This is a genomic window from Allobranchiibius sp. GilTou38, assembly GCF_017565325.1.
Lineage (GTDB): Bacteria > Actinomycetota > Actinomycetes > Actinomycetales > Dermatophilaceae > Allobranchiibius > Allobranchiibius huperziae.
The window spans coordinates 56,737-167,066 of record NZ_JAGEKN010000009.1; the positions used below are offsets into that span (position 1 = coordinate 56,737).

A 110,330-nucleotide genomic window follows, 5' to 3' on the forward strand; every position below is an offset into this window, starting at 1 on the left:
ATCGATTCGCGGATCGACTTGCCGCCGCCGAAGACGGCCTCGTCGCCGTAGGAGATCGATCCGTCCGGCAGCGTGGCGGTGAGGTCGCGCTCGATCTCGATCCACAGGTCGGTGTCGCTGAGGCGCACCTGGTCGCCGGTCGTCCCGCCGTAGAGCGCGGCGTACTTCGCGCGGTCCAGCTCAGCCATCGTGCTTCCCCGTCTGGATGCCAGGCACCTTCTGCCGCCCGGCCAGGCGCACCGCACCGACCTCGCGAGACATCCCCGGCTCGAAACGCACCGAGGTGCCGGAGGGCACGTCGAGCCGGAAGCCCTGCGCCGCAGCGCGATCGAAGTCCAGGGCGATGTTCGCGTCAGGCAGGTGCAGATGCGAGCCGATCTGGATCGGCCGGTCGCCGGTGTTGACGATGACCAGCGTGCGCCGGTCGCCGTCTGCGCGCGCGTTGATGGTGAGCGTGCCGGGCGCGACCCGGATCGCGCCCGGTCCGTCGTTTTCGCCGCTCATGCGATCGGGTGGTGCAGGGTGACGAGCTTGCGGCCGTCGGGGAACGTCGCCTCGACCTGGACGTCGGGGATCATCTCGGCCACGCCGTCCATCACCTGATCGCGGGTGAGGACCTCACGGCCGGACTCCATCAGGTCGGCGACCAGCGCGCCCTCACGGGCCCGCTCGATGACCCACGTCGAGAGCAGGGCGACGCTCTCGGGGTAGTTGAGCCGGACGCCGCGCGCGAGCCGGTCGCGGGCGACCATCCCGGCGACCGAGAGCAGCAGCTTCTCGGTGTCGGCGGGTGTCAGGTGCATGCGGGCCAGTGAAGCAACTCAATGTGTCGGCCACGTTTCGCCCTGTAACGACGAACATGCAGTCCGCGGTGCTGCCACCGGTCGATCCGCGCGGCTGCGCGGATCGACCGACGAAGAGACCACGAACTGCATGTCGGTCGCTGCAGTCGGTGCAGGTCAGGCGATGGCGTCCTCCACCGAGGTCGAGGTCAGCCCGTGCGCCTCGGCGACCGGGGCGTTGGTGAGCGAGCCGTCGTACGTGTTGAGCCCCAGCGCGAGCGAGTGGTCGTCGCGGCAGGCCTGCTGCCAGCCCTTCCGGGCGAGCGCGACCGTGTAGGGCAGCGTCGCGTTGGTCAGCGCGTATGTCGACGTGTTCGGCACCGCACCGGGCATGTTCGCGACGCAGTAGAAGACCGAGTCGTGCACCATGTACGTCGGGTCGGCGTGCGTGGTCGGGTGGGTGTCCTCAAAGCAGCCGCCCTGGTCGACCGCGATGTCGACGAGCACCGAGCCGGGCTTCATCTGCGAGACCAGCTCGTTGGTGACCAGCTTCGGGGCGCGCGCGCCCGGGATGAGCACCGCACCGATGACCATGTCGGCCTCCAGCAGCTGCTGGCGGATCGCCAGCGACGACGACGCCAGCCCGTGCACCCGGTTGCTGTAGCGCCAGAACGACATCCGCAGCTTGTCCAGGTCGGTGTCGAGCATCGTGACGTCGGCGCCCATGCCGAGCGCGATGTTCGCGGCGTTCTGGCCGGAGACACCCGCGCCGATGACGACGACCTTGGCGTTGGCGACGCCGCCGACGCCGCCCATGAGCACGCCGCGACCGCCCTGCGCCTTCATGAGGGAGTGCGCGCCGACCTGCGGTGCGAGGCACCCGGCGACCTCGGACATCGGGTACAGCAGCGGCAGCCCGCCGGAGGGCAGCTGCACCGTCTCGTACGCGATGCCGGTCACCTTGCGCTTCAGCAGCTCGTCGGTGAGCGGCTTGTCGGCGGCCAGGTGCAGGTAGGTGAAGAGCAGCTGGCCCTCGCGCATGCGGTGGTACTCCTGCTCCACCGGCTCCTTGACCTTGAGGATCATCTCGGCGTCGGCCCACACGTCATCGGCGGAGTCGATGATCTTGGCACCGGCCGCGATGTACTCCTCGTCGTGGATGGAGGAGCCCACGCCGGCACCCTTCTCGATGCAGACGTCGTGGCCCTGCGTGGCGAGCTCGTGCACGCCGATCGGGGTGATGGCCACCCGGTACTCGTGGTTCTTGACTTCCTTGGGTACGCCGACGCGCACGGTGATCCTCCTGGGTCGATGACAACTCGTCATCCCAGGATCGAACTTGGACGGGTCGCAACGCTAGGATTCTGTCGATTATTCGCCAGAGTCGTGGCGAGGTGAACTTCTGTCGATTCTGCTGCCATGGGACGGGTGTTGATGAAGGAAGTTCGGTCCGGTGGTGTGGGTCACAGCGCGGCGCCGCTGGACGACACCGATCAGGTGCTGCTCGGACTGCTCGCGGCGGACGCCCGGATGGCCAACAAGGCGCTGGCGCGCGCGGCCGGCATCGCGCCGTCCACCTGCCTCAACCGGGTGCGGCTGTTGCGCGAGCGCGGGGTGATCCGCGGCTACCACGCGGACATCGATCCGGAGGCGATCGGACGCCCGATCCAGGCGTTCGTCTCGGTCCGGCTGCGCGCGGGATCGCGCTCGCGGATCAGGGAGCTGACCGGTCGGCTCGCAGCCTTGCCGGGAGTGTTGAACGTCTACTTCCTCGCCGGCGCCAATGACTTCCAGCTGCACGTGGCATGCGAATCGCCCTCCGCGCTCAGCAACTTCGTGGTCGACAACCTCAGCGCCTCCCAGGACGTGGCCCTCACCGAGACCACCCTGATCTTCGAGCACGTCGCCGGCCGTGCTCAGACCCGGCACACCCACCCCGGGTGATCAGGCCGGTCGGGCAAGCACGCTGACGGTGTTCGCGTTCGTTGACGGTGTTCGAACGCCGTCAACGAACGCGAACGCCGTCAGGCGCAGGTGCGCAGTCAGGCGAAGTCGAACCACTGACCGTGCGGATGGGCGGTGCCCCAGTACGCCGGCTCCAGCTCCGCCCCGTCGCGCCAGCGGCGGGCCCCCCAGCACCGTGCCGCCCTGCGCGTCCCGCAGATGCGGCGGCAGCTCGACCTCGGGCATGCAGCGCGGTGGCTCGGCGGTGATCCAGCTGACCGGTCGCCCGTCACGGGCCGCGGCGGCCAGATGGCGCGCGACCAGCGGACGGCGGGACCGCTCGACGTACGTCAGCGCCCAGGAGCTGAAGAGCACGAGGTGGTCGCCGCCCGCTCGTGCCAGGGTGGCCGGCAGGTCGTCGATCATGTCGCCACGATCGACGGCCGGTGGATCGGGGCGCAGCAGGTCCACGGCCGCGGTGAACCGTTCGTACCGGCCCGGCACCTCCGGCTACAGGCACGCGGCCAGCCACCGCACGGCGGACTCGTCGGACAGGTCGACGGGGTGCAGGTCGATGCCGCGGGCGCTCGCGATCGCCGGGAGTCGCAACCCGCCGGCAGGTCGGGCGGAGCGGTCCTCGCCCAGGCACTGCACGGCGGAGTCCGCCGGCCCGTACGCCGCCCGCTCACCGTGCGAGTCGCCACGCGTATGGATGGTCGTGCGGTAGCGGTCGATGCCCAGCAGCAACCCGGCACTGGCGCCGATCTCCACCAGCCCGACCGGCAGATCGGGCACATCCGTGCAGGCGCGCTGCAGCAGCGCGGCCAGGTAGACGCAGCGGTTGACCTCGTTGGTCTGGGTGGAGCGGGTCGCGATGACCTCGCGCAGCCGGTCGGCGTGTGCCAGGGCCGCGTCGCGCACCTTCGGCCAGGGGTCGTCCGTCGCCACCGCGTCCGGCCCGACGACGCTCGGATACCACTGGGCGACGGGCAGATCGGGGTGATCGAGTACGAGGTCGTGCAGGGCAGCCAGGAGGAGCACGGGGCGCGCCTGGCCGGGCTGAGCCGACTGCAACAGCCCCGCCACCTCGTCGTCGCGGGCGGCGTTCGCGGTGATGGAGCTGTAGAGCGGCAGGTCGGCGTACTCCTGCGACCACGCCGTGAGTCGTTCCTCGATCGACTCCAGATCGCTCATCCGCGCATCATCACACCTGAGCGCGACAGCGGGCGGCGACACGGGAAATGGACGGTGCCCAACGCGGAGACCCCCGCTCGTTAGGCTGCGGACCGTGAGTTCTGGGTTGAGCGGGTACCTCGTACTCGCCGGGGTGACGGCGGCCGGCGTGCTGCTCTTCGTCGCCGCGATGCTGGCCCGGCGCCTGCTCGCGCCGCGCGCGCCCAGCCAGGCCAAGGCATCCACGTACGAGTCGGGCGTCGACCCGGTCGCGGGCGGCTGGGCGCAGACCCACGTGCGCTACATGACGTTCGCCTTCCTCTACCTGGTCTTCGCGGTCGACTCCGTCTTCCTCTTCCCCTGGGCGCTCGTGCTGCGGGACAAGGCCATCAACCGCGCCAGCCTGCTGGAGATGGGCATCTTCGCGGCCGTCATCCTGGTCGGTCTGGCGCACGCCGCGCGGCGCGGGCTGCTGCGCTGGACGCTCGACAACTGAGAGGGGAGCCGCCATGACGACCGATCTCCCCCTGCCGCGCGTCGGTCCTGCGCAGGTCGCCGCACCCAAGCCGATGCGCCTGGTGCTGAACTGGGGCCGCCGCTACTCCTTATGGGTCTTCAACTTCGGGCTCGCCTGCTGCGCCATCGAGTTCATCGCGGCCTCCATGGCCCGTCACGACTTCATCCGCCTCGGCGTCATCCCGTTCGCGCCGGGTCCGCGGCAGGCCGACCTGATGGTCGTCTCGGGCACGGTCACCGACAAGATGGCGCCCGCCATCCGCCGGCTCTACGACCAGATGCCCGAGCCGAAGTACGTGATCTCGTTCGGTGCCTGCTCCAACTCCGGCGGACCGTACTGGGACTCCTACTGCGTCACCAAGGGCGTCGACCAGCTGATCCCCGTCGACGTCTACGTGCCCGGCTGCCCGCCGCGCCCCGAGGCCCTGCTCCAGGGCATCCTCGCGCTGCAGGACCGCATCGCGAGCGAGCGCCCCAGCACCGCGTCGCTGCGCGAGAAGCTCGGTCCGTACGCCGGTCGCCGCGCCACCGCGGCCGAGGTGAGTCGCCCGCTGGTCGCCCCTCCGGCACCCCCGGAGGCCGGCTCGTGACCGACGAGATCCCCACCGTCCGCTGCGCACTCGCGGACTGGACCGACACGCTGCGCGACGCGCGCAGCGGCGGTTTCGCAATGTTCGACTTCCTGACGGCGGTCGACGAGACCGACCGCGCCGACGAGCCGGGCTTCGACATCGTCGCGCACCTGTACGACCCGACGCCCGGTGCGCTGCGCGAAACCCTGGTCAGGACAACGGTGCCCGACGGTGAGGCGGTGCCGAGCTGCACCGGGTTGTGGCGCGGTGCGGCGTGGCACGAGCGCGAGACCCACGAGATGTTCGGCATCCCCTTCGACGGATTCGACGACGGCACCGGCCTGGGTCTGCGGCCGCTGCTGCTGCCGGACGGGTTCGTCGGCACCCCGCTGCGCAAGTCCTTCGTGCTGACCGCCCGGGTCAGCAAGCCGTGGCCGGGCGCCAAGGACCCGGCCGACACCCCGACCGGTCAGGCCGATCAGGCGAAGACCGACGGCAAACCGGCACGCGCGCCGCGCCGCCGGATGCAGCCGCCCGGCATCCCCGACCCCACCTGGGGTCCACGGTGACCACCTTCGGCGAGGTCGTGCTGCGGTCGCTGTGCGTGCTGATCGGGTTCCTCGTGCTGCCGCTGCTCGTCGGGCAGACCGAGCACAAGCTGATGGCGCACATGCAGGGACGCCTCGGCCCGATGTACGCCGGCGGCTTCCACGGCTGGGCGCAGCTGGTCGCGGACGGGGTGAAGTTCACCCAGAAGGAGGACATCGTCCCGCTCGCCGCTGACAAGCCGGTCTTCCGTCTCGCGCCCGCGCTCGGCATCGTGTCCTACCTGCTCGCGCTCGCAGTCATCCCGTTCGGGCCGCACCTGGTCGCCGCCGGGATCACCGGCAGCCTGCTGTGGGTGCTCGCGGTCGGCGCGATCGGCACGGTCGGCACGCTGATGGCCGGCTGGTCCAGCGGCAACAAGTACGCGCTCATCGGCGGTTTGCGCTCGGCGGCACAGCTCGTCTCCTACGAGGTGCCGCTGATCCTCGCGGGCGCCTCGTTCGCGATGGCCGCCGGATCCTTCTCCCTGGTCTCGATCGCCCACGCGTGGACTCCGTGGTGGCTGCTGTGGCAGCTGCCGGGGGCGATCGTCTTCCTGGTCGCGGGCACCGCGGAGCTGCAGCGTCCGCCGTTCGACATGCCGGTCGCGGACTCCGAGGTCGTGATGGGTCCGTGGACGGAGTACACCGGCCTGCGGTTCGCCCTCTTCCTGCTGGCCGAGTACGCCGGCATCGTGGTGGTCTCGCTGCTGCTCGCTGTGCTCTACCTGGGCGGCTGGACCGGCCCGTTCGACCACCAGATCGGTCCGTTCTGGGTGCTGCTCAAGGGGTTCTTCTTCGCCGTGATCATCCTGTGGATGCGGATGTCGTGGCCGAGGCTGCGTGAAGACCAGCTGCAGCGGGTCGCCTGGCTGGGGCTCGTGCCCCTGGCGCTGCTGCAGATCGTGCTGACCGCTGCAGGGGTGGTGCTGACGACATGACCGATCAGGACAAGAAGGGCTTGGTCCCCGGACTGCTCAAGGGGATGGGCACCACCGCGCGGGCGATGACCAGGCACGCGCACACCCAGGAGTACCCCGACGTCTCACCGCGGCTGCCACCGCGCTCGCGCGGAGTGATCGCCTTGGAGGAGTCCAACTGCACCTCCTGCATGCTCTGCGCGCGGGAGTGCCCGGACTGGTGCATCTACATCGACTCCCATAAGGAGACGGTGCCCCCGACCACCGAGGGCGGGCGCGAGCGCAAGGAGAACGTCCTCGACCGCTTCGCCATCGACTTCAGCCTGTGCATGTACTGCGGCATCTGCATCGAGGTGTGCCCGTTCGACGCGCTCTTCTGGAGCCCGGAGTTCGAGTACGCCGAGACCGACATCCGCGACCTGCTGCACGAGAAGGACCGGCTGGGACAGTGGATGGCCACGGTCCCCGCACCGCCCGCGCTGGATCAGGGCGCGCCCGCCTCACCCCAGCCTTCTGACGTCGGTGGATCCACGGAACCTCCGGAGACGGAGCAGCCGGCGCCGTGACGACGTACGACATCTTCTTCTCGATCCTCGCGATCCTCTGCGCCGCCAGTGGAGTCGCGGCGGTCACCACCCGGCACCTGATGCACGCCGCGCTGTGGCTGACCGTGTGCCTCGCGACCCTGGCCGGGTGCTACCTGGTGCTCGGCGCCGAGCTGGTCGCGCTGGTGCAGCTGCTGGTCTACGTCGGGGCGATCGTCGTGCTGGTGCTCTTCGCCCTCATGCTCACCCGCGCGCCGATCGGCCGCAGCCACGACCACGACACCCCGCTGCTGCAGCGCGCGGTCGCCCTCGTCATCGCCGGATCCGCCGGGGTCCTGCTCGGCATCGTTCTCATCACCGGCGTCCGCGGCGGCACCGTGCGGGTGCACGGCGGCTCGACGAACGGGCTCGCCCGGATGCTCTTCTCCACGTGGGTCTGGCCGTTCGAGCTGCTGTCGCTGCTGCTCCTCGCGGCGCTCGTCGGCGCACTGGCGATGAGCCGCTCGCTGGTGCCCGCGCGCGCGACCCGCCGCACCGGGGAGGACTCGTGATCCACCTCTGGCCACCGCTGCTGCTGGTCGCGATCCTCTTCGGCACCGGGCTCTTCGGCGTGCTGGCCCGTCGCAACGCGGTGCTGGTGCTGGTCGGCGTCGAGTTGATGCTGGCCGCCGCCGGGCTGCTCTTCGTCACCTTCGGATCGACCATCCGCGACACCGCCCGCGCCGGGCACGTGCTCACCATCTTCCTGATCACGATCGCAGCCGCCGAGATCGCCGTCGCGCTCGCGGTGATCCTGGCCGTCTACCGTTCGCGCGGTGACATCGACGTGACCGTGGCAGGCGAGGACGACCTGTGATCGACACGCTGACCGACAGCAGCGGCTGGCCGGTGCACACCTCGCAGCTGATCGTGCTGCTGCCGGCCCTCGCCGCCGGCCTCTCCCTGGTGCTGGTGCGCCGGGCCCGCGTGCCCGCGTTCGTCATCGCCCTGCTCGGCTCGCTCCTCGGCCCGGTCGCGGCTGCGGCGCTGATGGTGCAACAGCTCCGCGGCACGGCCGAGGGGTCCAGCGGCACCGTCGGCGCACTGCCGCTGGGGCGGGTGCTGCAGGCGCCGATGCGGCTCGGCGTCGACCGGTTCGCCGTGCTGCTCGCCGTCACCGTCGCGCTGGTCGCGCTCGTCGTCCAGCTGGTCGCCCGCTGGTATCTGCGCGAGGACGCGCGGTACGCCGGGTTCGCCGCCACCGTGAGCCTCTTCACCGCCGCCATGCAGCTGGTGGTGCTGTCCGACGACGTGCTGCTCACCATCGTCGGCTGGGAGCTGATGGGCTGGTGCTCCTACCTGCTCATCGGCCACGACAGCGAGCGGGAGAAGGCCCGGCGGGCGGCGTACAAGGCGTTCCTCGTCACCCGGCTGGCCGACGCACCCTTCGCGATCGGGTTGATCCTGCTCGCCACCGGCGCCCACACCACCGCCATCTCGGGGATCGTCACCCACTGGCAGGGGCGCCCTTCGGCACTGCTCACCGGCGGTCTCATCGCGGTGATCGTCGGCGTCGCGGGCAAGTCCGCGCAGGTGCCGTTCCAGGACTGGCTGCCCGACGCGATGGAGGGCCCGACGCCCGCCTCGGCGCTCATCCACGCGGCCACCATGGTCGCCGCCGGCACCGTCGTCCTGGCCCGGCTGCTGCCGTTGCTCGAGCGCTCCGACACCGCGCGCACCGTCCTCGTCCTGGTCGCCGGGGTCTCCACCGTGCTGGCCGGCTTCCTCGCCTACTGCCAGACCGACCTCAAGCGGCTGCTCGCCTGGTCCACCGTCTCCCAGGTCGGCCTGATGCTGATCGGGATCGCGGTCGTGCCGGTGGGCCACCGGGGCGATCTGGCGTTGAACCACCTGGTCTCGCACGCGATGTTCAAGGCCCTGCTCTTCCTGGTCTTCGGCTGGCTGTCGGTCCTGGTCGGCGGCACGGTCGTCGCGCGGATGTCCGGCGCCACCCGTGCCCACCCCGCGACGCGCACCCTGGTCGCGATCGGGCTGCTGTCGCTCGCCGGTGTGCCCCCGATGGCGGGCTTCGTCAGCAAGGACCTGATCGTCGACGAGGCCGCCACTCGCGCGGTCGACGGCGACGGCGTCAGTCGGATCGCGTTCGTGGCGCTGGCACTCTCGGTCGCCCTGACAGCCGCCTACTGCATGCGTGCCTGGCTGATCCTCGACCACCGCTCCGTCGTGGAGCGGCACGAGGCGCTGGAGATCGTGCAGGACTCGGTCACCGTCGAGGAGGTGGGCATCGTGGAGCTGTTCGTGACCAGCGCGCAGGTCGACCGGCGCGGCCGGGAGGTGGGCCAGGCGGCCCCCGTGCCCGTCGAACCCGAACCCGAGCCGGAACCGGAGCGGATCCCGCGGCCGGACGCCGCCTCGCGGCTCGGGCTGCGGGTGCTCGCGATCCTCGCCGTCGTGGGCGGCCTCGTGGTGACGACCCCCTTGATCGACCTGGACTTGGCGCATCCGGCCTGGGCGCTGATCGCCGCCACCCTGCTGCTCATGGCCGCCGTCGCCGTCTTCGTCCGCGTGCAGTCCCTCGGCACGCCGTACGGCGACGCGGCTGCGCGCCTGCCGATCACCCTGCGCAGCAGGGCCGACCGCGGCCTCGGGATGGACGGGGTCTATGTCGCCCTCACCCGTCCGGTGCTGGCGCTGGCGCGGCTGGTGGCCGACGGCGAGCGCGGGCTGGAGACCGGCGTGCACTCCACCGCCAAGGGGGCGCGTGGGCTCGCCGGAGCGGGCGCGCGGCTGCAGAACGGCACGCCGACCGCCGGCCTGGTCGCGGTCGCCGTCGGTGTCGTCGCCGTCGGCCTGATCGGGATATCCCTGTGGTAGCAGCCCTGCTCGTCGCCCCCCTCGCACCGTTGCTCGGTGGGGTCGCACTGATCGCCGCCGACCGCAGCCGCCTGCGGATCGCGACCGCGGCGGCGTACGGCATCGCCCTCGCGCTCGCAGTCGTCGCGCTGGCCGCGGCCCTCCTCTCCGTCTGGAAGCGTCCGGCGATCGACCACTCGTGGGTGCCCGCCATCGGGATGCGGCTGCACCTCGCCATCGACGGCATCAGCGCGCCGCTGGTGGTGCTCACGGCGGCGATCGGCGTGCTCGTGGTGCTGCACGCCGGGTGGAAGGAGCCGTCCGCGACGTATCTCGGCGCGTTGCTGATGGTCACCGGCGGCGCGCTCGCCACGTTCCTCGTGCAGGACGCCATCGCGTTCTTCCTGGCGTTCGAGCTCGTGCTGGTGCCGATGTGGCTGCTCATCGCGCGATTCGGCGACACCACCCGCCCCGGTGAGCGCGACAGAGCCGCAACGATGTTCGTGCTCTACACCGTGCTCGGCTCGACGCTCATGCTGGTCGGGATCCTGGTGCTCGTGGTGTCTGCGGGCACCTCCGACCTCACCCGGCTGCAGACGGCCCACCTGGCGGGGAGCACCCAGACCGTGGTCGCCGCGCTCCTGATGATCGGCATCGGCATCAAGATCCCCATCTGGCCGCTGCACTCGTGGCTGCCCGCGGCGCACACGGCCGCGCCGACCGGCGGCTCGGTGCTCCTCGCGGCGGTGCTGCTAAAGATGGGCACCTACGCCGTGGTGCGCCTGGTGGTCTTCCCCCTGCCGGGTGGCCTGCACACCGTCGCGCCGTTCGTCGCGGTCTTCGCGGTGATCGGGATCCTGGTCGGCGGGCTCGTCTGCCTGGTCGAACGCAGCCTCAAGCGACTCATCGCGTGGTCATCGGTGGCGCACATGGGGTTCGTGGTGCTCGCCCTGATGACCGGCACCACGCTCGGGGTCCAGGCCGCGCTCTACGGCAACATCGCGCACGGCGTCATCTCGGCGCTCCTCTTCGTCGTCGTCGGGGGCCTGAAGAAGCGCTGGGGCGGCGACGACCTGCAGACCGCGCGTCACGCGCTGCGCCAGGTCAGCCCGCGCCTCGGGCTCGCTCTCGTCGTGGGGTTCGCCGGGTCGCTCGCACTGCCCGGTCTGGCGGGCTTCTGGGGCGAGATCCTCACGCTCTTCTCGGCCTGGTCTCCCGGCGACCGGCCGCTCACCCTCTTCCGGATCCTGGCGGTGGCCGCAGCCACAGGGTCGGTCCTCGCGGCGGCGTACGCGCTGCGGGTGCTACGCGGCGTCTGGGCGGGCACCGGCTCCCTCCCGTACGACGGTGACGTCGTCGCCGATGACGCGCACTCGGTGGAGTGGGTCGTCATCGCGCTGCTGGTGGCCGGTGTCGTGGCGCTCGGCGTGTGGCCGATCCCGGTCATGCACCAGACGGCGTACGGCCTCGCCCACGTCTCCCGCGTGCTGGTCGGGGGTGCGCCGTGAACCCCACCTTCGGCTGGCTGACGCTGGCGCCGGTGCTGATCCCCGCGGTCGGGGCGATCGGCATCCTCCTGCTCGACGCGCTGCTCCCGACTCTGGGGCGGGTCCACTGGATGCTCGGCGCGCTGCTGCTCGCGGCCGGCGCGGCGACGGCGACCCCCGTGCTCCTGGACACGGCGCACCGCTCACGCGCCACCCTCTGCACCGAAGGCACCTGCTGGTACGCCGTCGATCATGTGGGCGCGGGCCTGCAGCTGGTCGCGCTGCTCGCGTCGATGTGCGTCGCTCTGCTGGCCTACCCCATCCGCATCCCTCACGAACGCGCCCCGATCCAGGTGGCGCTGCTGCTCACCAGCGCCGCCGGTGCGGTCGCCGTCGCCGGAGCGCACGACCTCGGCTCGTTCCTGGTCGCGCTGGAGGTGTCGACGCTGCCGACGATCGCGCTGGTCGTGCTGCGGGCGCGGCACGCGGCCATCGACGCCGGGCTCACGCTGCTCACGACGTCGCTGGTCTCGTTCGCGGTGCTGGCCATGGGCGCGGGCCTGTGGTTCGCCGCGACCGGCACCGCGCGCTTGGAGGCGCACGCCGCGCTGCAGGCCGGCGGCAACCCGGACCTGCGCCGGATCCTGGTGCTGTCTGTCGGATTCATCGTCGCAGGGCTCGCGTTCAAGCTGTCCCTGGCGCCGTTCCACCTGTGGACCCCGGAGACCATCGGCGCGTCGTCCGTGCCGGTGGGCGCGCTGCTCGCGACCACCTCCAAGGTGGCAGCGGTCGCGGCCCTCGTGGCGGTCTTCCGCACGGTCACCGACCTCAGTTCCGCGTCGATGGCCTCCGTCGGCGTGGTCGCCGTGCTGTCCATGACGGTCGGCAACGTGATGGCCCTGCGCGAGCGCGGAGCCCTGCGTTTCCTCGGGTGGTCCACCGTCGCGCAGGCCGGGTGGATCGTGCTGCCGTTCACCACGGCCACGGCGGACTCGGGTCGCTGCAGTGCGCAGTATCTCGCCGTCTACGCGCTGGCCACCATCGTCGCGTTCTCTGTCATCACCGCCCTCGCGCACGCCGAGGGGCGCCAGCACGTCACCCGCCTCGCGTCATACGGCGGACTGCTGCGTCGTCATCCCCTTCTCGGTGGCGCGCTGCTGCTGTCCCTCCTGACCTTCGCCGGGCTGCCGCCCGCCCTCGCAGGCCTGACCGCGAAGATCGTCGCCCTGCAACCGATCACGACCGGGCACCTGTGGGTGCTCGCGGTGCTCGCCGCCGCCAACGCGATGCTGGGGGTGGCGGCATACCTGCGGTGGGTGCGCATCATGCTCGGCGCCTCGATCGATCCCGAGGAGCCCGACCCGGTGCATCCGGTGCACCTGTTCGTCGTCGGCGCGTCCGTGCTCGCGCTGCTCGTCTGCAGCGTGCTGCCGCAGGCCGCCCTGGGGCTGTTCGGGTGATGTCGCAGGACCCGTCCGCGACTGCGGAACAAAGCGCCTCCCGGTAAGCGTTTTCAGGGCATGCACAGGCACTTCAACGGGCTCAAGACCACGCTGCTCTTCGGTGGCATCTGGGTGCTGTTGCTGGGCGTGGGCGCTCTCGTCGCCGGCGGCCGGTTCATCTGGATCTTCGCCCTCATCGGGCTCGGCACCACGTTCTACGGCTACTGGAACAGCGACAAGCTGGCGATCCGCGCCATGCAGGCCTACCCCGTCAGCGAGGCACAGGCCCCCGCGATGTACCGGATCGTGCGCGAGCTGTCGACCGCCGCCGGCAAGCCGATGCCCGCGCTCTACATCTCACCGACCCAGGCTCCGAATGCCTTCGCCACGGGTCGCAACCCGAGTCACGCGGCGGTCTGCTGCACCGAGGGGATCCTGCAGCTGCTCGACGAACGTGAGCTGCGCGGGGTGCTCGGGCACGAGCTCATGCACGTCTACAACCGCGACATCCTGACCTCCTCCGTCGCCGCGGCGCTCGCCGGGATCATCACCTCCGCCGCCCAGATGATGATGTTCTTCGGGATGTTCGGCGGCGGTGACGACGAGGACCGCCCCAACCCGATCGTCATGCTCGCCATGGCGTTCCTCGCCCCGATCGCGGCGACCGTGATCCAACTGGCCATCAGCCGCACCCGCGAGTACGACGCCGACGAGGACGGCTCCAAGCTGACGGGCGACCCGCTCGCCCTCGCGTCGGCGTTGCAGAAGCTGGAGGACGGTGTGGCCCGCGCGCCCCTCGCGCCGGAACCGAAGGTCGTCAACGCCAGCCACATGATGATCGCGAACCCGTTCCGCGCACAGGACGTGTCGCGCGCGTTCTCCACGCACCCCCCGACGCAGGAACGCATCAAGCGGTTGCAGGGCATGGCGTACGGCCAGATCCAGAAGTGATCCGACCCGGTGGTGGGTCGGTCCGGCGCCATGCCAGGGTGTGGTCATGGCGATTCTGCAACGCACCGAGGCCGAGGCACGCGCAGCCCTGATCGAGGTGACGTCGTACGACGTCGACCTCGATCTCGACCGGGGTGACACCGAGTTCGGCTCCGTCACGACCATCCGGTTCAGCGCCCGGCAGCCGGGGGAGTCGACCTTCCTCGATCTGAAGGCCGCGCGCGTGGGGGCGATCACCCTGAACGGCACCGCAGTCGACCCCGCGGCGATCGACGACGGGCGGGTCGCCCTGACCGATCTGGCCGCCGACAACGAGGTGCACGTCGCAGCCACGATGAGCTACAGCCGCGACGGCGAGGGACTGCACCGCGCGGTCGATCCCGAGGACGGCAAGGCCTACGTCTACGGCATGTCGTTCATGGACGCGGCGCCGCGGATGTACGCCTGCTTCGACCAGCCCGACCTGAAGGCGCCGTACGACGTGCGCGTCCGCGCGCCGCAGGACTGGGTGGTCGCGGGCAACGGCGACGCGACCCGCACCGCGCCGGGCGAGTGGACCCTCGCGACGACGAAGCCGATCGCCACCTACTTCTTCACCGTCTGCGCCGGGCCCTACGCCACCGTCACCGACGAGCACGACGGCATCCACCTGGAGGTGCACGTGCGCGCCGCCCTCGCCAAGGAGCTGGACGAGCAGGCGCCGGACATCTTCCAGGTCACGAAGCAGTCCTTCGACCACTACCACCGGCTCTTCGGCGTGCGCTATCCGTGGGGTGACTACCACCAGTTCTTCGTGCCGGAGTTCAACGCCGGAGCCATGGAGAACCCTGGTTGCGTCACCTTCCGCGACACGATGATCATGCGCGGCACGTTGGCGCCCGACCACCTGCTGTCCCGCGCAAACACGATCGCGCACGAGATGGCGCACATGTGGTTCGGCGACCTGGTCACCCTGCGCTGGTGGGACGACCTGTGGCTCAACGAGTCGTTCGCGGAGTACATGGCGGGCCGCGCCGTCGAGGAGGCGACCGACCACGACGAGTCGCGGATCGCGTTCTCCGCGCAGCGTAAGACGTGGGGGTACGCCGCAGACCGGGCACCCTCCACCCACCCGATCGCCGGCTCGCCCGCGCCCGACGCGCTCTCGGCCCTCACCAACTTCGACGGCATCTCCTACGCCAAGGGCGCCTCAGCGTTGGCGCAACTGGTGCTCTACGTCGGCGACGACGCCTTCGTCGCGGGCGTGCGCGACTACCTGTCCCGGCATGCCTTCGGCAACGCCACCCTGGCGGACTTCCTCGGCGCGATGGAGAAGGCGAGCGGGCGCGACCTCACGCAGTGGAGCGAGCAGTGGCTGCGCACGTCCGGCGCGGACGTGCTGCAGGTGCACACCGAGACCGACGGCGACACGGTCGCGGACGCCGAGCTGCGGCGTACGCCGCCCGCCGGTCATCCGGCCGATCGGCCGCACGTGCTCGACGTGGCGGGCTACACCGACGGCGCGCAGATCTGGCGCACGCAGGTCGAGGCCGCGGCGGACGTCACCCCGCTCGGCGAGCTCACCGGCCGGGAAGTGCCGCAGATCCTGTTGCCCAACGCCTCGGACGAGACCTGGGCGCAGGTCGCGCTCGACACGGCCAGCCTGGAGGCGCTGCGTACCGGGCTGCGCACGCTGCCCGACTCCAGCACCAGGGCGGCCGCGTGGTCGGCGCTGCTCAACGGCATGCTGACCGGCGGCGTCGACCCCCGTCTGGTGCGCGACAGCGTGCTCGACTTCTGGCCGGCCGAGACCAGCTTCACCCTGCTGGCGTACGTCGCGTCGCAGAGTCGGGGTGCGCTCCTCGGCGGATATCTGCCGCCCGACGAATCGACAGCGGCGGCCGAGGCGTTCGACAATGCGGCCCGCACGATGCTGGCAGCGGACGACGTCAGCCTGCCTGCGGGGATCGCCGCCGCGACGATGGTCGCGCACACCACGCACGACGAGGCGACCCTGCGCGACTGGGCCGAGGGACGGCACACCCCCGCCGCTCTGGAGGGCGACCCCGACTTCCGTTGGCTGGCGATCCGGCGGTTGTGCACCCTGGGCGCTCTCACCGCGGCCGACGTCGACTCCCACCTGGCGCAGGACCGCTCGATGTCCGCCGCCCTCGACGGACTCACCGCGAAGGCCTCCATCCCGACGCAGGACGCCAAGGAGTGGGCGTGGCATCAGGTGTTCGGCGGCCAGCAGCTGTCCAACTACGAGGCCGGTGCGGTGCTCGGAGGGATCTTCCGGCCCTCCCAGATCGACCTGGTCCGGCCGTACGTCGCGCGGTACTTCGCCCATGTCGCTTCGCTGGCGCAGACCTTCGGAGGAATGCCGGCCGAGCAGCTCACCCGCGCCGGTTTCCCGCACGCCGTGGTCGAGCCGGCGACGCTGGAGGCCGCGCGAGCCGCCATCGACGGCGAGGGCCTGTCGGCGGGCATCCGACGCGCCCTGATCGACCAGACCGCCGCACTCGAGGAGCGAATCACCTCGCGGCGCAGGTACTTCCCCGACTCGCTGTGACGCTGCGCTGGAGCATCCAGGTCGGGTCGGTGGGTGACGCGCCGTGGCTTGCCGAGGATGTCGACCTGGTGCTCCCCGCGGCGTCGATCGGCAAGCTGCTCCTGCTGGGGGTGGCCGCCGAGATGTTCGAGGCGGGCACCCTGTCGCGCGAGGAACCGCTGCGCCGGGCCGACGGGGTCTTCGTGCGCGACTCCGGGGTGTGGCACACCTTGCAGCAGGAGGTCCTGCCCGCTGTCGACGTGTGCCGACTCATCGGGGCGCACAGTGACAATCTGGCAACCAACGTCCTGCTGCATCGCGTAAGCATCGCGCAGGTGCGGGAGTACGCCGATCGCCTCGGCCTGGCCCCCTTGGCGCTGCTGGACTATGCGCGAGGCCATCGTGACCCGGAGGATCCCGACGTGGCGCCGACGCTCTCGGTCGCGAGTGCGTCGGCGCTGATCCGCTTCATGGAGTTGCTGGACGCCGGTCGGATCGGCGCCGAGGTGGGGGAGTGGCTCTCACTCGACACCGACCTGTCGATGGTCGCGGACGCGTTCGGACTGGACCCGTTGGCGCACAACAGCATCGGCGGCGGCGATCCCGGCCGCTTCACGCTGGTGAACAAGACCGGCACGAACGAGGGGATCCGCGCAGACACCGGTCTCGCGCACGCGGGAGGTGAGCGGACGGCATACGCCGTGATCGCGCACTGGGACCAGGCCACCGACGGCGACATGCTGGACGAGGTGATCACCCGGATGCGCGACATCGGGCGGCAGATCCGCGACCGCCTCCAGCCGGCCGCCTCCTGAAACGATCGAGCGGCCCCGGGCCGAAGCTCGAAGCCGCTCGAGAGAGGTGCAGGTCAGTCCCTAGGGCCACCGGCCACGTAGAGCACTTGACCGCTGACGAAACCTGCCTCTTCGCTGCAGAAGAACGACGCGGCGGCGGCGATGTCCTCGGGCTTGCCGCCACGGCCGACGGGGATGCCCGCGGCTGCGGCCTTCTTGAACTCCTCGAAGTCCATCCCGACGCGCTCGGCGGTCGCCTTGGTCATATCGGTCTCGATGAATCCGGGGGCGATCGCGTTGGCGGTGACACCGAATTTGCCGAGCTCGATCGCCAGCGTCTTGGTGAAGCCCTGCATGCCGGCCTTGGCGGCGGCGTAGTTGACCTGGCCGCGGTTACCGAGCGCGGAGGTGCTCGAGAGGTTGACGATGCGGCCGTACTTCTCCTTGGTCATGTACGCCTGGACCGCGCGGGTCATCAGGAAGCTGCCGCGCAGATGCACGTTCATGACGGTGTCCCAGTCGTCCGCGCTCATCTTGAAGATGAGGTTGTCGCGCAGGACACCCGCGTTGTTGACGAGCACGGTCGGCGCGCCGAGCTCGGCGGCGATCTTCTCGACGGCGGCCTGCACGTCGCTCTCGTCGGCGACGTTGCACGCGACGCCGACAGCCTTGCCGCCGGCAGCGACGATGCGCTCGGCGACGGCGGTGCAGGCGTCCTGGTCGAGGTCGAGGACGCCGACGGCCATCCCGTCGGCGGCGAGCCGCTCGGCGACGGCTGCGCCGATCCCTCGGGCCGAGCCGGTCACGATGGCGGTGCGGGTGCTCTGTTCTGGCATGGATACGTCCTTGTCTCTCGTCAGGTGCTTGGTGGTGGTGAGGCGCCGCGGGGCGGCGCCGTCGGCTCCACCCCTACGTTCTCACGAGCCGCTGACCGCCAACTCGCGGACGCCGGACGCGAAGTCCTCGCGCGGTGCCCAGCCCAGGTCACGGCGGATGGCGGCGGAGTCGGCGGTGATGTGCCGCACGTCGCCGAGGCGCCACTGGCCGGTCACGACGGGCGTCGGCCCGTCGAGAGCGGTTGCGAGTTCCGTGGCCAGGTCGCCGACGGTCCGCGGGGTGCCTGATCCGACGTTGTAAGCCCGAAAGCCCTCGCGCGGGTGTTCGGCCGCGGCCACCACGGCGCTCGCGATGTCGCGCACGTGCACGAAGTCGCGGCGCTGGCCGCCGTCCTCGAAGACGCGCGGCGCCTCGCCCCGCCGTGACGCGGCCGCGAAGAGCGAGGCGACACCGGCGTACGGCGTGTTGCTCGGCATGCCCGGTCCGTAGACGTTGTGAAAGCGCAGCGCGGTCGCGGACGACGACGTCTCGCGGGCCCATGTCGTGGCGTAGTGCTCCTGGGCGAGCTTCGACACCGCGTATGCGTTGCGCGGGTCGGCGGGGACGTCCTCGGCCACCAGTGCGGGGGCCAGGACCCGCCCGCAGGTGACACACCGCGGCTCGAAGTCACCGGCCTCGAGGTGCTCCGGAGTGCGGGGGAGACCCCTGCTCAGCCCGTGCACCTCGCATTCGCCGCGTCCTTCGCCGTAGACGACCATCGAGGCGGCCAGCACGAGTTCGCGTCGTCCTGCGGCCGCCATCCGCGCGAGCAGGGTGGCGGTGCCGACGTCGTTGGAGGAGGCGTAGTCCGGCAGGTCGGAGATGTCGACGCCCAGCCCGACCTTCGCGGCGAGATGGATCACCGAGTCCACCTCGCGCAGCGCCTCGTCGCAGACATCCGCATCGCGGACGTCGCCGCGCAGGAAGCGCGCGCCGTCCGGTGGTTCCCAGGACGGGACCGGGTGGACGTCGTCGCGCAGGTTGTCCAGCACGAGCACGTCGTGCCCGGCCGCGAGCGCGGCGCGCAGGACGTGCTGCCCGATGAAACCGGCACCGCCGGTGAGAAGGATGTGCAACAGGTGGCCTCAGCTCGCGAGTGGGAGCACGATCGTGAACGCGCAGCCGTCATCGGTGTTCTCGAACTCGACGGCGCCGTCGTGCGCGTCCACGATTTCACGGGTCACCGTCAGCCCGAGACCTCCCCCGGCGGTCTCGCCCGATGGTGCGTCGTCGAGCGGGTCGCCGTGCAGGCCGATGTCCCGCAGGCGGGGCACGTCGCCGGGTGCGAAACCGCCGCACCGGTCGGTGACCCGCAGCACCGCCTGGCCCGGTCTCTCCCCGGCGCGCAGCTCGACGGTGACCGCGCCGCGCGCGGGGGTGTGACGGATCGCGTTGTAGACCAGGTTGGTCAGCGCGCGGTTGAGCTGGCCCGGATCACCCATCACCTCGGCGGCGACCGCCGCCGAGCCGGTCAGGCGCACCTTCTCCGCGTGCGCGACCCGCTCGAGGTTCGACATGGTCGTCGAGAGCAGCTCCGACAGGTCCACCCGCTCGTTGCGTCGCTTGCCCATCCCCACGTGCAACCGGCTGAGCTCGTAGAGGTCCTCGACCATCTCGGTGAGTTGCTGCACCCCCGCGGTGATGCGGTCGTGGCGTCGGGCGTGGTCGCCGCCGATCTCGTCCCCGAGCTCCTCGGCCGCGGCCCGTAGGCCGGTGAGAGGGGTGCGCAGGTCATCGGAGATCCAGGCGACCAGCTCTCGGCGTGAGGCCTCCAGCGCGTACTCCCGCTTGCGGGCGTCGGCGAGGTTGGCGCCCATCTCGCGCATCGCGTGGTGCAGGCCGCGCAGTTCCGGTGACATCGGTTCGGTGTTCTGCGTCGGGACGCCACCGCTGTTGATGTGGGCGATGTCGGTATGCAGGAACGCGCTGTCGCGCCGGAAGGTGCGTGCGCTCAGCAATGCCGCCACCGATGCCAACAGTCCGGCGATGACCGCGGAGACGATGGTCGCGTGCCCATCGCCGGTGCTGATCAGCATCGCGCGGGCGTTGCCGGCGATCGCCGCCACAGTCGCGAAGGTCGCCACCACGGCGATCGAGACATGTCCGCCCGTCCAGCCGCGCCGGCGGACGGGCCAGGTCAGCACCCATGCCACCGCCGATCCGCCTGCCCCCCACAGCAGTGCGATGCCGAGGATGTGGAGGAAGTGGTGGGGCACGTTCGCGAGCCTAAGGCTCCGGCGGGCCCGACGGGTGTCGACCTACCCGGGCGGCGCGAATGCAGCGCACTGGCACCTGATGAGGCAGGCTGTCGGGTGATGATCGATATTGTCCTCCCCTGCCTGGACGAGGCAGCCGCGCTCCCGCACGTCCTGGGCGACCTTCCGGACGGCACCCGAGCGCTCGTCGTGGACAACGGCAGCACCGACGGCAGCCCCGAGATCGCGCGTTCGCTCGGCGCGCACGTGGTGACGGCGACCCAGCGTGGGTACGGCGCCGCCTGCCACGCCGGGCTGATGGCGGCGACCGCCGATCTGGTCGCGTTCGTCGACTGCGACGGCTCGTTCGATCTCTCGATCGTGCCTGTGCTCGCCGCACCGGTCCTCGACGGCAGCGCCGACCTCGCCGTCGGCCGGCGCCGACCGGTGGCCCGCGGTGCGTGGCCGGCCCACGCGCGTCTCGCGAACGGTGTGCTCTCCTGGCGGTTGCGCACTCTCGGTCTGCCCGTGCACGACGTGGGTGCCGTGCGGGTGGGGCGTCGTACCGCCCTCATCGACCTCGCCCAGATCGACCGGCGCAGCGGATATCCGCTGGAGACCATGGTGCTGGCAGCGAAGGCCGGGTGGCGGGTCGTGGAGACCGACGTCGACTATCACCCCCGGCACGGACGATCCAAGGTCACCGGGACGGTGCGCGGCACCGTGCAGGCCATGCGGGACATGACCGTGGTGCTCGCCCGATGACCATCACGCTCGCGAGCGTGATGGTCATCGCGAAGGAGCCGGTGGCCGGTCGGGTCAAGACTCGCCTCACCGTCGCCATCACCCCGGAGCAGGCGGCCGCGGTGGCAGCCGCAGCCATCCGCGACACCCTGGACGCGATGAGCATGGTCCCGGCTCACCGTCACGTGCTGGCCCTCGACGGCAAGGCAGGCGAATGGGTGCCGGCCGGCTGGTCCGTCGTGGCCCAGCCCGAGGGTGGGCTGGACCGCCGGCTGGCCACGGTCATCGGCGGCCTCCCGCCCGGGCCGTGCCTGCTGGTCGGGATGGACACCCCCCAGGTCACCCCATCCATGTGCGGATTCGATCCGAACTCCTACGACGCGTGCCTCGGGATGGCGACCGACGGCGGCTACTGGGCCATCGGCTTCGCGGATCCCGCCATGGCACCCGAGGTGATCGAAGGAGTTCCGATGTCGACCGACCACACCGGGGCCGATCAGCTGGCCCGGATGCTGCACGCAGGTCTGCGCGTGCAGGAGTTGGCGCCGCTGCTCGACGTGGACACCCCGGAGGATGCGGCGCAGGTGGCCGCTCTCGTGCCGGCGAGCGCGTTCGCCGGTGCGTGGACGACGGCGATGGCGGCGACTGCCGCGGGAGCCGACGTATGAGGATCGGCGCACTGGCGGCGTACGAACAGGCGCTGCGCGACCGCGGGCCTCTCGGTCTGCACACGACCTCCGGTCACCGGATCGAGTTGGACATGGCCCGCTATCTGGCCGACGCAGACGCCGCGGACTCCACGGTGTTGGAGCGCTGCGTGGGCCCGGTGCTGGACGTCGGATGCGGCCCGGGTCGCATCGTCGGCGCACTGACCGCCGCCGGCACGGCAGCCCTCGGCGTCGACATCGCGGACGCCGCGGTCGAGATCACCCTGCAGCGCGGTGCCCTGGCCCTGGCCCGGGACATCTTCTCCCGGCTGCCCGGCGAAGGACGCTGGCGCACGGTCCTGGTGCTCGACGGCAACTGCGGCATCGGCGGCGACGTTCCGGCGCTGCTGCGCCGGATGCGCGAGCTGACCGCCGCCGACGGCACGGTGATCCTGGAGGCCGCGACCAGCGTGCCGGGCACGGACGAGGTGCTCACTGCGAGCTTCAGCACGGACGGCGAGGACGCGCCGACCTTCCCGTGGGCCGTCGCGTCAGCGGACGTGTTGCAGCGGTACGCCGAGGAGGCGGGCCTCGCGCTCGTGGAGCACTGGACTCACTCCGGCCGGGACTTCCTCATGGTCCGCAGCGACAGCACGTACAGCACCGCCGTGCAGACGACCACGACGGCCGCGATGATCCCGAAGTTCGCCACGTAGTTCTGCCGCAGCAGCGCCAGGGACGGGCTGCTCGCAGTGCCCTGACGCCAGACCACGAAGAACGCGACCGAGCCGACCAGGGCGATCACGAGCAGCGCGCCCTGCACGAACCCGCGCAGATGCGGCGGCAGCAGCTTGGCGAGCAGCCACCCGACCAGGAGCACGACGTTCGCGATGATCAGGTCGTGCAGCAGGATCCCGCTGATCAGCCATTCGCCGAAGTTGAGGGTCTTGATGTAGGGCCGGTCCACCCAGAGCAGACGCAGCCCCCAGGCGGCGGCGACCAGGCCGAGGAGACCGATGACGCCGCGGGCGAGTCGCTCAGGCATGCGAGACCACCACCGTGTCGACCCACTTCGTCTGCAGCTCGCCCTTTCGGTCCGGGGCGATGAGGCGCAGCGGGTATCCGTGGTCGAGGGTGAGCCGTTCACCGCGCAGGTGCGTGGCGAGGAGGGCCTCCTTCAACTGTCCGGCCGTGATGGTCGAGCGGCTGAAACCACCCTTCTCCAGCGAGCTCACCGTCACGATGCTGTCCGCGGTGCCTCCGACCATCGTGACGATGTCGAGCAGCGACGGCCCGGTCCAGGTCGCGCGCCGACTCCAGCCCTCCACGCACGCGATGGACAGGTCGCGGGTCTGCGCGGGCATCGCCTCGATCTGTTGCAGAGTGAGCGTCCGGGTGCCGGTGCCGCCCCGCACGGTCAGCCGGTAGTCCGCGGATACCGCGGTCTTGCGCACTCCGGCAGCAGCCGCGGTGCGGTTGACGGGCAGATCCTGTTGCGGCGCGCGGTCGGGTCGACGAGGCGCCAGCAGAGCCACCTTCGCCAGCGGGCCGACCACCTGACCGACCGTGGTGAGCCCGACGATGCCGGCCCCGACGCCCACGCCCGTCACGGCGCCGCGACGGGTCAGGCCGTGCTCGTCGACCATGGGTCCGTCCAGCTTCGTGGACAGCCCGCGGCGGATGATCGGGAGTTTGACGGCGATGTGCAGCAGGAGCGCGCCGATGACCACCCACCCGAGCGCGTAGTGCACCGACGCGAACGGCCACTTGAACGGGTAGTACTGCAGCACGTTGAGCATCCCGGTGGTCAGCTGCACCAGCGCCCCGGCGATCAGGACGGCGACGGACGCACGCTCGAGCGCGTGCAGCACCGAGCTGACCGGCGGCCACTGAGCCAGCTTGTTCTGTACCGACCAGAGCTTGGCGAGCAGCAACGGGATCGAGGCGAAGCCGGTGATGACGTGCAGTCCCTGGGTGAAGCGGTATCCGCCGGCCGGTGTCGCGGGCGGCGGCAGCCACATCCAGGGGTGGGACTGGTAGTGGCTGATCACGCCGGTCACGAAGCAGATGCCGAACGCGATCCCGACCGCGGTGCCGAGCCGTGCCGTCACGGACTCGTGGTGCAGCCGGCCGCGGTCTTCGCTCGGCCAGCCCGGCGGTGGGGAGCTCGGCAGGCGAAGCTTCATGGACGGCATACGTCGATCATGCCTTCCGTCGGCATCCCGCGCTGCCCTGCGAGGTCACGATCTGCGGACGAATCGGTCCGCGACGGGTCAGAGCCCCAGATCGCGTCCGATGAGCTCCTTCATGATCTCGTTGGAACCGGCCCAGATCTTGGTGACCCGGGCATCGCGCCATGCGCGGGCGACCCGGTACTCGTTCATGAACCCGTAGCCGCCGTAGAGCTGCACGCACTCGTCGAGGACGTCGTTCTGCACCTGCGCGGTGAACCACTTGGCCTTCGCGGCGTCCACCGAGGTGAGAGTGCCTGCGGCGTGCGCCACCAGGCAGTCGTCGACGTATGCCTGGGTCACCTCGACGCGCGTGACCATCTCGGCCAGCTTGAACTTGTTGTGCTGCAGGCTTCCGATGGGCTGCCCGAAGGCCTTGCGCTCCTTCACGTAGTCCAGGGTCTCGGCGAGGATCTGCGCAACGTGGCTGATGTTGCTGACTGCGGCCCCGATGCGCTCCTGCGGCAGGCGCTGCATCATCGCGATGAAGCCCATGCCCTCCTCGCCGATCCGGTTCTCGTCCGAGACGCGCACGTCGTCGAAGAACAGCTCGGCGGTGTCGGACTCCTCCTGTCCGACCTTGTCGAGCTTGCGACCGCGGGTGAAGCCCGGCATGCCGTCCTCGACCATGAAGAGGGTGATGCCCTTGGCGCCCTTCGCCGGGTCGGTGCGCGTCGCCACGATGATGAGGTCAGCCCCGAAACCGTTGGTGATGAACGTCTTCGAGCCGTTGATCAGCCAGCCGTCACCGTCACGGACGGCGGTCGTCTTCAGCGCCGCGAGGTCGGAACCGCCGGACGGCTCGGTCATCGCGATCGCGCAGACCTTCTCGCCGGCGGCCATGCCGGGCAGCCACCGCTGCTTCTGCTCCTCTGTTCCCAGGTCGACGATGTACGGCGGGCAGACATCGGAGTGGATGCCGAAGGAGGAGGAGACCGCCGCGTTGAACTTCGCGATCTCCTCGGCGGCCACCGCGTTGAAGAGGTAGTCGTCGACTCCGGCGCCGCCGTACTCCTCGGGGATGTCCAGGCCGAGGAAGCCCTGCTTGCCGGCCTCTTGCCACATGTCGCGCGCGATGGTCTTGTCGCGCACCATCTCCTCGGCCCGCGGGCGCAGGGTGCGCTCGACGAATTCGCGCACGGAGGCGCGGAACGCCTCGTGGTCCTCGGAGTAGATGTTGCGGGGCATGGCGGTGTCCTCGTGTCGCGAAGGGGGCATCGGGAGTGAACGGTGCAGCGCTCCGTCCCTGACTAAGCGCTTGCTTAGCGTCCCAAATCTGCGGCATGCTCGTCAACATGTCCGCCGCCATTCCCGCGCCGCCGGCCCGGGCCGCGAGAGACCGACTACTCGATGCTGCGCGGACGTCGTTCGCTGACAAGGGTTTTCACGGTACGACGACCCGAGACATCGCGGCGGCCGCCGGCATGAGCCCCGCGGCGGTCTACGTCCACCACCGCACCAAGGAGTCGCTGCTGCACGAACTGTCGCTGGAGGGGCACCGCGCGACGATGGCCTCCCTCGACGCCTCGGTCCACGACTGCCCGGACGACGCGGTGGCGCTGCTGCACGCCTGGGTGACGGCGTTCGTCACCGGTCACGCGCTCGGACACACTACCGCGCGCATCGTGAACTACGAGCTCGAGGCGCTGACCCCGGAGCACCGCGTCGAGGTCGAGCTCTGGCGTTCGCGGATCCAGGACTCCCTGATCGACATCCTCGAACGAGGTTGTGATGCCGGGGAGTTCGCCGTCGGGGACACGCACGTGGCCGCGAGCGCGATCGCCGGGATGGGCGTGGACGTCGCGCGCTGGTTCCGTGACGACGCGGGCACGGCCGCGACCGATCTGGCCCGGGAGTTCGCCGATCTCGCCGTGCGGATGGTGCGCGCCTGATGCCGCTGACCGGACGCACCTTCCGTGCGGTGCTCTTCGACAACGACGGCACGCTGGTCGACTCGATGCCGGCCGCGGCCCGCGCGTGGGTGCAGTGGGCCGACGAGCACGACGTGCCGCGGTCGGCCCTCGAGGGCATCGCCGGGATGCCGGCGGCCGCGATCATCGCCAAGGTCGCGCCGGGGGTCGAACCGGTGGCCGCACTGGCCCGGATCGAGGAGCTGGAGCTGCGGGACACCGCAGATGTGGTGGCTCTGCCCGGTGCGGTCGAGGCCGTTGAGGCGACCCGGGACCGCTGCGCGATCGTCACCTCCGCCACCGGCGACCTCGCCGCCGCCAGGCTGAGCGCGGCGGGCATCCCGACGCCGACCAGGCTGGTGACCGCCGACGACATCACCCGCGGCAAGCCCGATCCTGAGCCGTTCCTCATCGCAGCCCGCCTTCTCGGGGTCGAGCCCGATCAGTGCCTGGTGGTCGAGGACGCGCCCAATGGGCTCACCGCCGCACGGGCCGCCGGGTGCGCGACCCTCGCTCTGACGACCAGCCATACCGCCCACGAACTGGATGCCGATCTCGTGGTGGCATCCCTGGCCGACGTGGTCCTCGAGTCCACGTCGGCCGGAGTGCGCGTCCGGCTCGTCGACCGCTGAGCTCCGGCCCTGGCGCAAAGGGGAGGGCCCCGATTTTCGCCACACCCTCGGCCCGGCCGCACGGCATACTTCGGGAATGCACGACGTCCTCACGTTGGCCGCGATGGGCGGCGGAGCCATCGCAGCGGGGCGCGTTCTTCGTCAGCTGGTGAGGCCCCAGCCGGAGAAGGTGAGCAGCGATCGCCTGTACGTCTCGTTCGGCGTCGTCATCTTTGTCGTGGGGGCCGCTGGTCTGCTTCTCAGCGGTAGTTGGTGAACTGCAGCGCGACGTCCAGGTCGGCGCCCTTGAGCAGCTGCTGGACCTCTTGCAGGTCGTCGCGGGACTTGGATGAGACCCGCAGCTCATCGCCCTCGATGCGGGACTTGACCGATTTGGGCCCCTCGTCGCGGATGAGCTTGTTGATCTTCTTGGCGTCCTCCTGGCTGATGCCGTCCTTCAGCGTGGCCGAGAGCCGGTACTCCTTGCCCGAGAGCTTGGGCTCGCCGTCGTCGCTCATGTCGAGCGACTTCAACGACACCCCACGCCGGACGAGCTTGGTCTGCAGCACGTCGAGGATCGCCAGGACCCGTTCCGCGGTGTTGGCCTTCATGACGATGGTCTCGCCGCTCCACTCGCAGGAGGCGCCGACGTTGCGGAAGTCGTAGCGGGTGCCGATCTCCTTGGACGCCTGGTTCATCGCGTTGTCGACCTCCTGCTTGTCGACCTTGCTCACGACGTCGAACGACGAGTCGGCCATGACTGCTCCTTCGGCTGGGGGTGGTGCGTCGGCGGGAATCGAGTATGCCGGACACGCCCCGACGCGGTCGCCTCGACGGCGATCGGCCCGCCCGGACCGGGTGTGTCACCTTTCCGATTGGAGTGGTCGGGCACCCGTTGCTACCCTTGCGCTCGCACTCATGCCAGGTTGCCCGAGCGGCCAATGGGAGCGGACTGTAAATCCGTCGCGAAAGCTTCGAAGGTTCGAATCCTTCACCTGGCACCAGCAGTGTTCGATGCAGACAGCGCGTCCTTCGGGGCGCGCTGTCCGCGTCTGGCGTGGACCACGCTCCGAGCGCCCACCACGACCGGCTGCTCGGCTCCATACTGGTGCGATGTCGAAGATCCGTCGCGGGCCATCGCCGTGGGTGTGGGTCGCCCTGGTCGGATGGTTTGTCGTCGTATTCGGCTTCGCGACACTGATGGACGAGGACCGTGTGCGGTTCAGCGGGTGGAGGTACCTGGCCTTCCTCGTCATCTTCGTCGGCATTCCGCTCGGCTCGCTCGTGTTCTGCCGATGGCGCTCGGAACGGTCTGCGCGGCTGCGATTCATCAACGGCCTCCCACGGCCTGATCAGCCCGACCTGCCCCGATGACCTCCGCGCCGGTCCGTGCTGACGACGGCCCGTTGCTGCGGATGGGGGACCCGGCTGGGCGCCGCCTGCTCGCGACGACCATCCTCGGTTCGGGCATGGCCTTCCTCGACGGGACCATCGCCAACGTCGCGCTGCCACGCATCGGGCGCGATCTGCACGCCGACCTCGCCGGGCTGCAGTGGGTGGTGAACGGCTACACCCTGACCCTCGCCGCGCTCATCCTCGTCGGCGGCTCGCTGGGGGACCGGTTCGGCCGTAAGAAGGTGTACGGCGCCGGCATCGCGGCGTTCGCGGTCACCTCGGCGCTCGCCGCGCTCAGCCCTACGATCCAGATCCTCGTGGGCGCCCGGATGCTGCAGGGGGTCGCGGCCGCTCTCCTCACGCCCGGGTCGCTGGCGATGCTGCAGGCCTCCTTCCGCAAGGAGGACCGGATGAAGGCCATCGGCGCCTGGACCGGAATGCTCGGCATCGCGACCGCGGCCGGGCCCCTCGTTGGCGGCTGGCTGGTCGGCATCGAGTGGCGCCTCGCGTTCTGGATCAACGTGCCCCTGGCGGCGGTGGTGCTCTGGCTGCTGCGCACCGCGCCGGAGTCCAAGGACGACGAGGCCAGCACCCATTTCGACGTCCCGGGCCTGGTGCTGGCGCCGGTCGCGCTCGCGGGGATCACCTGGACGCTCACCGCGTGGCCGAACGACGGTGCCGAGCTGCGCACCGTCCTGCCGCTGGTCGTCGGAGTGCTCGCCGCCGTCGCGTTCGTGGTCGTCGAGCGGCGCACCGAGCACCCCATGGTGCAGCCCTCCCTCTTCGCGGACCGGGTCTTCACTGTGATCAACCTGGTCACGCTGGCGGTCTACGCCGCGCTGGCGGGGAGCTTCTTCTTCCTCGCCGTTTACCTGCAGGTCAGTGGCGGGTGGACGCCGCTCGCTGCCGGGGCGGCCACCGTGCCCGTCTCGCTCATCATGTTGGTGCTGGCGTCCCGGTTCGGCGGTGTGGCGACCCGGTTCGGCGCCCGGCTGCCGATGATGGCCGGGAGTGCCCTGCTCGCGGTGGGCCTCGGCTGGCTGGCCCTGGCGCCCGACCATCCGACGTACCTGACCCAGTTGCTGCCCGGGATACTGCTGATGGGGTTCGGGCTCAGCATGCTGGTCGCGCCGCTCACCGGCACCGTCCTCGCCGCGGCGCCCGACCACGAGGCGGGACTGGCCAGTGGCATCAACAACGCCGTGTCCCGTACTGCGGGGCTGCTCGCCATCGCCGCGCTGCCCCTGGTGGTGGGCCTCAGCGGCGACCAGTACCGGGTCGGGCACGAGGTGGCCCGCGCCTATCGGTCCTCGATGTGGGTGTGCGCCGCCCTGGTGGCCGTCGGGCTGCTGCTGACGGTCGCGGTCGGCGGACGTCAGATCGACCAGGTCACCAGCGCACCCGAGAACGACTCGCCTCCGGCAACCACCTGAGCACTGGTTCGCTCAGCGCTGGGCGATGGGTGCGGTGATGAGCTCGTCGGGGATTCCGAGCGCGTCCACCAGATCGGTCACGTGGCCGCGCAGCTCGCCGCACAGCTCGTTGATGGTCGCCGTGACCAGCCGTGAGCGGGTCGTGTTGAGGCGGCCGTGCTCGATGAACCAGGCCTTGTCCTGTTCGATCGAGTCGAGCGCGTAGAGCGTGAGGGCGCGACCGAGGAGCTCCTTGGCGGGCCCGCCGGTCATCTCGGTGTACGCCGCCTGCGCCTCCTCGAGGATGACCCGGTCGATGTGCGTGCGGGCCGCGAAGAGCACGTGGTCCTGCGCGTTGTTGAAGAGCTGGAACGCGTTCTCCTTGTTCGCCTTGCGCAGTCGCATGCCGAGCGTCTCCAGGGCGTGGTCGGCGCGCTGCTCGAACATCGAGAGCTGCCAGCCGTGGTCGTCCATCGCGCTCTCGTCGTCCCGGCCCTTGGCCAGGTCGACCAGTCGCTGGATGCCGGCGCGCCCGGTGGTGCGCTCGACGACCCCGCCCGCGACCTGCTTGCTCAGCTTGCTCACCAGTTCCGGACCGGCCAGGCCGCCCCACACCTCGGCGAACTCGGTGAGCAGTCCCTTGGCGACCAGCTGCATGAGCACGGTGTTGTCGCCCTCGAAGGTCGCGAAGACGTCGACGTCCGCACGCATCTGACCGAGTTGGTTGTCGGCGAGGTAGCCGGCACCGCCGCAGGCCTCGCGGCACACCTGGATAGTGTCGACGGCGTGCCACGTGGTGGTGGCCTTGAGCCCGGCGACGCGAGTCTCCAGTTCGCGGCCGGCGTTCTCGTCGCGCTCCTGGCCGTCGACCTGGGGCGTCCCGTGCAGCTCCTGCAGCAACTCGGTCACCGAGTTCTGCGCGAAGCTGAGCGCATAGGACTTCGCCAGGCGCGGCAGCAGCTTGCGCTGATGCGCCAGGTAGTCCAGGACGACGGTCTCCTCCTCCTGACCGGGCGCCTCGAACTGGCGGCGGACCGAGCCGTAGCGGAGCGCGATGGCCAGCGCCTTCTTCGCGGCCGCACCGGACCCGCCGCCGACGCAGACCCGCCCGCGCACGAGCGTGCCGAGCATGGTGAAGAAGCGGCGGTTGGAGCTCTCGATGTCCGACACGTAGCGACCGTTGTCGTCGATGTCGCCGAAGGCGTTGAGCAGATTGGCCTTCGGCACGCGTACGCCGTGGAAGGCGAGGGTGCCGTTGTCGACGCCGGGCAGGCCGGCCTTGTCGCCGTTGTCGCCGATGGTGACTCCGGGGAGCGGCGTGCCCTCGGTGTCACGGATCGGGACGAGGACGGCATGCACGCCGTGCTCGCCCTCGGCCGTGCGCAGCTGAGCGAAGACGACGGCCATCCGCCCGTCCCGCGCGGCGTTGCCGATGTAGGTCTTGACGGAGGACTCCGTGGGGGAGTCCAGGACGATCTCCTGGGTCGCGTCGTCGTAGACGGCGGTGGTCTCCAGGCGCTGCACGTTGCTGCCGTGACCCACCTCGGTCATCGCGAAGCACCCCAGCAGCTTGCAGGTCATGATGTCTTCGAGGTACGTGGCGAAGTGACGTTCGGTGCCCAGGCGCATCACCGCGCCGCCGAAGAGGCCGAACTGCACGCCGGTCTTCACCAGCAGTGAGAGGTCGCCGAGGGCCTGCATCTCGAAGAGGACGCACGATGCGCCGTAGTTGTAGGTGCCGCCGTACTCGGTGGGGAAGCCCACCCGGCCGTAGCCCTGCTCCGCGACCCGCAGCAGCTGGCGCAGCACCCGCTCGCGCTGCTCCTCGACGGGCAGTCCCGGCTCGCCGAGGAGATCCTCGGGGGCCAGCTCGGTGCGGGCGCGTTCGCGCAGCTCCCACCACGCACCGTCGACCGTGCGGCGCAGCTGCTCCGCGACCGGTGAGATGCCCGGCGTCGGGGTGACCGACGACGGGCTGGACGCTGCCGTGGTCGAGTCCTGAGCCTTCGAAGGTGCCTGCTGGGCGGCGTCCGGCTGCGGGTCTGACGTGGAGGTGGTGGTCATCACGACTCTCTCTGATGGTTCTCGATGAATCCGTTCAAGCCGACTGCGGCGAATTCCGCAAGCTGCTCCACGATCTCCGCGCGAGGCACACGTTGCGGGTCGGTGACCCAGCTGTCGGCAGACTCTCGCACGAAACCGACGAGTCCGGCGGCCAGAATCGGGGCCAGCGCCTCGTCGCGTCCCCCTTCGCGAAGATTGGCGGCGAGCAGGTCGCTCAGCCGCTCGGCGATGCTCGCCGACAGGCCGATCACCGGGTCGGAGTCCCGGGGGACCTGCACCTGAGGGGGACGGGTGACGAAGCGGTAGACCTCGGGGTCGTTCTCGACCAGTGCCAGGTAGCTGTCGATGGCGGCGATGAGCACGCTGCGCGGGTCGACCGACGACGGCCGGCGGGCCGCATCGGTGCGGTCCAGCGCGGCGCTGAAGTCCGCCAGGATCAGCCGGTCCACCGACGCGCAGACCGCGAGGTAGAGGCCGAGTCGGTCGCCGAGGTGGCGGTAGATCACGGTCTTGCTGGTGCCCGCCTCGGCCGCGATCTCGTCCATGCCTACTCCTGCGCCGTGCCTACGGATCGCCCGGAGGGCGGACTCCGTCAACTGCATCCGCCGCTCTTCGCGGTGGGCGGTCCATCGCGCGTCGCGCCCGTCGACACGGTGCATGCGGGATCTGGTCATGGCAAGCAGAGTATCCGAAACGCGGTGTATCTGCTACTTTGAGTACCGGTAACTTCTCCCCGGCCGACGGGGACCCCTCACCTGCAGGAGATGAATCGATGAGCCCACGCGACGTGTTCGTGCTCGGCGGCAACCGCATCCCGTTCGCCCGGTCCGGCAGCAAATACCTCAAGGCCTCGAACCAGGACATGCTGACGGCTGCGATCGACGGCCTGGTCGCTCGCTACCACCTGCAGGGCGAGCGCCTCGGCGAGGTCGTGGCGGGTGCCGTGATCAAGCATTCGCGCGACTTCAACCTGACCCGCGAGGCCGTCCTCGGCTCCCACCTGTCACCCGCCACCCCGGCGTACGACGTGCAGCAGGCCTGCGGGACCGGCCTGGAGGCCACCATCCTCACGGCCAACAAGATCGCGCTCGGCCAGATCGACTCGGCGATCGCCGGCGGTTCGGACACCACGTCCGACGCCCCGCTCGCGGTCAACGACGACCTGCGCAAGGCGCTGCTCAAGGCGAACTATGCCAAGACTCCGAAGCAGCGGATCTCGGCCCTGCTCAAGATCCGGCCCTCGCAGCTCGCCCCCGAGCAGCCGAAGAACGGCGAGCCGCGCACCGGGCTGTCGATGGGCGACCACATGGCCATCACCGCGAAGGCCTGGGGAGTCACCCGGGAGGCGCAGGACGAGCTCACGGTGGCCAGCCACCAGCACCTCGCGGCGGCGTACGACCGCGGCTTCTTCGACGACCTGGTGACGCCCTACCTGGGGGTCACCCGCGACCAGAACCTGCGGCCGGACAGCTCGGTCGAGAAGCTGGCGACCCTCAAGCCGGTCTTCGGCAAGGGCGACGCGGCCACCATGACCGCCGGCAACTCCACGCCGCTCACCGACGGCGCGTCCGCGGTGCTGCTCGGTTCGCGGGAATGGGCCCAGGAGCACGAGCTGACCCCCCTGGCGCGATTCGTGGACGCCGAGACCGCTGCTGTGGACTACGTGTTCGGTGACGAGGGCCTGCTGATGGCTCCGCCGTACGCGATCGCGCGTCTTCTGAAGCGCAACGGCCTGACGCTGCAGGATTTCGACTTCTACGAGATCCACGAGGCGTTCGCCTCGACGGTGCTCTGCCACCTCGCGGCCATGGAGGACCCGGCGTTCTGCAAGGAGCGCCTGGGCCTGGACGAGCCGCTCGGCGCGATCGACCGCTCCAAGCTGAACGTCGCCGGATCCTCGCTCGCGGCCGGGCACCCGTTCGCCGCGACCGGTGCGCGCATCGTCGCCACCCTATCGAAACTCCTGCATGAGAAGGGATCGGGCCGCGGCCTGGTCTCCATCTGTGCCGCCGGTGGTATCGGCGTCGTCGCGATCCTGGAGGCAGCGGAATGACCGACACCCTGACGACCCTGGTCAACCAGGGCATCGGAAAGAAGATCGCGGTGCAGCTCGGGCTGCCCCGCCCCACGATCCTGCGCCGCTACGAGCCCGGGCAGGTGCTGGTCGACGGCTCCGTCGCCGTGGGCGGCATCGGCGAGGGCCCAAACGTCGCTGCGGTGGAGGCGATCCTGGCCGACGCCGGCGTGGCACGCATCGAGGCGACCGCGGACACGGAGTACGGCAGCAAGCCGGCGGCCATCGTCTTCGACGGCTCCGGCGCTCGCACCCTCGATGAGCTGGAGCAGTTGCGCGCCGTCCTCGGCCCGGCACTCAAGGCGCTCGGCAAGAACGGCCGCCTGGTCGTGCTGGGCACGCCGCCGGCCGACGTCCACGACGCCGAAGGCGCCGCCACGCAGCAGGCGCTGGAGGGCATCACCCGCTCGCTCGGCAAGGAGATGCGCGCCGGCGGCACCGCCAACCTGCTCTGGGTGGCGAGCGAGGCGTCCGGTGACCGCGGCGTCCTCGAGGCCCCGCTGCGCTTCCTGTTGTCCAGCCGCTCGGCCTACGTCTCGGGCCAGCCGATCCGCGTGCTCGAGGCACCGGTGCAGCAGCCCGAGGACGTGTACGCGCCGCTGCGCGGCCAGGTGGCCGTCATCACCGGTGCCGCGCGCGGCATCGGTGCGCAGATCGCCCGGGTGTTCGCCCGGGCCGGCGCCGAGGTCATCGCCGTCGACATCCCGGCGGCAGGCGATTCGCTGGCCGCGGTGGCCAACGAGATCGGCGGGACCGCACTGCAACTGGACGTCACGGCGCCCGACGCGGGCGAGCGGATCGCCGCCGCGGTCAGCCGGCTGTCCGGCCACCTCGACGTGATCGTGCACAACGCCGGCATCACCCGCGACAAGCTCTTCGTCAATACCGACGAGGGCCGGTGGGGCAGCGTGCTCGACGTCAACCTGCGTAGTCAGTTCCGGATGAACAAGGTGCTGCTCGACCCGGCCACCGCTGGTGGCCTGCGCGACGGCGGCCGCATCGTCAGCGTCGCCTCGATCAGCGGGATCGGCGGCAACCGCGGCCAGTCCAACTACGCGGCGTCCAAGGCCGGTGTGATCGGCATGGTGCGCGAGCTGTCGCAGGAGCTCGCGGACCGGCACATCACGGTCAACGCGGTGGCCCCCGGGTTCATCGAGACCGAGATGACAGCGCGGATCCCGATCGCGACGCGGGAGGTCGGACGGCGGCTCAACTCGCTGCTGCAGGGCGGGCAGCCGGTCGACGTGGCCGAGGCCATCGCGTTCTTCGCCGAGCCCGGGTCCGCCGGCGTCACCGGCCAGGTCCTGCGCGTCTGCGGTCAGAGTCAGCTGGGGGCCTGAGGTGACACGCACCGTTGAGTTGTCCTCGGCGCCCTCGCTCGGGCCGCTGTTCGCCCAGGCCGTGGTCCGGGCCCCGTTCCGCAAGGGCCGGGAGCTTCCGGACCTGGTCGTGCGGCAGGCCGGCGCGTCGGTCGATCGCGACCAGCTCGCGGCGTACGACGACGTGTGCGGGTTCGCCCTCCGCGACACTCTTCCCGCGACGTTCATTCACGTGCTGGTCTTTCCCCTGCAGACGCGGGTGATGGCCGACGCGGCGTTCCCGTTCCCGCTCGTCGGCAGCGTGCACCTGACCAACACGATCGTCCAGCGCCGTCCGGTCCTGGCCGGTGAGCTCCTGGACATCGAGGTCAGGGCGACCGACCTGCGCCCGCATTTCCGCGGCGCACAGGTCGACCTGGTCGCCGAGGTGTCGGTGGCCGGTGAGGCGGTCTGGCAGGAGGTCAGCACCTATCTCTTCCGCGGCCAGAAGGTGGCGGGCACCGCCCCCCTGCGCAGCGTCGACCCTCAGTTGCCGACGGCGGCCGGGGCGCTGTGGCGGGTGCCGGGAGACATCGGACGCCGGTACGCCGCGGTGGCCGGCGACGTGAACCCCATCCACCTGCATCCGCTGGGTGCCAAGGCGCTGGGCTTCCCCACGACCATCGCGCACGGGATGTGGAGTGCGTCGCACGCGCTCGGGGCTCTGGCCAACCGCCTACCCGACCGATTCACCTACACGGTGGAGTTCAAGAAACCCATCCTGATCCCGTCTTCCGTGAACTTCGTTGCACAGCAACGAGACTCGTCATGGGATCTGGTGCTGACGAATGCCCGCAAGGGCACGGTGCACATGATCGGATCGATCAGGGCGCAGGCGCCGATCACGATTTCATGATCGAAGCGGCTCTGAGGTAGCCTCTTCGCTGCGCTGCCGGGATGGTGGGCGACCACGTGGACTCACGTCGGTCGGATCCGTCCCAAGGTCGCGCAGGCCCCTATAGCTCAGTCGGTAGAGCGTCTCCATGGTAAGGAGAAGGTCAACGGTTCGATTCCGTTTGGGGGCTCGGTAACGCCTGCACCGGGAAGATTTTTCCCGATGCGACTGTTCCACCTGGCGGGGTAGCTCAGCTGGTTAGAGCGCACGACTCATAATCGTGAGGTCGCGGGATCGAGCCCCGCTCCCGCTACGAGAATCGTCCTTGAGTAAAACCGGTATCACCCGAAGGCAGGTAGCCCAGTGGCTAGCAAGAGCGCAGACATCCGTCCCAAGATCACCTTGGCGTGCACGGAGTGCAAGGAGCGCAACTACATCACCAAGAAGAACAAGCGCAACGACCCTGACCGGTTGGAGATCGCGAAGTTCTGCCCGCGCTGCAGCAAGCACACCGCACACCGCGAGACCCGCTGACCCGTTCGGTCAGCCCGTAGGACCACCGGACCGGCCGTGCCGGGAGCGCCCACCGCTCCCGGCGCGGCCGATTCGTCCGTTCCGTCCCTGACGGACGTGGGGCCGAGGATGGATCCCGGCCGCCCTGCCTCTGCCCCCGCCGGGTGCCGGTTAGGCTCGCGTGCCATGGCCGTGAATCCACAGGTGGAAGGTCGCACCTATCCGCCGACCGATCCGTACGTCGTCTCCCGGGCGAAGATCGCCGAGTTCGCCGCCGCGGTGGGTGCGCGCGATGCCGCCCACACCGACGTCGCCGAGGCCGGACGCCGGGGATACGCCGACGTGGTCGCGCCCCCGACGTACGCGATCGGCATCTCCCAGAGTGCGGAAGCTGCCGCGATCCTGGACCCCGAGGCCGACATCGACTACTCGCGGGTGGTGCACGGCGAGCAGAAGTTCACCCACCACCGGCCGCTCGTCGCGGGTGACGAGGTCGTCGCGCAGACCACGATCGCCCGGGTCCGGGCCGCCGGCGGCCACTCGATGGTGACCCTGGAGACGCAGATCAAGACCACCGGTGGCGACCTGACCACCACCGCCACATCCCTGCTGGTGATCCGCGGCGGAGGCGACGCATGAGCACGGTTCCCCAGGTCGGCGAGCAACTGCCCGGCCGCACCATCCATGTCGATCGGGCCACCCTGGTGCGCTACGCCGGGGCCGGTGGCGACTTCAACCAGATCCACTGGGACGAGGCAACCGCCACCGCCGTGGGCCTGCCGAACGTCATCGCGCACGGTATGTGGACCATGGGCGCCGCCGTCCAGGTGGTCGTCGACTGGCTCGGCGACGCCGGCCGGGTGTCGGACTACTCCGTGCGCTTCAGCGCGCCGGTGCCGGTGCCGCACGACGGCGGCGCCGACGTACAGGTCGAGGCGAGCGTGAAGTCCGTGGACGAGCAGGCGGGCACGGCGACGATCGCGTTGACGGCGACGGTCGGCGGCACGGCGGTGCTGTCGCGGGCGCTCGCGACCGTGACCCTCGCGTGAAGGAGGAGCTCGATGTCCCGCTCGCCGGTCTCACGACCATGCGGGTGGGCGGTCCCGCGCGCCGGCTGGTGACGGTGACGAGCACCGACGAGCTGGTCGACGCCGTCCGCGAGTGCGACGACGCCGAGGAGCCGCTCCTGGTGCTCTCCGGAGGTTCGAACGTCGTCATCGCCGACGAGGGCTTCGACGGCACCGTGGTGCGGATCGCGACCCGCGGTGTCGAGGTGGACTCCGCCGACGCGTGCGGGGGAGTCTTCGTCCGGGTCGCCGCCGGAGAGCCCTGGGACGACCTCGTGGAGCAGGCCTGCGCCAGCGACTGGTCCGGCATCGAGGCACTGTCGGGCATCCCGGGGTTGACCGGCGCGACTCCGGTGCAGAATGTCGGCGCGTACGGCCAGGACGTCTCCCAGACCATCGCGCAGGTGCGGGTCTGGGACCGCCGCGAGGAGGCGGTGCGCACCTTCGCCAACGCCGACTGCCACTTCACCTACCGGCACTCGCTCTTCAAGGGCCGCGAGCGGTACGTCGTGCTGGACGTGCTCTTCCAGCTGCGTCCCGCCGACCTGTCCCAGCCGATCGCGTACGCCGACCTGGCCGCCGGGCTCGGTGTCGAGGTGGGTGACCGGGTGCCCCTGGCCGACGCGCGGGCTGCCGTGCTCGAGCAGCGGGGCCGGCGCGGGATGGTGCTGCAGGAGTCCGACCACGACACCTGGTCCTGCGGGTCCTTCTTCACCAACCCGATCCTGAGCTCCTCCCAGTTCGACCTCTTCGAGCAGCGCGCCGCGGCCCGGTTGGGCCCGGACGCCCCACGGCCGCCGAGGTTCCCGTCCGACGAGGGCATCAAGACGGCGGCCGCCTGGCTGATCGACAAGGCGGGCTTCGGCAAGGGATACGCGATGCCCGGTCCGGCGGCCCTGTCGACCAAGCACACACTGGCGCTCACCAACCGCGGGGGCGCCACCGCCGCCGACGTCGCGGCCCTCGCGCGTGAGGTGCGCGACGGGGTGCACGACGCGTTCGGCGTGCAGCTGGTCGCCGAGCCGGTCATGGTCGGTCACGCTCTCTGAGCGGTGTGCGCCAGGTCGAGGCGCACCGAGTCCTCCAGGGGGGTCGGCGTGATCCCGAAGTGTTCCTGCGCCGCGCTCGAATCCATCACGTACGGCCCGCGGAACTGGTACTGCGTCTCGCGCATCTCCTTGATGAACGGGTTGAACACCCCACCGATCCACACAGCGGCGTAGGGCATCGACCGGACCTTGCGCTTCGCGCCGAGCTGAGCCGCGGCGATCGTCGCAGTTCGCGCATCGTCGACGGCGCGACGCTCGGAGCGTGCCAGACCTTGCCCCAGCTGCTCGGGTCGTAGGCCGCCGCGATGAGGGTGCGCGCCATGTCCTGCACGTTCGTGAAGGTGTGCGGCGCGTCCAGGTCGGCCGGCACGTACGCCGTGCGTCCCTTGCGGAAGGCAGGCGTGATGGTGGCCTCCATGTAGGAGTTGCCGCCGAGGTAGTCACTGCCGCGGACCTCCACCGCGTGCAGCCGTCCGGCGCGGTGGGCCTCCATGGCGTCGGCGGTCATCCGGGCGCGCACTTTGGCCTTGTGGCCGGTGGCGCTGTCCGGCATGCCCTGGGTCATCGGGCCGTCGACCGGACCGTACGGGTACAGGCTGGCGGTGGTGACGAGCACCGCACCGGAGCTCTCGGCCGCGGCGAGCAGTGCCTGGGCCATCGGCGGCCAGGTCTCCTGCCACTGGTGGTACGGCGGGTTGATGCAGTTGTAGATCGCGCGGGCGCCTGCGCAGATCTCGCTGAGGCGAGCGGCGTCCGACGCATCGGCGGCGACGGCCGTGGTGCCGGGCACCGCGGTGCCGCTGCGAGTGACGACGACGACCTCCGCGCCGCGCTCCACCAGCTGCTGGGCCACTGCCGAGCCGACCGGACCGGCTCCGACGACGACGTGCTTGTCCATGATGATCTCCTCTGTCGATAGCGATAAGAGAGCGGTGCTCTCGGTTACGAGCATCGGTCCAACAATGGGTCCGTGTCAAGAGCACTGCTCTTTTTTGTTGGCACTGCTCTCCGATATGTCATGATCGGCCCATGACAGAACGCCGCACCGGGGCGCGTGAGCGGGTCCGCGCCGAGACAACCGATGACATCAAGCGGGTCGCGCGAGAGCACCTGGCCACCGACGGCGCCGACCTGTCGTTGCGCGCGGTCGCCCGAGACGTGGGCATGGTCTCCTCGGCCGTCTACCGCTACTTCCCGAGTCGGGACGACCTGCTCACCGCGCTCGTGGTCGACGCGTACGACGAACTGGCCGACGCCGCCGACGAGGCGGAACGCACGGCGCCCCGCCGTGATCCGCACGCACGGTGGATGGCTCTGACCCGCGGGATCCGAGCCTGGTCGCTCGCTCACCCGCACGAGTACGCGCTGCTCTACGGCAGTCCCGTGCCCGGTTACCAGGCTCCGGAGGACACCGTCGGGCCGGCGAGCCGCCCACAACTGCTGCTCGCGCAGATCCTGCGTGACGCGGCGGCCGGGAGGTCGTCGACGGCAGCACAGGGGGACCGGCTGGGTCGAGGACTGCGGGCGGACATGGTCACCGCTGCCGCCTTCCTCGACGTGCCGGAACTCCCGGGCGCGCTCGTGGCCCGGGGGCTGCTCGCCTGGACACAGCTCTTCGGGGCCCTGAGCTTCGAACTGTTCGGTCGCTTCGAGGGCGGCATCGAGGACCCGGACGCGCTGTTCGAGTTCGAGATGCGCGCCATGAGCGACTACCTGGGGTTGCGGGAGCGCGCTCACTGACCCGGAGTCGTCTGCGGCCGATCATCACGGTTCGGTCTCGTGGAGGCGGGGAACCACCGGCGGGCGTGCCGCTCAACGTACGCTCCGGGCGGTGCACGGCCAGGGGGCCGTGCCGTCCCAGGAAAGCAGACCTCCATGTCCCGTCGTTCCGTCGCGCTCGCCGCGATCCCACTCACTCTGGCGCTGGGCGCCGCGACCGCAGGCCACGCGGATGCCGCGGTCGTCGGCCACCACCAGGGTGCGCTGAAGGCTTTCAGCGCGAAGGTCCGCACCCACGCCGACGGCGACGCTCCGGTCATCGGCAGCTGTTCCCTCATCGTCCCGGCCACGGCCCGTGTCGTGCAGCCCGAGTACCAGGTGCCGGTGCGGGTGACCGGCGGGTGCGCCCTGCACCCCGGACCCAACGCCGCCTGGATCATCGGGAGCGAGGAGAACCCGTCCGACTTCATCCTGTTCGACGATCAGAAGAGCACCACGTGGGACATGTACGACGACACCCCGCTCGGCACCCACACCTGGGCCGGCGACGGGGCCTACGACGAGAACTTCGACAACGCCTACAGCCAGAACAGCCCGCAGACGACCACCAAGGTCGGGTCCTGGGCGGGGTTGAACACCTCGCGCTCCGGCAGCAGGGTCACCCTGAGCACTCACGTGGTGCGCTACTCCACAGCCGACGAGGTCAACATCCCGTGGGCGGGGGAGACCGGCGTCATCCAGTACAAGACGGTCGGCGGGTCGACCTGGACCGGCCTGAAGGACGTGGTGGCCGACAAGAGCGGCAACTACTCCTGGAGCTACACCTCCAGCGCCGCGCGTGACTATCGCGTGGTCTACAAGGAAGCGACCTACATCTGGGGTGCGACCAGCCCGACCTCGCGTCGCTGACGCAGCGCCGCAGCGGACGGCCGCGGGCACCTCATGGGTGCGCGCGGCCGTTCGCCGTCGATGGGCGATTACGCCGGCTCGGCCAGCCAGGCGTTGATGTCGAGCAGCGCCGCGCGCTTGAGCTCCGTCGGCGCCCGCGAGGCATGCAGAGAACGGCGGGCCAGCTCGGCCAGTTCCGCGTCGGTGAATGCGTGGTCCTCGCGCGCGGACGCGTACTGCGCGATGAGACGATTTCCGAACAGCAGCGGGTCGTCCGCCCCCAGGGCGATCTGCGCGCCCGCGTCGAAGAGCCGCCGCAGCGGGACGTCCGCGGGGTCGGGGTAGACGCCGAGCGCGACGTTGGATCCGGGGCACACCTCGAAGGCGACTCCGGCCTCCAGTGCCCTGTCGAGGACCGCACTGGACTCCACCGCCCGGACCCCGTGCCCGAGCCGGTCCGGCAGCAGGCTGTCCAGCGTCTCGCTCACCGCCTGGGGCCCGAGCAGCTCACCTGCATGGGGCACCGACGCCAGACCGGCGGACCGGGCGATGTGGAACGCGGGCGCGAACTCGCTGGTGTCGCCGCGGCGTTCGTCGTTGCTGAGGCCGAAGCCGATCACCGTGCCGCTGGCGGTGCCGGCGTACTTGGCCGCCAGCCGCGCCAGGGTACGCGCCTCGAACGGGTGCCGCATCCGGGAGGCCGCCACGATGACGCCGACGCCGACGCCGCACTGCGCACCGGCCGTGGCCGCCTCGTCCAGGACGATCTCCAGGGTTGGCGAGATGCCGCCCAGCCGCCCGGCGTACGACGTCGGGTCGACCTGGATCTCCAGCCAGCGCGAGCCCTCGGCTGCGTCGTCCTGCACGGCCTCCCGCACCAGTCGGCGCAGGTCGGCCTCCTCCTGCACGCACGCCCGCGCGGCGTCGTACAACCGCTGGAACCGGAACCAGCCGCGTTCGTCGGCCGCACTGAGGGTCGGCGGCCATTCGCCGCGGAACGACTCCGGCAGCCGCAGCTCGTGCTCGGCGGCCAGCTGGTGCAGGGTCTGCACCCGAAGGGAGCCGGTGAAGTGCAGGTGCAGGTGCGCCTTGGGCAGCCGCGCGATCGATCGCATGATGAGCCGACGCTACGGGAGAGGGGAGCTCGTACGGCGGGCGGACGCCCCCGGCGCGTTGCCGGGGGCATGCCTCAGAGTCCGGCGATCGCCGCTGCGGGGTCCTCGATCGCGTCCGCCACGCATCGCATGAAACCCGCGGCAGTCCCGCCGTCGCAGACGCGGTGGTCGAAGACGAAGCTCATCTGGGTGATCCTGCGTGCGCAGATCTGTCCGTCCACGACCCAGGGCCGATCCAGGATGCGGCCGAAGCCGAGGATCGCGACCTGCGGGTGGTTGATGATCGCGGCGCTGCCGTCGACGCGGAAACTGCCGTAGTTGTTGAGCGTGAACGTCCCGGCGCTCAGTTCCTCGGTGCTGTTGCGGCCCTCGCGCGCGGTCGCCGTCACGCGCCGGATAACCGTGTCGAGCTGCGAGGTCGTCATCGTGTCCGCGCCGATCACTGCGGGCACCACCAGGCCCCGGTCGCCCTGCACCGCGATGCCCAGGTTCACCTGCGGCAACTGCACGATCTCCTGTCGCTCGGTGTCCAGTCGCGCGTTCAGCACGGGGTACTGCTTGAGCGCGGCGACCGTGAAGCGCGACAGGTACGCGAGCAGGCCAGGTCCGGATGAGCCGGCGGCACGGGTGCGCTCGCGAAGCTCCCACAGTGCGGTGGCGTCCACATCGACCCACACCGTCGCCTCCGGGATCTCCGACCTGCTGCGGCTCAGCGCCGCCGCAGCGGCCTTGCGGAAACCGCTGAGCGGGATGCGCACCTCGCCGGCGACCGGCCCGACCGCGGGGACGGTGGCCGCCGTGGAACGCGCGCCCGAGGAGCGCTCGACGTCGGCGCGGGTGATGACTCCGCCGGCCCCGGTGGCCTCGATGGCCTCCAGGCGCAGCCCGCGCTCGCGGGCCAGGCTGCGGACGAGGGGAGAGATCACGAGCGGCACCCGCTTCGCGGCGGCGGGGGCGGCAGGTGCGGCGCGGTGGCCGTCCGGCGCCGAGGCCGCGGGCGGCATCGTGTCCCTACTCGACGCAGCAGGCGGGGCGGACACAGAAGATGCGGCAGCGGCGTGGGCTGCGCGCGGTCGACGCCGCCGACCCGTGGGGGCGTCGCTGGAGGTGCCGTAGCCGATGAGGACGTTGCCGGACCCGGCGCGTTCCTCCTCGCGGTAGCTCGCAGCGGACTCTTGCGCGGCGTCAGGGGAGGGCGTCGAGATCACACTCGCCACCGTGATCAGCGGCCGGCCGACGTCCAGGGTGGCGCCCTCGGCGGCGTGCAGGGTGGCCACGACGCCGGCGAACGGCGACGGCACCTCGACGACCGATTTGGCCGTCTCCACCTCCACGATGCTCTGGTCCACGACGACGGTGTCACCCTCGCTGACCAGCCACCGCACGATGTCGGCCTCCGTCAGACCCTCGCCCAGATCGGGGAGCAGGAAGGTCTGGTCGCTCACTGGTCCTCCCACTGCAGGTCGTCGACGGCGTCGAGCACCCGGTCGACGCTCGGCAGCTGGAAGTGCTCCAGCTTCGGCGGGGGGTAGGGGATGTTGAAACCGGTCACCCGGCCGATCGGCGCTGCCAGCGAATGGAAGCAGCGCTGCGTCACCCGGGCGACGATCTCAGAGGACACGCTCGCGAAGCCGGCGGACTCGGCGACCACGACGGCGCGACCGGTGCTGCGGACCGCGGCGGCGACCGTCTCGTCGTCGAACGGCACGATCGAGCGCAGGTCGACCACCTGCAGGCTGCGACCCTCCTGGGCGGCGACCTCGGCGGCCTCGAGGGCGACCGGCACCGACGGGCCGTACGCGATGACGGTCGCGTCGGTCCCTTCGCGGCGTACAACAGCGGTGCCGATGCCGGGTCCGTCCGTCCCCAGCGCGACCTCCTCCTTGCTCCAGTAGAGCTTCTTGGGCTCCATGAAGACCACCGGGTCGTCGGAGGCGATCGCGGCGCGCAGCAGCGTGTAGGCGTCGGTCGGAGTCGCCGGTGTCACGACGTGCAGCCCGGGCGTGTGGGCGTAGTAGGCCTCCGAGGAGTCGCAGTGGTGCTCCACGCCGCCGATGCCGCCGCCGAACGGCACCCGGATCACCATCGGCAGGTGCACCCGCCCGCGCGTGCGGTTCCGCATCTTGGCCACGTGGCTGACGATCTGCTCGAACGCCGGGTAGCCGAACGCGTCGAACTGCATCTCCACGACGGGGCGCATCCCGTTCATCGCCATCCCGACGGCCATCCCGACGATGCCGGACTCCGCCAGTGGGGTGTCGAAGCACCGGGTGTCGCCGAACCGCTCGTTGAGTCCGTCGGTCACCCGGAAGACGCCGCCCAGCGCGCCGACGTCCTCGCCGAACATCAGCACGGAGTCGTCGGCGAGCATCGCGTCGCGCAACGCCCGGTTGAGCGCCTGCGCCATGGTGAGCTTCTCGTGTTCGATCGTGCTCATCGCCCGGCCACCTCTCGGCTCGACTCCTCGGCCACCTGCGCGGCCTGCTCACGCAACTGGGGGGTCTGCTCGGCGTACACGTAGGCGAACAGCTCGCGTGCGTCCGGCTCGATGTCCCGGTTGAGTCCCTCGCGCACGTGCTCCGCCACCGCGTCCGCCGCCGCCCTGGCCTGCTCATGCGTCTCGTCGGTCATCAGGCCACGGCTGCGCAGGTGCTTCTCCAGCCGTGTCAGCGGGTCCCGGTCGACCCACGACGCCACCTCGGAGTCGAGCCGGTAGCGCGTGGCGTCGTCGGCGTTCGTGTGGGCCTGCATGCGGTAGGTGTGCGCCTCGACGAGCTGGGGGCCCTCGCCGCGGCGTGCCCGCTCGACGGCGTCGCCGAGCACCGCGAGCACCGCGGCGATGTCGTTGCCGTCGACGCGCTGCCCGGGCACGCCGTAGCCGATGCCCTTATGCGCCAGCGAGGGCGCCGCGGACTGACGTGCCAGCGGCACGGAGATGGCGTACTCGTTGTTCTGGATGAAGAACACGACGGGCGCCTTGAAGACGGCCGCGAAGTTCAGGGCCTCGTGGAAATCGCCCTCACTGGTGCCGCCGTCGCCGGTCAGAGCCATCACCACCGTGGACTCCCCGCGCAGGCGCGCGGCGTGGGCCACGCCCACCGCGTGCGGCAACTGGGTGGCCAACGGGGTGGTGGCCGGCGCGACCTGCGTCTCGTACGGGTCGTAGCCGCTGTGCCAGTCGCCCTTCAGCAGCGTCAGCACGTCGACCGGGTCGACCCCGCGCTCGACCGCCGCGACCGTGTCGCGGTAGGTGGGGAAGAGCCAGTCGCCCTTCTTCAGCACGTGCGCCGCCCCCACCTGGCACGCCTCCTGCCCGTGTGAGGAGGGATAGACCGCGAGGCGGCCCTGGCGCACCAGGGCGTTCGCCTGGTCGTTCAGCCTGCGTGCCACGACGAGGCGCTCGTACGCGCGGAGCAGGTCTGCGTCCGCCGGCAGTTCGTAGCGCTCGCTGCCCGATCCCTGCACCTTCGTGCCGTCGGCATCGATGAGCCGGACCGGATCGTCCGCCGGCAGGAGACCCAGGACGTCCTCAGATGTCATGGGGGAGATGCTGCGCGGAGCGCCAGTCGTACGCAACACCCGGGTCGAAACGGAGATAGAGTGCTCGATCGGGACTGTTCTGGTGACCATTCGTCCAGAAGAGCGCGCTGCCGGCCCGGAAGAGTGAGACAGATGACACCGCTGGACGACGTCGACACCAGGATCCTGGTCGAGTTGTCCAAGGACGGGCGTATGTCGGTCCGTGCACTGGCGCAACTGCTGCACATCTCCCGCGCCAACGCGTACGCGCGCGTGGACCGACTCCAGCAGTCTGGCGTGATCCGTGGCTTCCGCGCCGATCTCGACCCGGTCGCCACCGGCCTCGGCACCACGGCGTACGTGACCCTGAACCTGCGTCAGGCGGACTGGCGGGTGGTCCGCGAGCGGCTCCGAGAGTTGCCCGGTGTCGTGCACATCGGGCTGGTCGGCGGTGAGTTCGACGTGATCCTGCTGGTGCGGGCCATCGACAACGCCCACCTCGGTCGGCTCGTGCTGGGAGTGATCCAGGAGATGCCCGGAGTGGTCAACACCCGCACCTTCCTCGTGTTCGAGGAGCCGACGCTCGACGCCACGGCCGCGATCTTCGACCGGCTGTGAGCAACGCCCGCCCCGGGGATGGAGTGTCCGCAGCGAGCCGGCGCCCAGCGCGGGTTCGCGCCACGTCGCGGCGGTCGCGTACACTCGATCGCTGGGTGGTTGACCGCAACCACGCTGGCTGCTGTCCGGACCCGGTGGGTGCGGCGGCAAGCAGCGAAGGGCGGTCGTGCCAGCCGGGGTTGCATTCTGGTGACCCGTGAAGGGCACTAGCTCAACTGGTAGAGCACCGGTCTCCAAAACCGGGGGTTGGGGGTTCAAGTCCCTCGTGCCCTGCGTCGACAACGTCGGCCGTAGCAGGACATCCACGTCCGGCGTCGACCGATGAGGACAAGCCGATGCAGACGTACCTCAGACGAGAAGAAGCAGACGAGAAGAAGGAGCGCCGCCGGTGACGGATGCCAGCACGACCGCTGCACAGCGCGGTGCGAGCGCGGGCACACCTGCCCGCAGGGGCCTGGTCGCCCGGCTCGTCCTGTTCATCCGTCAGGTCATCGACGAGCTGCGCAAGGTGGTGCGCCCCACCCGGCAGGAGCTGCTCAACTACACCGCGGTGGTGGTGGTCTTCATCTGCCTGGTGATGGGCTTCGTCGTCGGCCTGGACCAGGTCTTCGAGCGTCTGGTCAGCTTCGTACTCGGAGAGTGACGACGTCGCCGAACCGACGTACGCGCAGGAACAGCCGGCACCGGCAGATCGCCTGGGCGCGCCCCGCACGACACACGCACGACGCAATGAAGGAAGCAGGTCAATGACGGATCAATGGACGCCCGAGAGCGCCGAAGCCGACGAGGCGGACGCAGCGAGGGTCGATTCCGGAGCCGGTGAGACGGCGTCCGCGGACGACACCCTTGCGGCCGAGCTGGACGCGGAGAGCGCCGACGGCGACATCGACTCCGAGCAGCGCGCGACCCCCGACCCGGGTGACGTCGCCGCCGACGACTCCGACTTCGCCAACGCTGACGAGACGGACACCGAGGACGTCGACCTGTCCGACATCCCCGACGCCCCCGAGGTCGAGGAGGGCACGCAGGCCGAGCTCGACGCCGAAGCCGATGAGGCCGACGTCGCCGCCGAGGACGAGGTCGAGGCCGACGGTCTGACCGTCGATGAGGACCCGCGCGAGACCTACATGGCGGAGCTGCGCTCGCAGTTCGGCGAGTGGTACGTGCTGCACTCCTACGCCGGTTACGAGAAGCGGGTCAAGGCCAACCTGGAGACCCGCATCTCCAACCTCAACATGGAGGACTACATCTTCCAGGTCGAGGTGCCGATGGAGGAGTTCACCGAGATCAAGAACTCCCAGCGCAAGGTCGGTACCCGCGTCCGGATGCCCGGGTACGTGCTGGTGCGCATGGATCTGACCGATGAGAGCTGGGGATCGGTGCGTCACACGCCCGGCGTCACCGGCTTCGTCGGCAACTCCCACCAGCCGTCCCCGCTGACGATCGACGAGGTCGTCACGATGCTGAACCCGGTCTTCGAGGAGCCCGAGGGCAAGGAGACCGGTCGTACGACGTCCGGCTCGGGCGCGCAGGGCAAGGGCGCTGAGGCGCCCGAGGTCGACTTCAACGTCGGCGAGTCCGTCACCGTCATGGAAGGGCCCTTCGAGACCCTTCCCGCGACGATCTCCGAGATCAACCCCGACACCCAGAAGCTCAAGGTGTTGGTGTCCATCTTCGGCCGGGAGACACCGGTCGAGCTGTCGTTCGAGCAGGTCGCCAAGATCTGATCGGCAGCACCGCCCTCGCCGCTGCGGCGAGGTTTGCAACCGGGTCATCGCCCACGGCGTGGGCCCATCACCAGGAAAAGGAAGTTCAGCATGCCCCCCAAGTCCAAGAAGGTCTCCGGCTTCATCAAGCTGCAGATCCAGGCCGGCGCCGCCACCCCCGCACCCCCGGTGGGTCCCGCGCTCGGTCAGCACGGCGTCAACATCATGGAGTTCGTCAAGGCGTACAACGCCGCGACGGAAGCCCAGCGCGGCAATGTGATCCCGGTCGAGATCACGGTCTTCGAAGACCGGTCCTTCACCTTCATCACCAAGACCCCGCCGGCCGCCGAGCTGATCAAGAAGGCCGCCGGCGTCGCCAAGGGCTCCGGTGAGCCGCACAAGACCAAGGTCGCCAAGCTGTCCAAGGCTCAGGTGCGCGAGATCGCCGAGCAGAAGATGAGCGACCTGAACGCGCACGACATCGAGCAGGCGTCGAAGATCATCGCCGGCACCGCTCGTTCGATGGGCATCGACACCGAGGCCTGATCGACTCTGCGCCGGCGGGCATCCCGTCCGCCGGCGTCCTGTGGCAGGGCCGGCTTCGGCCCGAGGACCACGACTCCACCGCACCACCCATAAGGAGCAGCACCATGAAGCGCAGCAAGTCCTACCGCGCCGCCGTCGAGAAGATCGACGGCGACGCGCTCTACAGTCCCCTCGACGCGGTCCGCCTCGCCAAGGAGACCTCGACCACCAAGTACGACGCCACGGTCGAGGTCGCGTTCCGCCTCAGCGTGGACCCCCGCAAGGCCGACCAGATGGTCCGCGGCACCGTCAACCTGCCGCACGGCACCGGTAAGACCGCCCGCGTGCTGGTCTTCGCCAACGGTGACCGCGCCGCAGCCGCCGAGGCCGCCGGTGCCGACTATGTCGGGTCCGACGAGCTCCTCGAGCGCGTCGCCGGCGGCTGGACCGACTTCGACGCCGTCGTCGCGACGCCGGACCTGATGGGCAAGGTCGGCCGTCTGGGCAAGGTCCTCGGCCCGCGTGGCCTGATGCCGAACCCGAAGACCGGCACGGTGACGATGGACGTCGCCAAGGCCGTCACCGAGATCAAGGGCGGCAAGATCGAGTTCCGCGTCGACAAGCACGCGAACCTGCACTTCATCATCGGCAAGACGTCCTTCGACGACAAGCTGCTGGTGGAGAACTACGGCGCCGCCCTCGAGGAGATCCTGCGCCTCAAGCCGGCCTCCTCCAAGGGCCGCTACATCAGCAAGGCGACGATGTCGACGACGATGGGTCCCGGCATCCCGCTGGACTCCTCCCGCACCCGCAACCTGCTGGAAGAGGCCACGGCCGACGCCTGATCGATCGACGTACGAAGCGCCCCTCACCCTCTCGGGTGGGGGGCGCTTCGTCGTCCGCGCCCCGAACTCCAGGGAACCTGTCTAGGTTGACGGGCGTCGTACCGACACACGCCGCCACGAGGGGAACCCATGAACACTTCGCGCACGTCGACCCATCGACCGAGCACAGCCGCCGCAGTCGCCGTACTGGCCGCCGGCTCCATCTTCGTCGTGGGCTGCAGTTCCAGCGGGGGCTCGCCGGGTGTCACCTCGAGCAGCGGCAGCTCCAGCGCCACGTCCGGCGGCTCCAGCACGAGCTCCAGCGCCAGCTCGACCTCGAGTTCCACACCGTCCAGCAGTGCGGCAGCGTCGTCGTACACCACGGGCCAGAAGATCGGCGCGGGCACGCTGCAGAACCGGATCAAGGCGGCCATCGTCAAGGCCGGCGGCACCTACTCCTCCACGACGACGTCCAGCGTCCTGACCTCGACGTCGCAGTCCAAGATCACCGGCGCCCGCACGGATGCGACCGTGCACGAGGTCATCCGGGGCAAGAAGGTGACGGTCATCATCGTCGACGGGGTGGCCTACATCTCCGGGACGGGCCTCGGCACCAAGCCCTACCTGAAGGTCACCAAGAACAGCACGGGCACCCTGGCAGAGAGCTTCAAACCGCTGCTCAACCTGGCCGGCGGGGGAAGCCTGAGCAACGCGGAGCAGTGGACGGTGGCGTCGTCCTCCGCCAGCGGCACCACCCTGACCGCATCGCCGGCCGCGGGCACGAACGTCACCGACACGCTCGATGCGAAGGGGCTGCCCGTCTCGACGGTGACCAAAGCCGCCACGGGCACCTCGACCATCAAGTACTACGACTTCGGCAAGCCGGTGACCATCACGGTGCCGCCGGCCTCTCAGGTCGCGGACATCAGCGGCGTGCAGTCCACCTGATCGGTGCGCCGGAGGGCCGATTTGGTCCTCCGGCCGCGCCGCTCCTAGACTGAGCGCACCAAAGACCGCCGGTTGCAGGCTCACCCGAGCCCGCCGAAGGTCCCGCCTTTCCAGGTAGGGCAACCAGCGCAGGTGAGCAAGAGGCAGATCCGACCATCGCGTCGGATCGGATGACGCGCGAGAGCGCCGTCGACACGAGCCCCGCGCCACCGCGCCGGGGCTCTTCTTCGTATGCGGGCCCATCACGCCGACGGCCACACCATCGAAGGAGGTCCGCATGGCGAAAGCTGACAAGGCTGCTGCCATCGCCGAACTGACGGAGAAGTTCCGTCAGTCCGATGCGGCCGTTCTCACGGAGTACCGCGGCCTGACCGTGGCGCAGCTCTCGCAGCTGCGCAGCTCACTGCGTGAGCACGCGACCTATGTCGTGGTGAAGAACACGCTGACCATGCGTGCTGCTGCCGATGCGGGCGTCACCGCCTTCGACGGCCAGCTGCAGGGACCGTCCGCGATCGCCTTCGTCACCGGTGAACCGGTCGAGGCGGCCAAGGGCCTGCGTGATTTCGCCAAGGCCAATCCGCTGCTCGTGATCAAGGGTGGTGTCCTCGACGGGAACACCCTCACGGCGGCTGACATCGACAAGCTCGCGGCTCTCGAGTCGCGAGAGACCCTGCTCGCCAAGTTCGCCGGAGCGATGAACGCATCGCTCAGTGGTGCGGCTGCGCTCTTCCAGGCGCCGCTGTCCCAGACGGCGCGCGTGGTCGAGGCGCTGCGCGCCAAGACCGAGCAGGAGGGTCCGGCCACCGCGCCGGCGCCCGAGACCGACGTCGCCGAGGGTGGCGACGAGAGCTGACATCCCTGCATCCGCAGGACGTCGGCAATCCACCAGTACATCCGCCACTCACGGCAGCAGTACCAACAGAAAGGACGCCACCTCATGGCGAAGCTCAGCACTGACGAGCTCCTTGACGCGTTCAAGGAAATGACCCTCATCGAGCTCTCCGAGTTCGTGAAGCAGTTCGAAGACACCTTCAACGTGACCGCAGCCGTCGCGGCCGCCCCGGTCGCCCCGGGTGCCGGTGGCGCCGCCCTCGAGGCCGAGGCCGAGCAGGACGAGTTCGACGTCGTCCTGACCGCCGCCGGCGACAAGAAGATCCAGGTCATCAAGGAGGTGCGCGCCCTCACCTCCCTCGGTCTGAAGGAGGCCAAGGACCTCGTGGACGGCGCCCCCAAGGCCGTCCTGGAGAAGGTCGACAAGGCTGCGGCCGACAAGGCCAAGGAGCAGCTCGAGGGCGCCGGCGCGACCGTCGAGCTCAAGTGATCACCCGGGTGTGACGGGGCGTCCGAGCCCTGACACACCCACCCGCGCCTACTGCGCGTGAGCGGCGGGATCGACCTACGGGTCGGTCCCGCCGTTCGTCGTCTCCGGGGAGGATCGCGCACGTTACCGGCCGGTAAGGCCGAGGTAAATTGTCTCCCCGGGCTTCGAATATTGCTTGTCGATCTTGTGCGTCTGGTGTGTGCTCACCCGCACGGACGCTCCAGACCGGGCGTCCGCGTCACGCACACAAACACACATGTCACGCAACGCCGACCCTCACGATGGGACACGTAACGCATGAGCAACGCACGCACAGCCTTTCGCACGATGAGCGGGCTCGCCGCCACCCTGGCGCTCGCCGCGGTCGCCGCAGGACCCGCGTACGCGAGCACCCCCGCCGCGCACGCCCAGCCGCACATCATCGGCGGAACGCAGGCCAGCTCCCCCTACATCGCCCAACTGGTCTTTGAGCAGGGCAGCGGCACCTACGGCTGCACCGGTGAGGCCATCTCGGCCGACTGGGTGCTCACCGCCCAGCACTGCATCGACGGCACCAGCTCGATGAACGTCTACTTCAGCAACGACACCTCCAACCCGGGCCCGGCGATCGCGGCCGACGACTTCGAGGCTTCACCGGACGGCGATGTGGCGCTCGTCCACCTGTCGCGCTCGGCCTCGATCGGGAGCTACGCGCCGCTCGCGAACTCCTACAGCCCCGCCTCCGGCGACTCGGGCACCATCTACGGCTACGGCCTGCGCGCCGGCGGCGCACAGCCGGACTACCTCTACAAGGCCGACGTGAACGTGCTCGGCTCCAGCACCGACGCTTACGGGGGACGGGCCGTGCACGTGCAGGGTCAGGACGGCGCGTCCAACCACGGCGACTCCGGCGGGCCCCTCCTCGTCGGCGGCGTGGTCGTCGGAGTGTGCTCGACCGGGGACACCGCCGACCCGGGCTCGGACATCCACGCGACCTCCAACTACGCGAATCTGACCGACAGCCGGGGATGGGTCTCCAGCACGGCCGGCGTGTGACGGCCTGATCGACCGGTGGCAGGGCCGGCCCCGGAGATCACCCGGGCCGGTCCTCGCCCGTTCTGCCGAGCCTCCGTTCCCCCGTCCTGGCGGGCGCGCGTGCTCGCTGGTCCCGCCGTCCTCGTCGTGCTCGGCGTGCCCGTCATGGGCAGCCCCGCGAAGATTTCTGGCGCGTGGTCCTTGACCCGGAAGTCTTCAGGGTGCACTCTCGGTGCTGCAAACCACGCAAGCGCGTCGGGACCGAGCGCCGCGATCACCAGCCAGCGCACGTACGCGCGGCCGGGGGACTCGCAGGCTGGCCGGTCCGGGTGCGACCGACCGAGGACCGGTGACCGGTCCGAGGCCGTCGAAGCCTGGTGGCGGGTGGACAGCCCATGCCTTCAGGTGTAGTGTTGTGCTTTGCGCTGCCCTCCATCAGCCAATCCTCACTGTCCACGGCACTCACCTCGTGCGTCCTCATCGGCCCGGTCGGCTACTACCGCCGCGGTGAAGACGTTCGATTTGCAGAGCCGGTGTCGCGCTGTCCGCGACCAGGACGACAGGGTCGGATGCCGGTTGGGAACGCGTGACCGAACCGCCCGCCCGTCAGGCCTGTGGAAGGACTCTCCTTGGCTGCCTCGCGCACTGCGACATCGAAACTCACTACGGCGAAGACGGCATCGGGCCGCCTCTCGTTCGCGAAGATTCGCGAACCGCTGGAAATGCCCGATCTGTTGGCTCCCCAGACGGAGAGCTTCGACTGGCTGCTCGGCAACGAGCGCTGGCAAGAGCGGGTCGCCGCGGCGAAGGCCGCCGGTAAGGCCGAGGTCAACGACCGCTCGGGTCTGGAGGACATCTTCGAGGAGATCTCTCCGATCGAGGACTTCGCCGAGACCATGAGCCTGTCGTTCCGCGACCACCGGTTCGAAGAGGTCAAGTACTCCATCGAGGAGTGCCGCGAGCGCGACATGACCTACGCCGCGCCGCTCTTCGTCACCGCGGAGTTCATGAACAACACCACCGGGGAGATCAAGAGCCAGACCGTCTTCATGGGCGATTTCCCGCTCATGACCGGCCGCGGCACCTTCATCATCAACGGCACCGAGCGCGTCGTCGTCTCCCAGCTGGTGCGTAGCCCCGGCGTGTACTTCGAGCGCAACCTGGACAAGACCTCCGACAAGGACGTCTACACCGCGAAGATCATCCCCAGCCGCGGTGCCTGGCTCGAGTTCGAGATCGACAAGCGCGACCAGGTCGGCGTCCGCGTCGACCGCAAGCGCAAGCAGTCGGTCACGGTCCTGCTGAAGGCCCTCGGCTGGAGCGAGGCCCAGATCCTGGAGACCTTCGGCCAGTACGACTCCATGCGCGGGACGCTGGAGAAGGACCACACCACCACCCAGGACGAAGCCCTCCTGGACATCTACCGCAAGCTGCGTCCGGGCGAGCCGCCCACCCGCGAGGCCGCCCAGAACCTGCTGGACAACCTGTACTTCAACGGCAAGCGCTATGACCTGGCCAAGGTCGGCCGCTACAAGGTCGACAAGAAGCTCGGCCTCGATGTCGCGCTCAACACCTCCACGCTGTCGGTCGACGACATCGTCGCCACCATCAAGTACCTGGTCGCGCTGCACGCCGGCGAGACCGAGATGACCGGCACCCGTGAGGGCAACGAGGTCACGCTGCCCGTCGAGGTCGACGACATCGACCACTTCGGCAACCGTCGCCTGCGCAACGTCGGCGAGCTCATCCAGAACCAGGTCCGTACGGGCCTGTCGCGGATGGAGCGCGTCGTCCGCGAGCGGATGACCACCCAGGACGTCGAGGCGATCACCCCGCAGACCCTGATCAACATCCGCCCCGTGGTGGCCTCGATCAAGGAGTTCTTCGGGACCAGCCAGCTGAGCCAGTTCATGGACCAGAACAACCCGCTCGCCGGACTGACGCACAAGCGTCGACTGTCCGCGCTGGGCCCGGGTGGTCTGTCCCGTGACCGCGCCGGCATGGATGTGCGCGACGTGCACCCCAGCCACTACGGCCGGATGTGCCCGATCGAGACCCCTGAGGGCCCGAACATCGGCCTGATCGGCTCGCTCGCGTCGTACGGGCGGATCAACCCGTTCGGTTTCATCGAGACCCCGTACCGCAAGGTCACCGAGGGTCGGGTCACCGACGAGGTCGTCTACCTGTCCGCCGACGAGGAGGACAAGTTCGTCATCGCGCAGGCCAATGCGGCCCTGACCGATGACGGCACGTTCGCCGAGGAGCGCGTGCTCGGACGCACCAAGGGCGGCGAGGCCAGCGACGTACCGGCCGGCGAGGTCGACTACATGGACGTGTCCGCACGCCAGATGGTCTCCGCGTCCACCGCGCTGATCCCGTTCCTGGAGCACGACGACGCCAACCGCGCCCTGATGGGTGCGGCCATGCAGCGTCAGGCCGTGCCGCTGGTCCGCTCCGAGGCGCCGCTGGTCGGCACCGGCATGGAGTACCGCGCGGCACTGGACTCCGGTGACGTGGTCCGCGCAGAGAAGGCGGGCGTCGTTCAGGCGGTCTCTGCTGATCTGGTGAACGTCATGAACGACGACGGCACCTACTCGACGTACAAGATCGCGAAGTTCACCCGGTCCAACGCGGGCACCTGCTACAACCAGCGCGTCGTGGTCACCGAGGGTGACCGTCTCGAGGCCGGTGGCGTCATCGCCGACGGTCCCGCGACCGACGGCGGCGAGATGGCCCTCGGGAAGAACCTGCTCGTGGCGTTCATGCCCTGGGAGGGTTACAACTTCGAGGACGCGATCATCCTCAGCCAGCGTCTCGTGCAGGACGACGTGCTCTCCTCGATCCACATCGAGGAGCACGAGATCGATGCCCGCGACACCAAGCTGGGCCCGGAGGAGATCACCCGCGACATCCCCAACGTCGCCGAGGAGGTCCTCGCCGACCTGGACGAGCGCGGCATCATCCGCATCGGTGCCGAGGTCCGCGATGGCGACCTGCTGGTCGGCAAGGTCACGCCCAAGGGCGAGACCGAGCTGACCCCGGAGGAGCGCCTGCTGCGTGCCATCTTCGGTGAGAAGGCGCGTGAGGTCCGTGACACGTCGATGAAGGTCCCGCACGGCGAGACCGGCACGATCATCGGCGTCAAGGTGTTCGACCGCGAGGAGGGTGACGAGCTGCCCCCGGGTGTGAACCAGCTGGTGCGCATCTACGTCGCCAACAAGCGCAAGATCACCGACGGCGACAAGCTCGCCGGCCGACACGGCAACAAGGGCGTCATCGCCAAGATCCTGCCCGTCGAGGACATGCCGTTCCTGGAGGACGGCACCCCGGTCGACGTCGTGCTCAACCCGCACGGTGTCCCGCGCCGGATGAACCTCGGGCAGATCCTGGAGTTGCACCTGGGCTGGGCCGCCAGCCGTGGATGGGACATCGCCGAGAACACCGGCGACACCTCGTTCAAGTCCGAGATCGCCGCCGACGCGCACCAGGCCCCGCCCGGTTCCCGCGTGGCGACCCCGGTCTTCGACGGTGCGTCCGAGGGCGTCATCACCGGACTGCTCGACTCCACCCGTCCTACCAGGGACGGCAAGCGCCTCATCGGTGCGTCCGGCAAGACGCAGCTGTTCGACGGTCGCTCCGGTGAGCCGTTCCCCGAGCCCGTCTCGGTCGGTTACATGTACATCCTGAAGCTGCACCACCTGGTGGACGACAAGATCCACGCCCGTTCCACCGGCCCGTACTCGATGATCACCCAGCAGCCGCTCGGTGGTAAGGCGCAGTTCGGTGGTCAGCGGTTCGGTGAGATGGAGGTCTGGGCACTGGAGGCCTACGGCGCGGCGTACGCGCTGCAGGAGCTGCTCACCATCAAGTCCGACGACGTGATCGGCCGGGTGAAGGTCTACGAGGCCATCGTCAAGGGCGAGAATATCCCGGAGCCGGGCATCCCGGAGTCGTTCAAGGTGCTCATCAAGGAGATGCAGTCGCTGTGTCTCAACGTCGAGGTCCTGAGCAGCGATGGTCAGATCATCGACCTGCGTGACTCCGACCAGGAGGTCTTCCGCGCAGCGGAGGAGCTCGGCATCGATCTGTCGCGGCGCGAGCCCAGCAGCGTCGAAGAAGTGTGATCGCCACCCGTACGGCGGCGTGCGCAAGCCGCCGCCGTACGGGGATCGCTCTTCATCTCCTGACTAGCTAGAACAAACGAAAGAAGGACAGCAACTGTGCTGGACGTCAACTTCTTCGACGAGATCCGCATCGGTCTCGCAACTGCCGAGGACATTCGCCAGTGGAGCCACGGCGAGGTCAAGAAGCCCGAGACCATCAACTACCGCACCCTGAAGCCGGAGAAGGACGGACTCTTCTGCGAGAAGATCTTCGGTCCGACCCGTGACTGGGAGTGCTACTGCGGCAAGTACAAGCGGGTGCGCTTCAAGGGCATCATCTGCGAGCGCTGCGGTGTCGAGGTCACTCGCTCCGCCGTACGCCGTGAGCGGATGGGCCACATCGAGCTCGCCGCCCCCGTGACGCACATCTGGTACTTCAAGGGTGTGCCGAGCCGCCTCGGCTACCTGCTCGACCTTGCTCCGAAGGACCTGGAGAAGGTCATCTACTTCGCCGCCTACATGATCACCTCGGTGGACGTGGACCAGCGGCACGCCGACCTGCCCTCCTTGGAGGCGCAGATCGAGGTGGAGAAGAAGGAGCTGGAGAACCGTCGCGACAACGACGTGAACACCCGCGCCGCCAAGCTCGAGTCCGACCTGGCCGAGCTGGAGAAGGAGGGCGCCAAGGCTGACGCCCGCCGCAAGGTGCGCGAGTCCGCCGAGCGCGAGATGAACCAGATCCGCAAGCGCTCGGACGCTCAGATCGAGCGCCTGACGCAGGTCTGGGACCGCTTCAAGAACCTCAAGGTCCAGGACCTCGAGGGCGATGAGGTCCTCTACCGCGAGATGCGGACCCGTTTCGGTCTGTACTTCGAGGGCGGCATGGGCGCCCAGGCGCTGCAGAAGCGCCTGGAGACCTTCGACCTCGTCGCCGAGGCCGAGTCGCTGCGCGAGACCATCGCGACCGGCAAGGGCCAGCGCAAGACGCGCGCCCTGAAGCGGCTGCGGGTCGTCATGGCGTTCATCCAGACCAAGAACAGCCCTGTCGGCATGGTCCTGGACTGCGTCCCGGTGATCCCGCCGGACCTGCGCCCGATGGTGCAGCTGGACGGTGGCCGCTTCGCGACCTCCGACCTGAACGACCTCTACCGTCGCGTCATCAACCGCAACAACCGTCTCAAGCGTCTGCTCGACCTCGGTGCGCCCGAGATCATCGTGAACAACGAGAAGCGGATGCTGCAGGAGGCCGTCGACAGCCTCTTCGACAACGGCCGTCGTGGTCGCCCGGTCACGGGCCCCGGCAACCGTCCGCTGAAGTCGCTGTCCGACATGCTGAAGGGCAAGCAGGGACGCTTCCGTCAGAACCTGCTGGGCAAGCGCGTCGACTACTCCGGCCGTTCGGTCATCGTGGTCGGTCCGCAGCTGAAGCTGCACCAGTGCGGTCTGCCCAAGCAGATGGCGCTGGAGCTGTTCAAGCCGTTCGTGATGAAGCGTCTGGTCGACCTGGACCACGCGCAGAACATCAAGTCCGCCAAGCGGATGGTCGAGCGTGCGCGTCCGGTCGTCTGGGATGTCCTCGAAGAGGTCATCACCGAGCACCCGGTGCTGTTGAACCGTGCGCCCACCCTGCACCGCCTCGGCATCCAGGCCTTCGAGCCGCAGCTGGTCGAGGGCAAGGCCGTGCAGATCCACCCGTTGGTCTGCACCGCGTTCAACGCCGACTTCGACGGTGACCAGATGGCGGTCCACGTGCCGCTGTCCACCGAGGCGCAGGCCGAGGCCCGCATCCTCATGCTGTCGAGCAACAACGTGCTGAAGCCGTCCGACGGCCGTCCCGTCACCATGCCCAGCCAGGACATGATCACCGGCATCTTCTTCCTCACCTCCGGTGACGGACAGGTGACCGTCGGTGAGGGCGACCAGGAGCAGCTGCGTTCCTTCGGCACCCCCGCCGAGGCGCGGATGGCGCTGGACCGTGGCGAGATCAAGCTCGGCTCGACGGTCCGGATCCGGCTCACCGACCAGGTGCCGCCGACCGGACACGCGCTGCCCGAAGGCGCCTTCGCCGACGACCTCGGTCGTATCTCCAGCCTCACGCTGGAGACGACCCTCGGTCGGGTGCTCTTCAACGAGACGCTGCCTGAGGACTACCCCTTCCTCAACACTGCCATCGACAAGAAGGCGTTGTCGACGGTCGTGAACGACCTGGCCGAGCGTTACCCCAAGGCTCAGGTCGCCGCATCCCTGGACGCGCTGAAGGAAGCCGGTTTCTACTGGGCCACCCGGTCCGGTTGCACCGTGGCCATCTCCGATGTCCAGACCCCCGGTCGCAAGCTGGAGATCCTGAGCGGTTACGAGGGCAAGGCCGCCAAGGTGCAGGGCCAGTACGAGCGTGGCCTGATCACCGACGACGAGCGCCGTCAGGAGCTCATCGAGATCTGGACCCAGGCCACCAACGAGGTCGCTGCAGAGATGCAGTCCAACTTCGACCCGAACAACCCCATCTTCCGGATGGTGTCCTCGGGTGCCGGTGGTAACTGGCACCAGGTCCGGCAGATCGCCGGTGCGCGTGGCCTGATGGCCAACCCAAAGGGCGAGATCATTCCGCGCCCGATCAAGTCCAATTTCCGTGAAGGCCTGTCCGTGCTGGAGTTCTTCATCTCCACGCACGGTGCCCGCAAGGGTCTGGCCGACACCGCGCTGCGTACCGCCGACTCCGGGTACCTCACCCGTCGTCTGGTGGACGTCAGCCAGGACGTGATCATCCGCGAGGACGACTGCGGCACCGACCGTGGCCTGACCCTGCCGGTGGCACAGCGTGCCGCCGACGGTTCGCTGACCGAGCACGACGACGTGGAGACCTCGGTCTACGCGCGGACGCTCGCCACGGACGTCGAGTCCGGCGGGGAGGTGCTGGCAGCTGCCGGCTCCGACCTCGGTGACGTCAACCTGGACCGGCTGCTCGCGGCCGGCGTGGAGAACGTCAAGGTCCGCTCGGTGCTCACGTGTGAGTCCCGGGTCGGCACCTGCGCCAAGTGCTACGGGCGGTCGCTCGCGACCGGCAAGCTGGTCGACATCGGTGAGGCGGTCGGCATCATCGCCGCGCAGTCCATCGGTGAGCCCGGCACCCAGCTGACGATGCGCACGTTCCACACCGGTGGCGCCGCGGGTGATGACATCACCCAGGGTCTGCCCCGCGTCGTGGAGCTGTTCGAGGCGCGTACGCCGAAGGGTGTCGCCCCGATCGCCGAGGCCGCAGGCCGCGTGCAGATCGAGGAGACCGACAAGGCACGTCGCATCCTGTTGACCCCGGACGACGGCTCGGAAGAGCACGCCTACCCGGTCAGCAAGCGTGCGCGGGTGCTGGTCTCCGACGGCGACCACGTCGAGGTCGGCGCGCTGCTCGTACAGGGCGCCATCGACCCCAAGCAGGTGCTGCGCATCCTCGGCCCCCGTGCGGTGCAGAAGCACCTCGTGGACGAGGTGCAGAGCGTCTACCGCCAGCAGGGTGTCTCGATCCACGACAAGCACATCGAGGTCATCGTGCGGCAGATGCTGCGCCGGATCACGATCATCGAGGCGGGCGACACCGACCTGCTGCCCGGTGAGCTGGCCGAGCGCGGCCGGTTCGAGGACAGCTCGCGGCGCACCGTCGCCGAGGGTGGCCGTCCGGCGTCGGGTCGTCCCGACCTGCTGGGCATCACCAAGGCGTCGCTCGCGACCGACTCGTGGCTCTCGGCGGCCTCCTTCCAGGAGACCACCCGGGTGCTCACCGAGGCGGCCATGCACGCCAAGAGCGACCCGCTGCTGGGGCTGAAGGAGAACGTCATCCTCGGCAAGCTCATCCCCGCCGGCACCGGCCTGACGCGTTACCGCAACGTGAAGGTCGAGCCGACCGAGGAGGCCAAGGCGGCGCTGTACGCCCTGCCGGACTACCAGAGTTACGACTACCCGTCCTTCGGGCCGGGGTCGGGCGAGGCCGTCCGCCTGGACGACGCGTCGCTCGGGCTCGACTGACCGACGTAGCAGAAGCGCGCCCCACGGACCGAGAGGTTCGTGGGGCGCGCTTCTTCGTGAGGTTCAGTGCGGGCGACGGGTGGGTCATGGGCGCTGCGGTCACTATTCTGCGCGAGGCAAGCCGGGAGCGGCAGCCGGAACGAGCGGCTCGTTTCACGGCGCCTCAGACATGATCCGACCGTGCGACCGACCCACCGAGGCGGGTCGACGGTCGTGCGGTCACTCTCCGACCCGCGGCCTGTCGGCGCAGGTGGGTCGTCGGCCGGGCCGGTCCTTCTTCCTACGTCGGTGCCGGTGTTCGAGGAACCCCCAGATCAGCGGTCAGCTGGGGCGGTTCAGCTGCCACGCGCTCGCGCCGGAGTCGCGGAAGCGCAGAGTGGCGTAGGGCGCGAGAGTCTTCGCGTGCTTCATGGTGTTCTCCTCGTAGACCCAGCGCACCCCCTTGTCCCACAGCTGACGTGCGGCGGCCGCGGTCGGGTGGGTGTAGAAGCCGTCGTTCAACTGCAGTAGTTGCGGATGCCAGTAGTCGACGGTCACCGAGTCGCGCCCGTGTGGAGCGAGCCGGGTGGCGGTGTTGGTCGCGGTCCAGCCCTCGATCAGGGCCTGCCGCTGGGAGAACGCCGTGACGAGCCAGCGGCGGGTGTCGCAGTGGTATGGGGCGCTCTGACGGGTGCAGTGCCGGTTGGTCATCACCAGGTCCTCGACGCCGGAGTGGTCGCGGATGTAGACGGCGGCGGCGATCTGGGCGTTCGAGCTGGCCCCGGCCGCACTGAGTTTGATGTGCTGGTGGGCTGAGGGCTCCTGGACGTTCGAGAGGTACTGGCCGTAGACCACCGGTCCGGACAGGACGACGGCCCCGGCAGCGGCGCTGAGGCCGATGCGCGCGCCGTACCGACGATCGGTGTCACGGGTCGCGATCACCGCGATCACGCCGGCCGCCACGAGGATGGCGAGGCCGATCAGCACCGATTCCTCCAACCGCCGGAAGGTGTGTGTCCGAAGCGGTCCGAGCACCAGCGTCGGCAGCAGCACGAATGCCACGGCGCCCAGTCCGGCGAAGCCGAGCAGCAAGGCCCGCCCTCGCACGCTCAACGTGCGCAGCACCCGGTCCGCCCCGATCGCCGTGGCGATGGCGGCGAGCGGGAGGGCGGTCAGCAGGAAGTACCCCTGGCTCTTGCCGGGGTGGGAGAACAGCCCGGTCGCGGCGGCTCCCGCGATCGAGGCTCCGAGGAGCACCCAGATGACCGGGTCGCGCCGGTCCTCCCGGCGCCACAGCGCGGCGAATCCCAGCAGCGCCGGTCCGAGTCCGGTGAGGATGGTGATCGCGGACAGGGCGCGCTGTTGGAAGTACGTCGGTGCGCCGCCGAGATCACCAGCGAGCCGGGTCTGCTTGGCGGACTCGGTCACCCCCAGCATCAGGCCGGACGCCGACCCGTGGAAGACGATGGCGAGCGTGGCGACCAGCGCCACCCCCATCATCAGCAGGTCGACCACGAGATGCGGCACCAGACGTCGGTGCCAGATCAGCGTCGCGAGCAGGGCCAGACCCAGCCCGGCGATCACGACCGGTGCGGTCGACCCCTTCGTGCCGGTGGCGATGACGGTGAGGATCGGCACCATCACGATCGCGCCACGCAGAGCTTCTCCCCGCCAACGCATGGCGAGGATCGCGATCAACGCCATCAGGGTCGGGATCCCCAGGCCCAGCGTGGGGGACTGCGGGGTGATCATCAGATTGACGGCGGCCGTCCGCACCGGTGAGGTCACACCCGCGAGTGACGCCAGGGCGACCGCCCCGAGGGTGATGCCGGCGCTGCGGGTCAGTCGCAGGCAGAGGGCCGCGAGGCAGCTCACCGAGACGATGGGCATGATCGCCGGCAGGAAGCGCATCAGCACCTCGTCCAGCGGCACACCGGTCGAGGCGGTGACCTGGGCGATCCACGCGTGCGCGAACCACTGGTAGCCGAGCGCCTCACCGATGACCGTCGGCCAGGCGGCCGGGCCGCGTTCGAGCAGCTCGGAGGACAACGCCAGGTGCAGGTAGGTGTCGACGTGCGGCTGACCCACTCCGGTGGCCCAGCGCGGCTGGTTCACGCGGAAGTACGCGACCAGCATCGGGAACGTCGTCGCCGACAGGGCCGCGATACCGCCGCCGAGCCACCACGGCAGCGGCGACCAGCGCGCCGACATGATCCGGCGCCGCGTCACCGGGACGGCGAGCAGGAGCGCCGCGATCAGTAGCGGGAGCACCAGCGCGATCCACCGCTGATGGCTGTACCCGGCGATCGTCTGGGTCGGCACGACGATCGCGATGCCCATTGCGAACCCCATCGCCAGGTCCTCCAGCAGCCAGCCGTCGCGCGGGCGGACACACCGCCACAGCAGCACGCCGGGCAGCAGCTGGGTCACGGCAACGCCGAGAACGGCGCGCACGACCTCCGACCCGGACAGGCCGTCGACGCCGGCGTACGTCAGGTAGAGGGCCGTCGCGATCAGAAGGAGCCAGTAACCGCCGGCGCCGCGTGCGGCGGCGGCGACAGCGGCGGCGGGGCGGCGGTCGGCAGGTATGGTCTGGGTCGCAGGCACGGGCGACACCGTAGCTGGAGGTGTTGCGTGCCTCGTTCAGCTACGGTGCGACGCGTGGACGGGGCCGGAGGAGCCGGCCCTGCACCCGATGGAAGGGACACCGTGACGCGGCAGGACGACGCACCCGTGGACGGCGGCGTGCCGGGCAGCTATCAGCCCGGCTACTTCGAGACCCGGCTGGCGCCCAACCCTGCGAGGTCGGACATCTGGCGGCATCTGGGTGCCTACCTTCAGCGGTGGATCGCGCCGTCCTCCGACGTGCTCGAACTCGGTGCGGGCTGGTGCGACTTTTCGAACGCGATCACCGCGAAGCGGGTGGTGGCGATGGACCTCGACGACACCGTCGAACGGAATGCAGCGCGACAGGTCCAGGCCGTGGTCGGCGACTGCACGGACCTGTCCCGTTTCGAGGACGCGTCCTTCGATGTGGTCTTCGCCTCGAACCTGCTGGAGCACCTCGAGCGCGCCGCCACGAATGCGCTGGTGGACGGGGTGCAGCGGATCCTGCGACCCGGCGGCCGGCTCATCCTCATGCAGCCGAACTTCCGGTTGGCGCCGCGCCGTTACTTCGACGACTACACGCACGTGGCGATCTTCACCGACCAGTCGCTGAGCGACTACCTGACCTCCCGCGGGATGCAGGTGGAAGTGGTCAAACCGCGGTTCATGCCGTTGACGATGAAGTCGTCCGGCGCCCGCCTCTCGTTCCTGGTGCCGTGGTACCTCGCGTCACCGATCAAGCCGCTGGCCGGTCAGATGCTCGTCGTCGCCAGCCGACCCAAGGAGTGAACATGTCCAGCCGACCCACCCTGACGGTGGTGCTGCCCACCTACAACGAGAAGGACAGCATCGCCGCGTGCATCACCGCGTTCGAAGCGATGGCCGAGGTCGACGAAGTGCTCGTCGTCAACAACAACGCCGCCGCCGGCACCTCCGAGGAGGTCGCGAACACCGGCGCCCGAGAGGTCCACGAGGCCCGGCAGGGCTACGGAGCCGCGATCCAGCGGGGCCTGCGCGAGGCGCGTACCGAGCTGGTCGCTGTCTGCGAGCCGGACGGCACCTTCGACCCCACCGACCTGCGCAAGCTCCTGGCGTTCATGCCCGAGTGCGGTTTCGTCGTCGGGTCGCGCACCGTGTCCGAGTTCATCTGGGACGGCGCCAACATGGGCTGGTTCCTCAAGTGGGGCAACTGGGGCGTCGCCAAGTGGGTCGAGGTCCTCTACAACACCACCAGCCTCTCGGACGTCGGCTGCACGTTCCGCGTGATGACCCGGGCTCACGCCGACCACCTGCTGGAGCACTCGACCCTCGACGGCTCGGCGTACGGGCTGGAGATGCTGCTGCTCACGGCGAAGAGCGGCACCAAGTGGGTGCAGGTGCCGGTCAACTACCACCCGCGGGTGGGGGAGTCCTCGGTCACCGGTGAGCTGCGCAAGACCATCCCGCTCGGGCTGGAGATGTTCACGATGAGCGGGCGGATGCGCTTCGCGCACCCCAAGCGGCAACGGCGCGCTCAGCCCTCGTCGTCCTCGTCCTCGTAGGCGGCGGTGAACGGCTCGCCGTTGCGCGAGACGAAGACGTGGTGCTTGTAGGCCCAGAAGCGGAAGACCGTGGCGAGTATCAACCCGATCCCGTTGCCACTGATGTTGTCGGCCAGCTGCGAGTCGTAGCCGAGCAGGTAGTGCGACACGGCCAGGCAGGCCGCAGCGATCGCGATCCCGACGATCGAGACCACCGCGAAGAGCAGGAACTCGTGATGCATCCGATCCCGGCGGGTGTGTCGGAAGGTCCAGTACCGGTTGCCGAGCCAGGCCACGATCACCCCGGCGATGCTGGAGATGACCTTCGCGGAGATCGGGTAGTCGTGCAGCGGTCCGGGGCCTTCGCTGCGCAGCAGGTTGAACCCGCCGACGTCGGCGGCGAAGCCGAAGATCCCGACGACGCCGAACCGGAATGCCTGACGCAGCCCGCTGCCGTTGTGTGCGGCCGGGGAGGGGCGGACGGTCGCCTCATGGGTGGACATCGATGACTTCCGACGGTGGGTGTCTGAGCTCGTCGACAGTACCAACGTGCCATGACCCCCGCCGTGGCCGTGGGGCGGAGGCACCGAACGGTAGCCGTACCCTGACCCGGTGACCCGGCGCTGGCTGATCGTGTGCGTGCTGGTGCTCGCATCCGGTCTCGGCGGGGTGCTCCTGACCTCGGTGCTCACCCACCGTCCCGCGTTGCAGCAGATCTCCCAACCGGGTCCGATCGTGGTCGTGCGGGTGCCGCAGCTGGACTGGAACTCCACCTCGACCACGGCGAACCCCACCCTGTACTCCCTGGCCCGCAAGGGCGCGGTCGGCGCGATGCTCACGCGGGATCTGTCCGGGCACAGCTGCACCGGTGACGCGTGGCTCACCCTGTCCGCCGGCACCCGCACAGCGGTCGGCGCCGTGGTGAAGGAGACCCTTCCCGGTGCCGCGGTCGGGCAGTGTCCGCGCGTGCCCACCGCCACCCTCACGAGTGCGAGCACCGGGTACTTCCCGCAGTGGTCGCAATGGCGCAAGATCGCGCTGTCCCGGACCCCCAAGGCGGACATCGGGCGACTGGCCTCCACGGCGGCGGCGGCCCATCAGTGCGTCACCGCTGTGGGCGCCGGCGCCAGCCTCGGGGCGGCGGACCGCAAGGGGAAGGTCGCGCACTACGTACCCCGCGTCTCGCAGGCCGACTTCACGTCGTGCCCGATCACGCTGGTCAGCCTCACCACCGGTGACGACTCCGCCCTGCGTCAGGTCGTCGCCAAGGTCCCGGCCGACGCGACGCTCGTGGTGGCCTCGCTCGCGGACGACGCCTCCCGGGAGCATCTGCGCTCCGTCGTCGTCACCGGGCCCGGCGTGCCGCACGGTCGCCTGACATCGCTGAACACCCGCCAGATCGGGATGATCGGCACCGTCGACCTGACCGCGCTGATCCTGCACCGGTTCGGAAGCGCGGCGCCCACCCTTCCCGAGGCCAGGGTCCCCTCGGTCGAGCCGTCCAGCAGCGCGTACGGCCCGGTCACCCTGGCGCGCGACCTCGGCCAGGAGCTGGCGGTCCAGCACTCCGTGTTGCGCACCTTCTTCCCGAGAGCCCTGATCATCGGAGCGGTGATCGTCGCGCTGGGCGTGCTCCTGTGGCGCCTGGGGGTATGGCGGACGCGGCGGGCCGAGCGTTCGACGGCGTCGCATCCCTTCCTGCGGGCCGGCATCGGGGTCACCGCCGGTGCGCTGGCGTCGCTGCCTGCGGCGACGTTCCTGATCGGGGTGCTGCCCTGGTACCGCACGGGCCATCCCGGCGTCGCGCTCACCGCCGGAGTCCTGCTGATCGCGGTCGCCATCTCGGTGATCGCGTGGGCCGGGCCCTGGCGGCGGCACCCGATCGGCCCGCTTCTGGTGATCCTGGTGGTCACCGGCTACACCGTCCTCGACGACGCCATGCACGGTTCCCGGCTGCAGCTCACCTCGATGATGGGTCTGCAACCGTTGTACGGCGGGCGCTACTACGGGATGGGCAACGTCGGGTACGCGATGCTCGCGACGAGCGCACTGCTCATCGCGGCCCTGTTGGCCGATGCACTGATCAGGGCCGGCCGTCGCGACCTGGCGACCGCGACCGTGGTGCTCGTCGCGGTGCCGGCGATCCTCGTCGACGGTTCTCCCGCATGGGGCGCCGACGCCGGCGGCCCGGTGGCCATGATCCCGGCGTTCGCCTATCTCGCTCTGAACGCCGCCGGGTTGCGGGTGACGTGGCAACGGGTGGCGATGATCGGCGGGTCGACCGCGCTGGTGGTGGGGGGACTGGCGGTCCTGGACTATCTGCGGCCGCCGAAGTACCGGACCCACCTCGGTGACTTCGTCGCGGGACTGCGCCACCACGGTCAGGCGGGGACCCTCGGCAGGATCGGCAAGCTCAACGCGCAGATGCTGACGTCGTCGCCGCTCACCCTCTTCGTGCCGCTCCTGCTCCTGCTCGCCGTCGTGGTGCTCGTGGCCCCGAGTCGACGCTTCAGCCGCCCCATAGCCCGGCTGTGGTCGCAGATCCCCTTCCTCGGCAACGGGCTCGCCGCCGCCGTGATCTGCTGGGTCATCGGCTTCTTCGCCAACGATTCCGGCACCGGCATCCCGCCGATCGGCATGCTGATCGCTGCTCCGTTGCTCGTGGTGCTCGCGACGATCCCCTCCCGGCAGAGGCATGATCGACCTGCCTCCGGGCACGCGGCGGACCTGCACCCGGCTCCCGAGGGATAGGGCGCCGAACGCGCACCGGGTGCCCGCGCGCGGCCCCGGAGTGGATTTGGAGCGGTATCACCGGCCCGGTACGCTTAAGGACTGTGCGTGGCTCTGCCCTGCGCTCGAACGACCGGCATGGCGCGGTGCACGGGAACAAACACGTGCGTTTCCGCGCTGAAGAGGTTGTTCGCGGCGCATCAGGCCACGACACACGCCCTCGCCGGGCAGCCTGACCGGATCGTGTCGATCTACACGGGATGTCAGGAAGTGCGGGGGAGGGCTCCGGCGTACGCCAGGCCGACACACCCGAGTGCGGGGGTCGGTAGGGGTGGCGCCGGCAATCCAAGGAATCGTCCGGGCAGCAGCCCGGGCGAACGACGAGACACGAACAGACGGAGTCAACAGGTTGCCTACCATCAACCAGCTCGTCCGTAAGGGTCGGCAGGACAAGGCCACGAAGGTCTCCACGCCGGCGCTGAAGGGCAGCCCCCAGCGGCGCGGTGTGTGCACCCGCGTCTACACCACGACCCCCAAGAAGCCGAACTCGGCGCTGCGCAAGGTGGCCCGCGTGAAGCTGACCTCGGGCATCGAGGTCACCGCCTACATCCCCGGCGTCGGCCACAACCTGCAGGAGCACTCGATCGTGCTCGTCCGCGGCGGTCGCGTGAAGGACCTGCCCGGCGTGCGGTACAAGATCGTCCGCGGCTCGCTGGACACCCAGGGTGTCCGCAGCCGTCAGCAGGCCCGTTCCAAGTACGGCGCGAAGAGGGAGAAGAAGTAATGCCACGTAAGGGTCCCGCCCCGAAGCGCCCCCTCGTCATCGACCCGGTCTACGGGTCGCCGCTGGTCACCCAGCTGATCAACAAGATCCTGCTGGACGGCAAGAAGTCCGTCGCCGAGCGCATCGTCTACGGCGCCCTCGAGGGCACCCGCGACAAGACCGGCACCGACCCGGTCGTCACGCTGAAGCGCGCGCTGGAGAACGTCAAGCCCAGCCTCGAGGTCAAGAGCCGCCGTGTCGGTGGCGCGACCTACCAGGTGCCGATCGAGGTCAAGCCCGGCCGCGCGACGACCCTGTCGCTGCGTTGGCTGGTCGGCTACTCCCGGCAGCGCCGGGAGAAGACGATGACCGAGCGCCTGATGAACGAGATCCTCGACGCGAGCAACGGCCTGGGTGCCGCGGTCAAGCGCCGCGAGGACACCCACAAGATGGCCGAGTCCAACCGGGCCTTCGCGCACTACCGCTGGTGACCCACGGCTGACCCGTGCGGTCGCCGGCCAGAACGGCGACCACACGGGAGCCGCACCACAACATTCGACGAGCGGATAAGGAACCACACCGTGGCACAGCAGGAAGTGCTGACCGACCTGAAGAAGGTCCGCAACATCGGCATCATGGCCCACATCGATGCCGGCAAGACCACGACCACCGAGCGCATCCTCTTCTACACCGGTATCAACTACAAGATCGGTGAGGTCCACGACGGCGCGGCCACGATGGACTGGATGGAGCAGGAGCAGGAGCGCGGCATCACGATCACCTCCGCGGCGACGACCTGTTTCTGGAAAGACAACCAGATCAACATCATCGACACCCCCGGGCACGTCGACTTCACCGTCGAGGTGGAGCGTTCGCTGCGCGTGCTGGACGGCGCCGTGGCCGTGTTCGACGGCAAGGAGGGCGTAGAGCCCCAGTCCGAGACCGTCTGGCGTCAGGCCGACAAGTACAAGGTCCCGCGCATCTGCTTCGTCAACAAGATGGACAAGATGGGCGCCGACTTCTATTACACGGTGCAGACCATCGTGGACCGTCTCGGTGCGACGCCGCTGGTCATCCAGCTGCCCATCGGCAGCGAGTCGGACTTCATCGGCGTCGTCGACCTGGTCCAGATGAAGGCCCTCGTATGGCGCGGTGAGACGAAGCTGGGCGAGGACTACGAGATCGAGGACATCCCGGCCGAGCTGCAGGACAAGGCCGACGAGTACCGCACCCACCTTCTGGAGCGCGTCGCCGAGTCCGACGACGCCCTCATGGAGAAGTACCTCGGTGGCGAGGAGCTGACGGAGGCGGAGCTGAAGGCCGGTATCCGGGCCATCACCATCGACGGTGAGGTCAACCCGGTGCTGTGCGGCACGGCGTTCAAGAACAAGGGCGTGCAGCCCATGCTCGACGCGGTCGTCGACTACCTGCCGAACCCGCTCGACGTCCCCCCGATGATCGGCCACAAGCCGGGCGACGAGGAGACGGAGATCGTCCGCAAGCCGAACACCGAGGAGCCGTTCTCGGCGCTGGCGTTCAAGGTGGCGACGCACCCGTTCTTCGGGACGCTGACCTACGTGCGCGTCTACTCCGGCCGGATGTCCACCGGTGGCCAGGTCATGAACACGACCAAGGGCCGCAAGGAGCGCGTCGGGAAGCTCTTCCAGATGCACTCCAACAAGGAGAACCCGGTCGAGACCGCCTCCGCGGGTCACATCTACGCGTTCATCGGGCTGAAGGACACCACCACCGGTGACACCCTGTCCGACGTGAGCAGCCAGGTCGTCCTGGAGTCGATGACCTTCCCCGAGCCCGTCATCTCGGTGGCCATCGAGCCGAAGACGAAGGGCGACCAGGAGAAGCTGGGCACCGCGATCCAGAAGCTGGCGCAGGAGGACCCGACCTTCCAGGTCGAGCAGGACGAGGAGACCGGCCAGACCATCATCAAGGGCATGGGCGAGCTTCACCTCGACATCCTGGTCGACCGCATGAAGCGGGAGTTCCACGTCGAGGCGAACGTCGGCAAGCCCCAGGTGGCCTACCGCGAGACCATCCGCCGCAAGGTGGAGAAGCTGGACTACATCCACAAGAAGCAGACCGGTGGGTCCGGTCAGTTCGCGAAGGTCCAGGTCACCATCGAGCCCCTGGACACCGCCGACGGCGAGCTCTACGAGTTCGACAACGCGGTGACCGGTGGTCGCATCCCGCGGGAGTACATCCCGTCGGTGGACCAGGGCATGCAGGAGGCCATGCAGCTCGGTGTCCTCGCCGGCTACCCGCTGGTGGGCATCAAGGCCACCCTGCTGGACGGCGCCTACCACGACGTCGACTCCTCGGAGATGGCGTTCAAGATCGCCGGATCCATGGTGCTGAAGGAGGCGGTCCGTCGGGCCGACCCCGCACTGCTGGAGCCGATGATGGCGGTCGAGGTCCGCACCCCGGAGGACTACATGGGTGACGTGATCGGCGACCTCAACTCCCGCCGTGGCCAGATCCAGGCCATGGAGGACATCAGCGGGGCCAAGATCGTGCGAGCGGTCGTGCCCCTGTCCGAGATGTTCGGGTACGTTGGCGACCTGCGGTCCAAGACCCAGGGTCGAGCCAACTACACGATGCAGTTCGACTCGTACGCCGAGGTTCCCAAGAACGTGGCGGAAGAGATCATCAAGAAGATCCGGGGCGAATGAGCTTCCCCCGCCGCGTCGTCTGCTCTGCAGGCGACGCGGCGGGACGCTCAGGGACGGCATACGTCGTCTTCCCAAAGCAACACGAAACCATCAGGACGCCCCGGCGTCAGAGCAATAGTTTTTGAAGGAGCATCCAGTGGGTAAGGCCAAGTTCGAGCGCAGCAAGCCGCACCTCAACATCGGCACCATCGGTCACATCGACCACGGTAAGACGACGTTGACCGCGGCCATCTCCAAGGTGCTGCACGACAAGTTCCCGGACCTGAACGCGCAGTCCGCGTTCGACCAGATCGACAAGGCGCCGGAAGAGAAGCAGCGCGGTATCACGATCACCATCGCGCACATCGAGTACCAGACCGAGAAGCGTCACTACGCACACGTCGACTGCCCCGGGCACGCCGACTACGTGAAGAACATGATCACCGGTGCCGCGCAGATGGACGGCGCCATCCTCGTCGTCGCCGCGACCGACGGTCCGATGCCGCAGACCAAGGAGCACGTGCTGCTCGCCCGTCAGGTCGGCGTCCCCTACATCGTGGTCGCGCTGAACAAGGCCGACATGGTCGACGACGAGGAGATCATGGAGCTCGTCGAGATGGAGGTCCGCGAACTGCTGTCCTCCTACGAGTTCCCCGGTGATGACCTCCCTGTCGTGAAGGTCTCCGCCCTCAAGGCCCTCGAGGGCGACGAGGAGTGGGGCAAGAGCGTCCTGGAGCTCATGGACGCCGTCGACGAGAACATCCCCGAGCCGGTGCGCGACACCGACAAGCCGTTCCTGATGCCCGTCGAGGACGTGTTCACGATCACCGGTCGTGGCACCGTCGTCACCGGTCGTATCGAGCGCGGTGTGCTGAACATCAACGAGGAGGTCGAGATCATCGGCCTCAACGAGGGGCCGGTCAAGTCCACGGTCACCAGCATCGAGATGTTCAACAAGATGCTCGACTCCGGTCAGGCCGGCGACAACGCCGCCCTGCTGCTGCGCGGTATCAAGCGCGAGGACGTGCAGCGTGGCCAGGTCATCGTGAAGCCGGGCACCACGACCCCGCACACGAACTTCGAGGCGAGCGTCTACATCCTGTCCAAGGACGAGGGCGGCCGCCACACGCCGTTCTACGACAACTACCGTCCGCAGTTCTACTTCCGCACCACCGACGTCACCGGCGTCGTGAAGCTGCCGGAGGGCACCGAGATGGTCATGCCCGGTGACAACACCGAGATGTCCGTCGAGCTCATCGCCCCCATCGCGATGGACGAGGGTCTGCGGTTCGCCATCCGTGAGGGTGGCCGGACGGTCGGCGCGGGGCGCGTCACCAAGATCACCAAGTGATCGCCGCCTCCGCGAGGAGGTGAATCACCGGGAAGGCCCCGGTCCGCTTCGGCGGGCCGGGGCCTTTCCCGCACTGGCGTACGTCGGGTGTCCGCAGATTCGTGCACCCGCGTGCGCGAAAGTGCGGACACCCGATCAGCGCTCGACCCAGAGCGTCGGGGTGGCGGAGTGCAGGAGTGCGGCGAGCCGGACCTGCAGGTCATCCGCGCCCTCCACGCGCCTCGGCACATCGCCGGTGGGCACCACCGGCTGGTCGAGCGCGACATGGAGAGTGCGCAGGGTGCGCATCGTGTTCGAGGCGTGTGCAGGGACCGGGCCGGGTTCGCCTGCGTCGAACAGTGCCCGGACCGGCCCCAGCCAGGTGTCGTCCACCACCCCCGATTGCCAGAGGATCGCGACGACGGCTGCGGCCACCCGGTCGTCCTCCTGCTCGCACGTGACCGCCACGAATTAGGTATGGCGTGTCGACAGCTGTGCGGTCAACGCCATCCCGACATCGTGCCGGTTGTCAGCGTTTTCGCGGTGTCGGTGTCACAGGAGCGCTGACAACCGCGGCGGCGTACGGCGGTTGTCAGCAGGTCTCTGGCGCCGACGCCACTCGTCCGCTGACAACCGCGGCGGTGGTTACGCGCGGACGCGCAGGTGGGCGCGTTCGCCCTGGGTGCCGAACAGGCTGAGCACCTCGGTCGGCTGAGGGTCGGCGCTGGCGAACCAGTGGGGCACACGGGTGTCGAACTCAGCGGCCTCGCCCGCGGCGAGCACCATGTCGCGGTCGCCCAGGACGAGCCGTAGCCGGCCGGACAGCACGTAGAGCCAGTCGAATCCGGCGTGCGTCTTCGGCTCGGGGACGGCGTTCGGCACCCCGGGCGGGAGCACGATCTTCCACGCCTGCGTGCCACCGGGGCGTCGGCTGAGCGGGATGTGGGTCTGACCGTGCCGGCGCACGGGCTTCAGGTGGATGCGCGGATCGCCGGTCGCGGGCGCTCCGACGAGTTCGTCGATGGGGACGGCGTACTCGCGCGCGAGGGGCAGCAGCATCTCCAGCGTCGGCTTGCGCCGCCCGGACTCCAGCCTAGACAGCGTGCTGACCGAGATGCCGGTGACGGCGGCGATGTCGGCCAGCGTCGAGCGGCGTTGCTCCCGTACGGCGCGCAACCGCGGTCCCACTCCGGTCAGCACAGACTCGATGTCGTCCATGCGACCTGATGGTCGCATGCCGGTTGTCCGCAGATTCGTGGCGAGGGTGCCCCGGAACTGCGGACAACCGCGCAGGTGGTCAGGAAACCTCGTTCAGCTTCCCGGTGGCGACGTCGAAGACGAACCCGCGGATCTGGTCCTTGTGGGGGATGAACGGGCTGGCCTTGATGCGGGCGACCGACTGTCGCACATCGCCTTCCAGATCGCCGAACGCCTCGGCCGCCCAGGCCGGGCGTACGCCGGTGTCCTTCTCGATCGACGCCTTGAAGTCGTCGTCGGTGAAGGTGAGCATGCCGCAGTCGGTGTGGTGGATCAGGATGATCTCGGTCGTGCCGAGCAGCCGCTGGCTGATGGCCAGGGAGCGGATCTCGTCCTCGGTGATGACGCCGCCGGCGTTGCGGATGACGTGCGCCTCGCCCTCGGCGATGCCGAGCGCGCCGTACACGTTGAGCCGAGCGTCCATGCATGCGACGACAGCGACATGCTTGGCGGGCGGCAGGGGCAGCGGCCCGTGGAAGCTCTCGGCGTACGTCGCGTTGTTGGCCAGGTAGTCGTCGGTCGCGGTCATGATCGAGCCTTCCCAAAGATAAGTGGATACAGCTAAGACCATAGCCAGGCGTTATCGACGGCACCGCAGATTGCCCGAGGACGCCGGTCGCGTGCCTCGCTCGCTGAGACGGGGTCCTTCGCGCCCCGGGCGCCCTGAGAGAATGCAGACTCCGCCCCACCCGCACAGAAATGGTGAACCGCCGTGGCCCTGACCGACCTGTCGGCCGATGAACTCCGTGACTTCGCAGCGACCCAGCGCGCGGCGTACGACGACCTGGTCGGCAAGGGGCTGAAGCTGGACCTGACGCGCGGCAAGCCGAGCGCGGCGCAGCTGGACCTGTCCGAGGAGCTTCTGTCGCTGCCCCACGGTCACCTCGCGGCGGACGGCACCGACGTGCGCAACTACGGGGGCCTGACCGGGCTGGCCGAGCTGCGGGGGATCTTCGCCGAGCTGCTCGGTGTGGGCACCGATCAGATCGTGGCCGGCGGCAACGCCAGCCTGACGATGATGTCCGACACCCTGCTCTACCACCTCTTCCACGGCGGCGTGGACTCCGAGAACCCCTGGGGTGTCGAGGAATCGGTCAAGTTCATCTGTCCGGTGCCCGGCTACGACCGGCACTTCTCGCTGCTGGAGCACTACGGCATCGAGATGCTCACCGTGCCGATGACCCCCGACGGCCCGGACGTGGCCGCCGTGCAGGCGCTGGTCGCGGACGATCCCAGCATCAAGGGGATGTGGATCGTCCCGACCTACGCCAACCCCAGCGGCGCCGTCTGCACCCTCGAGGTCGCCTCCGCCCTGGCCGCGATGGACACGGCCGCGCCGGACTTCAAGATCTTCTGGGACAACGCGTACGCCTTGCACCACCTCACCGACGAGGAGGCCAAGAGCGCCGACATCCTGTCGCTCGCGGAGGTGTCGGGCCACCCGCACCGGCCCATCGTCTTCGCCTCCACCTCCAAGATCACCTTCGCCGGCGCAGGCGTCGCGTTCCTCGCGGGGTCCATCGAGACCATCGCCTGGTACACCGGTCACCTCGCCAAGAGCTCGATCGGCCCGGACAAGGTCAACCACCTGCGGCACGCGCAGTTCTTCGGCGACGCTGACGGCGTCCGCACGCACATGCGCGCGCACCGCGCGATCATCGCCCCGAAGTTCGAGGAGGTGCAGCGGGTGCTGCGCGAGCGCCTCGGAGAGCATGAGGTGGCGACCTGGAACACCCCGGCCGGCGGATACTTCGTCAGCCTGGACGTGCTGGACGGCACCGCCTCGCGGATCGTGGAGCTCGCCAAGGCCGCCGGGGTCGCCCTGACGCCGGCCGGCGCGTCGTTCCCGTACGGCGACGACCCGCGCGACCGCAACATCCGACTCGCGCCGACCATGCCGCCCCTGGACGAGGTCACGCAGGCCATGCAGGCGGTCGCCACCTGCGTGCTCGTGGCGGCGGCGGAGAAGCTCGGCGCCTGAGGTGAGCCGGTCCGCCCGGTCAGGCCGACGGGCTCGCCCTCCTGTGCGAGGGTGAGCCCCATGCCCATGGATGACGCGACACCGGTCTTCTTCCTCGCGGGCGGCACCGGGATCTCCGCCGAGACCCTGGGGAACATGATCCTGCAGCAGTTCCCCACCGTCCGGTTCATCCGGCAGAAGGTCCCGTTCATCACCACGGTCGCGCACGCCGAGGAGGTGCTCGCCAACCTCGACGACGCCAAGACCGACGAGGTGATCCCGCTGGTCTTCTCCACCGTCGCGGACGAGGAGCTGCGCGCGGTGCTGATGCGCACCGAGTGCGCGTTCGTGGACCTTTTCGGGTCCCAGCTCGACCTGGTCGAGCGGGTGCTGCACGTCAACGCCACCCGGGACTCCGGCAGCGCACACGGCGTGGGCGACCCCCTGCAGTACGACGCGCGGATGAAGGCCGTCGAGTACGCGATCGAGCACGACGACGGCCAGAGCCTGCGGGCGATCGAGCGTGCCGACCTGATCCTCACGGCGCCGTCACGGTGCGGCAAGACCCCGACCACGATGTACCTGGCGCTGCAGCACGGCCTGCTGGTGGCCAACTACCCGCTGGTCGAGGAGGACTTCGAGTCCACCGATCTGCCGCGTCCGATCCGGGCGTACGCCAAGAAGTGCTTCGGCATCCTCACGACCGCCACCCGGCTCTCGCAGGTGCGCGGCGAGCGCCGACCCGGATCCGCGTACGCGTCGCTCACGCAGTGCAGTTACGAGTTGCGTCGCGCCGAGGCTATGTTTCGAGCACATCGGATCCCCAGCATCAACTCCGCCGCCATGTCGGTGGAGGAGATGGCCGCGGTGATCATGCAGACCCAGAAGCTGAACCGCGCTCACTGAGCGCCCGGTAGAAGAGGTACGCCGTCATGGCCAGCAGCAACATCGAATGGTTCGCCGATCTCGGGCTCGACGACGTCGACCGGGTGGGCGGCAAGAACGCGTCGCTGGGGGAGATGGTGAGCAATCTCGCCGACGCGGGCGTCCGCGTACCCGACGGGTTCGCGACCACCGCCGAGGCCTACCGGCGCTTCCTGGGCGAGACCGGCCTGGCCGACCGGATCAACGCGCTGCTGGACGACCTGAACGTCGACGACACCCGCGAGCTGGCCCGGGTGGGGGATCAGATCCGCACCTCGGTGGAGGAGCAGGAGTTCCCCAAGGACCTCGAGGACGACATCCGGACGGCGTACGAGAAGCTCGTCGGCGACGATGACGAGCCGAGCTGGGCCGTGCGCTCCTCCGCGACCGCCGAGGACCTGCCGGACGCGTCGTTCGCCGGTCAGCAGGAGACCTTCCTCAACGTCAAGGGCATCGACAACGTCCTGCACGCCATCAAGCTGGTTTTCGCCTCGCTCTACAACGACCGGGCCATCTCCTACCGGGTGCACTCCGACTTCGACCACGCCTCGGTGGCGCTGTCGGCGGGCGTGCAGAAGATGGTGCGCTCCGACATCGGTTCCTCCGGCGTCATGTTCACCATCGACACCGAATCGGGTTTCTCCGACGCGGTGTTCATCACCTCCAGCTACGGACTGGGGGAGGCCGTGGTGCAGGGCGCGGTCAACCCCGACGAGTTCTACGTCTACAAGCCGGCGCTGCGCGCGGGCAGGCCCGCCGTCCTCAAGCGCGGCCTCGGCAGCAAGGCCACCAAGATGGTCTACACGAAGGACGCGACGGTCGGGAAGACCATCGAGTTCGTCGACGTGGACGAGAAGGAGCGCGGCCGCCTCAGCCTGACCGACGACGAGGTCCAGGAGCTGGCCACCCACGCCCTCAAGATCGAGGAGCACTACGGCCGCCCGATGGACATCGAGTGGGGTAAGGACGGCGTCGACGGCACGTTGTACGTGCTGCAGGCGCGTCCGGAGACCGTGAAGTCGCGCCAGGCCGGCTCCACGCTGCAGCGCTACGTGATGGGTTCGCGCGGCGAGGTGATCATCGAGGGCCGGGCGATCGGGCAGAAGATCGGCGCCGGCAAGGTGCGGGTACTCACCTCGATGGACCAGATGCACGACTTCGCCAAGGGCGACGTGCTCGTGGCCGACATGACCGACCCCGACTGGGAGCCGATCATGAAGCGCGCGTCGGCGATCGTCACCAACCGCGGCGGGCGCACCTGCCACGCCGCGATCATCGCCCGCGAGCTCGGCATCCCCGCGGTCGTGGGCACCGGCAGCGCGACCAAGGACCTGGCCGAGGGGCGCGAGGTCACCGTGTCGTGCTCCGAAGGCGACACCGGGTTCGTCTACGACGGCGAGCTGGACTTCGAGGTGAAGGAGACCGCGCTCGATGAGATGCCCGACATCCCGGTCAAGCTGATGATGAACGTCGGCACGCCCGACCAGGCGTTCGAGTTCTCGCGGTTGCCGAACAAGGGCATCGGGCTCGCGCGGCTGGAGTTCATCATCAACCGCCAGATCGGGATCCACCCCAAGGCGCTGCTCGACTTCGACACGCTCGATGCCGACCTGAAGGCGCAGATCGCGCCGCTCATCTCGGCGTACGACAGCCCGCGCGAGTTCTTCGTCAAGCGCGTGGCCGAGGGCGTCTCGATGCTGGCAGCGGCGTTCGCGCCGGAGCCGGTGATCGTGCGGATGAGCGACTTCAAGTCCAACGAGTACGCCGGTCTTCTGGGCGGTGAGGCGTACGAACCGCACGAGGAGAACCCGATGATCGGCTACCGCGGGGCGTCGCGGTACCTGTCAGAGGATTTCGCGGAGTGCTTCGCGATGGAGTGCGAGGCGCTGCGCTATGTGCGCGAGGAGATGGGGCTGCTCAACGTCAAGGTGATGATCCCGTTCGTGCGCACCACCACCGAGGCCAAGGGCGTCATCGACCTGCTCGGCACGCACGGTCTCAAGCGCGGCGAGCACGACCTGCAGGTCGTGATGATGTGCGAGATCCCCTCCAACGCGGTGAACGCGGATGAGTTCCTGGAGCACTTCGACGGATTCTCGATCGGGTCCAACGACATGACCCAGCTGACGCTGGGCCTGGACCGCGACTCCTCCCTGGTCGCCGCCGGTTTCGACGAGCGCGACCCCGCGGTGAAGAAGATGCTCACCATGGCGATCAAGGCATGCCGCGACAAGGGCAAGTACGTCGGCATCTGCGGTCAGGGCCCCTCGGACCACCCCGACCTCGCGGACTGGCTGCTGGACCAGGGCATCGAGTCGATGTCGCTCAACCCGGACACCGTCGTGGAGACCTGGCTGCGGCTGGCCAAACGCGCCAAGGCCTGACCTCTTCACCCATCGGGTCTACTCGCGCGCTGGACCGAGCGCGCGGGTACACCCGATCTCTTCGTCCGCACCGCCTGAACGGGCGAAATCGATCAAGTGCGGCACGCCGGCGCCGGTCCAGAATCGTTGCATGGCAACGCACGGCGACCTCTTCGGCGACTTCGTGGCGATGCTCGCGCGTGCCCTCGACGACGCCGGGAGCGCGCCGGCCGATCTGGCGGCGCAGCTCTTCGTCTCGCGCTCCCACCTCGACCGCATCGTGTCAGCGGTCGCCGGCGAGTCGCCGGTCGCGCTGCGGCGGCGGCTGTTGCTGGAGCGCGCGGCGTACCGGTTGAGCTCGACCGACGCCACCATCCTGGACGTCGCGACCGAGGCCGGATACGGCTCGCACGAGGCCTTCACCCGGGCGTTCGCCCGCGGCTTCGGGATGGCGCCCGCGCAATGGCGGCGCGGACCGGCCGGCGTGGCGATCGGGTCCCCGAACAACGTGCATTTCCAACCCCCGGGGAGCATCCGGCTGCCCGGACTGCGGAAGGTGAGTTCGATGAATCTGATCGATCGGATGGTGGACCATCACGTCTGGCTCACGGGTGAGTTCGTGCAGCGGGCGGCGCGGCTGCCCGACGAGGTGCTCGACGAGCCCATCGAGTACGGCCTGGACGACGACCCGGACCAGATGACTCTGCGGCGCCTGCTCTCCCGCCTGGTCGGGCAGATGGCGATGTGGAACGCCGCGCTCGCGCTGCGCCCGTACGACTGGGACGTCGAGCAGCACGAGTCGGTCGCCTCGATGCGCGAACGGCTGCGCACCGAGGGTGCGACCTTCGGGGCGCGCGTCCACGAAGCCATCGACCTCGGCCAACTGGACGACACGTTCGTGGACACCACGTGCACGCCCCCGCGGGTCTTCACCTACGGCGGGATGATCGCGCACGTGCTGACCTTCGCCGCGCATCGCCGCACGCTGGTCGCGCTGGCGCTCGACAAGCACGGGATCGGCGACCTGGGGTGGGGCGACCCCCTCGGGTGGGTGCCGAACGACGAGGCGAGCGTGCGGATCGCCCCCTCGTCCTGACGCCGTGAAGAGGTGCGCGCTGGATGCAGCGCGTGCCTTCCCCCGACCGTCAGTCCTCGGCCCGGATGCCCGCCAGGGTGAGGTCGACGGCCGCGGCGATGAGCTCGTCGTCCGGCGGGCCGCCGTGCAGCATCGCGGCGTTGATGACGAAGCCGGTCAGCATCAGGGCCGCTGCATCGAGGGCCGGACCGTGGGTGACGGTGCCGAGCAGAGACCGCACGACCGCCTCTCCGTCGGCCACCATCTGGTCGCGGACATGGGCCATCTGCGCGCTCGACACCGCGAGATCGGCCAGCACGGCCAGCAGGCGGTCCACCCGGTAGGTCCGGATGACGGTGCGGAACATGGTCAACTCGGCGACGAGGTCTTCGCGCAGATCACCGGTCGGCGTGTGGTGCGGCATGTCGTGCAGCCAGTGGAAGGCGTCCTGCAGCAGATCGGCGCGGGTGGGCCAGTGCTTGTACACCGTGGCCCGGGAGTAGCCGGCGACCCGGGCGAGATGCGGATGGGTCAGGGCCTCCTGGCCCTCGTCGGCGAGGATCTTGAGGGCGGCAGCGAGGATGTCGTTGCGGGTGCGGACGACCCGGGCATCGGGAGAGCTGTCCGGTACGGCGGTCATGCTCCACCTCGCTTCTTGCTCCTGGACGGATTGTCCACTAACTTCGGACTAGTTCACAAAGTCACCGCTGTGTCCATCACGGCGGTGACTGCCGGGAGCCTACGCGCGACGGCGGCACGAGAAGCCGTTGGCGCGCGGGGAGAGCAAAGGTATGGCCGGTCCGAGACCTGCATGACAGCAGCGAATCGACGGCTGTGCCGATGCGACCTGCCGGCGCCCCTTGCCTCGTACCTATCGGGAGTCTCAATGTCAGCAGTTCTGTTCGGCTCGATCAGCACCATCGCGGACACCTCCGAACTCCAGCGGCAGTCGTTCAACAAGGCCTTCGCGTCGCACGGCCTGGATTGGCAGTGGGACCGCGACGACTACCTGGAGATGCTCGGCCAGAACGGCGGCCGCGACAGGATCGCGCAGTACGCGAAGGACCGCGGCGAGACCGTCGACGCCGATGCGGTGCACAAGACGAAGTCGGAGATCTTCCAGCGCGACCTCGCCTCGTCCGACGCGCGTCCGCGCGCGGAGGTGGTGCAGACCATCCGCGATGCCAAGACCACCGGGTACAAGGTCGGTCTGGTGACCACCACGTCACGGCAGAACATCTCAGCGCTGCTCGACGCGCTCAACCCCGACCTCACCAGTGACGTCTTCGACGTGATCGTCGACGCCACCGACGTCGAGGAGCCCAAGCCCTCGGGGGCGGCGTACGAGTTCGCTCTGGCCCAGCTGGGGGAGGACGCCGCCGGGTGCATCGCGATCGAGGACAACGTCGGGGGTGTCGAGGCGGCCCGCGCCGCGGGTCTGACCTGTGTCGCGTTCCCGAACGAGAACACCGCGAAGCACGACTTCGGTGCCGCGCAGCGACGTGTGGAGCAGGTGCGGTTCGAGGAGCTCGAGAGCTTGATCCCGAGTCGCTGAACCCCTCCTTCCTTCTCCTCAACCAGTCAGGAACCCCATGTCGAATCCGCATGCCACTTTCGAGGCCACGCAGACCTCGTTCCATGTCGAGGCCTACGAGAAGATCAGCTACTCCCTGTCTTACGTCGACGGCGTCTTCTCCGTGGAGAACGAGCAGTTGGCCGACAGCTACCGGAGCTACGGTCGGTGTCTGATGGTGGTCGACGAGACCGTCCACGGGCTCTACCGCGAGCAGATGGAGCGGTATTTCGAGCACCACGGCATCGCCCTCACGGTCTTCCCGGTGCGTATCAAGGAGCCGGACAAGACGTTGCGCACGCTGGAGAGCATCGTCGACGCGTTCGGCCGCTTCGGGCTCGTGCGCACCGAGCCGGTGCTGGTGGTCGGTGGAGGTCTCACCACCGACGTGGCCGGCATGGCGTGCGCCACCTTTCGTCGGGCCACCAACTACATCCGCATCCCGACCACGCTGATCGGGCTCATCGATGCCAGCGTCGCCATCAAGGTGGCCGTCAACCACGGGTCGTACAAGAACCGGCTCGGCGCCTTCCACGCCTCCCAGCAGGTGCTGCTCGACTTCTCCTTCCTACGCACCCTGCCAATCGAGCAGGTCCGCAACGGAATGGCGGAGATGCTGAAGATCGCCATCGTCGGCAACGGCTCGATCTTCGACCTGCTGGAGAAGTACGGCGAGGACCTGCTGACCACCCGGTTCGGTCACCTGGACGGCACGCCGGAGCTGCGCGAGATCGTCCATCGGGTCACCTACGACGCGATCAACACCATGCTCGAGCTGGAGGTGCCCAACCTGCAGGAGCTCGACCTGGACCGCGTCATCGCCTTCGGTCACACCTGGAGTCCGACGCTCGAGCTGACGCCGCCGGTGCCCTACTTCCACGGTCACGCGGTGAACATCGACATGGCGTTCTCCACGACCCTGGCCGAGCAGCGCGGTCTGATCAGCATCAGCGAGCGCGATCGGATCTTCTGGCTGATGAGCCGTATCGGGCTCACCCTGAACAGCCCGTACCTGACACCGGAGCTGCTGCAGCGCGGCACCGAGTCGATCGTGCAGACCCGCGACGGACTGTTGCGCGCGGCCGTTCCCCACCCGATCGGCACCTGCGACTTCATCAACGATCTGCCCGAGGCGGAGATGCGCAGCACGCTGGAGGTGCACCAGGAGTTGTGCGGGCACTATCCGCGGGGCGGGGAAGGGGAGGACATGTTCATCGACTCCCGCGCGGGTGAGACCACCGACCTGGTCGCGGGCTGACGTCGTGACACCCACCCGTTCGACGCCGTACGCCGCGGGCACCGCGCGGCCGGTCACGCCGGTCTCGATCGCCGCCCTGCACCTGGCGCGGCTGGTGGAGCAGGCGGAGGCCGGATCGGTCGGGTCCGACCTCGGGCAGGGGTGGCTGCAGGACCTGCGCGACTGCCAGGATCTGGTCGCGGGGCTGGACCCCTACCTTGAACGGTGCACCACGCCTGAGTCGGCGGACCTGCAGGCGCTCGCGCGGCGCACCGCGGAGGTCGACTGGGAGGGTGGTCCGGGAGCGGGCTACCTGGAGCAGGAGATGCTCTCCGGGCACGTCGAGGGTCAGTTGCTGAAGATGCTGGTCCACCTGACGCGTGCCGAACGGGTGCTGGAGATCGGCATGTTCACCGGCTACTCGGCGCTCGCGATGGCCGAGGCCCTCGGCCCGGACGGGCGGGTCGTGGCGTGCGAGATCGACGAGTACGTCGCCGCGATCGCCCGCGAGTGCCTCGCCTCCTCGGCGGAGGGGCACAAGGTGAGCGTGCGGGTCGGCCCGGCCCTGGACACCCTGGCCGAGCTTGCCCGCGCCGGGGAGGGCTTCGACCTGGTCTTCGTCGACGCGGACAAGGCCGGGTACACCGGCTATCTCAACACCGTGCTGGAGCTGGACCTCCTCAGCCCGCACGGCGTCGTCTGCGTGGACAACACCCTGCTGCAGGGCCAGCCGTACCTGGACGGCCCGCCCACCTCGAACGGCGAGGCCATCGCCGTCTTCAACCGGGAGGTCGCGCGCGACCCGCGCGTCGAACAGGTGCTGGTGCCGCTGCGCGACGGGCTGACCGTCATCCGGCGCGTCGACCGGTGAGGGCCGCCCACCACATCCACACCGAACACGAGGACACAGAGGAGTCGTGATGGACACCGTCGCCGTAGGACCGGTCGGTATGCGGGTGAGCGACCTCTCACTCGTGGGCATCGACCCGGGCACGGTCGCGTCGTTGCAGGCCCTGCTCGCCGAGCACGGGGTGCTGGTACTGCCCCACCAGGACATCAACGACGCCACCTTCGTCGCCTTCCTTCAGGCGTTCGGGCAGCTGACCTTCTCCACCGGTGAGACGCCGGTGCCGGGATGCGCCGACCTCAACCTGATCAGCAACGTAGGCCGCGCGGTGCCGCCGAAGAGCACCTTCCACGTCGACACGAGCTACGTCAGCCGGCCGCCCGCGTACACCGCACTGCGCGCCGTGCAGATTCCGCGCTCGGGAGGCCAGACCCTCTTCAGCAATCAGTACCGCGCGTACGACACCCTTCCCTATGAGGTCAAGGACAGGCTGCGGGGCCGCACCATCACCCACGTGGTCACCGGCCTGGATCTCGGCCCGGACGACGAGACGTCCGCCGAGCACCCGATCTTCCGCGAGCACCCGGTGTCCGGGCGCACATCGCTCTATCTGACCACCGCGGCCCGGTGCCGCTCGATCAGCGGGATGGGCGAGGACGAGACACGCGAGACGGTGCAGTACCTCCTGGAGCACTCCACGCGCGAGGAGAACCTCTACCGGCACGCGTGGTCGCCCGGCGACGTGGTCATGTGGGACAACGGCTGCGTGCTGCACCGTGCCGACCACGAGGGCGTCGTCGGCGACCGGGTGATGCACCGGGGCATGGTGGCGGACTACCCGCGACGGATCGCCGCGTGACCGGTGCGTACCACGCCACCCTCAAGACGCTCGGCACCCTGACCCTGCTGGCGGCAGCGCTGCCACTCAACCTCGCGGTCACCGGCGTTCAGCTCGTACGTCGGCGGCGCGAGGACGCCGCCCCACCACAGCTCACGGTGAGCCGGACCATCCTGATCAGCGGCGGCAAGATGACCAAGGCTCTGGCGCTGGCCCGGGCCTTCCACCGCGCCGGACACCGCGTCGTCCTGGTCGAGACGCCGGCATACCGCTACACCGGACACCGCTTCTCCCGTGCCGTCGACCGGTTCTACACCGTGCCCACGCCCGGCGGGCCCGACTACACCGACGCGTTGCTCGACATCGTGCGCTCCGAGGGCGTCGACGTCTACGTCCCGGTCTGCGCTCCGGCCGCGAGCTATCCGGACGCGGTCGCGGGACGGGCGCTGGCGGCGTACTGCGAGGTGCTGCACGGCACGCCGGAGGTTATCGCGAGGCTGGACGACAAGTTCGAGTTCTCCGCGATGGCCACCGAGGTCGGCGTGACCGTGCCCGAGTGCCACCGGATCACCTCGGCGCAGCAGCTGCGCGACTTCGACTTCGCCTCGCGCGCAACGCCGTTCATCCTGAAGAACCTCGCCTACGACCCGGTCAACCGCCTCGACCTGACCCGGCTGCCGACGGCGACACCCGAGGAGCTGGAGGACTTCCTGGCGGGCAAGGACATGTCTGCGGCGAACCCGTGGATCCTGCAGGCGTTCGTCGCGGGGGATGAGTACTGCACGCACAGCACAGTGCGTGACGGGCGCGTGCAGGTCTACTGCTGCTGCCCGTCCTCGGCGTTCCAGATCAACTACGAGATGGTCGACAAGCCGGCGATCCGCGACTGGGTGACCCGCTTCGTCGGGTCTCACCGGCTGACCGGCCAGGTCTCCTTCGACTTCATCGAGGCGCGCGACGGGCAGGTCTACGCCATCGAGTGCAACCCGCGGACGCACTCGGCGATCACGATGTTCTACAACCACCCGCAGCTCGCCGACGCCTATCTGCAGGACGGCCATCCGCTCGTGACACCGCTGCCGTCCAGCCGCCCGACGTACTGGATCTACCACGAGGTATGGCGGTTGATCACCCAGCCGCGTGCCGTCCCCGGCCGGCTGCGGACCATTGCGCGCGGCAAGGACGCCATCTTCGATGCGGCCGACCCGCTGCCGTTCCTGCTCGTGCACCACCTGCAGATCCCGTCGCTGCTGCTGCACAACCTCGTGCGGTTCAAGGACTGGATCCGCATCGACTTCAACATCGGCAAGCTGGTGCAGGCGGCGGGGGACTGATGACACTCCGCGTACTGCACCTGGCGGGGTCGCCGGTGAGCGAGTTCTACGCCGACCTGTCGCGTCTCTACGCCGCCGACGCCCTCGTCGCCACGGCCGATCCGGAGCGCTACGAGTTCGTTGCGGCGTACGTCGCGCCCGGGGGGCAGTGGTGCTTCCCGTCCGGCCTCACCCCGGAGGCGATCGCTGCCGCGCCGTCGATGGAGGTGGGCGAGGCGCTCGCGCACCTCGCGTCGCTCGACATCGACGTCGCGGTGCCGCAGCTGTTCTGCATCCCCGGGATGACGTCGTACCGCGCGCTGCTCGACGTGCTCGCCATCCCCTACGTCGGGAACACCCCGGACGCGATGGCGCTGGGTGCTCACAAGGCCCGCGCCCGGTCCGTCGTCTCGGCCGCGGGCGTCAGCGTGCCCGCGGGGGAGGTGCTGCGCATCGGCGAGCGGCCGAGCATCGCCCCGCCGGCCGTCGTCAAACCGGTCGACGCCGACAACTCGCTCGGCATCGGCCTGGTGCGGGAGAGCGACGAGTACGACGACGCGCTCGCCGCAGCTTTCGCCCATTCCGACGAGGTGCTCGTCGAGTCCTACGTCGAGCTCGGCCGCGAGGTCCGGGTCGGGCTGGTCGAGCGGAGCGGCGAGCTGGTCGGCCTGCCGCTGGAGGAGTACAGCGTCCACCCGGACACCAAGCCGATCCGCGACCACGCCGACAAGATCGGCGCGGGCGTGGAGGGCGGCCTGAGGCTGATGGCCAAGGACGCCGAGCACGCGTGGATCGTGGACGCCGCCGACCCGCTGACCGAACGGGTCCAGGAGGCCGCGCGCCGGTGCCACCGGGCGATGGGCGCCCGGCACTACAGCCTCTTCGACTTCCGTATCGACGAGCACGGCGAGCCGTGGTTCCTCGAGGCCGGTCTCTACTGCTCGTTCGCGCGGACGAGCGTGGTCGCGGTGATGGCCGCCGCGGCCGGCATCACGCTGCCGGACCTGTTCGCCACGGCCCTCGCCGAGGCCTTGCGCGGGCCCGATTGATCGAAGCGGTGGCCCGGCGCAGTGCCGGCCACCGCTTCGGCAGCAGCGTGGTGGATCAGTGATTCGCGGATGCCTGCCGCAGTCGCTCCTCGAGACGCTCACCCTCGATATCGGCGTCGGGCACGTACTTGGCGAACCACCGCGGGTGGTGCCAGATGCGTGATCCGGCGATCGCCATGACGGCGGGGACCAGGGTCAGCCGGACCACGAACGCATCAATCAGCACTCCGACCGCGAAGGCGAACCCGATGGCCTTCGTGGTGGGGTCGTCGGCCAGTAGCACCGACACGAAGATGATCGCCATGATGACTGCCGCTGCGGTGACGACGCGTGCCGACGCTCCCGCGCCGGCGGCCGCAGCGCCACGGGCGTCACCGGTCCGGGTGAAGTGCTCCTTGATCCGGGAGACGACGAAGACCTCGTAGTCGCTGGAGCGGCCGAACATGATTCCCAGCAGGATGATCGGCAGGAAGCTGAGCGTCGGGCCCTTCTGGACACCGATGAGCGACGCACCCCAGCCCCACTGGGAGATCGCGACCTGCGCGCCCATCGCGGCTCCAGCCGAGAGCAGGAAACCGACGATGGACTTGAGCGGCACCAGGATCGTGCGGAAGGCGAAGGTCAGCAGCAGCAGGGCCAGCACGACGATGGTGAGGAGGAATACCGGCAGAGCGCCGGCGAGCTTGGCCGACACGTCGATGTTCGTCGCGGCAAGGCCGCCCACCAGGATCGTGGCCCCCGTCGAGGCGGTCAACGCGGTCCGACGGTCGCGGATGCGGTGAACGAGGTCTGTCGTGGCCGGGTCGTCGGGCCCGGTGGTGGGCACGACGTCGATCACGGCGATGCCGTGGGTGGCGGTGGAGACGGAGGCGGACTCGACCCCCGGCAGTGCGGCGATCCTGCCGCTGATCCGAGCCGCCGGCTGGGCGGACGTGTTCTGTGCGACCACCGTCAGGGCCGCGTTGTACCCGGGTCCGAAGTGCTCGGTGGTGAGGTCGTACGCGCGCCGGGAGGTGTCGCTCGTGGGATTGGCGCCCGCGCTGGGCAGCCCGAAACGCATGCCCGTGATCGGGATGCACATGATGCCCAGGGTGATGACCCCGACGATGACCACGGGCCAGCGGCGACGGATGACCCATCGCGACCAGCGGGTGCCGCCGAGGTCCGCGGGTTCGTGCGCGGCGGTCCGTGCTGCGGACTGCGCACGACGTAGGAGGGGGGAACCGGTTGAACCGGCCGGCCCGGTGGCCGAGGAACCCCAACAGCGCCGGCAGCAGGGTCATCGAGATGGCCAACGCCACGGCCACGGTGCCGGCGGCCGCGAGCCCCATCGCGGTGAGGAACGGGATGCCGACCACCGCCAGTCCGCAGAGCGCGATGATGACGCTGAGACCGGCGAACACCACGGAGCTGCCGGCCGTGCCGGCCGATCGTCCCGCGGACTCCTCGGGTTCCATGCCCTCGAGCAGGTGGCCGCGGTGGCGGGCGAGGATGAACAGCGCGTAGTCGATCCCGCACGAGAGTCCGAGCAGACCGGCGACCGACGTCGAGGCCGAGGAGATGTCGGTCAGCGAAGCGGCGATGGTGATTGCGAAACCACTCCCGACGACTCCGACGACGGCGCTCAGCAAGGGGAGGCCGGCTGCTAGCAGGGATCCGAACGTGATCAGGATGACGAAGAACGCCACCATCAGCCCGATGGCCTCCGTGGTGTTTCCCGCAGCCGCCTTGGGGTAGACGCCGCCCTCGAACTCCACCTGCACACCCGCGGCCCGGGCGCTCGCGACAGCAGGCCCGAGCGCGTCCAGAGTGCTCGGCTTCACCTTCGTCGCGTCCACGTCGTAGGTCACAGTGGCCAGCGCCACGTGACGGTCCGGTGAGACGGTCCGGGTCGCGAACGGATCTGACGCGACCGTGACCTGGGCGACGTGCCCCAACCTGGCGACCGACGCCTCGATGGCCGCCCGGCTCTTCGCGGTGCTGACGTCGCCGCCGGGAACGGCGAACACCACCGTCGTCGAGGCCCCGGCCGCTGCGGGGAGCTTCTGCTGCAGCACCGTCACCGAATGCTGTGCCTCCGTCCCGGGGATGGTCACGTCGTCGCTCGTCCGGCCACCGCTGGCGGAGGCGATGGCGCCGGCGACGACCAGGACGACCAGCCATCCGGCCACGGTGATCCTGCGATGGCGGAAGCACCACCGGGCGAGCCGGTACAGGTAGGTGGACATGGGATGTCTCCTCGTCGCATCGGTGCGAGCCGGCCGAGACGCCGGCTCGCGATAAATGCAACGGTAGGCAAAAATACATCACACTGCAAATAAGCGGTCGATGTTAGATTTTCACCATGGCGCATTTGGAGGAGTCCCTGCGGGAACGATCGAAGGCCCGGCGCCGCAAGGCCATCCGCCGCGAGGCCATGCGGTTGTTCGCCGAGCGCGGTTTCGACGGAGCCACGATCCAGGACATCGCGCAGGCGGCGGAGGTCGCCCCGCGTACGGTCTCGATGTACTTCCCGACCAAGCTGGACATCGCGCTGTCCTGGTCCAACGAGGCGGCAGAGCGCCTGGCCGCCGCCTTCCACGAGCATCCGGAGCTCGAGTTCGCCGACGTCATCGCCCGGTGGCTCGATCGGGAACGCCAGTCGGCCGATCCAGAACTGGCCTCCTCGGCGTTGGCCATGCTCGACGCCAACCCGACGCTCCGAGCCGCCTGGGACGCCCAGGTGGGCGACGCGATGCAGGTCGCTGCCGAGTCGCTCACCCGACAGCTGCGGATGGATCCAGACGGCCTGCTCTTCGCGGTGGCCTCCGCCGCGGTGGGCGCCGCCATCACCCAGTACGCCAAGACGACCGCTCGCACGCCGGCGGGACCGCAGGAGCAGGAGACGTTTCTCGCCTACCTGCGGTCGATCATCGACACCGCCAACGCCATGAGCGCATCCGGTCAGTAGGCGATGCGGCCGGTACGGTCGTGGAACTCTCCCGTCGGGCCGTCCTGGTCGAGAGTGGCCAGCGCGACGGTGGCGTCGGTGCCCTCGGTGACGGTCTGGTGGCCGCTGTGCGCGTTGAAATCGGTGTCGGTGTAGCCGGGATCGGAGACATTGACCCGCATCCCCGTGAGGCTCTTCGCGTACTGCACGGTGAGGGCGATGACGGCGGCCTTGGACGCCGCGTACGGCACGGCCTGCACCGGGTACTCGTCGTGCGTGGGGTCCTGCAGGTAACGCGGCCACCCCACGCCCGAGGCGACGTTGACGATGACCGGGTTCGCGGATCGACGCAGCAGCGGCAGTGCCGCCTGGGTGACCCGCACGATGCCGGTGACGTTGGTGTCGAGCACCGTGGCCATCGCGTCGGCATCGAGGTCGTCGACGCCGTACGCCGTGCCGAGGATGCCGGCGTTGTTGATCAGCACGTCCAGTTGCGGCAGCTCGGCGAGCGCCGCCTGCACGGAGGCGCCGTCGGTGACGTCCAGCCGTACGACGTGGGCGCCGATCGAGCGCACGGCGTCGCCGGCGTCGGGGTTGCGCAGGCCGGCGTACACGGTGTGGCCCGCGTCGATGAGGTGTCGAGCGGTCTCCAGCCCGAGGCTGCGGCCGGCTCCTGTGATGAGTGTCGTTGTCATGCCTCCACGCTGCGGCCTTCGCTCGCGGCGTGGGTAGGCCCTGGCGGTACCAGTCAGGATCCCGTGACCGGGGCGCATGATGGAGAGGTGGACGAGTTCGCCGAGGTGCTGCGCGCGTGGCGTGACCGGATCGGCCCGAGCGAGGTGGGCCTGCCCGCCGGCGCCGGGCGGCGCGCACCCGGTCTGCGCCGGGAGGAGCTGGCGACCCTGGCCGGAGTCAGCGTCGAGTACCTGGTGCGGCTGGAACAGGGCAGGGCCCGGCACCCGTCGCCGCAGGTGATCGGCGCGCTGGCCCGGGCGCTGCGCCTCACCGACGGCGAGCGGGACCATCTCTACCGCGTCAGCGGTGCCGCGGTGCCGTCGCAGCGGCTGGTGTCCCAGCACATCGCACCCGGCGTGCAGCGCCTGCTCGACCGGCTCGGCGACGTCCCGATCGGGGTGCACTCCGCCGCGTGGGACCTGCTCTGGTGGAACCCGCTCTGGGCCGCGCTGACCGGGGATCCGTCCGGGCTGCGCGGGGTGGATCGCAACGTCGCCTGGCACCACTTCAGCCATGCGCCCGGGGTCATCGCGTTCGACGACCAGCACGCCGAGGAGTTCTCCGACGATCTCGCGGCGGATCTGCGCGAGGCCGCCGGCCGCTATCCGGACGATCCCGCGCTGGCCGCCCTCATCGCCCGGCTGCGCGCGGAGTGTCCCGACTTCGAGCGCTGCTGGAGCCGCGCGCACGTCGCACGGCACCGGTCGAGCACCAAGACCGCGACCTGCACTCCGGTGGGTCCGATCGAGATCGACTGCGATGTCCTCACCGTGCCCGGCAGCGACCTGCGCATCGTGGTCTACACCGCGGCGCCGGGCTCGCAGGACGCCTCCAAGCTCGCCCTGCTGAACGTGACCGGCACCCAGGCGCTGACCTCCTGATCCCGCACGGTCACGCGGGACCGCACGGGAGACTGTCGGGCATGGACGGGCTGTCGCTGAGCAGGCGGTACTTCGAGGACGTCGTACGGCCGATCCTGCACGCGCGGTGGCCACGACTGTCGTACGCGGCCGCCCGGATCGGTGGAGGGTCCGACGTCGTCGGTCGGGACGACGAGATGTCGCGCGATCACGACTGGGGACTGCGCCTCACCCTGCTCGTGGACGCGGCCCTCGTCACGGAGGTCGACCGACACCTCGGGGCCGAGCTGCCGGACGTCGTGCTCGGACACCCCGTCCGGTTCCCCATGACGTCCGATGCGTCGATCCGGCACCGAGTCGAGGTCGCGGACCCGCACGAGCTGCTGACCGGCCGGCTGGGCTTCGATCCTGCCCGCGCACCCATCGGCCTCGCGGACTGGCTGTCGCTGTCCGGGCAGGCGGCGCTGGAGGTCGTGGGCGGGGAGGTGTTCCTGGACACGGTCGGCGACCTGGGTGCCGCGCGGTGCGCGCTCGCGTGGTACCCCGACGACGTGTGGCGGTGGCTCGTCGCGTGTGCGTGGCGACGGATCGGTGAGGACCTGCCGTTGATGGGCCGATCCGGTATGCAGGGCGACGACCTCGGGTCACGGGTGCTCGCGGGGCGCCTGGTGGACGCGGCGATGCACCTCGGGTTCCTCCTGGACCGGCGGTGGGCGCCCTACCCGAAGTGGCGCGGCGCGGCGTTCGGTGAGCTCCCGCGAGCGGCTCACGCGGCGCCGGCGCTCGTCGGCTGCCTCACCGCGACGACGTGGCAGGACCGCGAGTCCCACCTGTGTCGGGCACTCACCCTGCTGCACGCGGCCGGTCGTGAGGCCGGACTGCCGGGCGTCGAGCGCCCGGTGGTGGCGTTCCACGACCGGCCGTTCCGCACGGTCTCCGGCGATCTGATCGAGGCGCTGCACACGGGGATCGCCGATCCGGAGATCCTGGCACTCCCCGTGCGCGTCGGCTCGGTCGAGCAGTACACCGACGACGTCCTCGTGCTGCAGAGCGCGGGGCGACGTCGTGCGATGGTGCGGGCGCTCTACGGAATCTGACCGGGGCGCGCGGTCACTCGTCGGAGAGCGTCATCGACGACAGCCGGCGACCGGCGAGGAACACCCCGGCCGACACGGCGATCAGCATCGTCAGTACGGCGTACCACCACGGCACGCCCTTCGCGTCGGAGGAGACGGTCGAGATGCTGTCGATCACCGAGGAACCCCAGGCCCGTGCCGACAGCCACTTCACCGGCCCGATCAGGGAGGAGAGGGTCGACTCCCAGACCAGCCAGTAGACGAGCGCGCCCACCACGCTGCGCTTCAGCAGCGTCGCGAGGACGATGAAGATCCCGACGTACGCCGTCCCGGACAGCAGCGCGCCGACGAACGCCCCCAGCGCGATCCGGTCCGAGCCGCCCGCCAGGATCAGGCCCGCCAGACCGAGCGGGACCGCCGCGAACAACACCACCGCGGCGAGGATCACGACGGCCTTGCTGGCCACGATCGCGATGCGCGGGACGGGCTTGCTCAGCAGATAGATGATCGAGCCGTCGTCCAGTTCGGAGCTGATCAGGGTCGAGGTGGCGATGAGCGCGACGATCGGCACGACGACGCCGACGCCGAAGACCTTGAGGAAGCCGATCTTGTCGCCGGGGCCGAAGTCGGCGCCCGCGAGCGAGCGCAACAGCAGGGCCAGGAGCACCAGCAGCACGGGCAGGACGAGCATCAGGTAGACGCGGGCACGGCCGACCAGGGAGCGGACGCCGAGGCGCAGGATGGCCGAGTTCATGCACCCACCAGGTAGCTGAAGACGCTCTCGAGCGACTCGTCGGTGGGTGTCAGCTCCAGGATCCGGATGCCGTGCTCGCGCGCGAGTCGCGGCACGACCCGCGCGAACCGGCCGGCGTCGTCGGACTCCACCTCGAGCAGCCCCTTGGTGCGCAGCCGCACGCCCCGCACGCAGTCGTCGCTCAGCAGGAGCCCGGCGAGCGCGCGCGGGTCCGAGCTGCGCACGACGTACTGGTTCGGACGGTCGGTCATCAGTCGGCGGATCTCGGCGAAGTCGCCGGACGCCGCGTGCCGGCTGGCGACCACGACCTCCACCTGCCGCGCGATCTGCTCGACCTCTTCCAGGATGTGGGAGCTGAAGACGATCACCTTGCCGCCGTCGCCGTAGCGCTGCAGCAGACCCATCATGTGTCGCCGCTGCACCGGGTCCATGCCGTTGAACGGTTCGTCGAGCAGCAGCACGTCCGGGTCGTGCACCAGCGCGCTCGCCACCTTGATGCGCTGCCGCATGCCCTTGGAGTACGTCGAGATCCGGCGATCGGCGGCGGCGGCCATGTCGACCTCGCCCACGGCGTACGCCGTCGCGGCGACCGGGTCGGGGACCTGGTGCAGGTCAGCGTTGAGTCGGACGAACTGCGCGCCGGTGAGGAAGTCGTAGAGCGGCTCGGCCACCGGCACGAGCCCGATCCGCCGGTAGATCCGCACGTCGCCGCGGGTGGGCACCCCGTCGATGGTGACGCTGCCCTTGGACGGTGGCAGCAGCCCGGCCATCATCGACAGCAGGGTGGACTTGCCGGCCCCGTTGGGCCCGAGCAGACCGGTGATCCCCGGGCCGATGCTCATGGTCACGTCGTTGACGGCGACGACGTTGCCGTACCAGCGGGACACGTCGTGCAGCAGCAGTTCGGTCACAGGGACGCCGCCTTCCGGGTGCGCCACATCAGCAGCAGGGTGGGCACGGCGATCCATAGCAGCGACACCACCACGAAGAACGCGCCCCACCCGAACCCGTGCGGGCGCACGATCGTGTCGCTGGGGGTGGGCTGACGACAGATGACGGAGGTCAGGGAGGCCACGGCGGTGAACGGGTTGAACGCCGCGGCGATCTGGGCGGTGGTCCTACTGCCGGACGCGGAGCTGGCACCGAGTACGGCGGTCACCACGCCCGAGCTCACGAGGAGCACGGCGATGCCCGCGGCGACCGCGAGGCCGGCCCGGGTCGCCAGGGCGGCGATCAGGCCGCTCACGGCCGCCAGGACGAGCGCGAGCACCGTGATCCCGAACAATGCGGAGAAGTAGTGCCGGGTGTGCTCGGCGTGGTCGAGGTCGGAGGTGAGGGCGACGGCGTACCAGATCGTGATGGGGACGACGATGACGGCGAAGAGCGCGGTCGCGAGCGCGGCGAGCCGCATCAGCACGTAGAGCGAGCGGGACAGCGGCCGGGCGAAGTAGAGCACGATCGTGCGGTAGCGCAGGTCGCGGGAGAAGAGCACCGGCGCCTGGGCGGCCGCGAAGATCGTGACGAGGAGCTGGGTCCAGTACGGCAGCCCGAAGTAGTTGGACAAGGGGGCGAAGAGGTCGGCCTGGTCCGAGAGCGCCATCTTCTTCAGCTGCAGGATCAGCCCCGCGAGCACCACGGCGGGCAGCAGGATGAGCGCGGCCATCAGCCAGGGCACGATCTTGGACTTGCCGGACCGACCGAGCCCGAAACAGTTGCGCAGCGAGGTCACGTAGAGGGACGCGGCGATCGCCCCCGTCCCGCGGCGGCGGCCCTCGAACGAGCGGTAGCCGATGTCGTGGATGACGCCGCGTCGACCCGCCGGGGTGCTCATCGCGGCCCTCCGGCTCTGTCGTTCGAAGCGGCACCGTCGTCTCCGCCCTCGATGGCGAAGACCTCCTCCAGGGTGTGGTGCACCTCGTGGATGCGCACCAGGCCCAGGTCCAGGTCGACCACCACGTCGCGGATCAGATCGAGGGTGGCCGGGTCCTCCACCCGGACCTCGATGCGCCGACCGGCCAGGCGCGTACGCCGTGCTCGACCAGCCGTTACCCCACGGCGCGGTCGCTGCCGGGCGGGCCCAGCACCTCGACCAGCACGTTGCCGGTGGTGTGGGTCAGGTCCCGGGTGCTCGAGGCGCGCAGGAGGCGACCGCCGTCGATGACCACGATGTAGTCGGCGGTGCGCTCCAGTTCGCCGAGCAGGTGGCTGGTGACCACCACGGAGATGCCGAAGTCGTGGCCGATCCGGTCGATCAGCCCGAGCATGTCGTCGCGCGCGCGGGGGTCCAGCCCGTTGGTCGGCTCGTCCAGCAGCACCAGCCGTGGGTCGTGCACGATCGCCTGAGCGAGCTTCGCGCGCTGGCGCATGCCCGTGGAGTAGCCGCCCATCGGGCGGTGCCGCTCCTCGTCGAGGCCGACGTGCCGCAGCGAGTCCGAGGTGCGCTCGCGGGCGGCGGCCCGGGGAAGGCCGGACATCATCGCCATGTGCAGGACGAAGTCGGCGGCGGTGACGTCCGCGGGCAGGCAGTCGTGCTCCGGCAGGTAACCGACCAGCTCCCGAATTCGGGCTCCCTCTGTGGCGGTGTCCATGCCGAGCACGCGCGCGGTGCCGGAGGTCGGGGGCAGCAGGCCGAGCAGCACCTTGATGAGAGTGGACTTCCCGGCGCCGTTCACCCCGACGACGCCGGTGATCCCCTCGGGGATCTGCACGCGCAGGTCGTCCAGCGCCCGCACCTTCGGGTACTGCACGACGACCCCGTCGATGTCGATGACCCCCATGCGCCCACACGCTACGGGAGGTGTTGCGCGCGTCCGGGCTACTTGGGCCGACTCGAGATCGCGCGTGGGCCGTGCGAGCGCATGAAAGTGACCGCAGCGCCTACTTCCCCCACGTGAGAGGCGCGCGAGCGCATGAAAGTGACCGCGGTGCCCATCTCCCACCACAGTGCCGGACGGGCAGCGCACCCGAGGCGCAGCGGCCTCGTCCGAGCCGTCTGCACACCGCCGCGGGCGTAGGAAAGCGACGGCAGCGCCGAATTCCCAACGGCACCGGTCCCGTCGAGGGACCAGCGGCGGCGTCCGACCAAGCCGGAGGAGACGGTCCTGCGAATCCGTCCGCCCGACGGCGGGCTGGTGCATGCGGCGTACGACGTGCGGGAGGTCATACGCGGTCGCGGGCTGCTCGATTTGGAGCACTGCGGGGGGCTCTGGCAGACTGTCGGGGTTGCTTGACGCGCGGGCGTCGGGCGGTGCACGGCGCCGGTTCGTACCGGGATGTCGTTCGCACCGACCGGTCCCGCCGCCCCGAAAACGTACGACGTGCAGCCCGAGTGGCCGGCGCGTGACGGGTGAGGGAAGCGCAGGCGGGGTCCCACCGGATCCAAGACCACCCACGGGTAGCAGTTTCGTTCCAGGCGTGCATGCGGCGTAAGGGCGACACACCCGAGCGCGGGGGTCGGAGGAACGGCAGGGCACAACAGTTCTTTTCACAGCACGATGACGGCGAGAGAGAGACGCACTCAGATGGCGGGACAGAAGATCCGCATCCGGCTGAAGTCGTATGACCACGAGGTCATCGACAGCTCGGCGCGCAAGATTGTCGACACGGTGACCCGTGCCGGCGCAACGGTGGTCGGCCCCGTGCCGTTGCCGACGGAGAAGAACGTCTTCTGCGTCATCCGTTCGCCGCACAAGTACAAGGACAGCCGCGAGCACTTCGAGATGCGCACGCACAAGCGGCTCATCGACATCATCGACCCGACCCCGAAGGCCGTCGACTCGCTCATGCGACTCGACCTGCCGGCGGACGTCAACATCGAGATCAAGCTCTAGATCGGTAGGTGACTCATCCATGACACACACGACTGAGCGCTCCGTGAAGGGCGTCCTCGGCAAGAAGCTCGGCATGACCCAGATCTGGGATGCCGACAACCGACTCATCCCGGTCACCGTGGTCGAAGCCGGCCCCTGCGTCGTGACGCAGGTACGCGGTGACGGCGAGGGTTACCACGCGGTGCAGCTCGCCTACGGCGAGATCGACCCGCGCAAGGTGACCAAGCCGATGCTGGGTCACTTCGAGAAGGCCGGGGTCACCCCCCGTCGCCACCTCGTGGAGATCCGCACCGCGGACGCGGCCGACTACCAGCTCGGCCAGGACGTCACCGCGGAGACCTTCGGCGACGGACAGGTGGTCGACGTGATCGGCCGCACCAAGGGCAAGGGCTTTGCCGGCGTCATGAAGCGTCACGGCTTCCACGGCGTGAGCTCCTCGCACGGCTCGCACAAGAACCACCGCAAGCCGGGCTCGATCGGTGGCTGCGCCACCCCGGGCCGTGTCTTCAAGGGCATGCGGATGGCCGGCCGGATGGGCGGCGAGCGCCAGACCACCCAGAACCTGACCATTCACGCGGTCGACGCCGAGCGCGGCGTACTGCTCATCAAGGGTGCCGTCCCCGGCCCCAAGGGTGGGTTGGTGCTGGTGCGCACTGCGGCCAAGTCAACCGAGAAAGGCGCCTGAGGCCGATGACTTCCGTTGACATCCAGACTCCCGCCGGCGCGACCGACGGCACCGTCGAGCTGCCTGCCGAGATCTTCGACGTGGCGACCAACGTGCCGCTGATCCACCAGGTCGTCGTCGCGCAGCTCGCTGCCGCACGGCAGGGCACGCACTCCACCAAGACCCGCGGCGAAGTCCGCGGTGGTGGCCGCAAGCCCTACGCCCAGAAGGGCACCGGCCGCGCGCGTCAGGGTTCCACCCGTGCGCCGCAGTTCGCCGGTGGTGGCGTCGTCCACGGCCCGCAGCCGCGCGACTACAGCCAGCGCACCCCGAAGAAGATGAAGGCCGCCGCCCTGCGCGGTGCCCTCTCCGACCGGGCGCGCCACGGCCGCATCCACGTCTACACCGGACTGGTCGAGGGCGACGTGCCCTCCACCCGCACGGCGGCGACGCTGCTCGGCAACGTGAGCGAGCGCAAGAACCTGCTCGTGGTGCTCAGCCGTGACGAGCGCAACGCGCTCCTCTCGGTGCGCAACCTGGAAGCCGTGCACACGCTGTACGCCGACCAGCTCAACACCTACGACGTGCTCTGCGCCGACGACCTGGTCTTCACCAAGGCCGCGCTCGATGCGTTCCTCGCCGGACCGCTGCAGGCCGCCAAGCTCACCACGCAGGAGGACGCGAAGTGACCAGCCGGATCCACATCAAGGACCCCCGCGACATCCTGCTGAAGCCGGTCGTCTCGGAGAAGTCGTACGCCCTGATGGACGAGGGCAAGTACACCTTCGTGGTCGACCCGCGTGCCAACAAGACCGAGATCAAGATCGCCGTCGAGAAGGTCTTCGACGTCAAGGTCTCCTCGGTCCACACGCTGAACCGCAAGGGCAAGACGCGTCGTACCAAGGCCGGCCTCGGCAAGCGCAAGGACACCAAGCGCGCGATCGTCTCCCTCAAGGAAGGTGCGATCGACATCTTCGGTGAGGTCGGCACTGCCGGCTGACCCGCGAGACATGTTGTCGCACATAGGACTTAGAGGGACAAGGACGTAAGGACGTAAGTATGGCTATCCGCAAGTACAAGCCGACGACGCCAGGCCGGCGTGGGTCGAGCGTGGCGGACTTCGTCGAGGTGACGCGCTCGACACCGGAGAAGTCTCTGGTGCGCCCGCTCGCCAAGACCGGCGGTCGCAACTCCTCGGGGCGCATCACCACCCGGCACATCGGTGGCGGTCACAAGCGCGCCTACCGGGTGATCGACTTCCGTCGCTCCGACAAGGACGGCATCCCCGCCAAGGTCGCGCACATCGAGTACGACCCGAACCGCACGGCGCGCATCGCGCTGCTGCACTACGCCGACGGCGAGAAGCGCTACATCGTGGCGCCGAACCGCCTCAGCCAGGGCGACCTGGTCGAGAACGGTCCGTCGGCCGACATCAAGCCCGGCAACAACCTGCCGCTGCGCAACATCCCGACCGGTACGGTCCTGCACTGCATCGAGCTGCGGCCCGGTGGCGGTGCGAAGATCGCCCGCTCGGCCGGTGCCCGCGTGCAGCTCGTCGCCAAGGACGGCCCGTACGCACAGCTGCGGATGCCGTCCGGTGAGATCCGCAACGTCGACGTCCGCTGCCGCGCCACGATCGGCGAGGTCGGCAACGCCGAGCAGAGCAACATCAACTGGGGCAAGGCCGGCCGGATGCGCTGGAAGGGCAAGCGCCCGACCGTCCGCGGTGTCGCGATGAACCCCGTGGACCACCCGCATGGTGGTGGTGAGGGCAAGACCTCCGGTGGTCGCCACCCGGTCAGCCCGTGGGGACAGGCCGAGGGCCGTACCCGCCGCCCCAACAAGGAGAGCGACAAGCTCATCGTGCGTCGCCGTCGAAAGAAGCGATAAGACATGCCACGTAGCCTGAAAAAGGGTCCCTTCGTCGACGACCACCTTCAGAAGAAGGTCGATGTCCAGAACGAAGCCGGCACCAAGAACGTCATCAAGACCTGGTCCCGCCGGTCGATGATCACCCCCGACATGCTCGGCCACACCCTGGCCGTGCACGACGGTCGCAAGCACGTCCCGGTCTTCGTGACCGAGTCGATGGTCGGCCACAAGCTCGGGGAGTTCGCACCGACTCGCACCTTCAAGGGTCACGAGAAGGACGACCGGAAGGGGCGCCGCCGCTGACGCGGGGGGATCACCGATGACGAATACAGAGACGATTTCCGAAGGGAGCGCGATGCAGGCCACAGCCTCGGCCCGGTACGTCCGGGTCACGCCGCAGAAGGCCCGACGAGTCGTGGACATGATCCGCGGCAAGCAGGCCGGCGAAGCCATCGCCGTGCTCACCTTCGCGCCGCAGACGGCGAGCGAGCCGGTGCTGAAGGTGCTTCGCAGCGCCATCGCCAACGCCCGCGTCACCGCCGACAAGCACTCGCAGGCATTCGACGAGCGCACCCTCGTGGTCAGCGCCGCGTACGTCGACGAGGGCCCCACGATGAAGCGGTTCCGCCCGCGTGCCCAGGGTCGGGCCAGCCAGATCCTCAAGCGCAGCAGCCACATCACCGTGCAGGTCACCCAGCCGGATTCGCAGGAAGGACGGCGATAACCATGGGTCAGAAGGTCAACCCGAACGGTTTCCGCCTCGGCATCACCACCGAGCACAAGAGCCGCTGGTACGCCGACAGCAACAAGGCCGGCCAGCGCTACCGCGACTACGTCAAGGAAGACGTGGCCATCCGTCGCCTCATGTCCAAGGGCATGGAGCGCGCGGGCATCAGCCGCGTCGACATCGAGCGCACCCGTGACCGGGTCCGCATCGACATCCACACCGCGCGTCCCGGCATCGTCATCGGTCGCCGCGGCGCTGAGGCCGACCGGCTGCGCGGTGAGCTGGAGAAGCTCACCGCCAAGCAGGTGCAGCTGAACATCCTCGAGGTCAAGAACCCCGAGGCCGACGCTCAGCTGGTCGCGCAGGGCATCGCCGAGCAGCTGTCGGCGCGGGTGAACTTCCGTCGTGCGATGCGCAAGGGCATGCAGTCCAGCCAGCGCGCCGGTGCCAAGGGCATCCGGGTGATGGTCTCCGGTCGTCTGAACGGCGCCGAGATGAGCCGCACCGAGTTCTACCGCGAGGGCCGCGTCCCGCTGCACACGCTGCGCGCGAACATCGACTACGGCTTCTACGAGGCCAAGACGACGTTCGGTCGCATCGGCGTCAAGGTCTGGATCTACAACGGTGACCTCACCGCCAAGGAACTGGCACGCGAGCAGGCCGCCGCGCCGTCGCGCCCGGCCCGCCGGCGTGACGACCGTGGTCCGCGCACCGACCGTGGTGGCGACCGGGGCGCGAGCCGTCCCCGTCGTGACGACGCGCCGGCTGCCGGGCAGACCGCTGCCCCCGCGACCGACGCACCCGCGCCGGCCGCCGAGGGGGTGCAGGCCTGATGTTGATTCCGCGTCGTGTCAAGCACCGCAAGCAGCACCACCCCGGTCGCAGCGGCGCCGCCAAGGGCGGCACCCGCGTCACGTTCGGTGACTTCGGCATCCAGGCTCTCGAGCCCGCCTACGTCACCAACCGGCAGATCGAGTCCGCTCGTATCGCCATGACCCGCTACATCAAGCGAGGCGGAAAGGTGTGGATCAACATCTACCCCGACCGCCCGCTGACCAAGAAGCCGGCCGAGACCCGGATGGGTTCCGGTAAGGGTTCGCCCGAGTGGTGGATCGCCAACGTCAAGCCCGGACGCGTGATGTTCGAGCTGTCCGGTGTGTCCGAAGACGTCGCACGCGAGGCCATGCGCCTGGCGATGCACAAGTTGCCGATGAAGTGCCGCTTCGTCGCACGTGAGGGTGGTGACTTCTGATGGCTACCGGTTCCAAGGACCTCATGCCGAAGGCGCTGCGTGAGTTCGACGACGCGCGTCTCGACGAAGAGTTGGGCAAGGCCAAGCAGGAGCTGTTCAATCTGCGGTTCCAGTCCGCGACCGGCCAGCTGGAGAACAACTCCCGGCTGCGCGCGGTCCGCAAGGACATCGCCCGGCTCTACACCGAGATGCGTGAGCGAGAGCTCGGCATCGGCCAGGCGCCCACCGACGAGTCCCCCTCGAAGGTGAGCTGACATGAGCGAGAACCCGCAGGAGAAGACCGTGACCGATGACGATCGCAACTACCGCAAGACGCGGCAGGGCTACGTCGTGAGCGACAAGATGGACAAGACCGTCGTGGTCGAGGTCGAGGATCGCGTCAAGCACGCGCTCTACGGCAAGGTCATCCGTCGCACCACGAAGATCAAGGCGCACGACGAGACCAACGACTGTGGTGTCGGCGACCGCGTCCAGATCATGGAGACCCGCCCGTTGTCAGCGCACAAGCACTGGCGCATCGTGCAGATCCTCGAACGAGCGAAGTAACCCAAAAACCACTAGTTCCGCAAGGCTCACCGCTGCGCGGTGAGAACCAGTGAGACGACAGGAGAAAACCAGTGATCCAGCAGGAGTCGCGACTTCGCGTCGCCGACAACACCGGTGCCAAGGAGATCTTGTGCATTCGGGTTCTCGGCGGCTCGGGCCGTCGCTACGCCGGCATCGGTGACACGATCGTGGCGACCGTCAAGGACGCCATCCCCGGTGGCAACGTCAAGAAGGGCGACGTCGTCAAGGCTGTCATCGTGCGCACCCGCAAGGAGCGCCGCCGGGCCGACGGCTCGTACATCCGATTCGACGAGAACGCAGCGGTGATCCTCAAGGGCGACGGTGACCCCCGGGGCACCCGCATCTTCGGCCCGGTGGGCCGCGAGCTGCGCGAGAAGCGCTTCATGAAGATCATCTCGCTGGCCCCGGAGGTGCTCTGAACCATGGCGTTGAAGAAGAAGGTGGCGGCTCCTACCAAGCCGACCATGAAGATCAAAAAGAACGACCTGGTCCAGGTCATCAGCGGCCGTTCGCAGAAGAACGGCGGTGACCGGGGCAAGCAGGGCAAGGTCATCGCGGTGTACCCCGAGAACGGTCGGGTGCTCGTCGAGGGCATCAACCGGGTGACCAAGCACGTGCGTGCGGGTCAGCCCGGTGGTGGCTCCGGCGGCATCGAGGTCGTCGAGGCGCCGATCCACGTGAGCAACGTGGCCGTGGTCGACCCCGAGACCGGCAAGCCCACCCGTATCCGGACCCGCGTCGAGCAGGTCGAGCGTGACGGGCGCACCAAGACCGTCCGTACCCGTGTCGCGGTGCGTTCCGGAAAGGACCTGTGATGACTGCTACTGCCACTCCGACCACGACGGCATCGGCATCGTCGACGCCCCGCATGAAGGCGCGCTACCACGCCGAGATCAAGGCCGCACTGCGCGAGCAGTTCGACTTCGGCAACGTCATGCAGGTGCCCGGCGTCGTGAAGGTCGTCGTCAACATGGGTGTGGGCGACGCAGCCCGCGACTCCAAGCTGATCGATGGTGCCATCAAGGATCTCGCCGCGATCACCGGCCAGAAGCCGGCGGTCACCCAGGCCCGCAAGTCGATCGCGCAGTTCAAGCTGCGCGAGGGCATGCCGATCGGCGCGCACACCACGCTGCGCGGCGACCGTATGTGGGAGTTCCTGGACCGCCTCGTCTCGGTCGCTCTGCCGCGTATCCGTGACTTCCGTGGCCTGTCGCCCAAGCAGTTCGACGGCAACGGCAACTACACGTTCGGCCTCACCGAGCAGTCGGTCTTCCACGAGATCGACCAGGACCGCATCGACCGGGTCCGCGGGATGGACATCACGGTCGTGACGACCGCCAGCAACGACGACGAGGGCCGGGCGCTGTTGCGCGCACTGGGCTTCCCGTTCAAGGAGAACTGACCCGTGGCCAAGACCGCCCTAGTCAAGAAGTCCGAGCGCAAGCCGAAGTTCGCCGTCCGCGGCTACACCCGGTGCCAGCGCTGTGGCCGGCCGCACGCGGTGTACCGCAAGTTCGGCCTGTGCCGCATCTGCCTGCGTGAGATGGCACACCGTGGCGAGCTGCCCGGTGTGACCAAGAGCTCCTGGTGAGCTCGACGTACGTCGAACAACTTCCCGTCATGGGTCGCACCGATGCGAGCCAGGACATCACTACGAACTACACCGTAGGTCGGCCGCGGACATCCCGCGGCCCCGAAACCGCGGTGAGGAAGGGCAGAGCAGCCCAATGACCATGACCGATCCGATCGCGGACATGTTGACGCGGGTCAGGAACGCCAACTCGGCGCACCACGACTCCACGTCCATGCCGTTCTCGAAGTTGAAGTCCCACATCGCCGAGATCCTGCAGGCCGAGGGCTACATCGGTGGCTTCCGGGTGGAGGACGCCGAGGTGGGCAAGACCTTGATCATCGACCTGAAGTACGGCCCCAACCGGGAGCGCTCCATCGCGGGCGTCCGACGGGTGTCCAAGCCGGGTCTGCGTGTCTACGCCAAGTCCACGAACATGCCTCGCGTGCTCGGTGGCCTCGGTGTTGCGATCGTGTCCACGTCCTCCGGTCTGTTGACCGACCGGCAGGCAGCAAACAAGGGCGTTGGCGGGGAAGTCCTCGCCTACGTCTGGTGACCAGGAACTAAGGAGGAATCAACGATGTCTCGTATCGGACGTCTCCCCGTTCCGGTCCCGGCCGGAGTCGATGTGTCGATCGACGGTCGTACCGTCAACGTCAAGGGCCCCAAGGGTCAGTTGGATCTGACGCTGCCCGAGCCGATCACGGTCGCCCAGGACGAGGGTGTGCTGCAGGTGTCGCGGCCCAACGACGAGCGTGAGTCCCGCGCCCGCCACGGCCTCACCCGCAGCCTCATCAACAACATGGTCGTCGGTGTCACCGAGGGCTACACGAAGAAGTTGGAGATCCACGGCACCGGTTACCGCGTGGTCGCGAAGGGTTCCAACCTGGAGTTCGCTCTGGGGTACAGCCACTCGATCACGGTGACCGCCCCCGAGGGCATCTCCTTCGCCGTCGAGAACCCCACCCGGTTCTCGGTCACCGGCATCGACAAGCAGCTCGTCGGCGAAGTGTCGGCGAACATCCGCAAGTTGCGCAAGCCCGACCCGTACAAGGCCAAGGGCGTTCGCTATGAAGGCGAGCGCATCCGCCGCAAGGTCGGAAAGGCTGGTAAGTAAGCCATGGCAAAGATCATCAAGCGCTCCACGAGCAAGCAGGCTGCCCGGGCACGTCGTCACTTCCGGTTGCGCAAGCGCATCTCGGGTACGACGCAGCGTCCCCGGCTGGTCGTCTCGCGCTCCTCGCGTCACGTCTTCGTCCAGGTCGTCGACGACACCGTCGGCAAGACCGTGGCGTCCGCCTCCACGATGGAAGCGGACCTGCGCACCTTCGACGGTGACAAGACCGCCAAGGCCAAGCAGGTCGGCCAGCTGGTCGCCGCCCGCGCCAAGGAAGCCGGCGTGGAATCCGTCGTCTTCGACCGCGGAGGCAACAAGTACGCCGGCCGCGTCGCAGCGATCGCCGACGGCGCCCGCGAGGGTGGCCTGACCCTATGAAAACCCCACGAAGTTCTCCGCTAGCGCTCCGATACTTCGCGGGGACCCCGGGTCTGACGACTCGCATGTTTGCAATCACGAAGGTGAGGAACCACTGATGCCTGGACCCCAGCGTCGAGGTGCCGGTGGCCCGAGTCAGGGCACCGGATCCGACAACAGCAACGCCGCAGCCGGCGGCAACGACCGTGGCGGTCGTGGCGGCGGGCGCGGCGGCAACGACCGCGGTGGCCGCGGTGGCCGCGGAGGTGACGACCGCAACCAGTACCTGGAGCGCGTGATCACCATCAACCGCGTGTCCAAGGTGGTCCAGGGTGGCCGCCGGTTCAGCTTCACCGCGCTCGTCGTGGTCGGAGACGGCCAGGGCAGCGTCGGCGTCGGCTACGGCAAGGCCAAAGAGGTCCCCTCGGCCATCGCCAAGGGCGTCGAGGAGGCCAAGAAGAGCTTCTTCCGCGTCCCGATGATCGGCGAGACCATCCCGCACCCCATCCAGGGTGAGGCGGCCGCCGGTGTCGTGCTGCTGAAGCCGGCTTCGCCCGGTACCGGTGTCATCGCCGGTGGTCCGGTGCGCGCCGTCCTGGAGTGCGCCGGTATCCACGACGTGCTGTCCAAGTCGCTCGGCTCGGACAACGCGATCAACATCGTGCACGCCACGGTGGCGGCGCTGAAGGGCCTGGAGCGGCCCGAGGCCGTTGCCGCCCGCCGCGGGTTGCCGCTGGACCACGTGGCTCCGGCCCGTATGCAGCGCGCGATGGCGGAGGCTGCCGCGTCCGCGAAGGCAGGTGCGTGATGGCATCGCTGAAGGTGACGCAGATTCGTTCCGACATCGGTGGCAAGCCGCAGCACCGCGAGACCCTGCGTTCGCTCGGTCTCAAGCGCATCGGCCACACCGTCGTCAAGGAGGACCGTCCCGAGTTCCGCGGGATGGTCCGCTCGGTCGCCCACCTGGTGACCGTCGAGGAGACTGACTGATGACTGAGAACAACGCCGAGACGACCTCGGCACCGCTCAAGGAGCACGCGCTCAAGGTGCACCACCTGCGCCCCGCTCCTGGCGCGAAGAAGGCCAAGACCCGCGTGGGCCGTGGTGAAGGTTCCAAGGGCAAGACCGCCGGTCGTGGCACCAAGGGCACCAGCGCCCGCTACCAGGTGTCCGCCGCGTTCGAGGGCGGTCAGACGCCGCTGCACATGCGTCTGCCGAAGATGCGGGGCTTCAAGAACCCCGCCAAGGTGACCTACCAGGTCGTGAACCTGGACAAGATCACCGCCCTCTTCCCCGAGGGTGGCGCGGTCGGCACCTCCGAGCTCGTCGCCAAGGGCGCGGTCCGCAAGGGCGTGCCGGTCAAGGTGCTCGGCACCGGCGAGATCGGTGTGTCGGTGCAGTTGACGGTCGACGCGTTCTCGCACTCCGCCAAGGAGAAGATCGAGGCCGCCGGCGGTTCCATCACCTCGGCGTGACCCGTGCAGGCCTGCCGCCCCGGCGGTAGGCCAACCGGCGTACGAACCAGGCCTGCGCCCCGGTAGCGTGGCACCCTCACGAGGGTCTCGCCGCCGGGGCGTCGGCATGCCAGGTATTGTCAGCTCATTGCCCACCCGCCTCGCACGTCGACCGGGACGGCGGACCGGATGCTGAAGCGCCCGGTCAGTCCGTAGAACAGGTCGTCACCTCACCGGAGGTCGGCCGCCCGTAGGAGGACCTGTTGCTCACCGCCGCCGCCCGTGCGTTCAAGACGCCGGACCTGCGCAAGAAGATCCTGTTCACCCTCCTGGTGATGGCGATCTTCCGGCTCGGATCGCACATCCCCACCCCCGGGATCAGCTTCAAGCTGATCCAGGCCTGCCAGAAGGGCGCCGGGTCCAACCAGAGCTTCCTCGGTCTGGCCAACCTCTTCTCCGGCGGCGCCCTGCTGCAGCTGTCGGTCTTCGCGCTCGGGATCATGCCCTACATCACGGCCAGCATCATCGTGCAGCTGCTGACGGTGGTGATCCCTCGCTTCGAGGAGCTGAAGAAGGAGGGGCAGTCCGGCCAGACGAAGATGACGCAGTACACGCGTTATCTGACGATCGGTCTGGCGCTCCTGCAGTCCGCGACCCTGGTCACCGCCGCGAAGGCGAACCCCTCGACGCTGCTCGGTGGCGACTCCAGCACCTGCCCGACGATCATGCCGAACCAGGGCGTCTTCTACCTGATCATCATGGTGCTGGTCCTGACCGCCGGCACCGGCCTGATCATGTGGCTCGGTGAGCAGATCACCGAGCGGGGCATCGGCAACGGCATGTCGCTGCTGATCCTGACCGCCGTCGCGGCCAGGGTGCCCGGTTCGGTGTGGGCCATCCACGACCAGGGCTGGGGCAAGTTCCTGCTGGTCGTCGTGATGGGCCTCGTCGTCACCGTCGCCGTGGTCTTCGTGGAGAACTCCCAGCGACGCATCCCGGTGCAGTACGCCAAGCGGATGGTGGGCCGGCGGATGTACGGCGGGATGTCGACGTACCTTCCGCTCAAGGTCAACATGGCCAACGTCATCCCGATCATCTTCGCGACCTCCCTGCTGTCCCTCCCGGTGCTGCTCGCCGGGTTCGCCCAACCGAGCGACCGCAGCAAACCGGCGGCGGGCTGGGCGCAGTGGGTGCTGAACAACCTCAACCGCGGTGACCACTGGTCCTACATGCTGCTGTCGACGGTCCTCGTGGTGTTCTTCACCTTCTTCTACGTCTCGATCACCTACCAGCCCGAAGAGGTCGCGGACAACCTGAAGTCGGCGGGGTCGTTCATCCCCGGCGTCCGCGCGGGCAAGGCGACGGCGGACTACCTGAACTACGTGCTGACCCGCATCACCGTCGTGGGCGCGGTCTACCTGGGTGTCCTCGCCCTCATCCCGCTCATCGCCCTGGCGATGGTGGGTGCCAACTCCAACTTCCCGTTCGGGGGCGCCTCGATCCTGATCCTGGTGGGCGTCGGCCTGGAGACGGTGAAGCAGGTCGACTCCAAGCTGCAGCAGCATCACTACGAGGGATTCCTGCGGTCCGACGAGCCCGGTGCGAAGTCGAAGCCGAAGGCCTCCAAGGCAGCCAAGAAGGAGCAGACGGCAGGAGGCCGGGTGTGAGGTTGATCATCCTGGGCCCCCCGGGGGCCGGCAAGGGCACGCAGGCGGAACGGTTGTGCGCCACCCACGGGATCCCGCACGTGTCGACCGGTGACATCTTCCGGGCGAACATCAAGGACGAGACCCCGCTCGGCAAGCAGGTCAAGGACATCTTGGACGCCGGCGGCTACGTGACCGACGAGATCACCAACCAGATCGTCGCCGACCGGCTCGCGCAGCCGGACGCGACCGACGGGTTCCTGCTCGACGGCTACCCGCGCACCATGGCCCAGGTGGACGCTCTCGACGCGCTCCTGGCCCGTGACGGCCACCACGTCGACGGCGTGCTGCGCCTGATGGTCGACGACGACGAGCTGGTCGCGCGCCTCACCGAGCGCGCGAAGACCTCCGGACGCGTCGACGACTCCGAGCAGGTCATCCGGGAACGTCAGGAGATCTACAACAAGGAGACCCACCCGCTCGCGCAGACCTACGCCGAGCGCGGTCTGCTGCACGAGCTGGACGGCATGGGTGAGGTCGACGAGGTGACCCGTCGTATCGACGAGACACTCGACCAGCTCGTATCCCGCACGGCCTGACGCCGGCCGGAACCGTGTGATGTTCGGCAGGGAGCGACTGCCCGTCAAGACTGCCGACCAGCTGCACTCGATGCGCGCGGCGGGTCTGGTCGTCGGTCGGTGTCTGCAGATGGTGCGCGAACACGCCGTCGCTGGTACGACGACCGGCCGCCTGGACGACCTCGCACACGCCTTCATCCGCGATGCCGGGGCGACGCCGAGCTTCCTCGGCTATCAGGGCTTCCCGGCGACGTTGTGCATCTCGGTCAACGACGAGGTCGTGCACGGCGTCCCGGGGGAGCGGGTGCTGGAGGACGGCGACCTCGTCTCGGTCGACTGCGGCGCCATCGTCGACGGCTGGCACGGTGACGCGGCCATCACCCTGCCCGTCGGCGACTACGCCACCGCAGGAGACCGCGCGCTGACCCGCACCACCCGTGACGCGCTATGGGCCGGCATCGCCGCGTTCCGGCCGGGGCGCGGTGTCTACGAGCTCGGCCAGGTCATCGAGGAGCGCGTGGCCGCGGGAGCGGCGGCCTGGCAGGCGGACGGCCTGTCGGTCGACTTCGGCATCGTCGACGGCTACACCGGGCACGGCATCGGGCAGGAGATGCACATGGAGCCCACCGTCTTCAACGAACGGGTGCGTGCCTCCGGGCCGGTCATCCGCGAGGGGGCGACCGTCGCGATCGAGCCGATGGTCACTCTGGGCGGTCACGAGACCCACGAGTTGGAGGACGGCTGGACCGTCCGGACCGATGACGGGGCGCGGGCGGCCCACTGGGAGCACACGGTCGCGGCGACGCCGGGCGGCCTGTGGGTGTTGACGGCGGTCGACGGCGGCGAGGCCGACCTCGCGGCGGCGGGCGCGACCTACGCGCCCCTGCGCTGACGAAACCGGGGCATGACCTGCATCGTTGAGGCAGGATGACCGGTTGACGGGTCAATCGGACCGGGCGACGGGCCGCAGCGAGAAAAGTGGGCGATGAGCGACTTCGAGAACTTCTTCCCCCGCGAGCCGCAGACCCAGCAGGACGACGACGACGACTTCGAGTACCGCCGCGACCTTCGCGACGGCCACACCGCCGTGCTGCCGTTGCTGCTCGGCGGCCTGCTCGGGGCGGTTGCCTTCGCGATCGCGGGGTTCGCCGTGGGAACCGCCCGCAGCGGGGGTGGCACGTCCGCCGCCGCGAGCACGACCACCGCCTCCACCACCGTCACCACCACGGCCGCCCCCGTCACCACGACCGTCTCGAGCGTGTCGACGGCGGCGGGCCGTGAGCAGACCCGGGTCCTCACCACCACGTTGGCGGCCGCGCCACGCACGGTCACGATGACCGGCTCCGTCACGACCGTTCGAACACCCGGCACGACCGTGACCCGCACCGCGAGCGCGAGCACCACCCCCACCGTGACCCGGACCGCGCCCGGCACCACCGTGACGCGCACCGCGACCACGACCGCGACCGTGACGGTCACGGCGCGGCCGACGCGGCCTCGGTGAGCCATCGGGGGCGCAACATCGGCACCGCGTGACCGGTGCGTCGTTCGGCGCGATTTGGGCGGGATCAGTGGGACAGGTAAGCTGATGTGTCGGTTCACGGGTGTGTTCCGCGCTACATCGTGCCCAGGACGGGTTCGGCTTGCGCGACCACCTCTTCCTCGTCTCGATCCCACGGCGGGCCCTTGCGGCCCTCGTGCGGTGAGGACGCGGACCGGGGGGTCGCAGGCAGACTCGCGAATCGACATTCCAGGGACGTCCATCATGGGCGCACCCGTTCCGCAGGTGAGTTGGAGGACATGGCCAAGAAGGACGGTGTCATCGAGATCGAGGGCACGATCGTCGAAGCTCTCCCGAACGCGATGTTCCGGGTGGAGCTGAGCAACGGTCACAAGGTGTTGGCCCACATCTCAGGGAAG

Annotated in this window: 120 protein-coding genes, 4 tRNA genes and 1 pseudogene (2 of these 125 only partly in view); 92 read left to right on the forward strand and 33 right to left on the reverse strand. The window is 69.3% G+C overall.

The window, feature by feature from the left end:
- The 4 genes from JOB34_RS13105 to ald form a co-directional block, all read right to left on the reverse strand.
- On the reverse strand, positions 1 to 188 hold the beginning of the coding sequence (locus tag JOB34_RS13105; RefSeq protein WP_208053131.1) for an urease subunit alpha. Its footprint begins 1,540 nt before the window's first position; 188 of the gene's 1,728 nt are visible here — the first part of the coding sequence; its start codon is at positions 186 to 188; the stop codon falls past the left edge of the window.
- A complete protein-coding gene (gene ureB, locus JOB34_RS13110) occupies positions 181 to 504 on the reverse strand; it encodes an urease subunit beta (RefSeq protein WP_208053132.1) in 324 nt (107 codons plus the stop codon). The genes JOB34_RS13105 and ureB overlap by 8 nt, the downstream gene beginning before the upstream one ends.
- Entirely contained in the window at positions 501 to 803 is a 303-nt protein-coding gene (locus JOB34_RS13115) for an urease subunit gamma (protein ID WP_179482748.1), read from the reverse strand. The genes ureB and JOB34_RS13115 overlap by 4 nt, the downstream gene beginning before the upstream one ends.
- A gap of 156 nt (positions 804 to 959) precedes the next feature.
- Positions 960 to 2,075 (reverse strand): alanine dehydrogenase, encoded by a 1,116-nt coding sequence (gene ald, locus JOB34_RS13120; RefSeq protein ID WP_208053133.1) that lies wholly within the window; start codon positions 2,073 to 2,075, stop codon positions 960 to 962.
- A gap of 126 nt (positions 2,076 to 2,201) precedes the next feature.
- Between ald and JOB34_RS13125 the strand changes: the two genes are divergently transcribed.
- Positions 2,202 to 2,726, forward strand: a complete 525-nt coding sequence (locus JOB34_RS13125; RefSeq protein WP_179482744.1) for an Lrp/AsnC family transcriptional regulator — start codon at positions 2,202 to 2,204, stop codon at positions 2,724 to 2,726.
- Here JOB34_RS13125 and JOB34_RS13130 read toward each other — a convergent pair.
- Positions 2,727 to 3,920: pseudogene (locus tag JOB34_RS13130) on the reverse strand (DUF2332 domain-containing protein).
- 94 nt (positions 3,921 to 4,014) lie between these two features.
- On the opposite strand from JOB34_RS13130, the gene ndhC reads away from it, so the two are divergent.
- From ndhC to JOB34_RS13195, 13 genes are read left to right on the forward strand one after another with little or no spacing between them, the layout of a single operon-like run.
- Positions 4,015 to 4,395 carry an NADH-quinone oxidoreductase subunit A gene (gene ndhC / locus JOB34_RS13135; RefSeq protein ID WP_233766801.1) on the forward strand — a complete coding sequence of 127 codons (381 nt, stop codon included), beginning with the start codon at positions 4,015 to 4,017 and terminating at the stop codon, positions 4,393 to 4,395.
- A 13-nt stretch (positions 4,396 to 4,408) separates the two neighbouring features.
- Positions 4,409 to 5,005: an NADH-quinone oxidoreductase subunit B gene (locus tag JOB34_RS13140; protein WP_179482740.1), complete on the forward strand. Its 597-nt coding sequence runs from the start codon at positions 4,409 to 4,411 to the stop codon at positions 5,003 to 5,005.
- The gene (locus JOB34_RS13145) at positions 5,002 to 5,556 is read left to right on the forward strand and encodes an NADH-quinone oxidoreductase subunit C (protein WP_347813863.1); all 555 of its coding nucleotides are present in this window, start codon (positions 5,002 to 5,004) and stop codon (positions 5,554 to 5,556) included. The genes JOB34_RS13140 and JOB34_RS13145 overlap by 4 nt, the downstream gene beginning before the upstream one ends.
- Positions 5,553 to 6,512 carry a complex I subunit 1 family protein gene (locus tag JOB34_RS13150; RefSeq protein WP_208053134.1) on the forward strand — a complete coding sequence of 320 codons (960 nt, stop codon included), beginning with the start codon at positions 5,553 to 5,555 and terminating at the stop codon, positions 6,510 to 6,512. The genes JOB34_RS13145 and JOB34_RS13150 overlap by 4 nt, the downstream gene beginning before the upstream one ends.
- On the forward strand, positions 6,509 to 7,057 hold the full coding sequence (locus JOB34_RS13155; RefSeq protein WP_208053135.1) for an NADH-quinone oxidoreductase subunit I: 549 nt from the start codon (positions 6,509 to 6,511) through the stop codon (positions 7,055 to 7,057). Before JOB34_RS13150 ends, JOB34_RS13155 begins: the two co-directional genes overlap by 4 nt.
- Positions 7,054 to 7,587, forward strand: a complete 534-nt coding sequence (locus JOB34_RS13160) for an NADH-quinone oxidoreductase subunit J (RefSeq protein WP_208053136.1) — start codon at positions 7,054 to 7,056, stop codon at positions 7,585 to 7,587. The genes JOB34_RS13155 and JOB34_RS13160 overlap by 4 nt, the downstream gene beginning before the upstream one ends.
- Positions 7,584 to 7,892, forward strand: coding sequence for an NADH-quinone oxidoreductase subunit NuoK (nuoK, locus tag JOB34_RS13165; protein WP_179482730.1), 309 nt, complete (start codon positions 7,584 to 7,586; stop codon positions 7,890 to 7,892). Before JOB34_RS13160 ends, nuoK begins: the two co-directional genes overlap by 4 nt.
- Entirely contained in the window at positions 7,889 to 9,910 is a 2,022-nt protein-coding gene (locus JOB34_RS13170; RefSeq protein ID WP_208053137.1) for an NADH-quinone oxidoreductase subunit L, read from the forward strand. The genes nuoK and JOB34_RS13170 overlap by 4 nt, the downstream gene beginning before the upstream one ends.
- Complete coding sequence (locus JOB34_RS13175; RefSeq protein ID WP_208053138.1) at positions 9,904 to 11,397, forward strand: NADH-quinone oxidoreductase subunit M; 1,494 nt, start codon at positions 9,904 to 9,906, stop codon at positions 11,395 to 11,397. The genes JOB34_RS13170 and JOB34_RS13175 overlap by 7 nt, the downstream gene beginning before the upstream one ends.
- Positions 11,394 to 12,836: a proton-conducting transporter membrane subunit gene (locus tag JOB34_RS13180; RefSeq protein ID WP_208053139.1), complete on the forward strand. Its 1,443-nt coding sequence runs from the start codon at positions 11,394 to 11,396 to the stop codon at positions 12,834 to 12,836. Before JOB34_RS13175 ends, JOB34_RS13180 begins: the two co-directional genes overlap by 4 nt.
- A 60-nt stretch (positions 12,837 to 12,896) precedes the next feature.
- Positions 12,897 to 13,769, forward strand: a complete 873-nt coding sequence (htpX, locus tag JOB34_RS13185; protein ID WP_179482722.1) for a zinc metalloprotease HtpX — start codon at positions 12,897 to 12,899, stop codon at positions 13,767 to 13,769.
- 46 nt (positions 13,770 to 13,815) lie between these two features.
- Positions 13,816 to 16,320 (forward strand): aminopeptidase N, encoded by a 2,505-nt coding sequence (gene pepN / locus JOB34_RS13190; protein WP_208053140.1) that lies wholly within the window; start codon positions 13,816 to 13,818, stop codon positions 16,318 to 16,320.
- Positions 16,317 to 17,114 (forward strand): serine hydrolase, encoded by a 798-nt coding sequence (locus tag JOB34_RS13195; RefSeq protein ID WP_208053141.1) that lies wholly within the window; start codon positions 16,317 to 16,319, stop codon positions 17,112 to 17,114. The genes pepN and JOB34_RS13195 overlap by 4 nt, the downstream gene beginning before the upstream one ends.
- A 53-nt stretch (positions 17,115 to 17,167) precedes the next feature.
- On the opposite strand, the gene fabG is transcribed toward JOB34_RS13195, so the two are convergent.
- From fabG to JOB34_RS18175, 3 genes are all read right to left on the reverse strand, one after another.
- Entirely contained in the window at positions 17,168 to 17,929 is a 762-nt protein-coding gene (fabG, locus tag JOB34_RS13200) for a 3-oxoacyl-ACP reductase FabG (RefSeq protein ID WP_208053142.1), read from the reverse strand.
- Between the two features lie 81 nt (positions 17,930 to 18,010).
- On the reverse strand, positions 18,011 to 19,045 hold the full coding sequence (locus JOB34_RS13205; protein ID WP_208053143.1) for an NAD-dependent epimerase/dehydratase family protein: 1,035 nt from the start codon (positions 19,043 to 19,045) through the stop codon (positions 18,011 to 18,013).
- 9 nt (positions 19,046 to 19,054) lie between these two features.
- Positions 19,055 to 20,185 (reverse strand): HAMP domain-containing sensor histidine kinase, encoded by a 1,131-nt coding sequence (locus tag JOB34_RS18175; protein WP_208053144.1) that lies wholly within the window; start codon positions 20,183 to 20,185, stop codon positions 19,055 to 19,057.
- A gap of 99 nt (positions 20,186 to 20,284) precedes the next feature.
- Between JOB34_RS18175 and JOB34_RS13215 the strand changes: the two genes are divergently transcribed.
- Genes JOB34_RS13215 through JOB34_RS13225 form a run of 3 tightly spaced genes read left to right on the forward strand, consistent with a single transcriptional unit; the run spans position 20,285 to position 22,271 of the window.
- A complete protein-coding gene (locus JOB34_RS13215; protein ID WP_208053145.1) occupies positions 20,285 to 20,929 on the forward strand; it encodes a glycosyltransferase family 2 protein in 645 nt (214 codons plus the stop codon).
- The gene (locus tag JOB34_RS13220; RefSeq protein ID WP_208053146.1) at positions 20,926 to 21,576 is read left to right on the forward strand and encodes a DUF2064 domain-containing protein; all 651 of its coding nucleotides are present in this window, start codon (positions 20,926 to 20,928) and stop codon (positions 21,574 to 21,576) included. Before JOB34_RS13215 ends, JOB34_RS13220 begins: the two co-directional genes overlap by 4 nt.
- Positions 21,573 to 22,271, forward strand: a complete 699-nt coding sequence (locus tag JOB34_RS13225) for a methyltransferase domain-containing protein (RefSeq protein WP_208053147.1) — start codon at positions 21,573 to 21,575, stop codon at positions 22,269 to 22,271. Before JOB34_RS13220 ends, JOB34_RS13225 begins: the two co-directional genes overlap by 4 nt.
- Here the strand turns inward: JOB34_RS13225 and JOB34_RS13230 are convergent.
- The 3 genes from JOB34_RS13230 to JOB34_RS13240 form a co-directional block, all read right to left on the reverse strand.
- A complete protein-coding gene (locus JOB34_RS13230) occupies positions 22,169 to 22,600 on the reverse strand; it encodes a hypothetical protein (RefSeq protein WP_208053148.1) in 432 nt (143 codons plus the stop codon). The two genes, JOB34_RS13225 and JOB34_RS13230, sit on opposite strands and share 103 nt — an antisense overlap.
- On the reverse strand, positions 22,593 to 23,750 hold the full coding sequence (locus JOB34_RS13235; protein WP_208053149.1) for a molybdopterin-dependent oxidoreductase: 1,158 nt from the start codon (positions 23,748 to 23,750) through the stop codon (positions 22,593 to 22,595). Before JOB34_RS13235 ends, JOB34_RS13230 begins: the two co-directional genes overlap by 8 nt.
- A gap of 78 nt (positions 23,751 to 23,828) precedes the next feature.
- Positions 23,829 to 24,974 carry an acyl-CoA dehydrogenase family protein gene (locus JOB34_RS13240; protein WP_208053150.1) on the reverse strand — a complete coding sequence of 382 codons (1,146 nt, stop codon included), beginning with the start codon at positions 24,972 to 24,974 and terminating at the stop codon, positions 23,829 to 23,831.
- Between the two features lie 107 nt (positions 24,975 to 25,081).
- Here JOB34_RS13240 and JOB34_RS13245 point away from each other — a divergent pair, with 107 nt between their 5' ends.
- Both JOB34_RS13245 and JOB34_RS13250 read left to right on the forward strand, forming a co-directional pair.
- Positions 25,082 to 25,678, forward strand: a complete 597-nt coding sequence (locus JOB34_RS13245) for a TetR/AcrR family transcriptional regulator (RefSeq protein ID WP_208053151.1) — start codon at positions 25,082 to 25,084, stop codon at positions 25,676 to 25,678.
- A complete protein-coding gene (locus JOB34_RS13250) occupies positions 25,678 to 26,328 on the forward strand; it encodes an HAD-IA family hydrolase (protein WP_208053152.1) in 651 nt (216 codons plus the stop codon). The genes JOB34_RS13245 and JOB34_RS13250 overlap by 1 nt, the downstream gene beginning before the upstream one ends.
- A 239-nt stretch (positions 26,329 to 26,567) precedes the next feature.
- On the opposite strand, the gene JOB34_RS13255 is transcribed toward JOB34_RS13250, so the two are convergent.
- A complete protein-coding gene (locus JOB34_RS13255) occupies positions 26,568 to 27,065 on the reverse strand; it encodes a YajQ family cyclic di-GMP-binding protein (protein ID WP_179482695.1) in 498 nt (165 codons plus the stop codon).
- 162 nt (positions 27,066 to 27,227) lie between these two features.
- Between JOB34_RS13255 and JOB34_RS13260 the strand changes: the two genes are divergently transcribed.
- From JOB34_RS13260 to JOB34_RS13270, 3 genes are all read left to right on the forward strand, one after another.
- Positions 27,228 to 27,311: transfer RNA gene (locus tag JOB34_RS13260), tRNA-Tyr, on the forward strand.
- 109 nt (positions 27,312 to 27,420) lie between these two features.
- Entirely contained in the window at positions 27,421 to 27,681 is a 261-nt protein-coding gene (locus JOB34_RS13265) for a hypothetical protein (protein ID WP_208053153.1), read from the forward strand.
- A complete protein-coding gene (locus JOB34_RS13270; protein WP_208053154.1) occupies positions 27,678 to 29,135 on the forward strand; it encodes an MFS transporter in 1,458 nt (485 codons plus the stop codon). The genes JOB34_RS13265 and JOB34_RS13270 overlap by 4 nt, the downstream gene beginning before the upstream one ends.
- A 12-nt stretch (positions 29,136 to 29,147) precedes the next feature.
- On the opposite strand, the gene JOB34_RS13275 is transcribed toward JOB34_RS13270, so the two are convergent.
- Both JOB34_RS13275 and JOB34_RS13280 read right to left on the reverse strand, forming a co-directional pair.
- On the reverse strand, positions 29,148 to 31,178 hold the full coding sequence (locus JOB34_RS13275) for an acyl-CoA dehydrogenase (RefSeq protein WP_208053155.1): 2,031 nt from the start codon (positions 31,176 to 31,178) through the stop codon (positions 29,148 to 29,150).
- Positions 31,178 to 31,852: a TetR/AcrR family transcriptional regulator gene (locus JOB34_RS13280; RefSeq protein WP_208053156.1), complete on the reverse strand. Its 675-nt coding sequence runs from the start codon at positions 31,850 to 31,852 to the stop codon at positions 31,178 to 31,180. The genes JOB34_RS13275 and JOB34_RS13280 overlap by 1 nt, the downstream gene beginning before the upstream one ends.
- A 98-nt stretch (positions 31,853 to 31,950) precedes the next feature.
- Here JOB34_RS13280 and JOB34_RS13285 point away from each other — a divergent pair, with 98 nt between their 5' ends.
- The 9 genes from JOB34_RS13285 to JOB34_RS13325 all read left to right on the forward strand — a co-directional run bounded on the left by JOB34_RS13285 (position 31,951) and on the right by JOB34_RS13325 (position 38,074).
- Positions 31,951 to 33,231 (forward strand): acetyl-CoA C-acetyltransferase, encoded by a 1,281-nt coding sequence (locus tag JOB34_RS13285; RefSeq protein ID WP_208053157.1) that lies wholly within the window; start codon positions 31,951 to 31,953, stop codon positions 33,229 to 33,231.
- The gene (locus tag JOB34_RS13290; protein ID WP_208053158.1) at positions 33,228 to 34,592 is read left to right on the forward strand and encodes a 3-oxoacyl-ACP reductase; all 1,365 of its coding nucleotides are present in this window, start codon (positions 33,228 to 33,230) and stop codon (positions 34,590 to 34,592) included. The genes JOB34_RS13285 and JOB34_RS13290 overlap by 4 nt, the downstream gene beginning before the upstream one ends.
- A 1-nt stretch (position 34,593) precedes the next feature.
- Positions 34,594 to 35,466 (forward strand): MaoC/PaaZ C-terminal domain-containing protein, encoded by an 873-nt coding sequence (locus JOB34_RS13295; RefSeq protein WP_208053159.1) that lies wholly within the window; start codon positions 34,594 to 34,596, stop codon positions 35,464 to 35,466.
- 96 nt (positions 35,467 to 35,562) lie between these two features.
- Positions 35,563 to 35,635: transfer RNA gene (locus JOB34_RS13300), tRNA-Thr, on the forward strand.
- 49 nt (positions 35,636 to 35,684) lie between these two features.
- A tRNA-Met gene (locus JOB34_RS13305) sits at positions 35,685 to 35,758 on the forward strand.
- 50 nt (positions 35,759 to 35,808) lie between these two features.
- The gene (gene rpmG, locus JOB34_RS13310; protein WP_179482681.1) at positions 35,809 to 35,979 is read left to right on the forward strand and encodes a 50S ribosomal protein L33; all 171 of its coding nucleotides are present in this window, start codon (positions 35,809 to 35,811) and stop codon (positions 35,977 to 35,979) included.
- 165 nt (positions 35,980 to 36,144) lie between these two features.
- Entirely contained in the window at positions 36,145 to 36,597 is a 453-nt protein-coding gene (locus JOB34_RS13315) for a MaoC family dehydratase N-terminal domain-containing protein (protein WP_179482679.1), read from the forward strand.
- A complete protein-coding gene (locus JOB34_RS13320; RefSeq protein WP_208053160.1) occupies positions 36,594 to 37,007 on the forward strand; it encodes a MaoC/PaaZ C-terminal domain-containing protein in 414 nt (137 codons plus the stop codon). Before JOB34_RS13315 ends, JOB34_RS13320 begins: the two co-directional genes overlap by 4 nt.
- Positions 37,004 to 38,074 (forward strand): UDP-N-acetylmuramate dehydrogenase, encoded by a 1,071-nt coding sequence (locus JOB34_RS13325; protein ID WP_208053161.1) that lies wholly within the window; start codon positions 37,004 to 37,006, stop codon positions 38,072 to 38,074. The genes JOB34_RS13320 and JOB34_RS13325 overlap by 4 nt, the downstream gene beginning before the upstream one ends.
- Here the strand turns inward: JOB34_RS13325 and JOB34_RS13330 are convergent.
- Positions 38,062 to 38,199, reverse strand: coding sequence for a hypothetical protein (locus JOB34_RS13330; RefSeq protein ID WP_208053162.1), 138 nt, complete (start codon positions 38,197 to 38,199; stop codon positions 38,062 to 38,064). The genes JOB34_RS13325 and JOB34_RS13330 overlap by 13 nt on opposite strands.
- A complete protein-coding gene (locus JOB34_RS13335; RefSeq protein WP_208053163.1) occupies positions 38,160 to 38,972 on the reverse strand; it encodes an NAD-dependent epimerase/dehydratase family protein in 813 nt (270 codons plus the stop codon). The genes JOB34_RS13330 and JOB34_RS13335 overlap by 40 nt, the downstream gene beginning before the upstream one ends.
- A gap of 131 nt (positions 38,973 to 39,103) precedes the next feature.
- On the opposite strand from JOB34_RS13335, the gene JOB34_RS13340 reads away from it, so the two are divergent.
- Positions 39,104 to 39,814 (forward strand): TetR/AcrR family transcriptional regulator, encoded by a 711-nt coding sequence (locus tag JOB34_RS13340; protein WP_208053164.1) that lies wholly within the window; start codon positions 39,104 to 39,106, stop codon positions 39,812 to 39,814.
- Positions 39,815 to 39,949: 135 nt separating this feature from the next.
- A complete protein-coding gene (locus tag JOB34_RS13345) occupies positions 39,950 to 40,702 on the forward strand; it encodes a hypothetical protein (protein ID WP_208053165.1) in 753 nt (250 codons plus the stop codon).
- A gap of 68 nt (positions 40,703 to 40,770) precedes the next feature.
- On the opposite strand, the gene JOB34_RS13350 is transcribed toward JOB34_RS13345, so the two are convergent.
- From JOB34_RS13350 to pdhA, 4 genes are all read right to left on the reverse strand, one after another.
- Positions 40,771 to 41,796 carry an adenosine deaminase gene (locus JOB34_RS13350; RefSeq protein ID WP_208053166.1) on the reverse strand — a complete coding sequence of 342 codons (1,026 nt, stop codon included), beginning with the start codon at positions 41,794 to 41,796 and terminating at the stop codon, positions 40,771 to 40,773.
- Positions 41,797 to 41,870: 74 nt separating this feature from the next.
- Entirely contained in the window at positions 41,871 to 43,241 is a 1,371-nt protein-coding gene (locus JOB34_RS13355; RefSeq protein ID WP_208053167.1) for a dihydrolipoamide acetyltransferase family protein, read from the reverse strand.
- Positions 43,238 to 44,233: an alpha-ketoacid dehydrogenase subunit beta gene (locus JOB34_RS13360; protein WP_208053168.1), complete on the reverse strand. Its 996-nt coding sequence runs from the start codon at positions 44,231 to 44,233 to the stop codon at positions 43,238 to 43,240. Before JOB34_RS13360 ends, JOB34_RS13355 begins: the two co-directional genes overlap by 4 nt.
- Positions 44,230 to 45,336 (reverse strand): pyruvate dehydrogenase (acetyl-transferring) E1 component subunit alpha, encoded by a 1,107-nt coding sequence (pdhA, locus tag JOB34_RS13365; RefSeq protein ID WP_208053169.1) that lies wholly within the window; start codon positions 45,334 to 45,336, stop codon positions 44,230 to 44,232. Before pdhA ends, JOB34_RS13360 begins: the two co-directional genes overlap by 4 nt.
- A 132-nt stretch (positions 45,337 to 45,468) precedes the next feature.
- Between pdhA and JOB34_RS13370 the strand changes: the two genes are divergently transcribed.
- The 12 genes from JOB34_RS13370 to JOB34_RS13425 all read left to right on the forward strand — a co-directional run bounded on the left by JOB34_RS13370 (position 45,469) and on the right by JOB34_RS13425 (position 60,391).
- On the forward strand, positions 45,469 to 45,933 hold the full coding sequence (locus tag JOB34_RS13370; protein ID WP_208053170.1) for an Lrp/AsnC family transcriptional regulator: 465 nt from the start codon (positions 45,469 to 45,471) through the stop codon (positions 45,931 to 45,933).
- A 200-nt stretch (positions 45,934 to 46,133) separates the two neighbouring features.
- A tRNA-Trp gene (locus JOB34_RS13375) sits at positions 46,134 to 46,206 on the forward strand.
- A 115-nt stretch (positions 46,207 to 46,321) separates the two neighbouring features.
- The gene (gene secE, locus JOB34_RS13380) at positions 46,322 to 46,576 is read left to right on the forward strand and encodes a preprotein translocase subunit SecE (protein WP_179482657.1); all 255 of its coding nucleotides are present in this window, start codon (positions 46,322 to 46,324) and stop codon (positions 46,574 to 46,576) included.
- Between the two features lie 103 nt (positions 46,577 to 46,679).
- Positions 46,680 to 47,660 carry a transcription termination/antitermination protein NusG gene (nusG, locus tag JOB34_RS13385; RefSeq protein WP_208053171.1) on the forward strand — a complete coding sequence of 327 codons (981 nt, stop codon included), beginning with the start codon at positions 46,680 to 46,682 and terminating at the stop codon, positions 47,658 to 47,660.
- A gap of 90 nt (positions 47,661 to 47,750) precedes the next feature.
- Positions 47,751 to 48,185 carry a 50S ribosomal protein L11 gene (gene rplK / locus JOB34_RS13390; protein ID WP_179482653.1) on the forward strand — a complete coding sequence of 145 codons (435 nt, stop codon included), beginning with the start codon at positions 47,751 to 47,753 and terminating at the stop codon, positions 48,183 to 48,185.
- 104 nt (positions 48,186 to 48,289) lie between these two features.
- Positions 48,290 to 49,009, forward strand: a complete 720-nt coding sequence (gene rplA, locus JOB34_RS13395) for a 50S ribosomal protein L1 (protein ID WP_208053172.1) — start codon at positions 48,290 to 48,292, stop codon at positions 49,007 to 49,009.
- Positions 49,010 to 49,138: 129 nt separating this feature from the next.
- Positions 49,139 to 49,936 carry a hypothetical protein gene (locus JOB34_RS13400; RefSeq protein ID WP_208053173.1) on the forward strand — a complete coding sequence of 266 codons (798 nt, stop codon included), beginning with the start codon at positions 49,139 to 49,141 and terminating at the stop codon, positions 49,934 to 49,936.
- 277 nt (positions 49,937 to 50,213) lie between these two features.
- Positions 50,214 to 50,789: a 50S ribosomal protein L10 gene (gene rplJ, locus JOB34_RS13405; RefSeq protein WP_179482646.1), complete on the forward strand. Its 576-nt coding sequence runs from the start codon at positions 50,214 to 50,216 to the stop codon at positions 50,787 to 50,789.
- An 84-nt stretch (positions 50,790 to 50,873) separates the two neighbouring features.
- Complete coding sequence (gene rplL, locus JOB34_RS13410) at positions 50,874 to 51,257, forward strand: 50S ribosomal protein L7/L12 (RefSeq protein ID WP_208053174.1); 384 nt, start codon at positions 50,874 to 50,876, stop codon at positions 51,255 to 51,257.
- A gap of 297 nt (positions 51,258 to 51,554) precedes the next feature.
- Entirely contained in the window at positions 51,555 to 52,292 is a 738-nt protein-coding gene (locus JOB34_RS13415) for a S1 family peptidase (RefSeq protein WP_243758092.1), read from the forward strand.
- A gap of 608 nt (positions 52,293 to 52,900) precedes the next feature.
- Positions 52,901 to 56,395 carry a DNA-directed RNA polymerase subunit beta gene (gene rpoB / locus JOB34_RS13420; RefSeq protein ID WP_208053175.1) on the forward strand — a complete coding sequence of 1,165 codons (3,495 nt, stop codon included), beginning with the start codon at positions 52,901 to 52,903 and terminating at the stop codon, positions 56,393 to 56,395.
- A gap of 96 nt (positions 56,396 to 56,491) precedes the next feature.
- Positions 56,492 to 60,391, forward strand: coding sequence for a DNA-directed RNA polymerase subunit beta' (locus JOB34_RS13425; RefSeq protein ID WP_208053176.1), 3,900 nt, complete (start codon positions 56,492 to 56,494; stop codon positions 60,389 to 60,391).
- A 321-nt stretch (positions 60,392 to 60,712) separates the two neighbouring features.
- Here JOB34_RS13425 and JOB34_RS13430 read toward each other — a convergent pair whose 3' ends face one another.
- Complete coding sequence (locus JOB34_RS13430; RefSeq protein WP_208053177.1) at positions 60,713 to 62,977, reverse strand: hypothetical protein; 2,265 nt, start codon at positions 62,975 to 62,977, stop codon at positions 60,713 to 60,715.
- A 102-nt stretch (positions 62,978 to 63,079) separates the two neighbouring features.
- On the opposite strand from JOB34_RS13430, the gene JOB34_RS18180 reads away from it, so the two are divergent.
- Complete coding sequence (locus JOB34_RS18180) at positions 63,080 to 63,766, forward strand: class I SAM-dependent methyltransferase (protein ID WP_208053178.1); 687 nt, start codon at positions 63,080 to 63,082, stop codon at positions 63,764 to 63,766.
- 2 nt (positions 63,767 to 63,768) lie between these two features.
- Positions 63,769 to 64,518, forward strand: a complete 750-nt coding sequence (locus JOB34_RS13440; RefSeq protein ID WP_208053179.1) for a glycosyltransferase family 2 protein — start codon at positions 63,769 to 63,771, stop codon at positions 64,516 to 64,518.
- On the opposite strand, the gene JOB34_RS13445 is transcribed toward JOB34_RS13440, so the two are convergent.
- Positions 64,491 to 65,000, reverse strand: coding sequence for a GtrA family protein (locus JOB34_RS13445; RefSeq protein WP_208053180.1), 510 nt, complete (start codon positions 64,998 to 65,000; stop codon positions 64,491 to 64,493). The genes JOB34_RS13440 and JOB34_RS13445 overlap by 28 nt on opposite strands.
- A gap of 109 nt (positions 65,001 to 65,109) precedes the next feature.
- Here JOB34_RS13445 and JOB34_RS13450 point away from each other — a divergent pair, with 109 nt between their 5' ends.
- The 5 genes from JOB34_RS13450 (at position 65,110) to tuf (ending at position 72,007) form a co-directional block, all read left to right on the forward strand.
- Positions 65,110 to 67,248, forward strand: a complete 2,139-nt coding sequence (locus JOB34_RS13450; RefSeq protein ID WP_208053181.1) for a hypothetical protein — start codon at positions 65,110 to 65,112, stop codon at positions 67,246 to 67,248.
- A gap of 388 nt (positions 67,249 to 67,636) precedes the next feature.
- Positions 67,637 to 68,011 (forward strand): 30S ribosomal protein S12, encoded by a 375-nt coding sequence (gene rpsL, locus JOB34_RS13455; RefSeq protein ID WP_179482630.1) that lies wholly within the window; start codon positions 67,637 to 67,639, stop codon positions 68,009 to 68,011.
- Entirely contained in the window at positions 68,011 to 68,481 is a 471-nt protein-coding gene (gene rpsG, locus JOB34_RS13460; RefSeq protein ID WP_179482628.1) for a 30S ribosomal protein S7, read from the forward strand. The genes rpsL and rpsG overlap by 1 nt, the downstream gene beginning before the upstream one ends.
- A gap of 90 nt (positions 68,482 to 68,571) precedes the next feature.
- Positions 68,572 to 70,677, forward strand: a complete 2,106-nt coding sequence (gene fusA / locus JOB34_RS13465; RefSeq protein WP_347813864.1) for an elongation factor G — start codon at positions 68,572 to 68,574, stop codon at positions 70,675 to 70,677.
- Between the two features lie 136 nt (positions 70,678 to 70,813).
- On the forward strand, positions 70,814 to 72,007 hold the full coding sequence (gene tuf, locus JOB34_RS13470) for an elongation factor Tu (RefSeq protein WP_208053182.1): 1,194 nt from the start codon (positions 70,814 to 70,816) through the stop codon (positions 72,005 to 72,007).
- 135 nt (positions 72,008 to 72,142) lie between these two features.
- Here tuf and JOB34_RS13475 read toward each other — a convergent pair whose 3' ends face one another.
- The 3 genes from JOB34_RS13475 to JOB34_RS13485 all read right to left on the reverse strand — a co-directional run bounded on the left by JOB34_RS13475 (position 72,143) and on the right by JOB34_RS13485 (position 73,772).
- Positions 72,143 to 72,454: a hypothetical protein gene (locus JOB34_RS13475; protein WP_208053183.1), complete on the reverse strand. Its 312-nt coding sequence runs from the start codon at positions 72,452 to 72,454 to the stop codon at positions 72,143 to 72,145.
- Positions 72,455 to 72,631: 177 nt separating this feature from the next.
- Positions 72,632 to 73,204, reverse strand: coding sequence for an XRE family transcriptional regulator (locus JOB34_RS13480; RefSeq protein WP_179482622.1), 573 nt, complete (start codon positions 73,202 to 73,204; stop codon positions 72,632 to 72,634).
- Positions 73,205 to 73,283: 79 nt separating this feature from the next.
- Positions 73,284 to 73,772, reverse strand: coding sequence for a carbonic anhydrase (locus JOB34_RS13485; RefSeq protein ID WP_208053184.1), 489 nt, complete (start codon positions 73,770 to 73,772; stop codon positions 73,284 to 73,286).
- A gap of 183 nt (positions 73,773 to 73,955) precedes the next feature.
- Between JOB34_RS13485 and JOB34_RS13490 the strand changes: the two genes are divergently transcribed.
- The 4 genes from JOB34_RS13490 to JOB34_RS13505 all read left to right on the forward strand — a co-directional run bounded on the left by JOB34_RS13490 (position 73,956) and on the right by JOB34_RS13505 (position 79,586).
- Positions 73,956 to 75,224, forward strand: a complete 1,269-nt coding sequence (locus JOB34_RS13490) for an aminotransferase class I/II-fold pyridoxal phosphate-dependent enzyme (RefSeq protein ID WP_208053185.1) — start codon at positions 73,956 to 73,958, stop codon at positions 75,222 to 75,224.
- A gap of 60 nt (positions 75,225 to 75,284) precedes the next feature.
- A complete protein-coding gene (gene ppsR, locus JOB34_RS13495) occupies positions 75,285 to 76,109 on the forward strand; it encodes a pyruvate, phosphate dikinase/phosphoenolpyruvate synthase regulator (RefSeq protein ID WP_179482616.1) in 825 nt (274 codons plus the stop codon).
- Positions 76,110 to 76,135: 26 nt separating this feature from the next.
- Positions 76,136 to 78,511, forward strand: coding sequence for a phosphoenolpyruvate synthase (ppsA, locus tag JOB34_RS13500; RefSeq protein WP_208053186.1), 2,376 nt, complete (start codon positions 76,136 to 76,138; stop codon positions 78,509 to 78,511).
- 130 nt (positions 78,512 to 78,641) lie between these two features.
- Complete coding sequence (locus JOB34_RS13505; RefSeq protein WP_208053187.1) at positions 78,642 to 79,586, forward strand: AraC family transcriptional regulator; 945 nt, start codon at positions 78,642 to 78,644, stop codon at positions 79,584 to 79,586.
- A 49-nt stretch (positions 79,587 to 79,635) separates the two neighbouring features.
- On the opposite strand, the gene JOB34_RS13510 is transcribed toward JOB34_RS13505, so the two are convergent.
- Entirely contained in the window at positions 79,636 to 80,205 is a 570-nt protein-coding gene (locus JOB34_RS13510; RefSeq protein WP_208053188.1) for a TetR/AcrR family transcriptional regulator, read from the reverse strand.
- Between the two features lie 246 nt (positions 80,206 to 80,451).
- On the opposite strand from JOB34_RS13510, the gene JOB34_RS13515 reads away from it, so the two are divergent.
- The 6 genes from JOB34_RS13515 to JOB34_RS13540 are packed head-to-tail and all read left to right on the forward strand — an operon-like array spanning position 80,452 to position 86,422.
- Positions 80,452 to 81,120, forward strand: coding sequence for an HAD-IA family hydrolase (locus JOB34_RS13515; protein ID WP_208053189.1), 669 nt, complete (start codon positions 80,452 to 80,454; stop codon positions 81,118 to 81,120).
- Positions 81,121 to 81,157: 37 nt separating this feature from the next.
- Positions 81,158 to 82,396 carry a sedoheptulose 7-phosphate cyclase gene (locus tag JOB34_RS13520; RefSeq protein WP_208053190.1) on the forward strand — a complete coding sequence of 413 codons (1,239 nt, stop codon included), beginning with the start codon at positions 81,158 to 81,160 and terminating at the stop codon, positions 82,394 to 82,396.
- 4 nt (positions 82,397 to 82,400) lie between these two features.
- A complete protein-coding gene (locus JOB34_RS18185) occupies positions 82,401 to 83,246 on the forward strand; it encodes a class I SAM-dependent methyltransferase (RefSeq protein WP_208053191.1) in 846 nt (281 codons plus the stop codon).
- A gap of 49 nt (positions 83,247 to 83,295) precedes the next feature.
- Entirely contained in the window at positions 83,296 to 84,081 is a 786-nt protein-coding gene (locus JOB34_RS13530) for a TauD/TfdA family dioxygenase (RefSeq protein ID WP_208053192.1), read from the forward strand.
- Positions 84,078 to 85,394 (forward strand): hypothetical protein, encoded by a 1,317-nt coding sequence (locus JOB34_RS13535; RefSeq protein ID WP_208053193.1) that lies wholly within the window; start codon positions 84,078 to 84,080, stop codon positions 85,392 to 85,394. Before JOB34_RS13530 ends, JOB34_RS13535 begins: the two co-directional genes overlap by 4 nt.
- Positions 85,394 to 86,422 carry a hypothetical protein gene (locus tag JOB34_RS13540; RefSeq protein ID WP_208053194.1) on the forward strand — a complete coding sequence of 343 codons (1,029 nt, stop codon included), beginning with the start codon at positions 85,394 to 85,396 and terminating at the stop codon, positions 86,420 to 86,422. The genes JOB34_RS13535 and JOB34_RS13540 overlap by 1 nt, the downstream gene beginning before the upstream one ends.
- A gap of 55 nt (positions 86,423 to 86,477) precedes the next feature.
- On the opposite strand, the gene JOB34_RS13545 is transcribed toward JOB34_RS13540, so the two are convergent.
- Positions 86,478 to 87,503: an MMPL family transporter gene (locus JOB34_RS13545; protein WP_208053195.1), complete on the reverse strand. Its 1,026-nt coding sequence runs from the start codon at positions 87,501 to 87,503 to the stop codon at positions 86,478 to 86,480.
- Between the two features lie 833 nt (positions 87,504 to 88,336).
- Between JOB34_RS13545 and JOB34_RS17670 the strand changes: the two genes are divergently transcribed.
- Positions 88,337 to 88,642 carry a hypothetical protein gene (locus JOB34_RS17670; protein ID WP_243758096.1) on the forward strand — a complete coding sequence of 102 codons (306 nt, stop codon included), beginning with the start codon at positions 88,337 to 88,339 and terminating at the stop codon, positions 88,640 to 88,642.
- Between the two features lie 124 nt (positions 88,643 to 88,766).
- Positions 88,767 to 89,372 (forward strand): TetR/AcrR family transcriptional regulator, encoded by a 606-nt coding sequence (locus JOB34_RS13555; protein WP_208053196.1) that lies wholly within the window; start codon positions 88,767 to 88,769, stop codon positions 89,370 to 89,372.
- Here the strand turns inward: JOB34_RS13555 and JOB34_RS13560 are convergent.
- Positions 89,366 to 90,046 (reverse strand): SDR family NAD(P)-dependent oxidoreductase, encoded by a 681-nt coding sequence (locus JOB34_RS13560; protein WP_208053197.1) that lies wholly within the window; start codon positions 90,044 to 90,046, stop codon positions 89,366 to 89,368. The two genes, JOB34_RS13555 and JOB34_RS13560, sit on opposite strands and share 7 nt — an antisense overlap.
- An 87-nt stretch (positions 90,047 to 90,133) precedes the next feature.
- Between JOB34_RS13560 and JOB34_RS13565 the strand changes: the two genes are divergently transcribed.
- Both JOB34_RS13565 and JOB34_RS13570 read left to right on the forward strand, forming a co-directional pair.
- Positions 90,134 to 90,967: a helix-turn-helix transcriptional regulator gene (locus tag JOB34_RS13565; RefSeq protein ID WP_208053198.1), complete on the forward strand. Its 834-nt coding sequence runs from the start codon at positions 90,134 to 90,136 to the stop codon at positions 90,965 to 90,967.
- Positions 90,968 to 91,008: 41 nt separating this feature from the next.
- On the forward strand, positions 91,009 to 92,043 hold the full coding sequence (locus JOB34_RS13570; protein ID WP_208053199.1) for a DUF4037 domain-containing protein: 1,035 nt from the start codon (positions 91,009 to 91,011) through the stop codon (positions 92,041 to 92,043).
- A gap of 13 nt (positions 92,044 to 92,056) precedes the next feature.
- On the opposite strand, the gene JOB34_RS13575 is transcribed toward JOB34_RS13570, so the two are convergent.
- From JOB34_RS13575 to JOB34_RS13590, 5 genes are read right to left on the reverse strand one after another with little or no spacing between them, the layout of a single operon-like run.
- Positions 92,057 to 92,776, reverse strand: a complete 720-nt coding sequence (locus JOB34_RS13575) for an ABC transporter permease subunit (protein ID WP_208053200.1) — start codon at positions 92,774 to 92,776, stop codon at positions 92,057 to 92,059.
- Complete coding sequence (locus JOB34_RS13580) at positions 92,773 to 93,687, reverse strand: ABC transporter ATP-binding protein (RefSeq protein ID WP_347813865.1); 915 nt, start codon at positions 93,685 to 93,687, stop codon at positions 92,773 to 92,775. The genes JOB34_RS13575 and JOB34_RS13580 overlap by 4 nt, the downstream gene beginning before the upstream one ends.
- Entirely contained in the window at positions 93,684 to 94,607 is a 924-nt protein-coding gene (locus tag JOB34_RS13585; protein WP_208053202.1) for an ABC transporter permease, read from the reverse strand. Before JOB34_RS13585 ends, JOB34_RS13580 begins: the two co-directional genes overlap by 4 nt.
- Positions 94,604 to 94,768: a hypothetical protein gene (locus JOB34_RS17675; protein WP_243758097.1), complete on the reverse strand. Its 165-nt coding sequence runs from the start codon at positions 94,766 to 94,768 to the stop codon at positions 94,604 to 94,606. The genes JOB34_RS13585 and JOB34_RS17675 overlap by 4 nt, the downstream gene beginning before the upstream one ends.
- 53 nt (positions 94,769 to 94,821) lie before the next feature.
- Entirely contained in the window at positions 94,822 to 95,553 is a 732-nt protein-coding gene (locus tag JOB34_RS13590) for an ABC transporter ATP-binding protein (RefSeq protein ID WP_243758098.1), read from the reverse strand.
- 744 nt (positions 95,554 to 96,297) lie between these two features.
- Here JOB34_RS13590 and rpsJ point away from each other — a divergent pair.
- From rpsJ to infA, 26 genes are all read left to right on the forward strand, one after another.
- Positions 96,298 to 96,606, forward strand: coding sequence for a 30S ribosomal protein S10 (gene rpsJ / locus JOB34_RS13595; protein WP_012867945.1), 309 nt, complete (start codon positions 96,298 to 96,300; stop codon positions 96,604 to 96,606).
- 19 nt (positions 96,607 to 96,625) lie between these two features.
- Positions 96,626 to 97,291, forward strand: a complete 666-nt coding sequence (gene rplC / locus JOB34_RS13600) for a 50S ribosomal protein L3 (protein WP_208053203.1) — start codon at positions 96,626 to 96,628, stop codon at positions 97,289 to 97,291.
- 5 nt (positions 97,292 to 97,296) lie between these two features.
- Complete coding sequence (gene rplD / locus JOB34_RS13605) at positions 97,297 to 97,959, forward strand: 50S ribosomal protein L4 (protein ID WP_179482585.1); 663 nt, start codon at positions 97,297 to 97,299, stop codon at positions 97,957 to 97,959.
- Positions 97,956 to 98,270, forward strand: a complete 315-nt coding sequence (gene rplW / locus JOB34_RS13610) for a 50S ribosomal protein L23 (protein ID WP_233766987.1) — start codon at positions 97,956 to 97,958, stop codon at positions 98,268 to 98,270. Before rplD ends, rplW begins: the two co-directional genes overlap by 4 nt.
- A gap of 59 nt (positions 98,271 to 98,329) precedes the next feature.
- The gene (rplB, locus tag JOB34_RS13615; protein ID WP_179482583.1) at positions 98,330 to 99,160 is read left to right on the forward strand and encodes a 50S ribosomal protein L2; all 831 of its coding nucleotides are present in this window, start codon (positions 98,330 to 98,332) and stop codon (positions 99,158 to 99,160) included.
- Between the two features lie 3 nt (positions 99,161 to 99,163).
- Complete coding sequence (gene rpsS / locus JOB34_RS13620) at positions 99,164 to 99,445, forward strand: 30S ribosomal protein S19 (protein ID WP_179482581.1); 282 nt, start codon at positions 99,164 to 99,166, stop codon at positions 99,443 to 99,445.
- A 52-nt stretch (positions 99,446 to 99,497) separates the two neighbouring features.
- Positions 99,498 to 99,866, forward strand: a complete 369-nt coding sequence (rplV, locus tag JOB34_RS13625) for a 50S ribosomal protein L22 (RefSeq protein WP_179482579.1) — start codon at positions 99,498 to 99,500, stop codon at positions 99,864 to 99,866.
- Positions 99,867 to 99,868: 2 nt separating this feature from the next.
- Positions 99,869 to 100,702, forward strand: a complete 834-nt coding sequence (gene rpsC / locus JOB34_RS13630; protein WP_208053204.1) for a 30S ribosomal protein S3 — start codon at positions 99,869 to 99,871, stop codon at positions 100,700 to 100,702.
- Positions 100,702 to 101,121 carry a 50S ribosomal protein L16 gene (gene rplP, locus JOB34_RS13635; RefSeq protein ID WP_179482575.1) on the forward strand — a complete coding sequence of 140 codons (420 nt, stop codon included), beginning with the start codon at positions 100,702 to 100,704 and terminating at the stop codon, positions 101,119 to 101,121. The genes rpsC and rplP overlap by 1 nt, the downstream gene beginning before the upstream one ends.
- Entirely contained in the window at positions 101,121 to 101,375 is a 255-nt protein-coding gene (gene rpmC, locus JOB34_RS13640; RefSeq protein ID WP_179482572.1) for a 50S ribosomal protein L29, read from the forward strand. Before rplP ends, rpmC begins: the two co-directional genes overlap by 1 nt.
- A 1-nt stretch (position 101,376) precedes the next feature.
- Entirely contained in the window at positions 101,377 to 101,667 is a 291-nt protein-coding gene (gene rpsQ, locus JOB34_RS13645; RefSeq protein WP_208053205.1) for a 30S ribosomal protein S17, read from the forward strand.
- A 71-nt stretch (positions 101,668 to 101,738) separates the two neighbouring features.
- Positions 101,739 to 102,107, forward strand: coding sequence for a 50S ribosomal protein L14 (rplN, locus tag JOB34_RS13650; protein WP_145229687.1), 369 nt, complete (start codon positions 101,739 to 101,741; stop codon positions 102,105 to 102,107).
- Positions 102,108 to 102,110: 3 nt separating this feature from the next.
- Positions 102,111 to 102,503: a 50S ribosomal protein L24 gene (gene rplX, locus JOB34_RS13655; protein ID WP_243758099.1), complete on the forward strand. Its 393-nt coding sequence runs from the start codon at positions 102,111 to 102,113 to the stop codon at positions 102,501 to 102,503.
- The gene (rplE, locus tag JOB34_RS13660) at positions 102,503 to 103,090 is read left to right on the forward strand and encodes a 50S ribosomal protein L5 (protein WP_179482568.1); all 588 of its coding nucleotides are present in this window, start codon (positions 102,503 to 102,505) and stop codon (positions 103,088 to 103,090) included. The genes rplX and rplE overlap by 1 nt, the downstream gene beginning before the upstream one ends.
- Positions 103,091 to 103,093: 3 nt before the next feature.
- Positions 103,094 to 103,279: a type Z 30S ribosomal protein S14 gene (locus JOB34_RS13665; RefSeq protein WP_179482566.1), complete on the forward strand. Its 186-nt coding sequence runs from the start codon at positions 103,094 to 103,096 to the stop codon at positions 103,277 to 103,279.
- Positions 103,280 to 103,415: 136 nt separating this feature from the next.
- On the forward strand, positions 103,416 to 103,814 hold the full coding sequence (gene rpsH, locus JOB34_RS13670; RefSeq protein WP_179482564.1) for a 30S ribosomal protein S8: 399 nt from the start codon (positions 103,416 to 103,418) through the stop codon (positions 103,812 to 103,814).
- 24 nt (positions 103,815 to 103,838) lie between these two features.
- Positions 103,839 to 104,375: a 50S ribosomal protein L6 gene (rplF, locus tag JOB34_RS13675; RefSeq protein WP_179482562.1), complete on the forward strand. Its 537-nt coding sequence runs from the start codon at positions 103,839 to 103,841 to the stop codon at positions 104,373 to 104,375.
- Positions 104,376 to 104,378: 3 nt separating this feature from the next.
- Entirely contained in the window at positions 104,379 to 104,753 is a 375-nt protein-coding gene (gene rplR / locus JOB34_RS13680) for a 50S ribosomal protein L18 (RefSeq protein WP_208053206.1), read from the forward strand.
- A gap of 97 nt (positions 104,754 to 104,850) precedes the next feature.
- Positions 104,851 to 105,540, forward strand: coding sequence for a 30S ribosomal protein S5 (rpsE, locus tag JOB34_RS13685; RefSeq protein WP_208053207.1), 690 nt, complete (start codon positions 104,851 to 104,853; stop codon positions 105,538 to 105,540).
- Positions 105,540 to 105,722 (forward strand): 50S ribosomal protein L30, encoded by a 183-nt coding sequence (gene rpmD / locus JOB34_RS13690; protein WP_179482556.1) that lies wholly within the window; start codon positions 105,540 to 105,542, stop codon positions 105,720 to 105,722. The genes rpsE and rpmD overlap by 1 nt, the downstream gene beginning before the upstream one ends.
- Positions 105,722 to 106,207: a 50S ribosomal protein L15 gene (gene rplO / locus JOB34_RS13695; RefSeq protein WP_208053208.1), complete on the forward strand. Its 486-nt coding sequence runs from the start codon at positions 105,722 to 105,724 to the stop codon at positions 106,205 to 106,207. The genes rpmD and rplO overlap by 1 nt, the downstream gene beginning before the upstream one ends.
- Before the next feature lie 242 nt (positions 106,208 to 106,449).
- Complete coding sequence (gene secY / locus JOB34_RS13700; RefSeq protein ID WP_208053209.1) at positions 106,450 to 107,853, forward strand: preprotein translocase subunit SecY; 1,404 nt, start codon at positions 106,450 to 106,452, stop codon at positions 107,851 to 107,853.
- Positions 107,850 to 108,431, forward strand: a complete 582-nt coding sequence (locus JOB34_RS13705) for an adenylate kinase (protein WP_208053210.1) — start codon at positions 107,850 to 107,852, stop codon at positions 108,429 to 108,431. The genes secY and JOB34_RS13705 overlap by 4 nt, the downstream gene beginning before the upstream one ends.
- Positions 108,432 to 108,450: 19 nt before the next feature.
- Complete coding sequence (gene map, locus JOB34_RS13710) at positions 108,451 to 109,302, forward strand: type I methionyl aminopeptidase (protein ID WP_208053211.1); 852 nt, start codon at positions 108,451 to 108,453, stop codon at positions 109,300 to 109,302.
- A 93-nt stretch (positions 109,303 to 109,395) separates the two neighbouring features.
- On the forward strand, positions 109,396 to 109,914 hold the full coding sequence (locus JOB34_RS13715; protein ID WP_208053212.1) for a hypothetical protein: 519 nt from the start codon (positions 109,396 to 109,398) through the stop codon (positions 109,912 to 109,914).
- 296 nt (positions 109,915 to 110,210) lie between these two features.
- Positions 110,211 to 110,330, forward strand: the 5' portion of a protein-coding gene (gene infA / locus JOB34_RS13720; protein ID WP_013493543.1) for a translation initiation factor IF-1. Its footprint extends 102 nt past the window's final position; only the first 120 of its 222 coding nucleotides appear in the window; it begins with the start codon at positions 110,211 to 110,213; its stop codon lies beyond the right edge, outside the window.

Excerpts from the sequence above, each read along its gene's own strand:
- ureB (WP_208053132.1), bottom strand. The coding sequence starts at position 504 with ATGAGCGGCGAAAACGACGGACCGGGCGCGATCCGGGTCGCGCCCGGC.
- JOB34_RS13115 (WP_179482748.1), bottom strand. The coding sequence starts at position 803 with ATGCACCTGACACCCGCCGACACCGAGAAGCTGCTGCTCTCGGTCGCC.
- JOB34_RS13125 (WP_179482744.1), top strand. The coding sequence starts at position 2,202 with ATGGGACGGGTGTTGATGAAGGAAGTTCGGTCCGGTGGTGTGGGTCAC.
- JOB34_RS13140 (WP_179482740.1), top strand. The coding sequence starts at position 4,409 with ATGACGACCGATCTCCCCCTGCCGCGCGTCGGTCCTGCGCAGGTCGCC.
- JOB34_RS13155 (WP_208053135.1), top strand. The coding sequence starts at position 6,509 with ATGACCGATCAGGACAAGAAGGGCTTGGTCCCCGGACTGCTCAAGGGG.
- htpX (WP_179482722.1), top strand. The coding sequence starts at position 12,897 with ATGCACAGGCACTTCAACGGGCTCAAGACCACGCTGCTCTTCGGTGGC.
- pepN (WP_208053140.1), top strand. The coding sequence starts at position 13,816 with ATGGCGATTCTGCAACGCACCGAGGCCGAGGCACGCGCAGCCCTGATC.
- fabG (WP_208053142.1), bottom strand. The coding sequence starts at position 17,929 with ATGCCAGAACAGAGCACCCGCACCGCCATCGTGACCGGCTCGGCCCGA.
- JOB34_RS13215 (WP_208053145.1), top strand. The coding sequence starts at position 20,285 with ATGATCGATATTGTCCTCCCCTGCCTGGACGAGGCAGCCGCGCTCCCG.
- JOB34_RS13220 (WP_208053146.1), top strand. The coding sequence starts at position 20,926 with ATGACCATCACGCTCGCGAGCGTGATGGTCATCGCGAAGGAGCCGGTG.
- JOB34_RS13225 (WP_208053147.1), top strand. The coding sequence starts at position 21,573 with ATGAGGATCGGCGCACTGGCGGCGTACGAACAGGCGCTGCGCGACCGC.
- JOB34_RS13230 (WP_208053148.1), bottom strand. The coding sequence starts at position 22,600 with ATGCCTGAGCGACTCGCCCGCGGCGTCATCGGTCTCCTCGGCCTGGTC.
- JOB34_RS13235 (WP_208053149.1), bottom strand. The coding sequence starts at position 23,750 with ATGCCGTCCATGAAGCTTCGCCTGCCGAGCTCCCCACCGCCGGGCTGG.
- JOB34_RS13240 (WP_208053150.1), bottom strand. The coding sequence starts at position 24,974 with ATGCCCCGCAACATCTACTCCGAGGACCACGAGGCGTTCCGCGCCTCC.
- JOB34_RS13245 (WP_208053151.1), top strand. The coding sequence starts at position 25,082 with ATGTCCGCCGCCATTCCCGCGCCGCCGGCCCGGGCCGCGAGAGACCGA.
- JOB34_RS13250 (WP_208053152.1), top strand. The coding sequence starts at position 25,678 with ATGCCGCTGACCGGACGCACCTTCCGTGCGGTGCTCTTCGACAACGAC.
- JOB34_RS13255 (WP_179482695.1), bottom strand. The coding sequence starts at position 27,065 with ATGGCCGACTCGTCGTTCGACGTCGTGAGCAAGGTCGACAAGCAGGAG.
- JOB34_RS13265 (WP_208053153.1), top strand. The coding sequence starts at position 27,421 with ATGTCGAAGATCCGTCGCGGGCCATCGCCGTGGGTGTGGGTCGCCCTG.
- JOB34_RS13270 (WP_208053154.1), top strand. The coding sequence starts at position 27,678 with ATGACCTCCGCGCCGGTCCGTGCTGACGACGGCCCGTTGCTGCGGATG.
- JOB34_RS13275 (WP_208053155.1), bottom strand. The coding sequence starts at position 31,178 with ATGACCACCACCTCCACGTCAGACCCGCAGCCGGACGCCGCCCAGCAG.
- JOB34_RS13280 (WP_208053156.1), bottom strand. The coding sequence starts at position 31,852 with ATGACCAGATCCCGCATGCACCGTGTCGACGGGCGCGACGCGCGATGG.
- JOB34_RS13285 (WP_208053157.1), top strand. The coding sequence starts at position 31,951 with ATGAGCCCACGCGACGTGTTCGTGCTCGGCGGCAACCGCATCCCGTTC.
- JOB34_RS13290 (WP_208053158.1), top strand. The coding sequence starts at position 33,228 with ATGACCGACACCCTGACGACCCTGGTCAACCAGGGCATCGGAAAGAAG.
- JOB34_RS13315 (WP_179482679.1), top strand. The coding sequence starts at position 36,145 with ATGGCCGTGAATCCACAGGTGGAAGGTCGCACCTATCCGCCGACCGAT.
- JOB34_RS13320 (WP_208053160.1), top strand. The coding sequence starts at position 36,594 with ATGAGCACGGTTCCCCAGGTCGGCGAGCAACTGCCCGGCCGCACCATC.
- JOB34_RS13330 (WP_208053162.1), bottom strand. The coding sequence starts at position 38,199 with ATGCGCGAGACGCAGTACCAGTTCCGCGGGCCGTACGTGATGGATTCG.
- JOB34_RS13335 (WP_208053163.1), bottom strand. The coding sequence starts at position 38,972 with ATGGACAAGCACGTCGTCGTCGGAGCCGGTCCGGTCGGCTCGGCAGTG.
- JOB34_RS13340 (WP_208053164.1), top strand. The coding sequence starts at position 39,104 with ATGACAGAACGCCGCACCGGGGCGCGTGAGCGGGTCCGCGCCGAGACA.
- JOB34_RS13345 (WP_208053165.1), top strand. The coding sequence starts at position 39,950 with ATGTCCCGTCGTTCCGTCGCGCTCGCCGCGATCCCACTCACTCTGGCG.
- JOB34_RS13350 (WP_208053166.1), bottom strand. The coding sequence starts at position 41,796 with ATGCGATCGATCGCGCGGCTGCCCAAGGCGCACCTGCACCTGCACTTC.
- JOB34_RS13360 (WP_208053168.1), bottom strand. The coding sequence starts at position 44,233 with ATGAGCACGATCGAACACGAGAAGCTCACCATGGCGCAGGCGCTCAAC.
- pdhA (WP_208053169.1), bottom strand. The coding sequence starts at position 45,336 with ATGACATCTGAGGACGTCCTGGGTCTCCTGCCGGCGGACGATCCGGTC.
- JOB34_RS13370 (WP_208053170.1), top strand. The coding sequence starts at position 45,469 with ATGACACCGCTGGACGACGTCGACACCAGGATCCTGGTCGAGTTGTCC.
- nusG (WP_208053171.1), top strand. The coding sequence starts at position 46,680 with ATGACGGATCAATGGACGCCCGAGAGCGCCGAAGCCGACGAGGCGGAC.
- rplK (WP_179482653.1), top strand. The coding sequence starts at position 47,751 with ATGCCCCCCAAGTCCAAGAAGGTCTCCGGCTTCATCAAGCTGCAGATC.
- rplA (WP_208053172.1), top strand. The coding sequence starts at position 48,290 with ATGAAGCGCAGCAAGTCCTACCGCGCCGCCGTCGAGAAGATCGACGGC.
- JOB34_RS13400 (WP_208053173.1), top strand. The coding sequence starts at position 49,139 with ATGAACACTTCGCGCACGTCGACCCATCGACCGAGCACAGCCGCCGCA.
- rplJ (WP_179482646.1), top strand. The coding sequence starts at position 50,214 with ATGGCGAAAGCTGACAAGGCTGCTGCCATCGCCGAACTGACGGAGAAG.
- rplL (WP_208053174.1), top strand. The coding sequence starts at position 50,874 with ATGGCGAAGCTCAGCACTGACGAGCTCCTTGACGCGTTCAAGGAAATG.
- JOB34_RS13415 (WP_243758092.1), top strand. The coding sequence starts at position 51,555 with ATGAGCAACGCACGCACAGCCTTTCGCACGATGAGCGGGCTCGCCGCC.
- JOB34_RS13440 (WP_208053179.1), top strand. The coding sequence starts at position 63,769 with ATGTCCAGCCGACCCACCCTGACGGTGGTGCTGCCCACCTACAACGAG.
- JOB34_RS13445 (WP_208053180.1), bottom strand. The coding sequence starts at position 65,000 with ATGTCCACCCATGAGGCGACCGTCCGCCCCTCCCCGGCCGCACACAAC.
- rpsG (WP_179482628.1), top strand. The coding sequence starts at position 68,011 with ATGCCACGTAAGGGTCCCGCCCCGAAGCGCCCCCTCGTCATCGACCCG.
- JOB34_RS13480 (WP_179482622.1), bottom strand. The coding sequence starts at position 73,204 with ATGGACGACATCGAGTCTGTGCTGACCGGAGTGGGACCGCGGTTGCGC.
- JOB34_RS13485 (WP_208053184.1), bottom strand. The coding sequence starts at position 73,772 with ATGACCGCGACCGACGACTACCTGGCCAACAACGCGACGTACGCCGAG.
- ppsR (WP_179482616.1), top strand. The coding sequence starts at position 75,285 with ATGCCCATGGATGACGCGACACCGGTCTTCTTCCTCGCGGGCGGCACC.
- ppsA (WP_208053186.1), top strand. The coding sequence starts at position 76,136 with ATGGCCAGCAGCAACATCGAATGGTTCGCCGATCTCGGGCTCGACGAC.
- JOB34_RS13505 (WP_208053187.1), top strand. The coding sequence starts at position 78,642 with ATGGCAACGCACGGCGACCTCTTCGGCGACTTCGTGGCGATGCTCGCG.
- JOB34_RS13510 (WP_208053188.1), bottom strand. The coding sequence starts at position 80,205 with ATGACCGCCGTACCGGACAGCTCTCCCGATGCCCGGGTCGTCCGCACC.
- JOB34_RS13515 (WP_208053189.1), top strand. The coding sequence starts at position 80,452 with ATGTCAGCAGTTCTGTTCGGCTCGATCAGCACCATCGCGGACACCTCC.
- JOB34_RS13520 (WP_208053190.1), top strand. The coding sequence starts at position 81,158 with ATGTCGAATCCGCATGCCACTTTCGAGGCCACGCAGACCTCGTTCCAT.
- JOB34_RS13530 (WP_208053192.1), top strand. The coding sequence starts at position 83,296 with ATGGACACCGTCGCCGTAGGACCGGTCGGTATGCGGGTGAGCGACCTC.
- JOB34_RS13540 (WP_208053194.1), top strand. The coding sequence starts at position 85,394 with ATGACACTCCGCGTACTGCACCTGGCGGGGTCGCCGGTGAGCGAGTTC.
- JOB34_RS13545 (WP_208053195.1), bottom strand. The coding sequence starts at position 87,503 with ATGTGCATCCCGATCACGGGCATGCGTTTCGGGCTGCCCAGCGCGGGC.
- JOB34_RS13555 (WP_208053196.1), top strand. The coding sequence starts at position 88,767 with ATGGCGCATTTGGAGGAGTCCCTGCGGGAACGATCGAAGGCCCGGCGC.
- JOB34_RS13560 (WP_208053197.1), bottom strand. The coding sequence starts at position 90,046 with ATGACAACGACACTCATCACAGGAGCCGGCCGCAGCCTCGGGCTGGAG.
- JOB34_RS13570 (WP_208053199.1), top strand. The coding sequence starts at position 91,009 with ATGGACGGGCTGTCGCTGAGCAGGCGGTACTTCGAGGACGTCGTACGG.
- JOB34_RS13575 (WP_208053200.1), bottom strand. The coding sequence starts at position 92,776 with ATGAACTCGGCCATCCTGCGCCTCGGCGTCCGCTCCCTGGTCGGCCGT.
- JOB34_RS13585 (WP_208053202.1), bottom strand. The coding sequence starts at position 94,607 with ATGAGCACCCCGGCGGGTCGACGCGGCGTCATCCACGACATCGGCTAC.
- JOB34_RS13590 (WP_243758098.1), bottom strand. The coding sequence starts at position 95,553 with ATGGGGGTCATCGACATCGACGGGGTCGTCGTGCAGTACCCGAAGGTG.
- rpsJ (WP_012867945.1), top strand. The coding sequence starts at position 96,298 with ATGGCGGGACAGAAGATCCGCATCCGGCTGAAGTCGTATGACCACGAG.
- rplC (WP_208053203.1), top strand. The coding sequence starts at position 96,626 with ATGACACACACGACTGAGCGCTCCGTGAAGGGCGTCCTCGGCAAGAAG.
- rplD (WP_179482585.1), top strand. The coding sequence starts at position 97,297 with ATGACTTCCGTTGACATCCAGACTCCCGCCGGCGCGACCGACGGCACC.
- rplB (WP_179482583.1), top strand. The coding sequence starts at position 98,330 with ATGGCTATCCGCAAGTACAAGCCGACGACGCCAGGCCGGCGTGGGTCG.
- rpsS (WP_179482581.1), top strand. The coding sequence starts at position 99,164 with ATGCCACGTAGCCTGAAAAAGGGTCCCTTCGTCGACGACCACCTTCAG.
- rplV (WP_179482579.1), top strand. The coding sequence starts at position 99,498 with ATGCAGGCCACAGCCTCGGCCCGGTACGTCCGGGTCACGCCGCAGAAG.
- rpsC (WP_208053204.1), top strand. The coding sequence starts at position 99,869 with ATGGGTCAGAAGGTCAACCCGAACGGTTTCCGCCTCGGCATCACCACC.
- rplP (WP_179482575.1), top strand. The coding sequence starts at position 100,702 with ATGTTGATTCCGCGTCGTGTCAAGCACCGCAAGCAGCACCACCCCGGT.
- rpmC (WP_179482572.1), top strand. The coding sequence starts at position 101,121 with ATGGCTACCGGTTCCAAGGACCTCATGCCGAAGGCGCTGCGTGAGTTC.
- rpsQ (WP_208053205.1), top strand. The coding sequence starts at position 101,377 with ATGAGCGAGAACCCGCAGGAGAAGACCGTGACCGATGACGATCGCAAC.
- rplX (WP_243758099.1), top strand. The coding sequence starts at position 102,111 with ATGGCGTTGAAGAAGAAGGTGGCGGCTCCTACCAAGCCGACCATGAAG.
- rplE (WP_179482568.1), top strand. The coding sequence starts at position 102,503 with ATGACTGCTACTGCCACTCCGACCACGACGGCATCGGCATCGTCGACG.
- rpsH (WP_179482564.1), top strand. The coding sequence starts at position 103,416 with ATGACCATGACCGATCCGATCGCGGACATGTTGACGCGGGTCAGGAAC.
- rplF (WP_179482562.1), top strand. The coding sequence starts at position 103,839 with ATGTCTCGTATCGGACGTCTCCCCGTTCCGGTCCCGGCCGGAGTCGAT.
- rplR (WP_208053206.1), top strand. The coding sequence starts at position 104,379 with ATGGCAAAGATCATCAAGCGCTCCACGAGCAAGCAGGCTGCCCGGGCA.
- rpsE (WP_208053207.1), top strand. The coding sequence starts at position 104,851 with ATGCCTGGACCCCAGCGTCGAGGTGCCGGTGGCCCGAGTCAGGGCACC.
- rpmD (WP_179482556.1), top strand. The coding sequence starts at position 105,540 with ATGGCATCGCTGAAGGTGACGCAGATTCGTTCCGACATCGGTGGCAAG.
- rplO (WP_208053208.1), top strand. The coding sequence starts at position 105,722 with ATGACTGAGAACAACGCCGAGACGACCTCGGCACCGCTCAAGGAGCAC.
- map (WP_208053211.1), top strand. The coding sequence starts at position 108,451 with ATGTTCGGCAGGGAGCGACTGCCCGTCAAGACTGCCGACCAGCTGCAC.
- JOB34_RS13715 (WP_208053212.1), top strand. The coding sequence starts at position 109,396 with ATGAGCGACTTCGAGAACTTCTTCCCCCGCGAGCCGCAGACCCAGCAG.